This window comes from Paludibaculum fermentans (genome assembly GCF_015277775.1).
Lineage (GTDB): Bacteria > Acidobacteriota > Terriglobia > Bryobacterales > Bryobacteraceae > Paludibaculum > Paludibaculum fermentans.
The window spans coordinates 7,803,731-7,919,073 of sequence record NZ_CP063849.1; the positions used below are offsets into that span (position 1 = coordinate 7,803,731).

Consider the following 115,343-nt stretch of genomic DNA (forward strand, 5'->3'; position numbering starts at 1 on the left):
GTCGTAAGTGAAGCCCACCGCGTAGGGGATGGGCCGCCGGTCTTCCGAGGTCAGCGGCGAGCCGGGCGCCGCCCGGTTCGGCAGGCGGGAGATCACCAGGCCGTTGCCTTTGGTTCCGACATAACCGAGTTCCATGACGAAGCCGTGAATCTCGTGCTGCACGGAACTGCTCCAGGTCTGTGCGTATGGAAGGCTGAAATTCGGATTCACCGCGTAGGAGTTCTTGATCGTCGTATCGGCCGGCCCCACGAAGGGATTGGTGATCAGCAAGGGGTTGTCTGTGCTGGTGTTGAATGTGGAACTGACGGCAAACGGCGGCTGGGCGACGAGCCGCGAGGAGAGGCGGCTGATCACCGAACTGTCGTAGAACAAACTGTACCCGGCTCGGATGATGGTGCGCTTCTTCTTGAATGGCCGGTAAGACAGGCCCACTCGCGGAGCAAAGTTGTTCCGGTCCGGCCGCACCAGGCCCGCCGGAATGGACCCGTTGCCGAAAGTGCTGCTGCTGCCCGGCGTCACTACGGCGGCGGCCGTAAAGCCAGCCGCGAGGTCGAGATTGGAAAGGCGGTTGTACTTCTCGGTGTTGGGTTCCCAATCGTCCCAGCGGAGTCCGAGATTCAGTGTGAAGTTCGGCTTGGCGCGCCATTCATCCTGGACGTAGACACCGTACTGGGAGGAGCGCAGGTAGGTGTCCGGAGTGCCGTAGCGGATGGTACTCTGCTGTGCGTAGCCCAGCAGGAAGTCGGCGAAGTCGTTGCCGGTGTTGGAGACCGGCAGGCCGGCCGAGGTCAGGGCGCTGGTAGCCAGGCCGCCGAAGAAAAGGGTGCCGCGGGCGTTGGAGTCGGCCAGGCTGTTCTGCTGGGTGCGCGTGAAATCAAATCCGGCCGACAGGGTATGGCTCTTGCGCACGAAGGTCCAACCGTCGCCGAAGACGAACGTGTTCACCGCCCGCCGCGAGCGGCTGCCGTCCGTCAGATCACCGTAATTCGTGAAGTTCAGGTTCGGCGGCCCGTAGTTGGCGGGATCCCGGGATGTTCCGGCGATGCCCAACTGCGACGCCACGTCCGTACCGTTGGCGAAGTAGGGAATCACCTCGTTGTAGTTGCGGTTGTACCGCACATGCAGGTTCTGGATCAGGGTCGGGGAGAACGAGCGCGACCAGCTCAGGTTGTTGTTCAACCCGCGTCCGCTGGACGGATCCCGCCAGCCGAAGAGCTGGACATTCTCGCCGGACCGCCGCTGCCAGTTGGTGTCGAACGCTAATCGGTCCTTTTTCGTCAAGGTCCGGTTGAGCCGGAAGCTCAGCGTGTCACTGGACTGCGGCTGTGTGGTGGTGTAGTGGTAGTTCTGCAGCGAACCGGTGTCGGTCGGCACCGGAATATAGGAAAGTAAGCCGTTGGAGACCGAACTGATTCGCGTCACCGGGATCTTGTTGCCCGGAAACGGTGATCCGGTCAGCGGATCGTAGATGGTCGAGGCCAGGCTGCTGAAGTCGCCGGTGCGGTAGGCCGTCAAGGGCTGCACGGAGTAGCTGTTATAGGCGTTGTCGCCCCGTGAGGCCGAGTAGTTCAGGAAGAAGAAGGTTTTGTCGGCGGGGAAGAACTTGCCCAGCTTCAAGGGGCCGCCCAGGGATACGCCAAAGCGCTCCTGGGTATAGCCTGGCTTCTCGACCGTCCTGCCGTTGAGCGCGTAGGGCGACGCATCCAGGGAGGCGTTGCGGAAGGTGAAGAACGCCCCGCCCCGGATCTGATCCCGCGTCCGGCGCGACCGGTTGCCGAAGCCTTCGGAGTTGGCCTGCCGCATGCGGTCCTGGAACTGTTTGCGCAACTTGTCCCGTTCTTCCTGGGTCATGTTGGCGAAATCGGGCCGCCCCGCGCCGCCCATCATGCCGGGTCCGCCGGGTCCGCCGGGTCCGCCGCCCGGGCCGCCCCGGCCGCCGAATCCTCCTCCACCGCCACCGCCAGGGAATCCGCCGCCTGCTCCACCGCCGCCGCGTCCGCCAAAGCCCCCGCCGCCGCCCATCGCGGCTCCACCGCCGCCGAAGCCGCCTTCCGCCCCGCCCTGCATGCCCGTGGCTGCGCCGCCCATCATGCCGCCTGGTCCGCCCTCGCCCATCATGCCGCCGGGACCGAAGGCCATCATGTTGGGATTGTCCTGCTGCTGCAATCCACGGCTGAGGGAGCCCTGCACGAGGAACGACTCGGAAGCTTCGCCTCCCTCGCCTCCGGCCGCCGCCTGCGGCGCCACGGCGGAGCTTTGCTCCATGGCTTGCGCTACCTGGGTTTCGGCTGTGTTCTCAGTGGCTTGTGTGCGCTGCCCGGGTCCGCCGGCAGCCATGGTCCCGCGGCCCATGCCCGCGGGCCGGTAGGGGCGGAGGGTCATCGCCAAATCCAGCGGCGCGGCCCGTTCCTCGACCTTTACCTCGCGGCGGAGCGGCTGGAAACCAAACTGCTGGACCTCGACGTTCAACGCACCAGCCGGCAGGTTTTCGAGCGTGAATCGTCCGGATTCATCGGTCACGGTGCTCCACGACTGCGTCCCCTGTTTTGCCGTGATGACGGCCCCAGGCAAGGGGGCTCCGCCCGACACGACGCGGCCACTCCAGGACGTCTGCGCATAGGCACAGCAACCGATGCCGAACAGCATGGCGCCGAAAATCAACCTGGAAATGGCTTGCACACCTGGGAAGACGCCGTACGGCGAGGCGAAGATTACAGACCGGGCCGGAAGGTATGTAAATGAATGTAAACCGTAATGTTTGTGCGAGAGTATCCGATATTCTCGTTGTGAGGCGAGTTCTTGCCACCTTCGCGTATGTGTGCCTGGCCGCTGCGGTTGGGCATGCACAGTCGCCACAGGAGGCGGCCATCGCCCGCCAGCGCGCCGCCATCGAGAAACAGAAGGAAGCGTTGGCCGGCACCTCCGGCGCGCTCACGAATCAGAAGCAATCCGTCGAGAAACAAAAGACTTCTATCGCTAAACAGCCCGCTTCCAAGTGGGAGCCGGTCACGGCTCCACCGCCCGATAGCTCGCCGGTGGCCTCCCTTGATTGCGCACCGATGGAAGAGAGCCAACTGGGTCCGATTGTGAGCAAGGCAGCGGAACAGAACTCGATTATGCCGGCGTTGCTACGCGCCGTAATTTCCCAGGAATCGGGTTCCAAACCCTGCGCGGTCAGCAGCGCGGGCGCCCAGGGCCTGATGCAGTTGATGCCTGACACCGCGGCCGGGTTCAATGTCGGCAACCCGTTCGATCCACAGGAGAACGTGTTTGCCGGCAGCAAGTTCCTGCGCGTCCTGCTCGACAAGTACAAAGGCGACGTGCCGATGGCGCTGGGCGCCTACAATGCCGGTCCGGCGCGGGTGGATGCGGCGGGCGGCATCCCTCCGATTCGCGAGACCCAGAACTACGTCAACAGCATCATGCGCAAGATCCAGTAGACACGCTAAACTCGCCGTGAATGCTGATTCCGATCCTTGCCTTTCAGCTTGTACAGGCTCCTTCGCCCATGGTCGAGAACACACGGGCCCACGAGCGCATCCAGCGTCACGACCTCGCTGGTGAGCGAATTGAGACGAAGTTGGGGTCTATCCTTTTGCCGGAGCACCCGGGCGGCCACAAGCTCCCTCTGGTGATCCATTTCCATGGGGAACCCTGGATTGCGGAGCAGTCGGTTCGCAAGTCGATGCCCAAAGCCGCGGTCCTGGCCGTCCAACTTGGTTCGGGTTCAAGAGTTTATGGAGACGGCGTGCGCGATCCGGAAGTGCTGCAGTCCGTCCTGAATGCGGTCCCGGGCCGGCAGTTCGACCCGGTCTATCTTTCCGGCTTCAGCGCGGGCTACGGGGCCATCCGCCAGGTCCTGCGGCAGCCGCGGAACGCGGCGCTGGTGGACGGGATTATCCTGCTGGACGGCCTGCACTCCGACTACGAGCCGCCCGCCGAGACGCGGCGCCCCCTGCCGGCGGATCTGGATGTGTTTCTTAAGTTTGCGAAGCAGGCGGAGGCCGAGCGGAAACGGATGCTGATCCTGCACTCCGAGGTCTTCCCGGGTACGTTTGCCAGCACCACGGAGACGACGGATTGGCTCATCGCCCAGCTTGGCCTGAAGCGGAAGGCCATCCTCCGTTGGGGTCCGCTGGGCATGCAGATTCTGAGTGAAACACACGCGGCCCATCTCAAGGTGCTGGGCTTCGCCGGCAACTCGGCACCCGATCACGTGGACTTCCTCCACGCCCTGGGCTGGGCTCTCAAACAGTTGAAATAGAGCGCCTACTTCTTCGGGAACGCCGGGTTTGCCAGGACTTCCTTCATCTGGTTGACATGGCGTTCCGTGTGGGCGGCGATCAGGATGTACCACTGCAGGCCATCCAACTCGCCCAACGCCGGGTGCGTGCTGAAGTGGTCGCGTAAATCGTCCTTGGTTTCACGGACATAGGTGATGTTCCGGTCGCGGGCGGTGCGGAAGGCCTTCTCGATGTCGGCGATGTTCGTGAAGCGGCCATTCGGCTGGATGCTCTCCGGCGCCTGCAGCTTCTGATCCCGCAGCGGGACGTTCTTCATGAGGGCGTAGTCGGTCTGGCGCGGGTCCGCTTTCTTCTTCTCAGGGGTAGCCGGGTTCTTCAGCGCCGCCACAACCACCTGGGGTAGCTTCTCTTCGGTGACCTCGATATGCTCGGCGATCTCCATGATGGACCAGGCGTTCGGGGCCGGCTTCCACTTGAGCTGAGCATCGCTGAGGCCCGAGACGGTGTCGAGCATGAGCTTGCGCGAGGCGTGGAGGGCGCTGAGCGCGTAGTCCCTCTCTCCCTGGGCGAGCGATTGGGCGACCAGGGGCGTGGCCAGGAGAGTGAGCAGGCTGAGCAAATAGCGACTCATGTATTTGAAGGTATCATTCCTCCCGTTGAGGGGGCGCAAAAACAAGAAGAGCGCCGGCGGGTGGCCGGCGCTCTTCTCTCTCGGAAGGAGTGTTGAGTTACTTGCCTTCGATGCGCATTCCGTAGAATGAGCGGTACACAAACACGGTGGAGATCAGGAAGAAGATCACCGCCAGGATGTGCGACAGCGGAGAGGAAGGATCTGACTTCCTCATGGAGACGGCCAGTTCGACGGCCAGCAGGCCGAAGAGCGTGGTGAATTTGATGATCGGGTTGAGGGCCACCGAAGAGGTGTCCTTGAAGGGGTCGCCGACGGTGTCGCCCACGACGCAGGCGGCGTGGAGGTCGGTGCCCTTGGCCTTCATCTCGGTTTCAACGATCTTCTTGGCATTGTCCCAGGCGCCGCCGGCGTTGGCCATGAAGATGGCCTGGTACAAGCCGAAGATCGCGATGGAGATCAGGTAGCCGATGAAGAAGTACTCTTCGATGAACGCGAAGGCGAGGGTGGAGAAGAACACGACGAGGAAGATGTTGAACATGCCCTTCTGGGCATACTTCGTACAGATCTCGACGACCTTCTTCGAGTCTTCCACGGAAGCCTTTTCCGTGCTTTCCAGCTTGATGTTGTCCTTGATGAACTCAACCGCGCGATAGGCGCCGGTGGAGACGGCCTGGCAGGATGCGCCGGTGAACCAGTAGATCACCGCGCCGCCCGCGATCAGGCCGAAGAAGAACGGGGTGTGGAGGATGGACAGGTTGCCGACGAGGCTGGGGTCGAGACCGTTGGTGAGCGCCACGATGATGGAGAAGATCATGGTGGTGGCGCCGACGACGGCGGTACCGATGAGCACGGGCTTGGCGGTTGCCTTGAACGTGTTGCCGGCGCCGTCGTTCTCTTCCAGGTTGTCCTTGGCGACTTCAAAGTTGGGTTTGAAGCCGAAGTCCTTCTCGATCTCCTTCTCGATTCCGGGGATGGATTCGATCATGGAGAGTTCGTAGACGGACTGGGCGTTGTCGGTGACGGGGCCGTAGGAGTCGACGGCGATGGTGACCGGGCCCATGCCGAGGAAGCCGAAGGCGACCAGTCCGAGGGCGAAGACGGCGGGCGCCATCATCAGGCTGGCCAGGCCGAGCAGGGAAACGCCGTAGGCGATACCCATCAGCCCGAGCATGGCGAAACCGAGCCAGTAAGCCGAGAAGTTGCCGGCGATGAGGCCGGAGAGGATGTTCAGCGAAGCGCCGCCTTCCTTGGAGGAGATGACGACTTCACGGACGTGGCGGGATTCGGTGGAGGTGAAAACCTTCACGAATTCGGGGATGAGCGCGCCGGCGAGCGTACCGCAGCTGATGACCGTGGCCAGTTTCCACCACAGCGAGGTGTCACCCTTGAGTTCGGGCACCATCATGTAGCTGACGATGTAGGTGAGAACGATGGACAGGATGGAGGTGAGCCACACCAGCGTGGTGAGGGGGGTCTCGTAGTTCATCTTGTCGACGTTTTCGTATCTGGCCTTGGCGATGCCGTGGTTGATGAAGTAGCTGACGCCGGAAGCGATCATCATCATGACGCGCATGACGAAGATCCAGACCAGCAGCTGAACCTGGATGGTGGCGTAAGTGGGGCCAGCGACCTTTTCGTTGATGCCGAGGAGGATGAAGCTGATGAGCGCGACGCCGGTGACGCCGTAGGTTTCGAAACCATCGGCCGAAGGTCCAACCGAGTCGCCAGCATTGTCGCCCGTGCAATCGGCGATGACGCCGGGGTTGCGGACGTCGTCTTCCTTGATCTTGAAGACGATCTTCATCAGGTCGGCGCCGATGTCGGCGATCTTGGTAAAGATGCCGCCGGCCACGCGAAGGGCGGCCGCGCCGAGCGATTCGCCGATGGCGAAGCCGATAAAGCAGGAACCGGCCAGTTCACCAGGGACAAACAACAGGATGAAGAGCATCAGGAGCAGTTCGACAGAGATCAGCATCATGCCGATGCTCATGCCGGCCTGCAAGGGAATGTCGTAGCAGGGGAAGGGCTTGCCGCGAAGGCTGGCAAAGGAAGTGCGGGAGTTGGCGAAGGTGTTGACGCGAATGCCGAAGGCCGCGACGCCATAGCTGCCGGCGATTCCGACCAGGGAGAACAGCAGGATGATGATGACCTTGTAGAGCGGCATCGCCTGCAGATAACCAAAGTAGAACAGGATGATCACGCCGATGAAGCACTCGAGGATCATGAGGAACTTGCCCTGCGTGGTGAGGTAGGTTTTGCAGGTCTCGTAGATCAACTCTGAGACTTCCAGCATGGACTTGTGGACCGGCATGTTCTTCAGCTTGGTGTAGAACAGCAGGCCGAAGAGCAGGCCGAAGGCGCAAACGACAAGGCCGCCCATGAGGAGCGTACGGCCGCCGATGCCGCCGAGGAAGGTTGCGGAGTTCAGATCGGGCAGGATGAGATTGGCTTCTCCGCCGTGGTGCTCAGCCGGCTGAGCCAGCAACGGCATCGAGCCCGCCATGGCCAGGATCGCCATGAGGAGCAATGGTAGGATCGCCCGCAGGGAAGTTCGTGAGAAACCCCGCGCGGCGCCTCCTGTGTGCCTTGAGGATGCCTTCCGCCCTTGGGCGGACACGGCTTCAGTGGATAACATCGATCAATCCTCCCGGTCCGTCGGATTTTTGATCCTCGCGTGAGTTGGGTCGACTCGTTGAGGAGTATCAGACCTTAAATGAGAACTTGTAAAAGACCCAAGAATCACTATATAAGACTCAGGTATCGGATTCAACCGCTGCACGGCAAGCATCTTACCAGACTTGCGGGTCCGCTATGATGGGGCGGATGAGACCCTTTCGGACCGCGGCGTGGATGCCGATTGTTTTCACACTGCTACCGGGAACCTTGAGCGCCGGGGCGCCGGAATCCGGATACCGGATTGTTAAGACATTCCCACACGATATTTCGGCGTTCACAGAAGGTTTGGAGTTCCGGGCCGGCTTCTTTTACGAGAGTACGGGGGAGTATGGCAGCTCAACCCTGCGCAAGGTGGAGGTGGAGACGGGGCGTGTGGTGCAACGGTTGGCCCTGTCGCCCAGCGTGTTCGGCGAGGGCCTGACAGTGCTGAACGGGCAGATTGTCCAACTGACCTACCGGGGCGGATTGGGCTTTGTCTACTCGCAACCCGATTTCCGGTTGCAGCGCACCTTCCGGTATGAAGGCGAGGGTTGGGGCCTGACGAACGACGGCCGCACGATCTACATGACGGACGGCACCAGCGAGATTCGCTGCCTGGATCCGCTCACACTGAAGGAGCTGAGGCGGATCCAGGTCCATGACGGCACGGCAAAGATCCCGTTTATCAATGAGTTGGAGTTCGTGCGCGGGGAGATTTGGGCCAATGTCTGGAGAACCGAGAAGATTGCCCGGATCTCGCCGAAGGACGGACGGGTACTGGGCTGGGTCGACCTGACAGGCATACTGCCGGAGGCCGACCTGCACCGGGCCGACGTGATGAACGGGATCGCCTACGACGCGATGGGCGACCGGCTCTTCGTAACCGGTAAATACTGGCCGAAGGTGTTTGAAATCAAAGTGGTACCGAAAAACACGAGCCGCCGTTAGGGCTGCTGGACGACGATCTCCTCGCCTTCCTGCACGCCGCCGGTGAGCACGGCATCCGGGCCGAAAACCCGGCCGCGGGTGACGGGCCGTTTCTCCAGCGTATCGCCCTTGCGGACATACACGAACGTCTCGCCATTCGACTGCTGGATGGCTTCCGCCGGAGCCAGCAGGACATCCTTCTCCTGGTCGATTACGACATCAGCCGAGGCAGAGAGGTCGGGTAGGACCTTTTCGTCGGCGTCGAGAATCTCCATGCGGATGGGGATGTTTCGCAGGTAGTACTGGGCGCGGCCCGGGCTGGTGGCCAGCGCGCCGATGGCGTAGACCTTGGCCTTGTAGACCGCTTCCGGGTAGGCTTCCAGCCGGATGGTTGCCGGCTGCCCGATGCGGAACTGGGCGTTCTGGGCCTGGTTGATGAAACCTTCCACCTGCATACTGTTGCGGTCGATGACGCGCATCATCAGCGTGCCAGGCGTGACGCGGTCACCCACGGCCAGGGCGACACGGTCGCCGCCGGGCCGGACAACGTCCTGGACAATGGCCATGCCGTCGACCGGGGCTTCGATGGTCATGCGCTCGATGTCGCGCTGGTGGCGCTGGACATGCAGCACCTCGATGTCCTTGGTGATCTCGTTGATGCGGAAAGCGGCGGCCTGGGACTGCAGTTTGAGGACGAAATCATTCTCCAGGGCATCATAGGAAGCCTGGGACTCCTCCACGGCGAGCTGGAACACCTGCTTCTGAATGGCGGAGCGCACCTCGAGGGTTTTGAGGTCGAGACGGGCCCGGTCGAGCGTGGCTTTCGCCTTGCGGAGCTCCTGGACCCATGCCTCGCTTTCGACTTCGAGTTGGGCGCGCAGGCGCTTCAGGGCGTTCTCGCGGGCATGCAGGCCGTCTTTTGTGTCGTCGAGGTGGTCGCGGGCACCCTGCGGATCGAAGGAGGCGACAACCTGCCCCTTGCGGACCAGCGACCCGGACGGCATCAGAGTCATCAGCGTCAGAGGTTGGTCGGACTCCGGCATGGTGAGCTTGGGCACCACGATGTTCGAAAAATTGCGAGCCGAGGTGGAGCCGGTCAGCCGCACCCGCATCAGCAGGTCGCCGCGCCGCACGCGGGCGAAGTGCTGAAACCGGCTGGCGTCGGCACGCCGGGCGGCGGCCTGGCGCGCGGTAAAGTAGTTGTACCCGCTAACCCCGCCCACGGTGAGAATCAACAACAGAAGCCACGACCAGGACCGTCCGGGGGCTGGCGGTGCCTCCGGTTCCTGTCCGGGCAGAGGCTTGGGGAGTGGCGAGAGCAAAGAAGACATGACGAATAGCTGAACCTACAGAGTATCGGATCTGTAGCTAATTTTCAGGCGTTGCGTCTGGAGTTTACGCTGCTCCTACTTCGCTTTGTGGTAGTTCGGGTACTCCGGTTTCTCGTACTTTGGCAGCGGGTTCTTCTTCAGGCTGTCCATCAATACCTCCACCGCCTTCTCAAGCTGCGGATCGTGACCCTGGCGCACGAGTTCGGGGTCGTTTTCCACCTCGATGTCGGGGCTCACCCCGTGGTTCTCGACGTCCCACTGCTTTTCAGTGTTGTAGAAGGCGAGGTTGGGCGCCGTGACTCCGCCGTTGTCGATGAGCGGGGGGAAGCCGAAAATGCCCACCAGGCCGCCCCAGGTGCGTTTGCCGACCAGTGGTCCGATCTTCAGTTTGTGGAACATCCAGGGCATCGCATCGCCGCCGGAGCCGGCATATTCGTTCACGATCATGGCCTTCGGGCCGTAGATGCCGTTCATGGGGGTGGTGAACTCGTGGCCGGCGCGCGTCGTGAAGAAGTTCAGCATGGGACGGCGGAGGTAGTCGATGATGTAGTCGGCCACGAACCCGCCGCCGTTGAAGCGCTCGTCCAGCACCATGCCTTCCTTGCCGACCTGGGAGAAGAACCAGCGGTTGAAGTTGGTATAGCCCTGGTTCGAGGTGTTGGGCAGGTGAACATAACCGAGCCGCCCGCCGGAGAGCTGTTCCACCTTGCGGCGGTTGCCTTCGATCCAGTCCATGTAGCGGAGGCCGGTTTCGTTGCCGGTGGGGACGACCGTCACTTCGCGGCTGCCCTCGCCGTTGGCGTTGGGACCCACCTTTAGAACCACGCTCTTGCCTGAGGTGGCTTCAAAGAAACTGTAGACGTCGTCCGAGGCTTTGACCTCGCGGCCATTCACCGCCAGCAGGAATTCGCCGGCCTTCACATTGACGCCTGGAGCCGTAAGCGGGGCGCGCAGGCTGGGGTTCCAGTTCTCCCCATTGAAGACCTTGGCGAACTTGTAGCGGCCGTTCTCGACTCTATAGTCCGCGCCGAGCAGCCCGCCCGGGACGTTCTTGGGGTTGTTCTGGGTCTCCCCGCCGTTGACAGACAGGTGCCCGACCGAGAGTTCGCCCAGCATGTCGCGGAACAGGTAGTTGAGATCCTCGCGGTGGGCGATTCCGGGCAGGAATTTCTGGTACTTCGCTTTGTAGTCGGCCAGGTTCACGCCGTGCAGGTTGGGGTCGTAGAAGAAGTCGCGCTCGATCCGCCAGATCTCGTTGTAGATCTGGGCCCACTCGGCGGCCGGTTCTACGCGCACCTCCATCGCATCAAGCTTCAGGGCGCCGTCGCCGGGTTTCGGGGGCGCGGCGGTGGCCGCGATGAACCACTTGCCGCCGGGCTGCGAGTAGAGGATCTTTTCCCCGTTGAAGCTCAGCTCGTAGTCCAAAATGCCGGCGAGGAACTGGTCGGTCTTGCGGGTTTTGAGGTCGAACTTGTGGAGGGTGCGGGCCGGCGGGCCGTCCACGGCGACTGCCGGGTCTTCGCGCAGGTAAACAATGCCGGTCTTGCCCACCACGAGCTTGGAGTAGTTGCGCGCGGGAATCGGCAGGGACAGGATGCGCTGGGAAATGCCCTCGAAGTCGATGCGGACATCGGCCTTCTCCTCCTTCTTGGGCTCTTCCTTCTTGGCGTCGTCCTTCTTCGCATCGTCCTTCTTGGCGGCCTCGATCTTCTCCTCGTCGCTCTCCGGCGCGAGCGGCGAAGGATCGTCCTTGCGCAGTACGGCGATGTAGACGTTGCGGTTGGAGATGCGATCGATGGAGGACATGTCCAGCCAGCCGGTGGAGAGGCCGGTGTTCGTGCTGGCGGTGAAGTAGATGAAACGGCCGTTGGCGTCGAAGGCCGCGTGCCGCTGGTCGCTGAGCCCGTCGGAGACCTGGGTGGACTTGCCGCTCTCGAGCGAGTAGACATGCACGGCGCGCAGGAAATTGCGCTGCACCTTGTTGTAGACGATCCATTTGGAATCGGGCGACCAGCGCGGACCCATGTCTTCACGATCGGGCACGTCGTAGTAGTCCGAGTCGACCTTGGTCACCTTCTTCGACTCGAGATCGATGAAGCAGGTGGTGACATTGGCGTCGCGGAAGAGGATCTTCTTGCCGTCGGGCGACCAGGTGGGGTCGTAGAAGAACGATTTCCAGCCGAGATCGTACTTTTTGACTTCGCCGCGGCCGTTCTGCGGCGCGATGTGGAGCTGGTATTCGCCGCTCTCATCGGAGAAGTACGCGATGCTCTGGCCATCCGGCGACCAGTTGGGGTAGCGCTCGGCCGCGCCGGGGGTGTTGGTGATGTTGCGGATGTCGCCCTTCTCGGCGGGCACCGTGAGGATTTCGCCGCGGGTGCCAAAGACGGCCCGTGCTCCGGTGGGGGAGAGGTAAGCGGACTCGATGGTACGGGCGGCCTTGGCGTAGTAAGGCCTCACTTCGGGCAGGTCGCCATTCAGAGTGATGTGGACCGGCGTGACTTTGCCGCTCTTCAGGTCGAAGAGCTCGATGGCGCCGAAGTGCTCCAGGACGATACCGTCCGGGCCCAGCGAGGCGCTCTTGTAGTCATAGCCCGTGTTCTTGATCGCTTCGCTGACCTTCTTCGATTTGGTGTCGAAGACGCAGAGCGTCATGGGGCCGAAGCGGTCGGACAGGAAGTACACCTTGTCGCCGGCCCACATGGGGAAGTAGTCGTTGGAGTTCTCGCGCGGGATCCGCTCGATCTTGGAGTCGGCCAGGTCGGCCAGCCAGATTGGGCTGGTCCGGCCGCCGGCATAACGCTTCCACGCTACGAAAGCAGGCGCCAGCGGGGTGTAGGCGAGGCGTTTGCCATCGGGCGAGTAGGCCGCCTGATAGCCCATGGGAATGGGTTCGATGTCCGCCGGGCCGCCCTCCGTACTCATGGTGTAGAAGTGATTGGCGACAATGGCGGTGGATCGGTCTGAGCGGAAGAGCAGCCGTTTGCCGTCGGCATTGAAAGCGAGCGGCACATCCATGCCGGGATGCCAGGTCAGCCGGCGCGGCACGCCTCCATTGATGGAGACCAGGAAGATGTCGGTGTTGCCGTCGTACTGGCCGGAAAAGGCGACGGTCTGGCCATCGGGTGAGAGGATCGCGTTGGACTCAAAGCCGGGCGCGGTGGTGAGGCGGGTGGCCTCGCCGCCCGTGCGGGCTACTTTCCACAGGTCTCCAGCGTAGGTGAAGACAATGTGTGTCCTGTTCATGGCCGGCTTCTGCAGCAGCAGCGGTTGCTGGGCCCAGGCGGCGCAGGACAGGAGAACGGGCAGAAGAGCGATCGATCTCAAGGGGGTGACCTCCAATGGTCGATTGTAAACGGGTGACCGGCCCGGACGTCGTAACATTCAGTTTATGAATAGTGTCCTGATCTGGGTTGCGCTGCTGCAGGCCGCGGCGTTCTTTCGAATCGAACCGGTGCGTCCGGTCGCTGAGCTGAGGGAGCAGGCACTGCGCTTGCAGCCCCGGGCGGAGACGGGTGACTTCCTGGAGACCGACCTGGCCGAACTGACGGCGCTGGACCCGGGCATCCGCCTGGACATCCGCTATGCCGGTACGCGCAACTTCCTCGGCACACCGGTATATACGCAGGCGCGGGCCTTTCTACAGCGGCCGGCAGCAGAGGCGCTGGTCCGGGCGCACCGGCGGCTGAACCAGGCGGGTTATGGGATCCTCGTCCACGACGGCTACCGTCCCTGGTGGGTGACCTGGGTGTTCTGGGAGGCGACGCCCCCGGCCCAGCACGACTTCGTGGCCGATCCGGCTAAGGGGTCGCGGCACAATCGTGGCTGCGCGGCCGACATCACTCTATATGACTTGAAGTCTGGCGCGGCGGTGGAGATGCCCAGCCTCTACGACGAAATGTCGGAACGGGCCTATCCGGACTATCCCGGCGGCACCGCGGAACAGCGGAAGCTACGCGGCCTGCTGCGCGACGCCATGGAGAAAGAGGGCTTCCAGGTCTACGAGTACGAGTGGTGGCACTTCGACTACAAGGACTGGCGCCGCTACCGTGTGGCGAACGTCAACTTCGAGGCGATTCCACGGCAGGGACGCTGATGCGGCCGCTGCGCTCCAGCCACGAGCGGAACATCAGGGCGTAATCGGCGGCCTTCTGCGAGCCGGCCAGGTCCTCCACGCTGAACAGCGTCTTGCGGCGCCAGTTGGGGTACTGCCAGGTGGTGCCCGGCAGGTTCTGCTGGTCGAGCTCCTTCGTCAGATCCTCCTGGTTCAGCAGCATCAGCCGGGAAGGCGTGCTGACGAGATAACCGATGACAGCGTTGTGCAGCTCGCCGGTGAGCTCCGGCCAGTCGGCGGCTTCCCTGGGGAAGTGGCCGGGCAGGAAGCCTTCGCGCACCAGCGCCTCGATCATGCGGTGCTTTTCCTCGCGCCGCTCGCGCTTCTGGCGGGCGAATAGTTCCTCGTCGTTCAGGATGCCGGCTTTGTGGCGCGCCTCGATATCCCGGCCGGCCCAGAAGCCGGTGATGGTGGGCAAATCGTGGGTGGTGGAGGAGACCAGGGCGTTCCGCGGGTACTGATGCGGCGGCAGCGGGAGCCCGTCGCTGCCCTTCTCAAAATAGAAGAGCTTGTAGCGCAGCATGGAGTACTGCTCCATGGCCTCGCGCAGGACCGGCGGAACAGTGCCCAGGTCCTCGCCGACCACCAGAAAGCGGCCCCGGACGCTTTCCAGGGCGAGAATCCGCAGCAGGTCGCGCCAGCGCTCGTTCACATAGGTCCCATGGGCGGCGGTGGCGCCGTCGGGGATCCAGAAGAGCCGGAAGAAGCGCATCACGTGATCGATGCGCAGGGCGCCGCCATGACGCGCATTGCGCCGGATGGATTCCACGAAAAGGCGGTAGCCGTTCTCGCGGTGCGTTTCGGCGTTGGGCGGGGGAAACGCCCAGTCCTGTCCATCGGGGGCGAAGTCATCGGGCGGGGAGCCGACGCGCGCGCCGGTGACAAAGAACGGACGGTACGCCCAGAGGTCGCAGCCGCAGCGGTCCGTGGCCAGGGCCACGTCGTGATAGAGGCCGATGGGCATGCCCAGTGCCTTCGCGCGATTCTGGACCGCGTCGAGCTGCAGGTCAATCTGCCACTGCACGTACTTGTGGAACAGCACGCGGCGCCAGTGCGATTGGGCATAGGCGCGGACTTCGGGCGATTCCGGATTGCGGTAGGGCTCGGGCCAGTCGGGCCAGATCCAGAGGTCGCGGTTCTGCTTGTGGAGCGTCTCGTCCAGCGCGCAGTAAGTGGAGAAACGGTCCAGCAGGTCGCCCTGCGCGGCGATCCATTTCCGGAAGGCCTGCGCGCGGGTGGTGTTCTTCGACCACTCCTCTCGCAGGAACCGCCGGAATAGCAGCCGCAGGAGGCCCAGCTTCAGGCGCGCGACACGCTCATACTCGACGAACTCCGCATCCCGCACCGCGGTGAGTTCACGTTGGAAGTTGGAGCCGTGGAAGATGGCCAGCGCCGCCGGGCAGAGCTGGTAGTCGGCCACCTGCTCTACATCCAAATAGAGGTAGTTGCGGTGGAATGAGGATAACGGAAGATAGGGGCTCGTGTTGTAGGGCTGCCGGTTGTGGAGTGCGTGCAGCGGATTCAGCGCGACAAAACCGGCGCCCAGTGCGCGCGCGACCCATTCCGTGACGGTGGCGAGATCAGTGAAGTCGCCGGCGCCCCAGTTGCGGGAGGAGCGCAATCCATACAGGCTGACGGCAAGACCCGCGGCGCGTCCGCCGTTCTTGAGTTGCTCAGGCAGCCACGCCTTTTCAGGAGCAACGATGACCCGCTGGGTGGAGCGCAGGTCTGGCAGGCCGGGCGCCTTGATGACGACTTCCAGATCGTGGTAGCCCAGGCGGAGAGGCGCAGGCAAGCCCAGGCAGAGGCCGCCGGAATTCGCGTTGGCCAGTGAGGTCAGTTCGAAGTCGCGGCGCTCAGCCCAGCCATCCTCCCAATAGAGCGCCATGGCGCCTTTTCCTTCAGCCAGGTAGGCCGGAGGCACGCGGATGGGCACCGCCGGGTCCGCTTCCACCACGCTGAGAACGGCGACCGGATCCAGAGGGCGTCCGGCAATGCGATCCGCACGCAGGCGAGCGGATTCGGCCAACTTCTCGGGCGAACTGGTGTCAAGACCGAAAGAGCCGAGGATGGAGAGCAGGGTGGGTTCTTCCACGACATGGTGGTGGCCCCAGATGTCCCAATACTCCGTGTCGACCCCGAAGTCCTGGCAGAGGGCAAAGATGAGTTCCGCGAAGGGGGAAGGCATGGACTCCTACCATTCTATCCAGCCCGCCATGGGATAATCTAAATAGAGGGGATATGGAAAACAAGATCCGCGAGAACCAGATCACGCTGGGCGAGCCGCCAGCCGACCTCTTTAGCCGGATTGACACGGATGCCGTCGTCAGCCCGAGCGAGGGGATCCTGATGACCACCGTCGACAGCGTCATCAACTGGGGGCGGAAGAACTCCATCTGGCCCATGACGTTCGGCCTGGCCTGCTGCGCCATCGAAATGATGGCCATGAGCGCTTCGCGGTTCGACATCGCCCGCTTTGGCGCCGAAGTCTTCCGCGGCAGCCCGCGCCAGTCGGACCTGATGATCATCGCCGGACGCGTATCCAACAAGATGGCTCCGGTGATCCGGCAGTTGTATCAACAGATGCCTGAGCCGCGCTGGGTGATTTCCATGGGTGCGTGCGCCACCTCCACCGGCGTGTTCAGCAACTATGCGCTGATCCCCGTGAACCAGGTGATTCCCGTGGATGTCTACGTGCCGGGCTGTCCCCCGCGGCCGGAGCAGCTCATTTACGCCATCATGATGCTGCAGGAGAAGATCCAGAAGCAGACCGGCGTGGTGAAGGACGTCCTGAACCTGTCATAGCCCGGGCTTGGTCCAATTGAGTTTGAGAGAACGCCGGCCGCAACGTCGGCGTTTTCTTTTGCTCACACGTTTGGAATCGCCGCCGATACGCCTGGTGGGAAGACATTTCCCGGATCGAGGCAGGCCATGGAAATTGGACGGATGGACGCGGTTGGCGAGTTGCCGGCGGTCTCAACGGCCGCCCCACTGACACCTCAGCAGCGGACTGAGCAGCGGCAGTTGGTGCAGGCAGTGCAGGCAGTGAACGGCGCGCAGATCTTTGGTGAAAGCACCGAACTGACATTTGCCTTCGACCGGTATACCAAAGGACCGGTGATGCGGCTTGTGGACAAGGAGACCAAGGAGGTGATCCGGCAGGTGCCGCCGGAGTATGTTCTGCGCCTGGCGGAGGATCTCGGCGACTACTCCAGTTCCGGCCTCTGATACCAGTGATTCTGGACGATCAGCGCAACATTCGGTTCAGGGTCCCAGAGTCAGGCCGGAGGCGACTGTTCAGCCTTCCGAAAGCCGGCCCGGCCACTGTCCGGCTGCTGGCTCGCACGGCCCTGCCTGTGCAGTTGTCCGCAAGACAGTACGCGGGCGGCCTCGCCGCTACCAGTAGCGCCACTCCTGCGTGGAGAACAGGGTTCTCCATTCGTCGGCTTCCAGGTCGTCATCCGTGCAGCCGGGCCAGGGCTTGGCGCCGATTTCCTTCATCGTGAAGTGGTAGGGCGGGCTCCACTGGACGAGGAAATAAAGGGGCTTCTGGTCCTCGTTGTTCTTATGCTCATCGCGGGGGGCGAAGACCACTTGCCAGAATCCGGGCGTCTGGCAGCGCTTGGTGTTGTCCTGAAATGTGCCGCCCACCCAATCCGCATGGAGCTTGCGGTGCCAGGGGTGGACCGCCTCCGAGGCGGACCACGGGCCGCTCTCCTGCCAATCGTGCGTCAGCCATTCGTCCACGAAGTCGCGCGGACTCAGCGCGACAGGGGCCACCCTGCGGACCTTGTCACCTTCGATCAGGAAGTGGAGCACGGCTTCGCGATTGTGCACCATCACGTCCACGCTGCCGACGGTGAACTCGATCAGCACGTCCACGGGCGCTGTGCTCCTCAGCGGTCTTTGTCCGATGCTGCCCACCGCATAGCTCCCCGTCCGCATCCAGGCCATCTGCGAGCCGTCGATCAACAGCTTGGACCCGGAGGGTGCAATCCGCCAGACGCGGTAGTAGACGGGGTGCCATGCGGAGGAACAACCCCAGTGATTGCCGAGCGTCATGACGTAGATGGGACTCGCTTCCTTTCCCTTTTCGCTCTGCCGCCAGACGAGCACTTTGAATACCGACTGCGGCTTGTATTGCTCCGGTGAATAGTCCTGCTGTTCGGATTCCCAGATGCGCTGCCAGCGGCCGTCCACGCGCTTGTAGCCGTACAGCGAAGTGTCGTCCTGGCAGAGGATGCCGATGCCGGTCGAGACCACCAGAATTCCCGAATGAAGGGTGAGCCGGACATTGCTCAGCGTGCCGAACCGATTCTGTACCAGCGTCGCTTCGGGTGCCTTCTCCTCGGGTACTGCGAGTGTCTGGAGCTCCTGGTTGAGTTCCGCCTCCAAGGCGGCGGTTTCTTCCTCGTCGTTGGAAGAAAGGAGTTTCGATTCGATCCAGTCCCGGAGCTGGTGCTTGGCCTTCGCCATGGCGGCGGCCGGTACCTGGGTATCGAAGCCCGCTCCCCTGGTTTGCGCGCGCATGGTGGTCAGAGTCGCCCGCAGGGCTTCCAGTTGGGGATCCTGGGCGAAGAGGGTGCCGGACAGGGTGAGGAGACTCATCAGCATCAGAAACCGCCCGCGCCTGGCGGCAGCGGGCCGAACAGAACTTTGTTCGGGCGAAGTCCACGAAATTGTACGGCGCGGTTGCATGGTCATTGTGGTTGCTGCGGGGTGGAGAACACGCCTCTCCACTCGTCGGCCTCGGGCGCTTCCTGGGTGCAGCCGCGCCAGGGCTCGGCGCGGACCTCCTTCATCGTGAAGTGGTAGGGTGGGCGCCACTGGACGAGGAAATAGAGGGGCTTCTGGTCCGCGTAGTTCGCGTGCTCATCGTTGGGGGCGAAGGCCACTTGCCAGAGTCCGGGCGTCTGGCAGCGCTTGGTGGTGCCCCGGAATGTGCCGTCCACCCTCTCCGCATGGAGCTTGCGGTGCCAGGGGTGGACTACCTCCGAGGCGGACCACCCGCCGCTCTCCTGCCAATCGTGCGTCAGCCATTCATCCACGAAGTCGCGTGGACTCAGCGCGACAGGAGCCACCCGGCGGACCTTGTCACCGTCGATGAGGAAGTGGAGCACCGCTTCGCGATTGTGGACGCCCGAGTCCACACTGGCGACGGTGAACTCGATCAACACGTCCACTGGTGCTTTGTTCACCAGCGGCTTTTGCCCGATCCTCCCAACCGCATAGGTCCCGGTCCGCATCCATGCCGTCTGGTCCCCGTCGATCAGCAGTTTGGAGCCGGAGGAGTTGACGCGCCAGACACGGTAGTAGACAGGGTGCCAGGTGGAGGCGCAACCCCACTGATTGCCAAGCGTCATCACATAGATCGGGCCATCGCCCTGACCTGGGGTGCGCTGCTGCCAGACGTCGACTTGGATCAGCACCTGCGGCTTGTAGCCTTCCTCGGAGTAGCCTTGCTGTTCCGACGCCCAGATGCGCTGCCAGCGGCCAGCCTTCTTCTGATAGACATAGGCCGAATCGTCGTTCTGGCAGAGAATGCCGACGGAGGTGGTGAGGGTGATATTGCCGCTCTCCAGACGGATACTGACCTCACCGAGTGTGCCAAACCGGCTCTCCTGAGGTTCCTCGTTAGCGACTGCGATCGATTGGAGTTCCTGGTTGAGCTGTGCCTCCAAGGCGGGGATTGCCTCATCGTCTTGCACGGCGGCGAGTTTGGACTCGATCCAGTCCCGGAGCTGTTGCTTGACCTTCGTCATGGCGGCGGCCGGTACTGGGGTATCGAAGCCCGCCCCCCTGGTTTGCGCACGCATGGTGGCCAGAGTCGTCCGCAGGGCTTCCAGTTGGGGATCCTGGGCGTACAGCGCACCCGCCAGCGAAAAGAAAACGACCAGCCCGAGGCGCCGCATGTGGCCGATTATAGCGGGCCGGCAACGACTCGGTTCGCAATTTTGCCGAATATCCGGAATTGCCCCGGAATGAGCCTCATTTGCACGCGCATTCTGTGCCACCTGCACGGCCGCCGATCGAGTTTACGTTCCCTGCCGGGGGGCGGCGGTAGACTGGATGGCACGGAGGGACTGCCCTGAGGAACGGCTCTGGACTCTTGGAAACCATCTGGCAGGATGCGCGGCACTGCTGGCGGACCATGCGGCGCGCGCCCGGCTTCACCGCCACGGCCGTGCTTACTCTCGCCCTGGCCATCGGCGGAAATACCGCCGTGTTCACCATCATCCGGGCCGTGCTTCTCAACCCACTCCAATACAGCGATTCCGATCAACTCGTGCAGATGGGCAACGGTACGCCCTCGCGCTTTTTCGAGATGCGGGCGGCCTCCCAGTCGTTCACTGATCTGGGTGCGTATACGCGGCAGGAGGCGGTCACGCTGGCCACTGGATCCGAGCCGGAGGTGCTGAAAGGCATCCGGGTCTCCGAGAGTTTCCTGCGGATCCTCAAAGTCGAACCGCTGCTGGGCCGGGGTTTCCGACTAGAGGAAGATGCCGCGGGCGGCGTGCCGGTGGCGATGATTAGCTCCGAGTTGTGGCAGCGGCGCTTCGGCGGGGATCCTCAGATTGTTGGGAAGACGGTCACCCTCTCAGCCACGCCTTGCGTGATCGCGGGTGTCCTGCCGCCGCGCTTTCAGTTCCCGATGCCCGGCTTGGATGTGTGGATGACGGCGCCTTCCGAGTGGCCGCTCATGCCCTTGAAGTCGCGGACGCTCAGCCCGTTCCTGACGCTCTTCGGCCGGCTCAAGCCCGGCGTTACCCTGGACAGCGCAAACGAGGAATTGAAGGGGCTGCGGCACCAGTACGCGATGGCCCATCCGGCCATGCTGGACGCGAAGTCGAGATCTCCGCGGGAACTCACTCCGATAAAGGAGGAGCTGGTGGGCAGCGTCCGCACCATGTTGTGGATGCTGTTTGGCGCCGTCGGGTTCGTTCTGCTGATTGCGTGCGCGAATGTGGCCAGCCTGCTGCTGGCGCGGGCGACGGCGCGGACGCGGGAGTTCGCGGTGCGAGCCGCGCTGGGGGCGGGCCGCGGGCGGCTGATGGGGCAGTTGCTGGTGGAAAGCGTGGTGCTTTCGGTGCTGGGCGGCTTGCTCGGGTTGGGGCTCGCCGTGGTGTTGCTGCGCCTGATTCCCGCCATGACCAGCTTTGAATTGCCCCGCACGGCCGAGATCCGCATCGATTGGATCGTGCTGGCGTTCGCCGCCGGTTTGTCGCTTCTGACGGGCATCCTGTTTGGCCTGGCCCCTTCTTTGGGCGCATCGCGGCCGGATCTGATTCATGTGCTGAGGGCCAGCGGTCCGGCCGTCCAGGCGGGTCACGGGCGGAGTTGGTTTGGGGTGAATCTGCGCGGACTGCTGCCGGTGGGGCAGGTGGCCCTGTCAGTGGTGCTGCTGATCGGCGCGGCGCTGCTGCTGGAGAGTGTCATGAATCTGCGCGGCGTCAACGTCGGGTTCAATGCGTCAAACCTGCTCACCATGCGGGTCTCGCTGCCGGCGTCGCGCTATGACACGAGCCTCAAGCAATCCCAGTTTTTCCAGGAGCTGATCACTCAGGTGGGTGCGCTGCCGGGTGTGCGCGGGGCGACGGCCGGGATGTCGATTCCCATGACCGGTTTCGCCGGCAGTCCAGTCCAGGATGCGTCCCAGGCTCCACTGAAGTTGAATGAGCGGCCCATCGCGAAGCTGATGCCGGTGACTCCGGGGTACTTCCAGACGTTCCAGATCCCGTTGCTGCGCGGGCGGGCGTTTACCCAGCGGGATACCGAAGAGGCGCAGCGGGTGACGGTGATCGATGAAAGCCTGGCCCGGCGGTTCTGGCCCGGGTACCCGGAGCGGCAGGATCCCATCGGCCAACGGCTGCTGATCGGCGGCGTGAATCCGAAGCCGGCCGAGGTGATTGGGATCGTGGCGAACGTGCACCAGTCGCTGGAGAACGACATGTGGCCTGAGACCATGTATGTTGCGTTCGCGCAGAATGCCCAGCCGTTCGCGATGGTGGCCGTGCGGACGGCCGGGGATCCGATGACGTTTGCGAATGCCGTGCGCGAACGGGTGCGGGCGGTGGATCGCGATCAGCCGGTGGCGGAGGTGCGGTCGATGGACGATCTGGTGGAAGAGCAGGTCGGGCAGCGCAGGTTGCTCGTGCTGCTGCTGGGGGCCTTCGCGGTGGTCGCGCTGCTGCTGGCGGTGATCGGCATCTACGGTATGGTGGCCTACTCGGCCGCGCAGCGCACGCAGGAGGTGGGCATCCGGCGGGCCCTCGGGGCGCAGCAGGCGGATATCCTGCGACTGGTGGTGGGGCATGGCTTCGCCCTGGCTGTTACGGGCATTGCTCTCGGACTGGCGGGCGCTTACGGGCTGACTCGCGTGATGAAGACGGTGCTGTTCGGGGTGAGCCCCACGGATCCTCTCACCTTCGGGGGGATCGCGGCCGTGTTTCTGGTGGTCGCCCTCGGGGCCAGCTATGTTCCGGCCCGGCGCGCGGCCCGGGTGGATCCGATGACAGCCCTCCGAGTGTGAGCTGGTTCAGTATTTGTCCACCAGGTCCAGGGTCACGCGCGTCATCCGGCCCTTGGCAGTCAGGAAGCTGAGCGTATCTTCCCTGACGGAACAGGCCGTAGCCTCGACAGTCTCGCCATCCTTGAACCGCACGGTGCACCTGGCCTGGACCGGCGTGGCGTCGAGTCCTCGCTTCGGCGGAGGCAGCGCCCCATCCGGAAAGACCGTCGACTGCGGCATCGGCTTCTCCTGGACAAAATCCCTGTTGACGATCAGCGCCGGCCTCTCTCTCACGGGCTCCACCGGAGAGGGCGCCGCTTCATGCGGAGCATCGTAGCCCGTACCCCACCCGCCTCCATATGGCCGCCAGAAGTGGGAGCCCGGCCGGTACACTCGCGGAGCGACCCGGGGCGGTCCTCCGCCCCTGACTCCGGAACCGCCCGGAGCCCCCACGAACGCCGGCCTGCGCGCCTGTCCCATCGCATATGCCGCCAACAGGCAAATCAACACTGTCGCGTTCCGCATTCCGCTAGCCTCTATAATCAATATAGTGAAAGACGTCCGGCACTCGACCTGCGCTCTCGACTGCCCCGATGCCTGCTCGATTCTGGTCACCATCGACCAGGGGCGCGCGACGCACCTTCGCGGCAATCCAAACCATTCCGTCACCCAGGGCTTCCTGTGTGGCAAAGTAGCCCGCTATCTGGACCGCCAATACCATCCGGACCGGCTCCAATACCCACTGCGCCGCACCGGCCCCAAAGGCCAGGGCCAGTTCACGCGCATCTCCTGGGACGAGGCGCTGGATGAAATCGTTACCAACTTAAAAGCCTTAGCGGCCCAGTACGGCCCCGAGTCCATCCTGCCCTACAGCTACGCCGGCACTATGGGCTACCTGCAGGGCGGCTCCATGGACCGCCGCTTCTTCCATCGCCTCGGTGCCTCCCGGCTCGACCGCACCATCTGCGCCTCCGCCGGAGCCGCCGGCTTCATGGAGGCCTATGGCATCCGCCTGGGGACTCCGCCCCAGCAGTTCGCTGAATCGAAATACATCATCGCCTGGGGCGCGAACATCCTCACGACCAACGTCCACCTCTGGCCGTTCATCGTCGAGGCCCGCCGCCGCGGAGCCAAACTCGTCGTCATCGATCCCGTCGTCACCAAGGTGGCCTCGCTCGCCGACTGGCATCTCATGCCCTATCCCGGCAGCGACCTCGCCCTCGCCCTGGGCCTGATGCACGTCCTCTTCCGCGACGGCCTCGACCGCTATCCGGGCGATACCGCCTCCCTCCGCCGGCGAGCGGCCGAATTCCCGCCCGAACGCGTCGCCGAACTCACCGGCATCCCGGCCGATCAGATCGAAACCCTGGCCCGCGAGTACGCCACCACCCGGCCCGCTGCCATCCGCCTCAACTACGGAGTCCAGCGCAGCGAGCGCGGCGGCAAGGCCGTCCGGGCCATCTCCCTCCTGCCCGCCCTTTGCGGCTACTGGGACGAACGCGGCGGCGGCCTCCAGCTCACCACCTCCGGAGCCTTCGACATCAACCGGGAAGCCCTCGAGCGCCCCGATCTCGGTCCCCCCGCCCGCACCTTGAATATGTCCGTCCTCGGCAAGGCTCTCACGGAGGTCAACGATCCACCCGTGAAAGCGCTGATCGTTTACAACTCCAACCCAGGAGCCATCGCCCCCAATCAGGCGCTCGTCCGCCAGGGGCTGAGCCGCGAAGACCTGTTCACCGTCGTCCTCGATCACTTCCAGACCGATACCGCCGACTACGCCGACATCGTCCTGCCCGCCACGACGTTCCTGGAACACACCGATCTCTACATGGCTTACGGTCATTACGACCTCCAACTTGCCCGGCCGGCCGTCGAGCCGCCCGGCGAAGCCCGCCCCAACGTCGAGATCTTCCGGGCGCTGGCCCAGCGCATGGGCTTCACTGACCCCTGCTTTGCCGACTCAAGTGACGAAATGATTCGGCAATTGCTGAACTCCGGCAGCCCCCGGCTCCAGGGCATCACCCTGGAACGCCTGGAGCAGGAGCACGCCGTCCCCCTGAATATGCCCGACCTCCCCATGGCCGGCCGGCCCGTCGACATGGATGCCGCCACCCTCGACTACACGCCGCCCCGCGAAAGCCGCCTCGGCCGGGAGCACCCCTTCCCGTTGGAATTGGTCAGCTCGAAGAACCACGACAGCCTCAACTCGACCTTTGGGCTTCATGCGGCCACCGACGCCCAGACCGCCGTCCTCCAGCTCCATCCCGAGGACGCCGCCGCTCGCGGCATCAGCGACGGCGAGGAGGTCGAAGTCTTCAACCATCGCGGCAAGGTCCGGCTCAAGGCCAAGGTCGGCGCCACCGTCCGGCCCGGAGTCGTCCGGGCGCCCTCGGTCCGCTGGGCCCGCCAGGCCCCCGACGGCTTTAACGTGAATGTCCTCATCTCCGACCGTTTGACCGACATCGGCGGCGGACCCTGTTTCTACAATTGTCTAGTGGAGGTACGGCGTTGCGGCGCATAGCTGTTCTTGTGCTGCTGGCAGGAGTTCTCGCAGCCGGGTGTAAGCGCAAGCATCACCCCAATCCCTCCGCCACCATAGAAGAAGAGTCCGAACTCGCCAGTTCCATCAGTGTGGCCGAGCCCCGCGATGCCTCCCAGCTCCTCAGCGGTTTCTACAACCTCGAGCAGAACGCTTGGCGCTGGAGCATGAAGAAGTTCGCCGTCACCCTCGCCCCGCCGCTCAACGGCGCGCTGCGAGGCGCGACCCTCGAGCTGCACTGCTCGCTGCCCGATGTCATCGCCGCCAAAATGCTCGGTGTCTCGGTCACTCCCACCGTCGGCAACGTGAAGCTCGCGCCTGTCCGCATCGACAAGGCCGGGGATCAGGTTCTGAAGTTCGACGTCCCCATTGAGCCGCTCAAGCAGGATGCCATCGTCGTCCAGTTTGAACTCGACAAGGCCATCGGCCCCGACTCGGCCGACTCGCGCGAACTCGGCCTCGTTGTCTCACATATTGGGTTTGTCTCAAAATGAGCCGCCTGAAGACCGGACTCTTCTGGGCTCTGCCCACGCTCTTCTTTGTCTGGGTGTATTGGTATGGGCTCCGCGCCTGGTTCCAGCAGGACGACTTCGCGTGGCTCGCCCAACGCAACGGCATTCACAACTGGCACGATTTCTTCGAGTCGCTATTCGTGCCCCGCGCCCAGGGCACCATCCGTCCCTGGAGCGAACGGCTCTTCTTCATCGTCTTCTTTGATCGGTTTGGCCTCGACCACCGCCCTTACCACCTGCTGGTGGCCTTCACCCAGATCGCCAACCTGTTCCTGCTGCAGTCCATCACCCTGCGCCTCAGCGGGTCCCGCATCGCCGCCCTCGTGGCTCCGGTCATCTGGGTGGCCAATGTCGGCCTGGCGACACCGGTCTCCTGGCTATCGTCCTACAACGAAGTGCTTTGCGCGTTCTTCCTGCTTCTCGCGTTCTGGCTGCTCATTCGTGGACACTTTGTCTGGCAGGTTGTCGTCTTCGTGCTTGGCTTCGGGGCTCTGGAATTAAACATCATCTATCCCGCGCTGGCCGCCGCCTGGTGCCTGCTGTACCAACGTGACCGCCTCAAGAGGACCATGTGGCTCTTTTCGGTCAGTGCCCTGTACGCTTTGATCCACTTTAAGGTCGCGTCCAATCCGAAGGTAGGGGTGTATGCCCAGCATTGGGACCTCGCCATCTTTGACACTTATATCCGGTACTGGGGGACCGCCCTGGCGGCCGGCGTCAACCCGGCCAGATTCCACCGGCTACCCGAATCGTTTTGGACGGTAAACGCGTGGCTACTTGCGGCAATTCTGACGGTATTTGGCATCTGGGTTTGGCGCCGCGGCGAGAAGCTGCCGGCGCTGGGTTTTCTCTGGTTTTCGGTCTCCATCGCTCCGGTGCTGTCGTTGCGCGATCACTTCACCGATTACTACTTGGCCATTCCTTCCATAGGGTTAGCGCTGATCTTCGGGTCGCTGGCGCACGCCGCGTGGCGCTCGAACCGCTGGCTGTGGAGGCTGGGCGCGGTCGGAGTGCTGGGCGCGCACCTCGCTTTTGCCCTGCCGATAAATCGTCAAATCACGATGTGGCGATATGAACGGGGTCACCGGGTGCGGGCGCTGGTCGAAGGCTTGGAACGCGCGCACCAGCTCCATCCCGACAAGGTGCTGTTTGTCCAAGGTGTGGACTCCGATTTGTTCTGGTCCGGGTATTATGACCAGCCGTATCACCTCTTCGGTGTCAGCGACGTGTACATCTTACCGGGTGGCATCCAACTCATAGAAGCGCACCCTGAATTGGGTGACCTAACCCAATTTGCCGCTTCGCCCGGCTTCACGGCCCGGGTTGTGTCGAAGGGACACGGCGCTGTGTACTCATATGAGGGTACGGTTCTGCGCAATATCACCCGACGGTACGCCAGGCAGATCCCGCCCGCGTGGCTGAACCTCCGGCCCAAGGAAGTGAACGTAGGCCTGCCCGACTTCCAGGGGGACCTGGGTGAGGGGTGGTATCCGAGCGATTTTCCCTGGCGTTGGATGGGCAAGTGGGCTGAAGTTCGAGTGGCGGGGCCCGAAAGGGCTAGTGAGAAGCTATACATCGCCGGCTACTGCCCGAAGGAGTACCTGAAGGCGCCATTGGTGCTGAGGCTCAAGGTCGATGGCATCCCTGTCGGGGAAGCCACCGTCACGTCTGCAAACGATTCATTCGAATACACTTTTGAGCTGCCGGCGGCCCTCGCCGGAAAGCCCGAAATGGTCGTCAGGATCGAAGCCAGCCGGACCGTGAAGCCTCCGGAAGACGGCCGGGAACTGGGCGTCGTCTTCGGCCGGATCGGCACCAGGTAAGCTCAACCTTCACGCTTCCGCATTAATTTTCGTCCTTTGTTGAGAGGAATGCGGAATTGCTGAAACATCTTGAAGGATATTGCGTCTGTACGAATACGCTCATAATGATTTCTGTTGCAACGGCCGATGAGGTGCAGTATGCTAGACCGCTCTAAACGCGGGTTGCTAGCGAGCGCCGGCCAGGAGCGCCCAGTCTGGAATCGGCTCCAGAGGTAGGCGCAAGAGACCGCCGGGCAAGTTGCGGCGGCAAGCAACAGGGAGCGGCGACCGAAGGGCTCGCACCTCGAGTTCCCCGGATTGACAATTGGCATCTGAATTGCTGGGATATGGTATCCTAGCAGGTTGGATTTTGTGATGAACGGCGACAGACCTAGTAGGAAGATGTTGCTAGGGATTGCTTATGTAAAGATTGTTGAGCAGTTCACGCTCACATCTTGAAACTTTTTGGAAAGTTCGCCGTCTAATTCGTTGTTAGCAGAGCCGAAGACGACATTGAGTTGGAAAGTGAAGACTGGGAGATAAGACATGACCAAGACGGAGCTCAACAAATACAAGCAGATCTTGGAGACCAAGCTCGCAGAGCTCTCGCAGGCCGTGCGTGACCGGGAAGGCATTGCAATCGAAAAAAGCCCGGACGCATTGGACGAAGTGCAGCACGCCGCGGAGCGTGAGCTAGCCATCCGAAACCTCGACCGTGAGTCGCATTTGCTGCGCAACGTGCGCGCCGCCCTTCGCCGCATCGACGAAGGCCACTATGGCGTTTGCCTGCATTGCGAAGAAGACATCAACCCTAAGCGTTTGAACGCAGTACCGTGGACGCCCTTCTGCATCGAGTGCCAGGAACTGGCCGACCGTGCGAAGGATGACAACACGGAAATGTTCGAAGAGTTGATGGTCGCCTAAAGACTCCACGCTCCGGTTCTGACAGGAGGGCGCGAGCCTGGGGCTCGCGCCCTTTTTGTCTCTATCTGGAGCAGGATCAGTGGTTTGGCAGGCGGCCGATGGCTGCGAACATGCGCTGGCCGAGCACGCGGTCGCGCCTCCAGGAGTAGAACTCTTCCCCCCCACAGCAAGTACAAGGGGGAGGTGTGTCTATTCGTTCCGGCGAAAGGCCTGCCTGCTGCAGATGCCGGCTGTTGGTCTCCCAAAGATCGATGGTCGTCCGGCGGTCGAGATCGTCCCTTTCTGAGAATATGTCTCGAAACAGGACAGCGACCTCCGGGCCGACTTCGAAGCAACAGGGACCGATGGACGGGCCGAGCGCGGCGCGCAAGTCTGACGGCCGGGTATCGTACTCGCTCGTCATGCGGGCGATGGCGGCGCCGGCGATATTGCCGAGGGATCCGCGCCAACCGGCGTGGACCGCGGCGACGACATGATTGACAGGATCCGCGAGGAGCAGCGGCACGCAGTCGGCGCTCTTGGCGGCGACGAAGAGCCCCGGCTCGTTCGTGATCAGCCCGTCCCCTTCCATCTCGGGCAGGCACTCTCCCGCCAGTTTCACGACGTTGGAGTGCACCTGTTTGAGGACCAGGTAGACGTGTGGAGGCGGTACGGCGGCTGTGCCGAAGGCGTGGGCGAGCCAGGTCTCTGACGAGAGCAGAGTCGAAATAAAATAGCCTTGGGGACCTCGGACGATACTCACGCGGCTGGGTGTTGAGTCTGCGCGACCATGACCTGCTTTTTGAAGTCCTCGAGCATGGTCTCTTCGAGGCGGATCTCGGTGGGCCTCTGAATGAGACTCATCTGGTCGATCTTGTCCTGAAGCTTCAGCAGGGCGTAGAACAGGTTCTCGGGCCGGGGCGGGCAGCCGCTGACGTAAACGTCGACGGGCACGATCTTGTCAACGCCCTGCAAGGTAGCGTAAGTGTTGAAAGGCCCGCCGACGCTGGAGCAAGCGCCCATGGAGATGACCCATTTCGGGTCAGGCATTTGATCGTAGATCCGTTTGAGCACCGGCGCCATTTTCAGCGTCACGGTGCCCGCCACGATCATGAGGTCCGACTGCCGGGGGCTGGGCCGAAAGACCTCGGCGCCGTAGCGCGCGATGTCGAATCGCGAAGCGGAACTGGCAATCATCTCAATAGCGCAGCAGGCGAGCCCGAACGTCAGCGGCCAGATCGACGATTTCCGCGCCCAATTGAACACGTAGTCGACCGAGGTGACCATGACGTTGCGCTCGTTCACGTTCTCCAGGTACATGCGATCTCCGTGTCCTTATTGTATCAGGACATGAAGGTCGGTAATTCACGCAATTTTACCTGGCCATAGGATGCCGCCATGCCTAAAGATCTTTCATGTGAAAATCTACTAATGCCGACATGGAGGAGCGAATGGATGAATCCGGTTTGCCGCCTGAGTCCGTAGTGCCTGATGTGAGTCCAGCATTCGCAGTAGGAACCAGTACAGGCCACGAACGGGAGTTGTTGTGGCGGGCATGGCTATCGCAGTCGGCCGCGGGGGACCGGGATGCCTTTGCGCGGTTATACGATGCCACCTCGGGCCTGGTCTATTCGTTGGTTCTGCGGATTCTGGGGAATCCGGCTGACGCCGAAGAGGTCACCCTGGATGTGTACGTGCAGGCCTGGCGGCATGCCGGGCGGTTCGATTCGGCGCGCGGCGGAGTGACGACCTGGCTGGCTACGATCGGGCGCAGCAGGGCTCTGGACCGGTATCGTTCGCACGGAGCCCGGCAGAAGCGGGAGGCTGGTCCGGTGCAGGAAGAGAGCATTTCGGAGGAGCCCTCGCCCGAGCGGCTGATGTCGATGAGTGAGGAGCGCCGAATCGTGGCGGACGCCATGAAGACCCTGCCGGCGGAGCAGCGGCAGGTCATCGAACTCGCCTATTTTCAAGGACTCTCGCAGAGCGAGATGGCGGAGAGGCTGGACTTGCCGCTCGGCACAGTAAAGACGCGGGTGCGTCTGGGCATGATGTGCCTGAGGGAGCATATTTTGGAGCAGAGAGGATGAACATGCCGCACTTGGAGTTGACGGAAGAGATTAGAGCGGCGGCGGCCCTGTACAGCCTGGGCGCGATGCCGGAAGAGGAAGCCCGCAGGTTCGAGCGGCATCTGGCGGAAGGCTGCGCTGTGTGCCGGGGTGAAGTGGACGCGTTCTCAGCGACTGCCGGAAGCCTGCCTCTCTCGCTGGAAGAGACGCCGCCGCCGCCGGGCCTGCGTTCCCGGCTGATGGACAAGATTGCGGCACCGGAGCCGGGCATGCATGTGATTCGGGAGGGTGAGGGGCGTTGGCGCCCCACTCCGTTTCGCGGAGTCACCAGCAAGACGCTCTATTTTGATCGCGAAACGGAGATGGCGACGAACCTCCTCCGGATGGAGCCTGGTGCAACTTACCCTGCGCATCACCACTCGGCCGTAGAGCAGTGCATGGTGCTGGAGGGCGATGTGCGCCTGGATGATGTCGTGATGAAGGCCGGCGACTACAGCAGGAACGATGCGGGCAGCGACCACAGGGAGATCTCAACGATCCACGGTTGCTTGCTGCTGCTGGTTTCGTCGATGAAGGATGAGTTGCTGGCCTGAGCGCTGGGGGCAGTCTTTCGACGGGTGACGGGGCGCAAGCTCTCATTTCCTGGATGAAGTTGTGCAGTTTGGTGATACGATCGAACGCGCACCTCGCGCCTTCTGGAGGAGGGTACATGAGGGTTCTGAGTATCATCGCGGCTTGCACGCTGAGTGCGGCAGGCCTCTCGGCGGCACCGATCAGTTACATCGATCTCTTTGGGAACCAGGTCTTTACACAGACAACCGACGGCTCCGCCAGCGCGGCCGGCGCTTACCTGGGGACGAATGTGTATCTGCAGAATGCCGGTGATTTCACCAGCGCCACGTTCACGCCGCCGGGCGGAATCGCCACTAACATGCCGGCGGGCAGCCCGACGACGTTCTACTATGGCTCCACGTTGTTTGCCGACCTGGCGACGATGGACGCCGCGTACGCGCCTGGCGTCTATGCCTATGACAGCGCAGGGCCTGGCGGGAATCCCGATGCTCCGTCGAATGTGACGGTGACGCGGCCGGCTAACGCTTATGGCACGGCAACGCCGTACCTCACCAATTTCAGTTCCCTGGTGAACATGAACCCCGCCGCGGGCCTGATGGTGAACTGGGACTCCTTCGCGGGCGCATTGAACCCCACGAACGATCCCAAGGCGCCCGATAGCCTCTCCTTCGTGTTCTTCACCGTTACCCGCAACTCGGACAGTGCGACCGTATTCGACGCCAGCTTCCTGCCCGGCACAACCACCTCGGCTTTCCTGGCGGCGAACACACTGGCCGGAAACACCGCCTACACCTTCAGCCTAGTTTTCTCCAATAGGATGATCGGCACCACGACCTCGGGCACGACAGACTTCGGGCCACTGTTTGGCTTCGATCTGAGGACGGGCGGCACCTTCACGACAGGCGACGCTGTTGCCACGCCGGAGCCGTACTCTCTGGGCCTGGTCTTCTCCGGGTTGGTGTTGATCGCTCTCCGCCGCAGGAAGTAGGGCGAGCCCGGCAACTCCGGTGGCGGGGGTGGTAAACTGCCCGGACGTGGAAGCGTTGAACCCCATTCAGATCATCGAAGCGGGGGCCGCGCGCAACCTGCTGGATTACGTGCAGGCGTTCCAGTTGTGGACGCCGAAGCCGGCGGCATCGGCGATGCCCTGCGCCGGCGGGCTGGCCGCGTACACGGGTCCGGATTCGCCATTGACGACGGTGAAGGGGGCGGGGCCGGAGATCCAGGAGAGCGAGATCGACGCGGCCGAACTGTTTTTCCGGCGGAACCACGCGCGCCAAGTCATTTTTGAATGTGCTCCGTGGCTCACCGAGGCCACGGTAGAGCGTTTGACGCGGCGCGGATACACGGTGGCCGGGACGGAGGTTGTCGTTGCCGCGGCCCTGCCCTGCGCCGTGGAAGCTACGGTCCATTCGCCTGTTGAACTGACACAGGACGACTGGGCGCGAGTGTTTACGGCGGCCTTTGCACTGCCGGCCGAGGGGATCTGGCCGCTGCTGGCTCGGATGGCCTGGCGACTGCCGGGCGCCGTGAACCTGGGTGTCGTGGACGCGGACGGCCAGGTGATGGGTTGCGCACAACTGGCGCCGGCGGGTGAGATCGCGGTATTGGGGAATGATGGCACGCTGCCGGCAGCGCGAGGCCAGGGCGTCCAGACGGCGCTGATCCGGGAACGGCTGCGGCGGGCCATGGCTAGCGAGATGCAGTGGGCAGTGGCGGAGGTCGCGGGAGGTAGTTCGTCGGAGAAGAACTATTTGCGGTGCGGGTTTGAGCGGGTGTACGTGAGGACGAGTTGGAAGAAGGAAGTGGACTCGGCTCAGCGGACGAAGTGATCCGGAAGGTATGCCTGATCCGCCTTGTCCTGGGGCTGCCATGTGCTGTCGAGCCGGGCCGATCCCGAAGATGATGCCGTACCGGTCAAAGCCGGAGCTTCTATTTCGGATGGGGAATGATGGTGAGAATCACACATATGTCCCCTTGAATGGTGAAGTAGAAGCGCCAGTTCCGATTGACTCTTGCCTGCCAGACATCCTCTGTTTCACTGTATTTTTTGGCATGTAGCGAGGGGTGCTGCAGGTTCTGCATGAGCAGCCCCAGTTGCTTCTGAAATGCTTTGCGCACCTCTTGCGGCGCCTTGGCGTAGTCGGTTGTGGCCTTTTGGGTGAAGCGGGCGAGCATTACCGGACGGACGACTTTCGGCCGGTTCGCCCATCGAGTGCGGAGATCGCCTCTTCAGCGGTTTCGTAGGGGCCGTGAACCCGGCCGGCTTTGAGATCCGCCAAGCCCTCCGCAATCTGGCGGTCAACCATGGATTTTGGCGTGAGGGTGATGACTCCTCCCTGTTCGAGGCTCACTTCGAGGAAGTCTCCCACGGCGAGGCCGGAGCGAGTGCGCAGTTCGGCGGGGAGAGTGACCTGAAACTTCTCCTTGATTCGCACAAGCGGCCGGAGCTTCTTTTGAGTCTGCATGGTTTGGAGTTGGAAAGTGTGAATTTCCAACTATAGGATGAACGGGATACCTGCCGGCGTCAAGGGTCGGGTGGAGAAGGCAGTCCGGCAGGTTAAGGCTCGTTTGGTTGCAATGCCCGGTCTGGGATGACCACAATGGGTACCGGCCCTGGCTTGGCCGGTATCATGGCTGGTCTTTTCGAAAATATTGAGATTCGCGTCCCGGAACGGCGTTTTCAGAGCTGGGCCGACTTCACTTCCGCCGCTCCCGAGTACTCCATCGGGCTGGAAGTGATGGACGACACGCCGGGCCACCAGGGGCACTACGCCCATTTCGATCATCACTGCGGGGTGATCCGCGAGGTGACGATGAGCGCCGCGATGCAGGTGTACATCGCCGTGCGGCAGGGCCGGATCATGGAACGCTGGCTGCGGCACAAGCAGCCGATTCCCGTTTACGTCTGGAATGCCGACCAGGATGTGTGCCTTTCGGCGTTTGTGCTGGAGTACCACTACATGCTGGAGCGCGTGGAAGGGACTCCACTGCTGCGCTGGATTGTCCAGTACAACAACAAGATCGACGTCTGCGGCGGGCTGTATCCGGTGCGGCTGGATGAACTGGTGAAGAATCATTTCACCTGGGTCTTCGAGCCGTATATGGAGCAGCGCAGCAGGGGCAAGGAACAGGGCGACGCGGAACTGGTGACGAAGACGATCCGGGCGGTGTGCGACCGGCTGCTGGCCCTGATCGAGGGACGGGCGGGCACTTCGCCGATCACGGCACGGCCAGACATCCTGTACCGCTCAGAGCATGATTTCGTGATCGCGGCCGAGAAGGGCGATCCTCATTCGCGGCTGGTACTGGCGGCGGAAGGGCACCGGAACCTGATCAGCCTGATCTGCCAACGGCCCAGCGGCCGGTATACGTATAGCGTGATCCGGGGTTCCCCCTACGATGAAGACACGTTCCCGGTGATCGAATTGATCAACGCGTTCCAGGCGGCGGAAGACCGGCAGGATGTGAAGATCTGGGGCGGGTCGAACCTGGCGGCGGGGTCGGACAGCGAACTGGGGTCCAGTTTGCACTGGACCCAGTTGCGGGATATTGCGGAACGTGTAGTTTCGGTGGCGGCGACGCGGTAGGCGCCTTTAGCTTCTCAGATTTAGTTTGGAGGCCGAGTCGGGGTCGAGGTACAGGTTCGCCTTGGTGTGCAGCCTGAGGAAGGACCCCGGACAGGCTGAGGAGATGGGCCCCTCCAGGGCGTTGCGCACCGCCTCGGCTTTGCGGAGATCCGGGACACAGCAGATGATGTGTTCGGCCGAGAGCAGCGTCGGGCACGTGAGTGTGAATCCGAATGACGGCACCGCTTCCAGGCCTGGAAAGTGGCCTTCCCCTACCTGCTGCCGGCGGCAGCGCTCATCCAGCGAAACAATGCGGACCGGTTGCGGGTCGTTCAGGTCGGCTTCGTGCGGGTCGTTGAAGCCAATGTGGCCGTTTTCTCCGAAGCCCAGGAACGAGATGTCGATAGGGGCCTCAGCAAGCAACGCCGCGTAGCGGGCGGCCTCGGTTTCCAGGTTGGCTGAATCGCCGGCCAGGTAGTGGACGATGCCGGGGCGGACGCGGCGGGCGACGCGTTCGCGGACCCAGCGGCGGAAGCTGGCGGAGTGGGAATCGGGGACGCCGATCCACTCGTCGACATGGAAGACTTCCACGGCGGACCAGTCGAGGCCGGGGGTGGCCGTCAGGGCGTCGATGACCTCGAATTGCGAATTGGCGGCGGAGAGGATGATGCGGGCGCGGCCGCGCTGGCGGATGGCGTCCTGGATGAGTTCGGCGCCGTCCCGGGCGGCTGCGGCTCCCAGTTGTGTTTTGTCGTCGTAGATCGTGACCTGGAGCGGGCCGACTTCGAAGGATTTGGCTTGTGTGGTTTGCATGACGGGGTGGTCCTCACGGGGACGAGATTGAGTCTGGCGGAGATGGGGGAGCCGGTACAGGGTTTTGTTTGTGGCTTCTGGTTGTTTCGCGACGTGAAACAACCAGCGGGCTGGATGCGGTTGCCGGGGGTTTCCTGGTGGTGGGGGACGTTCTCGCTCTGTCTACCTGGAGATTTCGTCGGGATCGGCGGCAGATTGCGTCTCGGGACAGAGGAAGAACGTCCCCGCCGGGTGGCGTTCCGTGGCTGATGTCCGGGTTTGCCACGTTCGGGACACGGCGGTATTCTGTTTCATATTGTGAAACAACTACTTGAGCAGGACGAGGTCGGGCGGTACTCCGTGCAGGCCGTGGTTCGAGCTTTCGCCCTGCTGCGTGCTTCGCGGTTTGAGGGGGAAGTGCTGCGATTGCGGGACCTGTGTTCGCGCACGGGTTTGCACAAGACCACCGCTTTCCGGTTATTGCAGACGCTGGAACAGGTGGGGGCGGTGGAACGCGTGGGGGCCGATCAGTATCGGTCGCTTGTCGCTCTGGCGGGCAAGAGCCGGTTGCGGATTGGGTTTGCGGGGAAGAGCGTGGAATCCGCGTTCTCGCGGGCGGTGGGGGAGAGTTTGCGCGCGGCGGCGGCTGCGCGTGGGCTGGATCTGGTGCTGCTGGATAATCGCGGCAGCGCCACGGCCGCGCTGCGGAATGCGGAACGGCTGGTACGAGAACAGGTGGATGTCGCCATCGAGTTTCAGGTACACGAGCGGGCGGCGGCGCGGATTGCGGCCAAGTTCATGGAGGCTGGTATCCCACTGATTGCGGTGGAGATTCCGCATCCGGGCGCGGTCTATCTCGGCGGCAACAACTTCGAAGCCGGGCGGCTGTGCGGGCTGACGCTGGGGCAACGGGCGAAGCAGGCGTGGCGCGGCGCGGTGGACCAGGTGCTGCTGCTGGAGATGGCGGCCGGGGGGCCGCTGCCGCATTCGAGCATGACGGGTTTCCAGAAGGGGCTGCGCGAGGTGCTGCCGGAGTTCGCGCAGGAGCGGTTCGTCCACCTGGATGGCAAGGGCGAGTTCGGGGTGAGCCTGGATGTGGTGCGGCGGCATCTGCGGCGCAACCGGCCGGGACGGTGCCTGGTGGGGGCGATCAACGATGCCAGCGCGCTGGGGGCGGTGCGCGCGTTTGAGGAGGCCGGGCTGGGGCGGGATTGTCTCGTGGCCGGCCAGAATGCGGAGCCGGAGGCCCGGGCGGAGCTGCGGCGGGCGGAGACGCGGCTGGTGGGGTCGGTGGGATTCTTCCCGGAACGCTACGGGCCGGAACTGGTGCGGATCGCCCTGGACCTGATCGAGAAGAGGGCTGTGCCGGGCGCCGTGTTTGTGAAGCATGCGATGATCACGGCTCAGAATGTGGATGCGTACTACCCGAACGACACACTGCTGGCGCCTTCGAGTCCGGCGGATCTGGTGATGCGGTCGCTGTAGGAGATGGCTTCTTTTTATGTTGATTTCTTTCCTTTGCTTATGTTAGTTGTTGAATCCATGACCCGAGCTGGTGTGGAGTTGCCGCGGGCCGGAGCGGCGCGTTGACGGTGCCTTCCGGCCTGCGGTGGCGCGTGGTGGGGCTGCTCTTCGCTTCCACCGTGATCAATTACCTGGACCGGCAGACGCTGTCGGTGCTGGCTCCGCACCTGAAGACCGAGTTCCATTGGACGAACAGCGACTTTGCCCTGCTGATCATTGCGTTCCGGGTGGCCTACACGGTGGGGCAGGCGGGGTGCGGGCGGATCCTGGACCGGCTGGGGACGCGGCGGGGGCTGACGGTGGCGGTGGCGTGGTATTCGGCGATCGCGATGGCTACGGCGCTGGTGACGGGGCTGAAGAGCTTCGCGGTGATGCGATTCCTGTTGGGACTTGGTGAATCGGCCAACTGGCCGGGGGCGACGAAGGCGGTGTCGGAGTGGTTCCCGCGCAAAGAGAAGGCGCTGGCGGTGGCGATCTTCGACAGCGGGTCGTCGATTGGGGCGGCGGTGGCTCCGGCGCTGGTGATTGGGCTGTATACGGCCTTCGGCGGCTGGCGGCCGGCGTTTCTGATCACGGGTGTGCTGGGGTTTGGGTGGCTGCTGGTGTGGAAGCGGTTCTACCAGCCTCCGGAGGAGCATCCGGGCATTGGGGCGGAAGAGCTCGAGATGCTGCGGGCGGATAAGAAGGCGAGCCAGGACGGAGAGGCTCAGGAGCAGGCGGTGTCGTGGCTGGGGTTGCTGAAGTACCGGCAGACCTGGGGTGCGATTGCGAGCCGGGCGCTGACGGATCCGGTGTGGTATCTGATTACGGACTGGTTCGCGTTGTACCTGGTGTGGCGCGGCTACCGGGTGGAAGAGAGCCTGATGGCGTTCTGGGTGCCGTTTCTGGCGGCGGATCTGGGGAACTACGCGGGTGGGGCGGTTTCGAGCTGGCTGGTGTATCGGGGCTGGCCGGTGGGCTGGGCCCGGAAGGCCGTAGTGATTCCCGGGGCGTTGGGCGTGCTGCTGCTGATTCCGGCGGCGTTCTCACCGAGCCTGACGGGGATTGCGCTGCTGTTCGGCGGGGCCACCTTCTCGTATGCGGCGTTTTCGACGATTGCGAACACGTTTCCGGCGGACTGCTTTGCCGACGGGGCGGTGGCTTCGGTAAGCGGGCTGGGCGGCGCGGCGGCGGGCGCTGGCACGATTCTGTCGACGTACGCGGTGGGGTCGATTGCGGACAAGGTGGGCTTCCGGCCGGCGTTGATCGGGGCGAGCCTGATTCCGCTGCTGGCAATGGTCCTGGTGCTGGCGCTGGTGCGGAATACGCGGGAGAGCGGCCAGGGCGTGATCCGGAGGATCTGAGCGGCCCGGTTTGGGTGCATAATGGACGGGCCATGCAGAAACTCACACGTAGCGCCGCCGGCGGAATGCTGGCCATTTTCCTGGTGTTCGGAGGAAATAGTCTGCTGACGGGACAGGCGTCGAAGGAGAAGAGCGTGACGACGAAGATCAGCGGACCATTTCGCGCCAAGATCAGCCCCCTCCAGTTGGAAGACAAGACCGAGGGGACCATGCTGGGCCGGATGGCCATCTTCAAGACCTATGAGGGCGACCTGGCGGGGACTGCGCGCGGCGAGATGCTGACGGCCGGGACGGCGGTGCAGGGCTCGGCCGGGTATGTGGCGGTGGAGCGGGTGACCGGGACGCTGAAGGGCAGGAAGGGCTCGTTCGCGCTGCAGCACAACGGGGTGATGGACCGGGGCGCGGCGCAACTGGTGATCACCGTGGTGCCGGATTCCGGGACGGGCGAACTGACCGGCTTGAAGGGCAAGATGGCGGTGCGGATCGAGCCGGACGGAAATCACTTTTACGACTTTGAGTACACGCTGCCGTAGGGGAGGCGTGGGATGACTGCTGCTGCTGAATCGCCGCTGGTGAGCTTCTACGGTGGGACGACCCGCGATGATGAGGGCCGGTGGCTGCAGGAGATCCGGCAGTGGCCGGATGAGCGGCTGGAGTATACGCACGACTACATTCAGTGGATGTTCCCGCTGCGGGAGAGGAGCCAGTTCAACTCCGGGGCTCCGGTGCTGGATGAGGCGGCGATTGCGGTGTTTCTTCACGACGCGGGGTTGCGGGCGGAGCTGTTCGAGTCGTTGAAGCGGATGCTGGTGTTCTACGGGTTGGAGTGGCACGAGGGGGCGGTGCGGCGGACCGAACGATTTGCGGAGCGGGCTGGCGAGTGGGTGGCGGCCGGGCATCACAACCACCTGCGGATTACACGGATCCTGAAGTGCCTGACGCTGCTGGGGCTGGCGGATGAGGCCCGGGCGTTCTTCAATTGCCTGTCCGCGGTGTATGAAGAAGAACGGGGGAAGGCGCGGCCAGGGATCAGCGCCGTCACGTTCCGCTTCTGGTCGGACGCTTTGCGCGGCTGACGGCCGATTCTCTTAACACTCCTTACGTGACGGGCCCGCTGTGTAAAACCAGGCCGTTTCCAGGCGGGTTCGACGGGTACACGCACGGCGATGAGACGGGGTTTGTAACCTTCGTGGAGAAGATGCCCGTCCATGGAGAGGTCAGAGAGCGGTGGCTCCGGCTGTCCAGTCCGGAGGAATTTCGAGGCGAAATGATCAGAAGCAGAGCTGTTTGTATTGCGCTTGCCGTGTCGGCAGCGGTGTATGGGCAGGAGCGCGAGGGCGGTCCGAGGCGGGGTTTTGGCCAGGGCGGATTCATGCGGATGAGCCCGATTCTGGCGGCGGTGGATGCCGACCATGACGGGACTATCTCGGCGGCGGAGTTGAAGGCGGCTCCGGCGGCGCTGAAGTCGCTGGACAAGAACGGCGATGGACAGTTGACACAGGACGAGCTGCGGCCGGCGTTTGCGCGCGGCGGTTCGGGCGGTGGCCCTGGAGCGACGCAGGCTCCGAGTGCGGACGAGCTGGTGAAGACGCTGATGGCCTTCGATAAGGACGGCGACGGGAAGCTGTCGAAGCCGGAGCTGCCGGAGCGGATGCAGGGTTTGTTCGATCGCGCGGATGCGGACAAGGACGGCTTTCTGACGGCGGAAGAGTTAAAGAAGACGGCCGCGGCTCCGCGGGCGGAGCAGGCTGGGCGGCGGGGTGAGCGGGAAGGCGGCGAGGGCGGACGGCGGATGCAGCGCGTGGATCCCGTGACGGCCGCGTTGGATGTGGATCAGGATGGAGTGATCTCCGCGCAGGAGATGCAGGGCGCCACGGCTGCGCTGGCGAAGCTCGATCGCAATGGCGACGGGCAGTTGACCGAGGACGAGGTTCGTCCGAACTTTGGCGGGCGCGGCGGACAGCGGCCTCCGCAGGAACAGAACAAGTAGCCGACCGGCTCAGAACCCGAGTAGCAGAACACCGATATGAAATCACTGTCAGTCTGGATCGCCGGAGTTGTCCTCACTCTTCCGGCCCTGAGTGCGGCGAGTATGCCTACGAGCCGCGAGCGGATGCAGACGTTCCATCACGAGAACGTGCTGGGGACATCGATGGAGCTGAAGGTGTCGGCGGCGACGCGCGCGCAGGCCGAGGCGGCGGAGTCGGCCGCATTGAAAGAGATCGACCGGCTGGCGCGGATCCTGAGCTCCTATGATGCGCAGAGCGAGTTCAGCCGCTGGGCCCGGACGTCGGGCGAGGCGGTGCGGGTGTCGCCGGAGTTGCTGGAGGTGCTGGGGCTGTTTGATCAGTGGAGGATGCGGACTGGCGGCGCGCTGGACGCGTCGGCGGAGACGGTGAGCCGGGTCTGGAAGCAGGCGGCGGCGCAGGGCCGGGTTCCCACCGCTGCCGAGATGGGCGCGGCTGTGGCTGCGGTCCGGCAGGCGCATTGGATCCTGGATGGCGCGGCGGGTACAGCGACGCATTCGAGCACTGCGGCCCTGGTGCTGAATTCGTTCACGAAGAGCTACATCGTGAATCGAGCGGCGGAGGCCGCCCTGGCGGGCGAGGGCGTACGGGCGGTGGTGGTGAACATCGGTGGAGACCTGGTGGTGCGCGGGTCGTGGAGTGAGAACGTCGAGATTGCGGATCCGCTGGCCGATGGGGAGAATGGCCCGGCTTTGACGCGGCTGCGAGTGGCGGATCGGGCTGTGGCGACTAGCGGGAACTACCGGCGCGGGTTCGACATCGGCGGTCGGCATTACTCGCATATCGTCGACCCGAGGACAGGTGAGACGGCGGAGGATGTGGTGAGCGCCACGGTGGTGGCTCCGGATGCGGTGGATGCGGGCGCGCTGGCTACGGCGTTTTGCGTGATGTCTCCGGCGGAGAGCCTGGCTTTCGCTTCGACCATGGAGGACGTGGAGTTTCTGATTGTCGAGCGGAACGGGCGGCGGACGGTGAGTCCGGGTTGGAGCGGGTTGGAGGTTCCGCGTTTGCAGGCGGCGGGCTTCGCGGCCAAGGCGGCTCCGGTGGCGGTACAGGGCGGCGGTTCGGTTCCGGCGGCGGCTGGGATGGAGTTGCTGGTGCAGTTGGAGTTGGCACGGATCGAAGACGCGCGGGCGCGGCGACCGTTTGTGGCGGTGTGGATCGAGGATAAGGACCATGTGCCGGTGCGGACGATTGCGTTGTGGTTCGACAAGGATCGCTGGCTGCCGGATCTGAAGTCGTGGTATCGCGGCGACCGTTTGCGGGCTATGGCGGAGGGGACCGAGATCGCCGGGTCCGTCTCGAGCGCGACACGGCCTCCGGGAAAGTACACGCTGCGCTGGGATGGTAAGGACGATAAGGGCAAGGCCGTGAAGCCGGGCAAGTACACGGTGTGCATTGAGGCCGCTCGCGAGCATGGCACGTATCAGATCCTGCGGCAGGAGATGGATTTCAGCGGGGCTCCGAAGCAGGTGCAGCTGCCTGGGAATACGGAGATCGCGGGGGCGTCGTTGGATTACCGGAAGGCGAGTCACTAAGGTATGCGAGGCGCGTTTGCTACGCCTGTCGAGGAGACGCCTGTGACGCGGCACCGCATGGCCCCGTGGAAGCGCCGGCTGGCGATGGTCTCCCGCTGGCTCCATATCTACCTGTCGATGGCGAGCTTCGGGATTCTGTTCTTCTTCGCGGTGACCGGGTTGACCTTGAATCACACGGAGTGGCTGAAGGGTCAGCAGCGGACGGTGCAGTCCAAGGGGAGCGTGGATCCTACGTGGGTGCGCGGCTCCGATGAGAAGAGCGTGGCGAAGCTGGAGATCGTAGAGCTGCTGAGGAAGGCTCACGGCGTGCGGACCGAGATGAGCGAGTTCCGCATCGATGAGTTCCAGTGCACGGTCTCGTTCAAGGGGCCGGGGTATGCGGCGGATGCGATTGTCGACCGGGCTACGGGCCGGTATGAGTTCACTGAGACGCGCATGGGTGCGGTGGCCATCCTCAACGATCTGCACAAGGGCAGGGATAGCGGCAAGGTGTGGTCGGCGATTATCGACGTGTCGGCGGTGCTGATGACGCTGGTGTCGCTGACGGGCCTGGTTCTGATCTTCTACCTGCAGAAGCGGCGGATGTCCGGGTTGGTTTCGCTGGCCGCGGGCGTTGCGCTTTGCTGCCTCATTTACCGGCTGTGGGTGCCCTAGTCGGACTGCAGGGCGGCCCGCGGGTCGCTCTGGGCCGCGGTCCAGGCGGGCTGCAGGGCCGCCGCGGCTGAGACCAGGAACAGGAACGTAAAGACCGAGGCGAGGACTCCCGGGTCAGAGGCTGTCACTGTGTAGAGTAAGTCTTCGGCGGCTCGGCCGGCTCCGTAGGCGGCGGCCAGGCCGGCCAGTTCTCCCAGCACCACGAAGATGAGCGCACTGCCCGTGATTTCGAGCAGCAGGCGGCGGCGGCCCGCGCCCAGGGCCACTTTCAGGGCGATTTCGCGGGTGCGCACGGCGAGGCTTTCGGTGATGACGCTGTAGACTCCCGCGGCGGCGAGGATCACGGCGCAGGCGGCGAACCAGAGCAGCAGGATCATGTTGAAGCGGTGGCGGGCCGTGTCCTTCTCGATGAGTTCACCCAATGTCGCGACGCCGGCGATGGCCTGGCGAGGGTCGATCTCCGCGGCGGCCTGGCGGACGAGGGCGACCAGTTCCTGGGCCGGCCTTATGCCCCGCACGACCACATAGTTGGTTTGGATTTCGGTCTGCAGGTAGTTCACATACAGATCGACTCCGGTCTCGGTGACGCGCCGGTAGCGAGCCTCGGCGGTGACCCCGATGACCTTCCACCAGACGGCGTCGGGGCGGCGGCCGAAGCGGAGCCGCAGGCCCATCGGATCGTGCCCGGACTTGCGCAGTTGGCGGGCCAGGGCGTTGCTGATGATGACGACGGGCTCGGCTTTTTCGAAGTCGGTGAGACGGAAGTCGCGGCCCTCGAGCAGGGGCGTACCGACGGTGGCGAGGTAGCCGGGCGTGACGACTTCGTAGTTGGCGGAGGGCAGCTCTTCGTTGCGATGGCGGCCGGCCTCGAAATCGAACTCATAGCGCAGATCCCAGCCGACGTTGCCTTCGAAGGGGCGCAGGAGGACGGCTCCGGCGTTGGTGACGCCCGGTGCGGCGCGGAGCTTTTCCAGAAGGCGGGTATAGAACGCGTCGCGCGATTCGGCCGTCAGGCCGGAGCCGCGCAGGGCCAGGTTCATGGTGACCGTGTCGCGATTGGCGAAGCCGACGTCGGTGGTGAGCATGGCGCGGTAGCTGACGACGAGCAGTACGCAGATGGAGAGCAGCAGGACCGTGGCCGCGGTCTGGGCCATGACGAAGACGCGCTGCAGGCGCTTGCCCGTACGAGAGCCGGCGGTGCGCTGGCCGCCTTCGCGCAGCAGGGCGTCGAGATCGAGCCGGGTGATGAGCCAGGCGGGCGCGAAAGAGCAGACGAGGGCGGCCAGGGTGGCCATGGCCAGGGCGAAGGCGAGTCCGCGCGGGTCCAAAGTGGCGTCGGTCAGGCGCGGGATGTCGGCCGGGGCCCAGAGGACGAGCAGGCGGATCAGGCCTGCGGCGAGTACGGTGCCCGACACGGCGGCGAGGACGGCGGCCGTGAGTCCTTCGACGGCAAACTGGGCGAGGATGTGGCGCGGTGCGGCGCCCAGGGATGCGCGGGTAGCGATTTCGCGGCGGCGGGCGAGGGCGCGGGAGAGGAAGAGATTGCTGGCGCAGATGCAGGCGGCGATCAGGAGAAGAAGCGAAGCTCCGAGGGAGATCCAGAGATGGATGCGCGCCGAGCCCGTCCAGTATTGGGGCAGCGGCGTGACGACGGCTTTCTGGGAGTTCGAATAGAACTGCGGGTAGTCGCGAGCCTGGCGCTGGAAGAGCGAAGCGACCTGGGCTTGGATGGCGGAGGCGGCGTAGCCGGGGCGCACGCGCGCAATGGCCTGGAGGTAAGTGGCTCCGCGGCGCTCCTTCATGGGCGTGACGCCGAGGGGTACCCAGATATCGACGCCGCGCGGGAAGTCGACAGCGGGCGCTGTCACGCCGATGACAGTGACTCCGGTGCCGTTGAGGCGGATCTGGCGGCCCAGGATGGCGGGATCGGCCGAGAAGTGCTTGCGCCAGACGTGATCGGAGAGGATGACGACGGGGGCGGCGTTGACTTGCTCGTCGGCGTCTGAGAAGTCGCGGCCGAGCGCGGGTTTTACGCCGAGGACGCGGAAGAAGTCGTGGGAGACGGGCGTGCCTTCGAGTTGGACGGGATCTTCGTGGCCGGTGTCGAGGACTCGGCCGTAGCCATAGAGGGTCGTCGGCATGAGCGCGACGGACTCGAAGGGTTTGAGGGCCTGGAGATCGCCGAGTTCGGGGTAGGCGAGTTCGACGAGCGCGACTCCGGCGACCTGGTCCTGCTTCCAGATCACCTGGATGGCGTCCTGATCGGGGAAGGGCAAGGGCTTGAGCAGGACGGCCTGGACGAGCGAAAACATGGTGACGCTCATGCCGATGCCGAGGGTGAGAATGGCGATGGCGAAAAGATAGGCGGAGCCGTTGCGGCGGAAGGTGCGCAGGGCGAAGGAAGCGTGGCGCAGGGCCGTTTCCAGGGGCTGCAGCGGGGTGGACTCGTAAACGTCCTCGTGAATGAGGGCCGGGTTCCCCAGGCGGCGGCGGGCGTAGAGTTCGGCTTGTTCCGGGGTGTCACCCGCGTCGAGGCGCTCCTGTTTCAACTGGGCGAGATGGTCGGCGAGTTCCGCGTCGAGGCCGCGGTTGTTGCGGAAGCTGTTGAAGAGGCGCGAGAGCATGGGCTTAAGCGGGCCTCATGACGCGGGTGATGGCGTGGACGAGCGTCTGCCAGCGGGAGTGCTCCAGCGCGACCTGCTTGCGGCCGGCGGGCGTCAGGCTGTAGTAGCGGGCGCGGCGATTGGTGGGGGAGACTTCGTACTCGGCCTTAATGAGCTGTTTGGACTCGAGGCGGCGCAGGGCGGGGTAGAGCGAGCCGTGGTCCACCTGCAGCAGTTCGTCGGAACGCTGCTCGATGAGTTTAGCGATCTCGTAGCCGTTGGCTTTGCCCGGCAGCAGGATCTGGAGAATCATCATGTTGAGGGTGCCCTGGAGGATATCGACGGGCTTGGGCGGTGCGGCCATGGAGTCAGTTTATCATTCCACCGGTAGAGAAACGACTATTAAGACGCGGCGCGCGTTATTGACATTAATGAACTGAACCGTTTAGTATTCCAATGAGGTGCAAGGAGGCCTACGGCAGTTATGATCCAGGTGGAGAATCTCTGCAAGAAGTACGGCGACTTCACGGCGGTCGACAACATTTCCTTCCAGGTGGGCCAGGGCGAGATTTTCGCCTTTCTCGGACCCAACGGGGCGGGGAAGACGACCACCATTAAGATGTTGACCACGCTGCTGAAGCCGACCGGCGGCCAGTTGCGGATAGACGGTCTGGATCCATCCGACAACGCGAATGAAGTGCGGAAGCGCTTTGGGATCGTCTTCCAGGACCCGAGCCTGGATGGTGACATGACGGCGTACGAGAACATGGAACTGCACGGCGTGATGTATCACGTGCCGCGCAAGACACGCATTGCCCGGACCGAGGAACTGCTGCGCACGTTCGAATTGTGGGAGCGGCGCAACGACCAGGCGAAGATGTTTTCGGGCGGCCTGAAGCGCCGGTTGGAGATTGCGCGCGCATTCCTGCACACGCCGAAGATCCTGTTCCTGGACGAGCCGACGCTGGGCCTGGATCCGCAGAATCGCAACCAGCTCTGGAGCCAGGTGAAGATGCTGAACAAGTCAGAAGGTGTGACCGTGTTCCTGACCACGCATTACATGGACGAAGCGGACCGCGTGGCGCAGCGGATCGCGATCATCGACCACGGGAAGATCGTGGCCGAAGGGACTCCGGAGAGCCTGAAGCAGCAGACGAACACGACCTCGCTGGAAGACGCATACCTGGCCTACACAGGTTCATCCATCCGGGACGAGTCGGCCAATGTCTCTTCTGACCAGTTGAGGCAGGTGGCCCAGATGTGGAGCAAGAAACGATGAGCACCGTTTACATCCTGTGGTTGAGGGAACTACGCCGCTATGTGCGTTCGCGAGCGCAGATCGTGGCTTCACTGGGGCAGCCGCTGCTCTACCTGATCGCCCTGGGCTTTGGCATGGGGCCCATCTTCCAGAAGGCCGGCCAGGGCAGCTACCTGCAGTTTGTGGCGCCCGGCGTGATCGCCATGTCCGTTTTGTTCAGTTCCGTGTTTTCAGGGATCGGACTGCTGTGGGACCGGCAGTTCGGCTTCCTGAAAGAGACGCTGGTGGCTCCGGTGCCGCGGATCCAGATCATGCTGGGCAAGACTTTGGGCGCCGCGACGGTGGCGGTGATCCAGGGTCTCCTCGTCGTCGTGGTCTGCTTCCTGGCTGGCTTCCGGGTGGCCAACCCGGCCATGCTGCCATTCGCGCTGCTGTTCATGGTGCTGATCGCCTGCGTGTTCAGCGCGCTGGGAACGGCCATCGGGTCGGTGCTGGAGAATATGCAGGGTTTCCAGTTGATCATGAACTTCCTGGTGATGCCGATCTTCTTCCTCTCCGGGGCGCTGTATCCGCTGAGCAATCTGCCTTCCATCATGACGGCGGTTACGAGGCTCGATCCGTTAACCTATGGAGTGGATGGACTGCGGACCTCGCTGATTGGCGTTTCCCACTTCAGCCTGGGCCTGGATGCGCTGGTGCTTGTCAGCGTAGCGGCGGTCCTGATGTTTGTCGGCAGCCATTTGTTCTCAAAGATTCAGGTCTGACCATGGCTCGTACACGAAGCGACAGTGCGCATCGAAAGGTCCTGGATGCCGCGCTGGCGCTCTTCGCCGAGCGGGGCATCGACGGCACCAGCATGGATTCCGTGGCTGAGCAGTCGGGTGTCAGCAAGGCGACAATTTACAAACACTGGGCGGACAAGGACGCGCTGATCCTCGAAGTGATGGCCGACATCAACGGCCTGAATGCGCGGCCTAGCTTCGATACGGGTGATACCCGGGCGGATGTGCGAGCGGTGCTGGCTTACCGCAACCCGGAAGGGGCCGAGGTGCACCAGAAGTTCATGCCGCACTGCATCGCCTATTCGGCGCGCAATCCCGAGTTCGGGCTGGCGTGGCGGCACATGGTGATGGAGCCGCCGCGCCGTGAATTGCGGCATCTGCTGGGGCTCGGCGTGGAGCGCGGCGAGTTGGAGCCGGATCTCGACATCGAGGGTTCGCTGGCGCTGCTGCTGGGTCCGGTGCTGTATTGGTACATCTTCTTCAAGGGCACCAAGGAGAAGCCCACCGTGGTGGCTGAACGCGTGGTGGATGCGTTTTGGCGGGCTTACGGGGTGAAGGTGGCCGGCGCACGCGGCAAGGCGAAGCGGGCCAAGTCCTGAGGCCGGCGGCTCGGCTCCGCGGGTCGATTGAGAAAATCTCATGATCCAGTGATCCGGATCGCTTTTTGTCTGCGCGTCTGTTCAGTGAGGAAACATGAAACTCACTGTTCTCGCTCTCGGAGCACTACTCACGGCAGCCGCCCACGGCGCCACCCTCTACGACACACTCGGACCCGCCAACAGCTATCAGCTTTCCGGTTCGACGATCGGCGGCTCCTATGATCAGGTGGTCGCCAACCTCTTCGACCCAACCCAGGGCGGGCAGATCAGCCAGATCACCCTGGCGATGGGCCACACCTCGGGACAGAACCTCTACCGGCTCGACATCATTGCCAACAATGACGGCGAAGGTCCGACTGGCGCGAACCTCTTCACGCTGGATTTCAGCCTGACCGGATATCTGACGACCCTGAATCTCTCGAATGGCCCCTCGCTGCAGGCCGGTGGTCTCTACTGGATGGTGATCAGCGGCGCGGGTGAGGCCACCCAGGGCGCCTGGTGGGGCAACAGCGGCGGATTCCGCGGCACCACCGGTTGGCACAATACGCAGCCTGGTTTGTCGGCGAGCGCGGTGAACTGGCATCTGAACGGCGACAGCTACCTGAACGCCTTCCGGGTGAGTTCGGGGACGACGCAGGATCCGCTGGCTGCGCCTGAACCGTCCACGGCCCTGCTGGCTGCGCCGGCTCTGCTATTGCTGGGCTGGTTGCGGCGGCGGCGGGCGTAACTGCCCTGGCTGCTCCGATGGAGCCGGCCAGGGGGGCCGTCCGCGGACGAGGGCGTCCGCCCTCCCGGCGGGGATGGCGGCTGGAGCCAAAGTCAGGACCTAGTCCGTACTGCCCGCGACGCGCAGGGCGTCTTCAATTTCGTACACGCGGTCTTCCAGGTCGCGTGTCGGCTTGCCGGCCGCCTTGGCCGTTTCGACCTTCTTCTGCGCCGCCGCCAGCCGCTTCTGAAGTCCCTGCAGCTTCGGATCCGGCTTGGCCGGCGGCTGCTCTTTTTTGGGGGCGGGTGCTGCCGCGGTGGCCGCGGCGGCAGGAGCGGGTTTCGGAGCGGCTGCCTTCTTGGGCTTGCCTGCCTTATAGCGGAAGGACGTCACGGCCGGCGGGGGCTTGAGACCCGGTCCGAAATCCGCGCGGTACTCCTCGGAAAGCCTCACCGCCTCCTGCAACAGTTCGCGGAAGCGAGCCTCCATAGCAAGTTTGGCCTTGGCGCGCAGATCGCCTCCCTTTTGTTTCCACTGCTGATACTCGGCAATGACGTCGCTCATGAATTCCATCCTACCCTGTTTCTTCGCCCCTGCGGTGATGCATCGCGCACTCGTGGGACTCCTTCAGCTTACGCCGTGAACCGGGCCGGTTGAGTCTGCCGGATGTGATGGATAGGCGGTTATTCACGAACTCCTGTGATAGAGTGTTGCCCAACGGCGGTCAGCCTTGTCCACGCTGAGGTCGCAAATACACTCCCCTCACTGGACCGGGCCCGCGGTTCACAACATTCTGGTCACGGAAAGGACCTCCCAGGGCCCATGGCGCAAGTAAGATTGGCGATCGCCGCATTAGCCGGCCTCAGCTTTGTCAGCAGTGCGGCTGTCACCGTACAAAAACAGAACTATCAGGGGTGGCCCAACAGCTACCGCATCAGCAATGGCGAGGTGGAACTCGTGGTGACGGGCGACGTCGGCCCGCGCGTGATCCGCTACGGCTTTGTGGGCGGGCAGAACCTGTTCAAGGAATATAAGGAGCAACTGGGCAAGAGCGGCGAGGCGGCGTTCCAGGCGCGCGGCGGCCACCGGGTGTGGAAGGCGCCCGAGGATCCTGTCGCCACCTGGGCTCCGGACAACGTGCCTGTGGAGGTGAAGCAGACAGCCCAGGGCGTGATCGCGCGGGAGCCGAAAGAGCCGCTCACCGGGCTGCAGAAGGAGATCGAGATTCGTCTGGCGGCCAGCGGCAGCGGTGTCACTGTGATCCATCGCATCACAAACGGATCCCTGTTCCCGCTGGAGTTCTCGGCCTGGGCGCTGACGCAGATGGCCCAGGGCGGCACCGCGGTCACCGGCTTCCCACCGCGCGGCAAGCACCCGGTGAACCTGGAAGCCACAAATCCGCTGGTGATGTGGGCATACACAGACCTCTCTGACAAGCGCTGGACGTTCACGAAGAAGTACCTCATGCTGCGCCAGGATCCGGCGAATGCCGAGCCGCAGAAGCTGGGGACCTTCAACGCAGACACCTGGGCGGCGTATGTGCTGAACGGAGAGGCCTTCGTGAAGCGCGTGAGGGCGGACGCGAGCAAGACCTATCCCGACTTCGGCTGTTCGTTTGAGACCTTCACGAACGATGAGTTTCTGGAAGTAGAGACCGTAGGCCCGCTGACCAAGCTGCAGCCCGGCCAGACGGTGGAGCACGTGGAGAACTGGAGTCTCCACAAGAATGTGCGTCTGGATGCCAAGACCGACGCCGCGCTGGACCAGTTGATTCTTCCTTTGGTTCAGGCGACCAACGGGGTGCGGTAAGACGGACGCGTCCAGCGAGGGGGATTGGTAGTGCCGCCAGGCGTGGCCGCGCGCGAAGGAGCGACGTCTCATGAGTCGAAAACAGAGTGGAGCCGATTCCGGCCGGCGAGGCTTCCTGAAAAAGGTGGCCCTGGGGGCGGCGGCGGTACCGGCGGTGGGACAGACAGCGGCCGCGCCTGCCGCAACGGCAGATCCTGCTCCTGCGGCCGCCGCCAGCCCCTTTGAATACCCGCGCTCGTTTCGCGGCCGGCAACTGGCCACCATCGCCTTTCCCCTGGGCGGTGTGGGCGCCGGCAGTGTGAGCCTGGGCGGGCGGGGCCAACTGCGCGATTGGGAAATCTTCAACCGGCCCGAGAAGGGGCGCCTGCTCAGTTACACGTTCCCCAGCATCTGGGCGCAGGCCGGGGCGGGCAAGCCGGTGGCACGCGTACTGGAAGCCCGGCTGCTCTCGCCCTACCAGGTGGGCCGCGGCCTGGATCCGGCGCAGGTGTCGGGCCTGACGCGCCTCGAGGACGCCAAATTCACGGGCGAGTTCCCTATGGCGGGGATTGAGTTTCACGACAAGACCCTGCCGGTGAAGGTGAAGCTGGAAGCGTTCACGCCCTTCATCCCCTTGGAGCCCGACGATTCCGGGCTGCCGGTGGCCGTGCTGCGCTACAAGGTGACGAACCCGGGCAAGGTGGCGGCCAAGGTGTCGATCGCCTACTCCATGGATAATCCGGTCGGCTTGAATCCACGCGCGCGGCCGGAGCGTGGACGGCCTCCGGAACAGGAGCGCACGAACGAGTTCCGCACCGGCAACGGTCTGCACGGCCTCATGATGACCGATGCAAAGGCCGCGGCCGGCGCTCCCATGACCGGTTCCGTCGCGCTCTGCATCCTGAACGCGGGCGATGGGAAGGTGACGCATCTGCGCGGCTGGCAGAAGGCGAAGTGGTGGGCCAGCCCGCTGCTGTTCTGGGACGATTTCTCGGACGACGGGCAACTGGGGCCGGAACCGGAGTCGCGCAATACCGTTGGTTCCCTCTGCCTGCAACGGACCATCGCGCCCGGCGCGGAGGCCGATTTCACGTTCCTACTGGCCTGGCATTTCCCTAACCGGACGCCCGCCTGGTGCGGTTGGGTGGCGCCGCAGGGCGACGAGAACGTCGTGATAGGGAACTACTACGCGCAGCGCTTCGCCGATGCCTGGAAGGTGGCGGAGTATATTGCTTCCCATCTCGAACCGCTGGAGAAACGGACGCGGGCGTTCACGGCGGCCATCCGCGCGTCCACGCTGCCGGCCGCTGTGAAGGATGCCGCCACGGCCAACCTCTCCACCCTGGTGACGAACACCTGCTTCCGCACCGCCGATGGGAAGTTTCGCGGCTTCGAAGGCATCGACGATGAACGCGGCTGCTGCTTCGGGAATTGCACGCATGTCTGGAACTACGAGGTAGCCACGCAGCACCTGTTCCCGTCGCTGGCACGCTCCATGCGGGAGTCCGCCTTTGAATTAGGGGCGGCGATGGAGGGCGTGATCCCCATCCGGCTGATGATTCCGGAGAAGAAGCAGACCTCGGGGACGACCGCGGCCGACGGCACGATGGGGCAGATCATTAAGGCCTATCTGGATTGGCGGCTCTCGGGCGACGAGGCCTGGCTGAGGAGTATGTGGCCGAAGATCAAGCAGGCCATGGAATTCGCGTGGGTGGAAGGCGGCTGGGACGGCGACCGCGATGGCGTGGCGGAAGGGGTCCAGCACAACACCTACGACGTCGAGTTCTATGGGCCGAATCCGATGTGCGGAGCGTATTACCTTGGCGGGCTGCGCGCCTGCGAGGAGATGGCCCGGGCCGCGGGCGACACAGCGTTCGCCCAGCAGTGCGCGGGCCTGTTCCACAACGGCAGCCGCTGGATCGATGCCAATCTCTTCAATGGCCAGCACTACATCCAGAAGATCCAGGGCATCCCGACGGCGAAGATCGCCAAGCCGCTGCGGTCCACCGGCGGCGCCGAGGATCCGGAGCATCCCGATTTCCAGTTGGGCGAGGGCTGCCTCACGGATCAGTTGATCGGCCAGTATCTGGCGGATCTGGCCGGCCTCGGGCCGCTGCTCGATCCGGCCCACATCCGCAAGACTCTGGAAAGCATCTACCGCTACAACCACCGCTCCACCCTGACGAATCACGACTCAGTGGAGCGGATCTATGCCCTCAACGACGAGGCGGCGGTGCTCATCTGCGACTACGCCGCGGGCAAGCGGCCGCGCATCCCATTCCCCTATGCCTCAGAGGCGTGGACCGGCATCGAGTACCTGTTCGGGACCCAACTCATCGCCGCTGGGATGGTCCGCGAAGGCACGCAGTGCTTTGAGGATGTCCGCAGGCGATACGACGGCGAGAAGCGCAATCCGTGGGACGAGATCGAGTGCGGCCACCACTATGCACGCGCCATGTCGGCGTGGTCGGGCGTGCTGGCGCTCACCGGATTCCAGTATCACGGCGGAGCGGGGAGCCTGGCCGTCGCGCCCCGCATCCGGCCGGAAAACTTCACGTCCTTCTGGTCGACTGGCGGCGGGTGGGGTGTATTTTCGCACTCCCTCAAGGGCGGGCGGACTCAACTCACGGTCTCGGTGACGGAGGGCAAACTGTCGTGCCGGACGGTGGAAGTGTCGGGCGGCGTGGCTGCCGGCGGAGCGTCCGTCGCCAGCATCGGCAACAGCAAACTGGCCCATGAAGTGAAGCGGGAAGGCAAGCGGGTTCGATTCGTCTTTGCCGAGCCGCTGGAGATCGCGGCTGGAGAAACGTTGACGCTTTCGGTCTAGGCGCCGGCTGCCTGGCCGTTCGGTACAAGGCCTGCAGGGTGCCGGCATCTGACCCCATGACCGGTGCCCGCCGGAGGCGGTGGTTCCACGAACGGAATCTCCGCCTCCGATTGTTGGACTCGCACGATGGCGGAAATCGGCGACGGCCTTAGCGTGCCGCGATCGCCTCAATCTGCTGGATGTGATTGTTGTCGTGCCCAGCCATTGTCTCCACCAGAACCCCAAACGACATCGTGCCGCGCTCAGGATGCGTGAGCGGCTTCGAGAAGTCCGCGGCCGGGACCGACTGGATGAAGGCCACGTTCCATTGCCGGACCGCGGTAAAGGTTGCCAGTGCGGCATCCGTCGAATAAGGAGTGTAGGACGAGGCCCAGCGATCCTGGTCGAAGGGCTGGATGACATGGTGCTCGTCGGAAATCGACTGCCGCAAACGAAAGGCGAAAACGATCTCGGTGTCTGCCAGGTGGCAGAGGATCTCCCGAGCGCTCCATTTGCCCTCGGCCGGCGCGATGTTCGCGCGCTCGGGTCCTAGAGTGGTGAACAACTCCTGTAGCCGCGCGGGCGTCCCGGCAATGATCTGCTGGGGATCGCGCCCGCCTGTGAAGGAAGCATAGGGGTTCATAGGGGTCGAATTTAGCACACACCCGGTGGTGGTGTTGCATGATCTGAATCTTTTCTTGATATCAAGCATCTTTACATCAAGAGAACGAGATGCAGAACAGCAACCCAAGCAATTCAAAAGCCCAGGCGGTTCATCTCTGGCTGGTCCTCTCGCGGGCGTCGCATGTGATTGAGATGCACGCGGTGCGAAGCATCGAATCGATGGGGATCGGCAAGAGCGACTTCGCGGTGCTGGAGGCGCTGCTGCACAAGGGTCCGCTGCCGGTGAACCTGCTAGGCCGGAAAGTGCTGCTCACCAGCGGCTCCATCACCACGGCGGTCGACCGGCTGGAAGAGCGCGGCTTGGTCCGGCGCTGCAACGATGCGAAGGACCGCAGGGCCCGCATCGTCTCGTTGACACAGGCGGGTTCGGAGCTGGCTGAGAAGCTCTTTGCCGCACATGCCGACGATATGGAATGCGCGGCCGCTGTGATTTCGGAAGAAGAGCAGGTGACGCTGATCCATCTGCTGCGCAAGCTGGGGCTGGGCGCTGGGGCGTTGCTGCACTCGCCCTCTTAGAGAGAGGCGGGTTGCGCATCCCCTGCGAGCAACAGAGTGGCAAAAGAAATGAGGATGAATATGAGCGACTTCAAAAAACTGACTGGTGTCCATGGCTCCGGGTCCACGCACTGGGTGGGCGATGGTTTCCCGGTACGCAATCTGTTTCCTTCGAACGGCCTGAACGGGGAAGTGAGCCCGTTCCTCATGCTGGACTACGCCGGCCCCCGCATGTTCGAGCCGGCTGCCCGGCCGCGCGGCGTCGGCGAGCATCCGCACCGCGGGTTTGAAACCGTCACGATCGCCTACCAGGGTTCGGTGGCGCATCGTGATTCCGCCGGCAACTCGGGCGTGATTGGACCGGGGGACGTGCAGTGGATGACTGCTGCCTCGGGTGTGGTCCACGAGGAGATGCACGAGGCGGAGTTCACGAAGAAGGGCGGCATCTTTGAGATGGTGCAGCTTTGGGTGAACCTGCCGGCCAAGGAGAAGATGTCGAAGCCGCGCTACCAGGGCATCGAGAGCGCGCAGATTCCGGTGGTCGAGCTCGGCGAAGGTTCTGTCGCCCGCATCATCGCCGGTTCGTGGGCGGAGGCGCAGGGCGCTGCGCAGACGGTTACTCCGGTGGAGTTGTTCGACCTGCGGCTGAAGGCCGGAGCCAAGGTCGAGATCCCGGTGCCGGAAGGCCACAATGCCGCGGTTGTGCTGTTGCGCGGCGGCGTGACTTTCAATGGGGAAAAGACCGTCAAGGGTGAGGCGCAGATCGCGACCTTCACTACGCGCGGCGGACAGATTGCGGTAGAGGCCCTGGAAGACACCACCTTGCTGGTCCTGGGCGGTGAGCCCATCAACGAGCCTGTGGCCAGCTACGGCCCGTTCGTGATGAACACCCGCGAGCAGATCATGCAGGCGATTGAGGACTTCAACGCCGGCAGGATGGGGCGGCTGAGCTAAGCGCTCACTGGAGACGGGAAAGGGCCCGGCATCACTGCCAGGCCCTTTCTTTGGACCTTGTCGGAAGCAGCCGGCGGGCAAGCCCGCCCGGTTCGACCTTTACGGCTTTGCAGCCGGCTGCCAGAGCTCAATCTTGTTTCCGTCCACGTCATAGATCCAGGCAAAGCGACCGTAGGACTCGTTCATTCGTTTCGGATCTATCTTTACGCCCTCCAGTTTCAGGCGGTCGAGCAAAGCATCCAGGTCGTCCACGATGTAGTTGATCATGAACGGTGCGGGCCCGAGATAATCAGTGGAGGCGGGAAAAAGAGTCCAAACGGTAACGTGTTCTTTTTGCGGGTCGTCGTGTTCGCGCCACGGCAGCATGACACCTTGGCCTTTGTCCGCGAGCCCAAGATGCTTCGAATACCATTCGCGCATCTGATCGCGATTGGCGGATTTGAGGAAAACACCGCCGATTCCCAGGATGCGCCCGCGCTGTTCCACTTTGACAGCCGGCTTCGTGTTTTCAGGCTGCGGAGATTTCACTTCCTGTCCTCCTCTTGAGCACACCGGGAAGAGCAATAGCGTACCGAGCGCAATTGTGCCCCAGGTTTTTCTGCGCATTCGTGGATTATACAAGGTTTCCATTTAGCTCGAGATGATGGCTCCTTCGAGTTTGCTCGCCCTTCACCATTGCTCCTGACACGGGGAATCCTACTGCCCCTTGCGCAGCGACTCGACTTCGATGCCCGTCTGCGCGCACTTCTTGTAGAGATGGCTGCGCTCCAGGCCCAGTGCCCGCGCTGTCTCGGTCATGTTGTACTGCTGGCGCTTCAGCTCCTGCAGGATAGTCTCCTTCTCAAAGGCGTCCATCCGGGCCGCCAGCGTTCCGGTGGCCGCGCCGGCTTCTCTCGAATGCGGCAGGCAGAGGCGCACGGCCTCCTCATCCACCTCGCCTTCGGCCAGCAGCAGCGCCCGCTCCACTGCATTGCGCAGCTCGCGCACGTTGCCCGGCCACGAGTATCCCTCCAGCGCCTGGAGTGCTCCGCTGGTGAAGCCTCGCACGCGCCAGCCGTTCTGCTGGCTGATCTGCGCCGCCAGATGCTCGACCAGCACTGGGATGTCGCCCTTGCGGTCACGCAACGGAGGCAGTTGCACGGGAATGACATAGACGCGGTGGAAGAGATCCTGGCGGAAGCTGCCCGCGCGCACCTGTTCCTCCAGATTGCGATGGGTGGCCACGACGACACGCACGTCCACGCGCACGGTACTGCTGGAGCCGATGCGCTCGATCTCTCCCTCTTCCAGCACCCGCAGGAACTTCGCCTGCATGACGGCCGGCATGTCGCCGATCTCGTCCAGGAACAGCGTCCCGCCGTGAGCCTGTTCGAACTTGCCCAACTGGCGGGCGGTGGCTCCGGTGAACGAGCCCTTCTCGTGGCCGAACAGTTCCGACTCGATCAATTCCTGCGGGACGGCCGCGCAGTTCAGCGTGATGAACGGGCCGCCGCGCCGGTGGCTCTTTTCGTGGACGGCCCGGGCGATGAGCTCCTTGCCGGTTCCGGTCTCACCCAGAATGCAGACGCGGGACTCGCCGGTGGCCACTCGTTCCACCTGGGTCATCACGCGCCGCATTGCGTCACTCTTCCAGACGATCTCGTGCCGCCCCACGCGCTGCCGCAATTCGCGGTTCTCGGCTTCGAGCCGGGTCAATTTGAGAGCGTTGTCCAGCGCCAGCAGCAGCCGGTCGGTGGAGAGCGGTTTTTCCAGGAAATCGAGCGCGCCCAGTTTCGTCGCACGCACCGCCATGTCGACCGTCGCCTGGCCGGAGACCATGATCACCGGAGTGGAGATGCCCAGGCCCCGGATCTCTTCCAGCAGGGCAATGCCGTCCTTGTCTGGCATCACAACGTCCGAGAGGATCAGGTCGAAAACCTGCGTGCGGACGCACTCCAGTGCACGCTGCGCGCTGTCGGCGAGCGTCGTCTGATGGCCGGCGAGGCGGAAGGCGAGCGAGAGGGACGCGAGGGTGTTCGCTTCGTCGTCGACAATCAGCAGGTGGCTCACTCGACCCTCCCGGCGGGCAGTGTGATCAGGAAGCAGGCTCCTTTGCCCGGCTCACTGGTCACGCTGATCTTACCCTGATGGTCGCTGACGACGCTCTGGACGATCGCCAGCCCGAGTCCGGTGCCGTGGCGCTTCGTTGTGTAATACGGCGTGAACAGGCGCTCGCACTCCTCCTGCGTCAGGCCCTGGCCGCTATCCGCCACTTCCAGGGAGACGCTGCCTCCTGCCTGGGCCGTGCGGATTCGAAGCGTGCCGCCGGCCGGCATGGCGTCCATCGCGTTCAGCACCAGGTTCTTCAACGCCCGGCCCATCTGCTCCTGGTCGAGTTGCACCGGCAGGGGCTCGCTGGAGAGTTGCAGGGCGAGTTCGATGGGCGCCGTGGTTCGCGCGGCAAATTGGGCTTCGAACAACCGCACGACTCCGCGCACCACTTCGTTTAACTCGGCTGGTCCTTTGGTGGGTTGCGGCATCTTGGCGAAGTCGCTGAAGCGGTCGACGATGCCGCGCAGGTTGCCGAGTTCGGCCAGCAGCGTCGACGTGCACTGCTCAAAGACCTCTTCGAATTGCTGCGGATGCTGGGCGCGCGCCTTGCGCAGGTTTTCTACCGTGATCTGCAGGGGGAAGAGGGGGTTCTTCAACTCGTGGGCCAGGCGCCGGGCCAGTTCGCGCCAGGCCGCGACGCGCTCCGCCTGGATCGCGCGGGCGCGCTGCTCCGAGAGCTGCACGGTCATGGCGTTGAACGACTCGGCGAGGTCGCCGATTTCGTCTCCTGGCGAGATGCTCACTCGCGCATTCAAGTCCCCGCCCGCTACGGCTTTGGCGCCCGCCGCCAGCAGCTTCACGGGCCGCGTGACTCGTTCCGTGGTCCACAATCCCGTGAGCAGCCCCAGCAGGATGCCTGACGCGCCCACCAGCAGGCCAGTCCACAGGATCGAGCGCTGCAAGCGGATCTGTTCCCGCAAAGACGTGCCAATGAACAAGACGCCCACCACCTTGCCGCCGCTCAGAAACGGCATCGCCTGTAGCGCTTCAGCGCTCTCGTTGGATGCCTCCCATTGGATGGTGGCGTTGGCGGGCTTGCCGGTGCGCTCCACTTCGGCCGCCAAGAGGGCCAGGCGGTCTCCCTGGATCAGCGGCCCGTTCGCGTCGAATACTTCCTGGGCCGAGAGCCACAGCACGGCGCGGGTACCGGGGCTCGCGCCGATGGAGGCCAGGAACGACGGGTTCAACCGTTCGGCGCCCAGCACGAAGATCTTCTTCTCGCCCGCATTCACCGTGCGGACCGCTGCCAGTGCGGCAGCGCTGCCTTCCTGTGTCGGCACTCGCGTCAGGAAAGGATCGGGCGAAGTCCGGCCGCTCTCGGCGCCGGCCCAGTCGTTCTTGTAGCCGAAGCGGGCGGGCCAGTGCGCGGACGAGAGGATGGAGAGGTCGGGTTGTACAAGGTCCAGGAAGTCGAGGCTCTGCGTCTCGGCCAGTGTGCGCGCGTCGTTCAGCAGCAGCGACAGGTCGGGCGACGGCCGGTTCGCTTCGATGGCGACCCGCAGCGCCGTTTCCGAAATGGCCGCCTTCTGGACCCGTGCCGCCACCTCCTGGCCGCGTGTCGAAAGGTCCTTCTGGAATTGGCGAAGCGCGGTCTGGCGCCGATCCAGGTCCATTCGCTCAAACGTCAGCCGGGTCCACAGGGAGATCGCGCCTGTCGCGAGGGCAACACTGCCGGTGACGGTGAGCGACGTGATGAGCAGCAGCTTTGTGCGGAAGGTCATGGACGCGCCTCGGGCAACCACACCTCGGCCAGCGTCCAGCGGACGGCCGGGTTCCATTGCCGCACACGCGGACTCGCCAGATAGGAAGCCGGCAGGTGCACGAGGGGGATCACCCGGAAGCCCTCCAGCAAGGCCTGCTCCCGTTCCCATCCACTGCCCGTCCGCTGTGCCGGGGGCAGGGCCAGGGCGAACTGGTCCAATGTCCACTCGAGATCGGGCTGGGTGACGCGCAGGCGGATCAGGCGGAGGCCGGGGCTTCCCGGCGTGTTCCGCAGCGTGAGACCCGCCTCGGCCGCATTCAAGGCGATTCGCTCCGCCACGCTTTGCAGGACGGGGTCCTGACGGTCGTAGGTGAACGACAGCGGAGCGGAGCCGGTGGCCAGTTGTTTGGCTTTGACGACATCGCGGTCTGTCGGGAAGACGAAGGCATAGCCGCTCAGCCATTGCGGCGCCAGGGCTCCACTGGCCTCGCCCCATTTCTGGAGCAGCACGCTTTGGATGGCGCTGCGGTCCAGCGACAGGGCGACAGCTTCCCTCTGCACCGGCGTGGAGGCGTTATCGAAGCTCAGGGCGAGCGTCTCCACCAGCGGCGATTGCAGCACGATGCTGCCGCGTTGACGGGCCCTCCGCACTTCAGTGATGGGGATCTCCGTGATGTCGGCGCGGCCCATCTCGAAATCCAGCGCCTGCTCGCGCAGCGGACGGCCCATGCGAATCTCAATCGCATCGAGAAACGGCCGTCCACCCCAGTAGTTCTCGTGAGCCGCGAGCACGATGCTCGCGTTGGGCTCAAACTGGCTCAACTTGAAGGGACCGGTGCCCACCAGTGCGCCGTCCGATCCGCGAATCACCACCGCGTTCTTCGGCCGGGCCAGATCGCGCAGGATCTGCTCGATGGGCCGGTCGTCTCCGATGCTGATGACTCCGCCCGGCGGCGCCCACACCACCCCGTTCTGAAACTGGACCTTCGGGCGAGCGGTGAACACCCATTTCTTGCGCGCCGTGTCGTGGATCCACGAAGTGGCCAGCCAGGGCTGCGGTTCGCCCCGATCGTCCAGACGCACGAGGGTCTCATACACCTGGCCGGTCAACTGCTCCTTGGCGGCGGCCTCCGTCGGTTCCACGGCAATGTCGGTGGGATCAAGATTGCGAACGACGGCGCGGATTTCGATCCGCAGGGTTCCGCCGTAGTGCGGCCGCTGCCCCGCGGCCAGCAGGCTAGCGGCTGCAATCCAGAGTAAGGCTGTACGCTGCATATCTTCCTGAAGGGGCCGTGCGGCAGACGGCCAGGGCGCCGCCAGGCATGGGCCATAGCGCGGTAATGGAGCCTGGGAACTCGGCGGGTTCCGAGGTCTCCACCGCCCGGCCGTCCACGATCCGGTAGGCGGTCACGACGTCCAGTCCTGCCCGTGTGCTGGCCTTGGCCGCCAGCACCTGCCCACCGCAGGCCGGCGCGAAATCACTATTCCAATCGTCGATCACAGCCAGGGGGCGCTGATCCTGGTTGTAGAGGTGAACCCGTCCGTCCAGGCCGGAGAGCAGGTGCAACGGCCGCGCGGCGGTGCCCAGCCGGGCGTAAGAGTAGAAGACCGGCCAGCCCTCGGTTTCCAGCGTGTTGCGCGCCGGGGTGAAGTGCGAGGCACCCGGCCCGCCTTCGAACTCGCCCGGCTGGTTCTCACAGTTCAGGTCGAGCGCCGGCTGCCAGGCTCCGCGGCAGCTCAAGCCCGGAGCCAACACTCGAAGGCTCTCCGCGTCCAACAGCAGGCGCCCGCGCGGATCGCGCGCCGGAGGCAGGTCGAGATCGCGGGTCGAGGCTGGTTCCCAGATGCCGGACCGGCGCAGGTACACGGTCACCTTCTCCGGATCCAGCACCAGCAGGCGGTCCTGCACAGGCATCGCGTCGAGGATGGGTCGATCCTGTTCCCAAAGCAGGCGGCGCTCCAGCGTGGGGAGATTGGCGGTGACCACCGCCGGCGGACGGTAAGAGGCCATCTCTACGGCGCGCTCGCCTTCCCGCCGGATCTCGACAATCAACAGAAATTCCCGCGGACTTTCCGAAAGAGTCAACCGCACTTCCGCCACCGGAGCCTGCCGTGGAGTGCGGCGCCGCAGGGCGCGGTCGATCGCCCGCTGCGCCACGGCCAGGTCGGAGTTGCTCAGACTGGAGAGATTCCGGCCGCTCAGGTGCACCGCGGTGCCCGCCGGAATACGGGCCGCTACCCTGCGGCCCAACGCCTGCGCTGTCTCGTCCAGCGTCTGCGCAAACACGATTTGCGAGACGAAAAACAGCACCGCAATGGCTTTTTGGATCAACGCCCGGATCATAGCAGAATAGACACGGGGACGGGCTATTTGCGGCCCGCCCCCTGTGACGCTCCTCATTGCGCGGAGTGCCCTGTCATAGCGCTCCGCAGTACATCGGTGGCGAAGAAGTTCTTCACATCGGCGGGGATCATCATGATCTGCACCTTATCGGACAGCCGTTCGGCGATGATCTTCTGAATCAGCATGGGATTCTCTTTCAGCACCACGGCTTCCAATCGCATTTTCTCCGAATTGGCCGAGGCTACGCGCCGAATGCGCACCTCTTCGGCTTCGGCCAGTAGCTTCTGCCGCTCCGACTCGGCGCGGCTGTCCAGCAGCTTGGCCTGCGCCTGCCCTTCGGCTTCCTTGATGGCGATGTCGCGCTGGCTGGAGGCTTCCATCTGGGCGACCTTCACCGACTTCTCCTTGGCCTCCAATTCCACGGTGAGGCGTTCGTTCTCCTGTTCCTTCAGAAGCATAGCTTCCAGGCCGCGAGCGTACTCGGCGGGCAACTGCACGTCGCGCAGGATCACTTCCTTCACCACGATGCCATCCGCTGAAAGGCGTTTGGCGATGCGTCCGGCCGCGATCTGCCGGATCTCGTCGCGCTTGCCGGAGAAGAGGTCGCGGATGGGATAGTTGGTGGTGAGTTCGCGGAACGCGCTGGTAACGACCGGCGCGACCACGTCTTCGTCCACCGATTCTGGTAGCGAGGTATGGATTCTGTAGAGCTGGTTTGGGTCCAGGCGATAACGCACGGTGACGGCCAGGCTCACGTTCAAGCCCTCCTTGCTCTGCGAGCGGAGCCCCTCCGGCTTCTTCTTTGGGTCGTCAGAGGCGGCGGCCGTGAACACGCTATCGCGAATGTTGTACAGCACGACGCTATCGATCATTGGTGTTACGGCGTGGACGCCGGGATATAGTGTGCCGGGCAGCGGCCCGGAGATCTGGCTGACGCGGATGCCGGCGGAGCCACTGGGGATCACGAGGATACTCAGCGCGATCACCAGCGGCGGGGCGGCCAGGATAGCCAGGCGCAGGCCGAGCCGCCAACGGATAGGGCGAGCGGGTTCCGCAGCCTCCGCCGTTTCAACTTCACCGTCCGCGGGTTCCTCGCGGCGGACTTTGAGCAGCAGGTAAAGGTCATGGACGAGGATGATCGCCGCCGCCAGCAGCAACGATGCTCCGGTCGCCATCAAGAGGTACTTCAGCAACAACATTGAGGTGGTCTCCTTTGGGTTGGAACAACTCGGAAGTCTCGACGGACAGTTCGACCGTGGCGCCGACGCGCACGAGCTCAAACAGCTCTTCCACGTCTTCGTTGCGCATGCGGATGCAGCCTTTGGAAGCAGCTTTGCCGATGGATTCGGGCCGGTTGGTGCCGTGGATGCCGTAGCCCTTGGCGCTCAGGCCCATCCAGCGGGTGCCCACCGGATTGGTCTTGCCCGGACCCACGACCTTCGCCGGCCCGTACCAGGTGGGATTCGGAATGCGGTTGACGATCTCAAACGTGCCGGTGGGGCTGGGCGTCGTGGTTTTGCCAACCGCGACATCATAGATCTTCACCACCACGCCGTCTTCCACCAGGGCCAGCTTGCGGTCCGGGATACTGACCACAATCCGTTGAGCCGTACCCGCATTCTCGGCGGCGCGCGACTGCGCCGCTGCCAGCATCACCACCGCCAACAGGCGGCTGAACTGTCCGTGTCCGTATTCCTTGTGTTCCATGCACACACAGAATGCAGGCCGGAGGCCAAACGTGATGTTGTTGAAAATAAAGACGTTGCTGGATGGTGACCGCGTGTCCGCTCAGACACGCCGTGTCTGGCCGGACACGCGCCCGCTCAGGCAACCGGGCGCCAGAACGGTTCGCCGGCAGAAATCCACTCCACCGGGACCTCCGGGATAAACGTCTTCAGCCAATCCGCGCACAGCCGCATGCCCGGCTCCTCGGACACTTCGTGCCCCAGGAAGATGACGCCTTTGCGGATTCCGGCCGTGATCACATCGCGGGCGTAGGCTCCGCCTTCCCACTCGGTCGACTCTCCGCCGACGAATACTTCGGATTCGGGATTGAGCTTCACCGCGAACATCGGATTGCCGGCGCCGGGGTACAGCACCACACGGCTCACCTTGGTCTTTGGATCACCGACGACTCGCATGGTCCGCGACTTCATGCTCTTCTGCATCTGCTGCGCCAGTTGGCCCAGCGTCAACTCGGGCAGCACGCACATGCGTGGATCTTTCTCCGACAGGTACTTCGTCCAGCCCAGGTCCTGGATCAGGCCTGTGGTGACGGGGTCGGGCTTGCGCATGTGCCAGTGGTCGTGGAAGCGCCAGATCACGAGTTGGTTCTTCTCGATGAACTCGCGTTTGTGCTGGTACACCGGATCTTCGGTCAACTGCGTCACGACGTCGGTGTGCGAATAAAACGTCGGCTCGTGGGTGACGATCAGGTTCCTGCCCGAGGCAGCGGCCCGTTGCAGCACCTCAAGGGTCGTCATGAAGGTGGTAGCGATGCCCTTCACCACCGTCTCAGGATTGCCTGCCTTGAAGGTGTCGATAGTGGCCGCGCGCCAGGGGACTCCGACGTTCTTCTGGATGCGCTCCACCACTTGCTGTGCGGTCAGGCCGGCGGGCTGCGCGGCCGCGGCGGCTGCCGCGAATAAACCGAACTCCCGGCGGCTAAGGCGATCCTGGGACATGGCTTCCTCCTGCGCAATCGGTCTCGACTGTCTGAATTATAGAAGAGGCGCGCCCGGCATTGATTCGCATCGGGGATAAGATGTCTCCATGCGATCCCAGCCCCGCCTCGCCACTTCGCTCGTGGCTTTCACTCTCCTCGTGCTACCGGCCGTTGCGCAGGCCCCACCGCCCACCGCTCCGGCAGCGGCGAAGCCTCCTTCCGTCGTGGCCGGATTCCCCGTCAACTATGATGAGGCGCTGGCGGGCGGCTACACCTTGCCTGACGTTCTGAAGTTGGCCAACGGCAAGCCGGTGAAGAACGCCAAGGACTGGAATGCCAAACGCCGCCCCGAACTCGTGAAGCTCTATGAGGAGCAACAGTTCGGCAGGACGCCGGGCCGTCCCGCGGCCATGAGTTTCGACGTCTTTGACAAAGGCACGCCGGCGATGGAGGGCAAGGCGCTGCGCAAACAGGTGACCGTCTACTTCTCGGCGGACAGGAACGGTCCGAAGGAAGACATTGTCATCTACGTCCCGGCCAAGGCCACCAAACCCGTACCGCTTCTGCTGTGCATCAACTTCTCCCCGAACGCCTCCATCTTCAACGACCCCGGCATCAAGCTGGGCGAGATGTGGAATCGCGACAAGAAAAAGGTGCCGGCCCAGCGCGGCGGCGGCTTGGGCCGCATGAACATCGACGGCCTGCTGGAGAAAGGCATTGGCGTGGCCGGCATCTACTACGGCGATATCGATCCCGATTTCCCGGGCGGCCTGCCGTTTGGAGTCCGCGCGCACTACCTGAAGCCGGGCCAGGCGGAACCGGCGGCCGACGAGTGGGGCGCCATCAGTGCGTGGGCCTGGGGCCTGAGCCGGGCCATGGATTACCTGGAGACCGAGCAGTCAGTCGATGCCAAACGCGTCGCGCTCTATGGCGTGTCGCGTCTCGGCAAGACCGTCCTGTGGGCGGGCGTCCACGACACTCGCTTTGCGTTGGTGGTGGCCAGTTGCTCCGGCGAAGGCGGAGCCGCGCTGAGCCGCCGCAATTTCGGCGAGACCATCGCCCACATGACTGCGCCGTCGCGCTTCGGTTATCAGTTCGCCGCCAACCGCGCCAAATATGCCGAACACCCCGAGCAATGCCCCGTCGACGCGCACATGCTCGTCGCCCTGATGGCCCCCAGGCCGGTGTTCCTGCAGACCGGTGACGGGGATCTCTGGTCCGACCCCAAAGGTGAATTTCTCGCTGCCGTCGCAGCCGAACCCGTCTACAAGCTGCTGGGCAAACAAGGTCTCGGCACCGATCAGATGCCCAAGGCAGGGGAGCCCATCTTCCACGACATCGGCTACCACATGCATGCCGGCGGTCACGGCACCATCCCGGGAGACTGGGTGCCTATCACCAAGTATCTCGAGATGTATCTGCATCCCTAAAGGAAAACGGGCGGCCATGGCGGCCGCCCGTCCCTTCGATTGGCTTGAATTTCGCCCCTAGAAGATGAGCTTCAGGGCGAACTGGACATACCGCGGATCGAACGTCGAACCGGAGCGGCCGAAAGACGCGCTGGACAGATCCACCGTCGGAGCCGTGAAGTTCGTCTTGTTCAACAGGTTGTAGAACTCGCCCCGGAACTGCAACCGCGCACCTTCGTTGATCATCGGCAGCGCGAAGTTTTTGGCGAGCACCATGTCGGTCTGGTACAGCGGGAAGCCATAGGCCACATTGCGGCCCAGGTTTCCGAACGGCGAAGTCACCGACGGAATCGCCAGGTTCGCCTTGTTGAAGTAGTTGGTGTAGTCACTGCCCGCGGTACGCACTCCGGCCGTACCGTCGATCACGTTGGGCCGCAGCGCCACGTTCCCCAGGAAGTCCGGTTGGCCGTCGGAAACGATGCCCGCCGTGTCGGGATAGCGGATGTTCAACGGCTGGCCGCTCTGCAGCGTCACGATGGAAGACACCTGCCATCCGCCGGTGATCGCGTCCAGGGCGTAGGGCATGCTCTTGCCCCAACGCCGGCCATGGCCGTATGGCACGTCGAACACGAAACTCGTCACTGAGTTGAACCGCTGATCGAAGCTCGACGCGCCCTTGTCGTTGGCCACGTTGCGAATGTCCTGCGGATTCGGGCTGCCGCCGTTGGTCGACTCCAGCACCTGGCCCACGGTGTCGATCGCCTTCGAGTAAGTGAACGAGCTCAGCAGCGTGACCCAGTCGGAGCGGTGCTCGAACTTGACCTGCAGCGAATGGTAGTTCGAGAAGGCCGTGGGCACCACGCCAGTGATGTTGTTGAAGCCCTGGTACGGGCGGCGTGCCAGCAGCGTGCCGCCGGTCGTCAGGCCGGAGGAGAGCTCCTGCGCGGTGATGGGCCGCGCCTGGTTGAAGTCGCCCAGCACAGGCAGGTGGTCGGCGCGATTGCCGACATAGGCCAAGTCCAGCAGCGTGTCCTTGAACAGTGTGCGCTGGATCGTGAAGTGCCAGTTCTGCACATAACCCCAGGGCGTCTTCGGATCGATGTAGAGGATCACGTTGGAGGGGAGGCTCGTGGGGTAGCCCATCTCCCGGGTGCGGAAGCAGCCGCTGTAGTTGTCGCCGCTGCACAGCGTGCCGAGATTCGCGGCACTGTTCAGCGTCGAGAACCGCGTGACAAACGGAGCGTTCGTATTCAGGTACTCCGCCGAGGCCATACGATTCCAGAAGTTCCAGCCGAAGCCGTAACCGCCGCGAAAGACCGTCTTCGAGTTCAACTGGTAAGCCGCGCCCAGGCGCGGAGCGAAGTTGTTGTGCTTCGTCTGCTGCAGGCTGCGGTCGGAATCCGATGCGACCACCAGCTTGTTCTGCGCCGGATCGAAATTGGCGAGCTTGTTGTCGGCATCGTACACAGGCGTCATCAGCTCGTAGCGCAGGCCCATGTTCAGCGTGAGCTTGCTGTTTACGCGGTAGTCGTCCTGCACGAAGAACCAGTTGCCACGCTGCCGCGACTTCGCCTGCACCTGCGTAGCCAGTTGGTAGGACGAGCGCGCGCCAAAATAGAAATCGGCCAGCGAGTTGATCGTGTTCGCGACACTCGCGTAGGAACCGAAGTTCTGCCCGGGAATCCTCGAGTACAGGCCGCCGAAACCGTCGATGCCGTAGAGCGGGTTCGTGTCGTCCACCGTGATCGCCAGGTAAAGACTCTCGTACCCGGCCTTCAGGTTGTGCCGGTTGAGAATCTTCGAGACATTCAGGCGGCCGTTCACCGTGGTGGGGAACTGCGCCTGCGGATTCGTCGACTGCCGCCCGAAGCGCGGGAAGCCAGTGATGTCCTGCGGCGTAATGCCGCCCTGGATGCGCGGCCCTTCCGGCAGGCCCGTGATGCCGAACAGCTCCTTCATCGAAGGTCCGCCCACCGCCGCCGGCAGCCGGTCCATGCCCAGGCGGGTCACCGCGAACCGCCCTTCCCAGACTTCGTTCGACCTCCGCGCCCACGTTACGCCCGCGATGCCCTGCTGGTTGAACGTATCCAGGAACCCAAGGTTGTTGCCGCCGGAGAAGCCCGTGATGAGGCCCGGAGCGAAAATGTTCTGCTTGCGGTGCGTGTAGCGGAAGAACGTCGTCAACTGGTCGGTGAACTTGTGATCCACCTTGACTGCGCCTTTGTCCTCGTCGAGCCGGTTCAGGTCGAAGCCGCCGAAGTTGTTGGTGATGCCGATCGCGCCGGCACCGGCGCGGTTGGGCGCGGGCAGTTCCGCCAGCACCTTGCGCGCGAACTTCGTCATCGGGACCGCCTGTCCGGCCGGGATCACCGTGCCGGCCGCAACACTGCGGCCCTGGTCATCCGTGAAGGTGATGGGTACCCGCACATCCACCGGCAGTATGCCGTTGCGCAGATCCGATGTCGGCAGGGAAGTCAGTGAGAACGGAGCCAGCCGCCAGCGCGAACCCTCATAATCCAGGAAGAAGAACGTGCGGTCCTTGACGATCGGACCACCGATCGTCGCGCCAAACTGGTTCCGCTTGTTCAGCGGCTTCTGGTTCAGCACCGGTTTGAAGAAGCCCGTGGCGTTCAGCTTTTCGTTCTGCAGGAACTCCCACGCCGAGCCGTGAAACTTGTTGCCGCCCGACTTCGAGGCCACATTCATCACAGCGCCGCCGCTGCGGCCGAACTCAGCGGAATAGGCATTCACTACCATGCGGAACTCCGCCACCGAGTCCGGCGAAGGCTGTGCCGACTGGTTCGAGAAGCCCTGGTTGGTGGTGCCGTAGAAGTTGTTGTCCACGCCGTCCAGCAGGAAGTTGTTCCAGACACTGCGCAGGCCGTTTACGTTGTAGGAACCCTCGCGCCGGAACGCGATCGAGCCCTGGTTGCCCACCTGCGATTGCCGTACACCCGGAGCCAGCAGCGCCAGGCTCGAATAGGTGCGGCCCTGGAGAGGCAGTTCCACCATCTGTCTGGTGGCGATGACCTGGCCCTTGGAGGAATTGTCCGTCTCCAGCAGAGGCACGGTGGCATCGACGTTCACCACCTCGTTCACCTGGCCAATCTTCAGCGTGAAGTCCACGCGCTGCCGCGCATTCACGCTCACCGTGACATTCTCAGCGGAGCCTTTCGCAAAGCCTTTGGCTTCCGCCGTAAGGTGATACGTGCCGATGCGGACCGTTGGAAATGCAAACTCTCCTGACTCGCCTGTTGTCGAAGTGATCGCGATGCCGGTATCGTTGTTGCGCAGCGTAACGAGCGCGGCCGAAAGCGGCGCGCCCTGCTCATCGCGTACTGCGCCTACCACAGCGGCGGAATCGAATTGCGCCAATACCGCAGGACAGATCAGGAGTGAAAACGCAAGTAGAGTGGATCGAATTGTCATGGACCCCAAGTGCTCCCGTTACAGAAATTGCTCCCTTACATCTTGCCGCGCGAACGTTTCAACTCTGAGAATCTACCATGAAGGTTTGACTTCAGGGCCTCAATTAATTCGAATGTTTACGGGGAGTTACGCAATGATTCGCAGGTCGGGGCGAACGCCCGCGTTGGGGGTGCGGCTGTGTCGCGCCGAGGGCAGTTCCCGCGCCGCCGCGCATGGGAGCGTGGCCCTACTTGCGGTTGATGCCGAGAAATCGTCCGGTCTCGCGGAACGTCGCCCGCAGGGCGCGCCCCGTTCCTTTGGTGCTCTTTGCGACCGCGTTCCCTGTTCTTGTGCCGGCTGTTTCGATCGCTCCGCCTGTCTTGTTTCCGCTGACAGCCAGGGCATCCGCCGTGGAGTCGCCTGCCAGCAGGACAGCTTGCGGAGCGCGCAAGGGAACGTGCAGCGTCATCACGCCCGGATCCTTCCGCTTGTTCAGTGAAACCATCAGTTCTTCGGTGAAGTCGATGCCCAGTTTCTCCAGCATGGGCCAATGGGTCGACCGGATCCATTCAGTCCCATTCAGTAGGGCTCTGGCCTCGCCTACGTTGATGATGCGTGTGGCCCGCCAAGCCTTGCTGTTCTCGCACACATCGCCTCCGCAGCCCCACGTACAGGCGCCGCGATGCAGGAACGACGCGTGTTTCCCGCGAGACACCCAGACCGTCGCCCCACGGTCTTCCGCTTCCAGATCCTTAGCCTTCGCCGCGCTGCTGAAGTCGCAGACCGTATCCTCGTGCGCGGCGGCATACCAGAACAGCGCCTTCCACTCGTCCTGGGCTCCGGCCGTGGTTTGCGCGCGCACCAGCACGGAGACGTGCTCCGCATCCAGGTCATGCCCGCCCCGGCCGCAGTCCCGCGTCCAAAGGTGGTAGTAGTGCAATTCGATCAACCGCCCCGATACCGCGGACGATGTACGCGGAAACGCCTGCCCGTAGAGCGTGCCATTTCGGGCCAGTAATTGCGGCTGCGGCAACCCTGGATGGAACACCGCCGGCAACCCGTCGCACTCCCTGGCGCTCAGTTGCAGCACGGGCACGAACTGCTCCAAAAGCGCCTGCTCCAGTTCATCGCCCAGACCGTCTCGATCCGCATCCAGTATTACTGCTGCCCGGACCTCATCCTCCACGTCAGCCGGCCGCAATGGCAAGGCCAAGCACACCAACAGAAAAAGAGGCATCACTGTCTGGAAAGAACCCACCCTCCCAGCCTAGCCCAACCCGGCGAGTCGGTCTGTTCTCACGACACTTGTCTGCTTGCAGCCTGTGCCCCCATGCCCTAACATGTGCAAATGCGCCTGGTCACGGCCGCATTTCTGGTTTCCACTCCGCTTTTCGGCTGCTGGTGTGAGAATGCACTCAGCCCTTGTCAGGAAATGCGCAGCGAGAACACCGTTTTCGTCGCCCGTGTGATTGTCGACAGCGGCGAAGGTCGCGGCTCCGGTCCGGCTCGCGTCGTCATTGAGGAACCATTGTGGAACGTTCCCCAGGGTTTGCGCGAGGTGGATGTCGACACGATGGCCGGAACCACTTGCTATCGCCGGCTCAAGACCGGTGAGCGATATGTGGTCTTTGCTGGGACAGATCCCGGACCGAAGCCCCACTTGTCCATGTCATCCTGCTCCAAGACGTTCTCACTCGCTGGCAATGAGTACCTTCTCAACGCCCTGCGGGTCAAGGCGCTGGGCGGACCCTCCCGGCTGGTCGGCAAGGTCAGCCGTAGCGGCGTCTCGAACGCCACCCGGCGCCCTATACCCGGAGTCACCGTCATTGCCCGTTCCTCTGATCAGAGCTTCGAGACCATCACCGACAATGAAGGGCGGTACGAGCTTCGTGCCTTGCCTCCTGGCTTCTACCAGCTCGAAGTGTCGAAGCCCGGATTTCTTCCCGATGAGGAATACAACAACACTCAGCCTGGCTGGCCCGCACGCGGGAACGCATCAGAACCCTTCGGGGCGCGGCCCGCGCCGGTCAGCGTGCCCCTCGCCGCTGGATCCTGCGAAGTTTGGGATCTGGCTCTTTGGCCGCGCGGCCGCATTTCCGGACAAGTCTCCTTCCCGGACGGCCAACCAGTCGCGGGGATCCTTGTCCAGGCCGTTGAGTCGTACAGTCAGGACTGGAGGAAGTCTAAACCAATGCGCACCGCCCGCACCGATGCCGCCGGGCGCTATTTGATCGAACCCTTGCCGGGCAGCGACTACGTCGTCTCCGTGGATCCAGGCAGCGTTCGTGGACTCGCGCCGTCCGCGGCTGTATTCTTCACCGCCAAGCGGGGTGAGTCCAACCCTGCCGAGGTTCACGTCAAGGACAACCAGGAAACCACCGGCGTGAACATCACGCTGCCGCCGCCGCATTAGCTTTCTGCCCTGCCTCACCGCCGCGGAAACCCGCGAAACACTCCATCCCTCTCCACCGCATCGGCAAACTCGAAGAAATCCATATTTGCGATGGAAAGATTGTTCTCGATGCTCTGGATAGCCGCGGGAATCGCCCGGAACGAGCGCCCCTTCTCCGCGTGTAGATCCACCACCAGGATCGGGAACTCCGGTTGGCCCACCGTCGTTCCATCGACGACGAACAGCACCGTGTGTTTGTAGTTCTGCGGCACGAGCGCCACCAGCGCGTCCTTGCTCAACCCACGGAAAATGACGTCATCCAGAAATTCGACATGCGCGTAAAACTCATTGCCCGGCGCTTGCACCGGCGCGCGCACCATCTCGCAAATCTTCTTCCATTCCCGCTCATGGCCGAACTCCGTCCGGATCACGAGAGGACTCACTGTGTCTGGCAGGGAACGAGGAGCCAAGACCTGCGGCGGAGCGTGACACGCCCCCGCAAAGACGCATGTCACAAGAATGCCGCTGAGGATCCACGCGTGCATGGCGTGCCGCCATTCTATCCCAGCTCACAATGCGTACGGCCCGAAGCAAGGCGAGCACCCCTCTGGCCGCGTCATCCATCGACTAAGCTGGGGTTTCACATGGAACCACCCCCGCCGCCAACCGGACCCCTCGTTGCGGTGAAGCTCCTCCACACCGGCGTGTGGCTCTTCTTCGTCGCCTGCATCGTGTCGATCCCCGTCACCGCAGCCCTGCGCCGGTTCTCCTGGGCGGCCGCAGCCTTCGGCCTGGTTCTGCTGGAATGCGCCATCCTGGCCGCCAACCGCGGCCGCTGCCCTCTCACCGATGTCGCCGCGCGCTTCACCCCAGAGCGTGCCGACAACTTCGATATCTACCTGCCGCTCTGGCTCGGGCGCCACAACAAGTCCATCTTCGGGACCCTCTTCCTGGCCGGATCTCTCTTCGCCCTCTGGCACTGGCTGCAATTCCGCGCCTAGTTCTCATACCTGCCGCCCGCGTCCGCCATGCTACGATGGTCCCCATTCCAGAGAGGGCGTAGCGCTGTCAAGGCACTCACCAGGGCCGGCGCAGGCCCGATGCACCAACAGGAGGGAAATCCATGGGACGCCCGGTTGTTCACTTCGAAATCGGCTGCCGCGACAAAGCCAAAACCGGTGACTTCTTTTCCAGGCTCTTTGACTGGCAGATCCAGGATGCCGGCCCTGCCGGAATCATCGATACCGCCAGCGGGCAGGGCATCGCCGGCCACATCACCGCCCTGGGCCATGAGCCCCACAACTACACGATGTTCTATGTCGAAGTCGAAGACGTCCAGGCCTCGCTCGACAAGGCCGTCGAACTCGGCGGCGCCAAGGTCGTCGGACCCATTCCTATCCCCACCGGCACCTTCGCCTGGTTCAAGGATCCCGAAGGCAACGTGATCGGGCTCGTCAAAACAAACAACTAGGGGACTGGCCCGCTACTCGTACCGCAGCGCCCGCGTTGGTGCGATCCGTGTCGCCGACCGTGCCGGTACATACGCCGCGAACGTCGTCACCAGCAGCATCACCGGCACCACCACCAGGTAGGCCAGTACGTCCACGCCACCCGCGTTGAACAGCATCGAGTTCAGCAGCCGCTCTACCGCAAACCCCAGCCCCAGCCCGATCACCGTCCCGATGCCCACCAGCACCAGGCCCTTGCCCATCATCAGCCGCAGCACGTCCATCTGATTCGCGCCGATCGCCATCCGGATCCCGATCTCCCGCGTCCGGCGCGCGACATTGTAGGCCACCAGTCCATACAGGCCCGCCATCGCCAGCAGCAGCCCCACCGCGCCGAAGGTCCCCACCAGGTTGATCGCCACCTGCGGTCCATCCACCGACGCGTAACGGTACAAATCCTCATACGTCCGGGTCTCAATCATCGGCATGTTCGGATCCAGCCCGCGCACCACATCCTTCACCGGCTGCACCAGTTGCATCGGATCGCCGCTCGTCTTCACCATCAGCACCATCCGCGGAGCCGCATGCTGCGCCATCGGCAGGTAAACGAAATCCATCGCCTTCTCGAACGTCTCGCCATACTTCACCGTCTGCGCGATCCCCACAATCCGCACCGCGGGCCCCGTCCGCCCGTCCATCCGGAAGTGCTTGCCCACCGCGTCTTCGTTCGGCCAGTAGTGCCTGGCGAAATGCTCATTCACAATCGCGACCCGCGGCGCCTCCGCGCTATCGGACTCCGCAAAACCACGGCCGCGCGTAATCCCAATCCCCATCGTCGGGAAGTACCCCGCATTCACCGTGTCCATCTTCGTCTGGAAACTCTCCCGATCCCTCGGCATCTCGAAACCGTCCGGCACAAATGCCAGTTGTTCGAAACTGTCCAGGCCCAGCGGCGGATTCTGCGTCAACCCGGTGCTCCGCACGGCCGCCGTGCCCCGCAGCCGCTCGGTCAGCAGCCGGTAGAACTGCTGCGTCTGCGCTTCCGAATACTGAATCAGCCGCGGATCGAACTTCACCATCAACAGGTGATCCTTCGCGAATCCGATGCCTTCACCCAGGCTGCTGCGGAACCCACGCACCATCAGGAACGACGCGGCCAGCAGCATCAGCGACATCGCCACCTGCGACACCACCAGGGCGTTCCGGCCCCACAGCCGCCTCCGTCCGGGCATATCCACATCCGCTGTCTTCAGCCCCGCCGCCAGGTCCATCCGCGTACTCTGCAGCGCCGGAGCCAGGCCGCAGAACAGCGCGCACAACACCGACAGCGCCAGGCTCGCCGTCAGCACCCGCAGGTCCATCCGGAACGGCACCGTCACCGGCAGGTCCGCCGGGATCTCAAAACGCTGCAGTAGCTCGATCCCCGCATAGCCCACTCCAATCCCGCCCAGCCCGCCCAGAATCGCGATCACCAGGCTCTCCGTCAGCAGCAGCCGGATCAGCCGGAACCGTCCGGCGCCCATCGCCAGACGCACCGCGATCTCCCTCGTCCGTGTCCGCGCCCGGCTCAGCATCAGCCCCGCCGCGTTCGTACATGCCACCAGCAGCACGCCCAGCGCCAGCATGGTGAAGATCACGCTGAACTTCCAGTTCACGTCATCTTCACGCGTCCGCAACTCGAACTGCGTACGCACCACCGCTCCACGATCCCGGTTGAACTTTGGGTACTCGCGCTCAAATCCCCGCGCCAGCAGGTCCATCTCATGCTGCGCCTGCGCTTGCGTCACTTCGCGTTTCAGCCGCGCCCGCACCAGCAACTCCCGGTCGTCCCGATCCACGAAGAAGCTCTTCCGCGGATCCGTCGAGAACAGCTTCGCCATCGCCAGCGGTACATAGAATTCCGGCCGGCTGAAGATGAGCATGCCCGGGAACGACTCCGGAGCCACGCCGATCACCGTAAACTCCGCTCCATTCAACCGCACCACCCGGCCCACAACACTCGGATCGCTGGCAAACTCCCGCTTCCAAAACCCCGGAGCCAGCACCACCACCGCATCCCGCCCCGGCACCGTGTCCTCGTCATCCCGGAATCCACGGCCAAGCTGCGGCTCCACACCCAGCACCCGGAAGTAGTTGCCCGAGACCAGCATGCCGCCGCGCACCACCGGCGTCGTGTCCGCCTTCGCGCTGAAGCCCACCGCGCTCAACGGCAGGCTCGCAGCCACTCCGCTGTAGCTCTCCGCGTGCGCCTTCAGGTCCATGTACTCGCGGTAGGAGAACGCGTCATACCGGTTGTCCCGCGACGAACTCATCAGCGTCATGATCTCGCCCGGGCTCGCCACCGGATACGGCCGGAACACCAGCGCATCCAGCATGCTGAACGGCGTCGCCGTCATCCCGATCCCCAGCGCGATCGTCATCACCACAAACGCTGTCAGCCCCGGAGTACGCCGCAGGCTCCGCATCGCATACCGCACGTCATCCAGGAAATCCGTCAGCCACTGCACCTGCCGCAGGTCGCGCATCTCTTCCTTGCGCTGCTCCAGGCCGTCCATCGCCCGCAACGCCCGGTATCGCGCCTCCGCCGGAGACAGCCCCTCGGCAATGCCCTCTTCAATCTTGTGCTCCAGGTGGAATTGGAGCTCTTCCTCCAACTCCCGCTCCATCCTCCGCCGCAGCAGAATCGACTTCAGCCGCAACGGCAGCGTGTACCACCAGTGCTCCATTCGCATAGGTCCCTAAGCCTCCGAGATCTGCACCACGTTGGTGATGGCGGTCGACAGCCGCTGCCAGTTCGCCGTCTCCGTCTCCAGCTGTTTCCGCCCCAGCCGCGTCACGGAATAAAACTTCGCGCGCCGGTTGTTCTCCGTCTGCTTCCACTCCGCCTGGATCCAGCCCTCCTGCTCCAGCTTGTGTAATGCGGGATACAGCGACCCCTCGCTCACCTGCAGCACATCGCCCGAAATCGATCGCAGGCGCAGGCTGATCGCCCACCCATGCAGCGGCTCCAGCGCCAGAATCTTCAGCAGCAGCAGGTCCAGCGTGCCCTGCACAAGGTCGTTAGGCTTGCTCATCTCGGTTTCCTAGATGAGTGTACGAAGACTTCCCTCGGTAAGCAAGAGGAAAGTTCGAGTCATCGCCCGCCCGCCCCGCTACAATGACAGCATTGTGCCCACCCGGCACTAGTAAGGACACCGCCATGAACATCTCGCGGACGAACGGTCACCCGCACGGTCTCCGCCACGCTCCGGCCTTCTTCCTCTTTCTCAGCCTTCTGGCCCAGGCCGCGCCACGGCCCGCACCCCTCACCCTCCACCACCCGGTCCAGGATAAGAACTTCTACCTCCTCTCTTCCATCGAGCAGACTCCGTCCGTCCGAGCCCTCATCCAAGCCGATCCCGGCCTCGCCCAACTCGCCGCCGCCAAACGCGCCGCCCTGGCGGACGCCCCCCGAGCCTGCGCCGCCGACGTCGAATGCTACGCCAAAGCCATGCGCTGGTCCGACGACGAAATCGCCCAGGCCCGCGCGGCCTTCACCCGCCTCGCCGCCAACCCCGCCATGGCCCGCTTTGTCGAAGGCGTCCTCCGCCCCTCCGGCATGTTCCAGCGCTACAGCGCGAAGCCCTCCGCCGCCCTGCTCGAGACCGCCTGGGAAGACGCCGCCCGCAAAATGAATCGCGCCATCGACCTCTTCGCCATTGGCCAGTCCCCGCAGCGCATGCCCGGTCCACCCCCATCCGGCCCGCCGCCCCAGGCCGCTCCCGGCGCTCCGGCCCAACCACCGCGCGGACCCCGTTTCGACCTCACCTCCTACGACGTCAAATCGCCAGCCTTCGCCCGCATGGTCCAGATCATGGCCGGCATCGTCGGCAGCGACCCCAAGTCGCTCGAACTCTTCTTCCAGCCGTCGCTCAAGTTCTCCATCGAACTCCTCCTGCTCCACGGCCATGACGAAGCCGGCCGCCACGAGCCCCTGGAATCGGGCGAAAACCGCGCCGCCCTCGCCCGCATCGCCACCACCCCATGGGCGAATTACCCCTATACCGTCATCGTGGTTCTCGGCAATGGACCCGAACGCGACGGCGTCGCCCTCGCCCCTGTCGGCCGCCTCCGCCTCATGCTCGCCGTTCGTGAATTTCGCGAGAAGAAGGCCCCCTTCCTGCTAGTCACGGGCGGCTACGTCCACCCCAACCTCACCCCCTACAGCGAAGCCATGGAGATGAAGAAGGCCCTGCGCACGGAGTTCGGTATCCCCGAGGACGCCATCCTCGTCGACCCCCAGGCGCGCCGCACCACCACCAACCTCCGCAACGCCGCGCGGCTCATCTTCCGCTATGGCATCCCCGCCGATCGCAAGGGCCTCATCCTGACGGATCAACTCCACAGCGCCACCATCGAGACGCCAGCATTCCTGGAGCGCTGCGTCCGCGACTTCGGCTACGAACCGGTCCGCCTCCTGTCGCGCATCTCCCCCTTCGATCTCGAGTTCACGCCCTTGATCGACTCACTCCACGCCGACGCGACGGACCTCCTGGATCCATAAATCCACCCGCGCCCACTCCACAGGACGGTCCGGCGCCCGGGCCGTCCGGCGCGCAGCAATCACTGGCGCTCAAAACGAACAACCACGCAGCCCGGCTCCTCAAGCTCCACACGGCCGGACTCGCATGATGTGAGCGCCACGGAGCGCGTGCAGATGCCGGTAGTGGAAAAGCCGGCGGCGAACATCCCGAAAGGGCCAAAGCCGTTGCCCATTCGAGGCTTCTCCTTGATCGTGCCATGAAGCTCCGCACGGGTCAGCACGTAGCCCACCAGGATCACCGGTACTCTCGTTCCTGGCAACGGCGTCGATAACGCTTCGAGGTGTCGGCGAAGTTCCGAAGACACCACTGAAACGTACAGCGTGTTCGGCCACTCGATCCCGCCTGTCCTCAACGCCGACGGACAACTCTCGCAAGCCGCCCGCAGATCACCCGTCTTGACATCAAGGGTGCCCGCCACAGAAATCAGCTTGTCTCGGAGCTTCTTCGCATGCAGCACGACATCGCAAACGCTCCGGACCCTCAGTCCCGCACGGCCTGGTTTTGTCTCGGGCTTCTGGGCCCAACAGGAGGCGGCTACACCAACCAGGAGGACCAATGAGATAATTCTGGGAACCCAGGATTCCGATTGCATGGATCCAGTGAATCACGACTCGCGAAGCTCCGCCCGATTGCGTGGGAGGCGTGGACGCAACAACACACGCGCGCTTGCGCGGTCACTGCCAATCAGCGCGATCAGGCGCCTCACCCCGGCCGCTACAAATCAAGCGGGACGAGGACTGCCGCTATCTACTGCGGCCTCCAGCGGCACTGTCGCAGCCGGCTTTGGACGGTTGTCCGGACACCGGCCCTATGGCGCGCACACCTCCCTTGTTTGGTGAAGCTCGCAGGATCGGCGTCTCCGGCATGGGTCCGCCTGGCCACACTCCAGGGGTTGAGCTGGAAACAGGCCAGACCGGAGCAGGCAACTGCGTTCCACACCCCAGCCCCTCACCGTGCTGGCCGGCGCAGCATCACCACTGTCCGGAATACGTCGAGCCGAACTGCACGATGTGAAAGACCCGGTCGAAACGGTCCCTCTCCTCCTGTTGATAATCCAGAGGGGCACGCGACTTGTCAAACTAGGAGCAGTTGAAATGAAGCTCTGTCAAACAACCGCACGGATCTCGTGCCATGGCATATCAACACTGGTTTGGGATGAAGAAGACCTTGTTGATGTCACCAGCAATCAGCGCATCCACCTGGATGGGTCCGTAACCCAATCCCAGTTTGGACTTGCGTACGAGTTCGACCGGGCAGTCTGTCTCCGGGAATCTCGCAGTTTTTGGGCTGTCGCCTACGCGAATAGGGGTACTGCCGCAGCTCTAATGAAGAATGGGAAGTTCCATCGACAGCTCAATCGCGACTTCAATCACGCGGAGTGGTTTGATTACCCGGTCACCCTCGCGCCGCGTGCAGATGGTCGGATCGTGGTCATTCACTGCCCACGATCCTATAACACCCTGGAGTTTGAAGATGCTGAGACAGGAGAGATCCTGGAAGTTAAGACGTCCGAGGGGATGGAGTTTCACTCGCGTCTGGCGGTTTCGCCGAATGGACGATTCCTCCTCAGCGCAGGATGGTTTTGGCATCCCTTGTGTGGCGTATGGCTCTGCGCCCTGCAGGAGTCGCCAGATGGGATGCCTGGATCGAACGAACTGGCCTTTTCGTATGGATACGAGTTTGATTCTGCAGCGTTCCTCGATGACGATCGTCTGGTTCTGACTACCACCGCGGAAGGAGTAAACACAGGAATCCCGAAGACGGGGCTTGGATCGCTGAAGTTGGGTGTTTGGAAGATCTCGGAAACAAAATGGATCTCGACTGCAGATCTGGCGGAGCCCTCGGGATTGATCATGCCTTGGCAAGACTGGGTTATCTCTTTTTATGGGCATCCAAAGGCGATTGAGCTAACAACTGGAGCCGTTGTCCATCGATGGGATCAAGTCAATTCTGGTCGTCAGGTGGGGGCCATTGATCTGGGGGACCCATCGCCACCCCTGGTTGCCCTCGACCCACGGGGAGGACGGTTCGCGGTGAGTGGCCCCGATGGCATAACGGTGGTGACCCTCTCGTCCACCGCTTGAGGATCCTTTGCCGAAAGTGTCAGGCGCGCGTTGTTCGCAAACTGATTCCACGATCTCTGACAGTTCAAACACCGTCAACGAGCGCGAATGCCACGCCCACCCCCGCGACCTCAGGTGATAACGTCAACAGATAACGTCAAAACCGAATCATCCTCCCCGGCAATCATGTCCTAATCCGCCACCCCCATCCTCGACCTCGAGCAACCCCCGCCGCCCTTCAGCAAGCCAACCATTAGGGGCGGCGCCAAACAACTGCACATCCCAGCTTATGTGGGGCAGAGTTTGTTCTGCGCGGAGCTTTGGCTCCGCCCCTCAGGAACACAGCAAACTTCGGCGTCCTTGTTGCTCCCGCCCCATACCGCTCGCAGTTGCAGAATCCGCGGCCGCCATCCGCGGTGTGGCCGTCATGCCCTCCTTACCAAACGGCGCCCTTGCCACTCTCAGGGCAGGCGGCCATCCGTCCAAGTGGATTGCATCCGAGTGGCCGGCGGTCCACTTGGTAGCCGAAAGCGGCGGTCTCAACGGCCGTTTCCCCCAGTCCGCTGGCCAGTCAGCGATGACAAAGGAATGGGGACCTTCGGGAACAGGCCATCAGTGATTGCGCTCAGTCACCTGCCCGAGCCCCCAACGGGGCGTCTGAACGCTGAGCCGGATTCGCCCGAAGGGGAAACCCTCGCCTTCCATTCACAGCCGGCATCCGCGGTGCCCGAACCGCCGATTACCCTGGGCTCCGGTGCAGTGGCAAAACTTGCCCTTCGTGAGACGCGCCCGCTCACCTCGGCCGCTCCTCCTCACCGTTTTCCCAATCGCCCTCACCCGAGCTCCTGCGCCAGTCCAATGAGCAGCCCTTCCGGCCCGCGAAGATAACAGAGCCGGTACGAGTCTTGATACCGGACGACGTCGCCAACCAGTTGCGCGCCGCGCCGGCGGAGCCGTTCCAGTGTCTCGTCGATGTCGTCCACCGCGAACATGACGCGTAGGTAGCCGAGAGCGTTCACGGGAGCATTCCGGTGATCCGCGATGACAGGCGGCGCAAGAAAGCGGGAGAGCTCCAGCCGGCTGTGGCCGTCCGGTGTGCGCAGCATGGCAATCTCGACGCGCTGACCGTCCAGGCCCGTGACGCGTCCTGCCCACTCCCCTTCAATCGTGGCCCGCCCTTCGAGCTCAAGGCCAAGCTCGCGAAAGAAATCAATCGCCCCGCCCAGGTCCTCGACGACGATGCCGACATTGTCCATCCGCTTCAAGCCCATCCGTCCAATCTACAGGCTGCCGTCGAATCCGGCAACGAACTCAATTGGCAAAGCCGGAGCACAAGTGATACCCGAAAGCCCGCGGGGGCGCGCCCGGATCGCGCTGACCCGAGGCCCATCACACGCCGCCAGGAAACGGAACTGCCGGTCGTGGCGGCGGCCTGTGGGCATCCGTCCGGAGCTCCAGTGCTGGAAGCTTGCTCCTGGAAAGCGCCCGGGCGCAAGCGGGTCGAATCCCGCGCTTAGAAGCGCAGCACCACCATCGTCATGTCATCGTGCTGCGGCACGCCGCCGGCAAAGGCGTCGGCCGCGCGAAACAGGTGCTGCAGCAACTCCTCGGCGTTCAGGTCCGCGTGCGCCTGCGCTTCGGCGATCATTCGGTCTTCCCCCCACTCATCGTCCGCGGCGTTCATGGCTTCGCTGATGCCATCGGTAAAGCCCAGCAGAATATCGCCGGGGAGCAGCGGAAACGTCTGCTCCTGGTACCCCGCGCCGGCAAACAGCCCAATGACGGGGCCTCCGTCTCCCAGGCGAAACACCCGCCAGGAGCCTTCTTCTTTGCGCAGCACCGCCGGAGGATTGTGTCCGCCATTCACGTAATGCAGCGTGCGCGAAACGCAGTCCAGCTCGGCGTAGAAGAACGTGGCATAGCGGTTGGAGCCGGATGCGCCGTGGAGCAAGCGGTTCACATTGGCCATCTTGGTCCCCAGGTCCCCGGAGCCGCTCAGCACCTGGCCCCGCAGGCTGGCGTGCAGGCTGGCCATCAACAACGCGGCGGACATGCCCTTGCCGCTAATGTCGCCAATCGCGATCCCCAGGCGCTCGCAGCTGCGCGCCCCGCCTCCGCCGGCGGATGAGAGGCTTTCGCCAGACGCCTGCCCAGCTTGGGCCGGCGCGACATCGCGGATGTCGATCAGGTCATAGTAGTCGCCCCCCACCGCCTGGGCGGGCCTGCAGTGCGCCGCCATCTCTACCCCCGCAACGTGGGGGATCACCTGCGGGAACAGGCGCTCCTGCACCTCACGGGCAATCTCGAACTCGCGTTCCAGCTTGGCGCGCGACAAGGCCTCCTCGGTCAGCGTGGGAATCAGCTTGTAGACGTTGACCAGGATGCCCGACGGCAAAGCCCTGGAACTGCCCAGCGCGAATCCGCGGGGCAGGGATCCGCCCTCGAAAAGGCGCTTGCCTTTGCCCAGCGCAATCGGATTCACCAGCAGCACCACCTCATCCGCCAGTCCATGAACCAGCAGCGCGGAGATCAGCGAGATGCTGCCCGCAACGATCAGATCCGGGCCCTTCCTCGCCTTAATGCGCCGGATGCTCTCAACGAGGTCCGCTCCCACGGCCTCGGAAGGCCCCCATTCCAGACTCTCCGGCCTGTGAGTGACGACATACTTCGTCGCCGCATTCAGCCGGTCCGCCATCGGACTCTTCGGAGCACTCCGCCAATAGCCCGCCATCAAGTCGTAGGTTCGGCGGCCAAACAGCATGTCGCAGGTCTTGCCGTACAGCTCGTCCACGATCTGCAACCCGGCAGGCGACCGATACGGCGCCGTCCAGTCGCCGTAAGGGAAATCGTCACCCGGCCCCGCGGTCATTTGGATGACGCCATCGAGCGAGATATGCTCGATGATCTTGAGTCTGCGCATATGGAACTACTATAAAGGCTCGATTTGCGCTTCAGTGAGGAACAACCACGGAGCAAATCCATGAGGAGCGAGCGCCGGAGGGCAGCCCCTCGACCTGGCTTTCAACGCCAACCGTGGCAATCAACAGCCTCTGCGAACAGGGACCACCACGTTGTGGGGCGGCATTTATGCCGCGTGGGGCTTGAGCCCCGCCAAGTCAAAGCCCAGGAAACTGCTGCGCAATACTTGCGTGACCCTGAAGGCGGCCGTGCATCGCAACACATGCTCGAATTCGACCTGTGGTGGCCCGGTGATGCCGCGCCAGAAACCCGGCAGCGCACGCCGGAGGCGCCATGCGACCGCCCGCACGAAACCCCGCTTGCTCGAAGCACTCGCTGGAGAGATCACCGGCGCCGAACACCGTTTCGAGCCCGCCTTACTGCACCTGGAAGCCGCACCGGTCCCTCTCGACAAGTCTGGATCCGATTCCGGTGTGGCCGGCTTCGCCGAGAAGCAATGGGCGCGGAGTGGTTCCAATGCCGGGCCGCACAACCGCGAAGTAATCCCTTTTAGCACCAGGTCCTCGATCTGCTCCCGCCTTCTGGCTTGCGCACCACCGGGCGAGAACCGTGCCGAAGCTTCCAAACGAGGGGCCGCCTGCCCCGCACAGCGCAGAAGTCGGCTTGCGGAATCAATCAGGTTCGACTTCCGGAAAAGCCGGCCATCCATTCGTTCAGGGCGCCGGCCCTTCCCGGGTCGCCGGTGATGGTTCATCGTAACTGTGGCCGGGAACCAGCCCGGCTTCCTATCCACGACCACGCGGTGGAGAAGCTGGAGACAACCAGGGTTTCAGGATCGGCGATCTCATGCGGGAGATCGCGGGGGAAACGGCCGGCGCGGCAATCCCGGCCCTTTTCCTATTTCGCGTACGACTCTAGATAGCCGCATCCCGTGCAACGATAAGTCGTGATCTCATAGTGCGGACCGTCCTTGGACTGTACTCCGCGCCAAAAAGACTTCTGCGGTTCGCCCGGCTGCCATTGCGCCACAACGCTGGATGCGTGATCTTTGTGGTCGAGAATAAACCCTTGTTCCATTTCGCCGTTGCATTTCGGACACTGATTGTGAGATTCCATCATCTCCCCCGGAGCCAACTATCTCGAAGAGCGGCCAGTAGCGTTCAATGCCGGCAAGCTCGTGGCCGGAACTCGTAGGAGGTTCCAGCCTACAACCTCCCTGACAGGCGGTCAACCAAAGGCTGGAAGACTGTTTAGCAATGAACACCGGCTGAACCGCGCGCCAACAGGAGGTAATTCGGCAGCAGCCCAAGATGCGGATGGCCGACGATCTACCCGGAGTCGTCAACTCGCCACTCGTCCTCCAGCCCGACCCGTAAGGTACATGTGTCGAGTTACGAGCTTCGGCCAGGGCGATCGGAATTGCGAGAAAACCCCTTTGACGAGGATTCGGCAAAAGGCGGTTCACTGAATGGTTCGACCGCGATGCTCTCATAACGCACTTCCAGTACGATCAGGTCGGTTGTGCCGCCCGGCGCCATGAGTTCTACGCGGTCGCCTTCCGCCGACTTCAGCAAGGCGTGTCCCAGCGGCGAGAGCCAACTGATGTGGTTGCGGTGGAGATCGACCTCGTCGGAACCCACGATACTGACCACATGTTCGGCACCCTTGGCGTCGGCATAGCGCACAGTGGCTCCAAAGAATACCCTTGCCGAGGCCCGCTCCGATCTCGGAGCGCCCGGGTCGACCACTTCCGCGGCTTCAATGCGCTTGCGGAGAAAGCGAATCCGGCCATCGATCTGACGCAGGCGCCGCTTCCCGTACTTATAGTCCGCGTTATCGCTGCGATCGCCGTTGGCGGCTGCCCACGACACCATCTCTGTGACGGCCGGGCGTTCCCTGGTGACGAGAAAGTGATATTCGTCAGTGAGACGCTTCAGGCCGCCTGGCGTGATGTAGTTCTTGCCCGGCGATTCGGGTTTGTCCGGTTGGGGTTGTCGAGTAAACGCTGTTCGCACTGATGAGTCCGTCCCGCGCGAATCTCGCGGATGAACCAGGGGCCACGAAAAAGCGGCGCGGAAAGCACCGCGGATGTCCGAGTTCCCTGGGAGGCGTGCCTCTACTTACCGATTCTTTCACGTTCTGAAATCCACGTTGACCTGACCCGCCGCCCCGGGGGGCTCGCGCGCGAAGGCACGCCGATGGCAGAAGGCCGCCCGGCGCGTGCGATTTGCCGGCGAAGCACGGGCAAACCGGAAATTGGGCGGCCAAGGTTCTTCGGCAGGTCTCAACTTCCCCCTTGGCGACAACCCACCCGGCGGCGACGGGAAAGAATACGTGGTCAACGTGGATCTGATCGGAGGTCACGCTGCATTGGCAGGCCTGGAAAACGAGGTCCGAAGAGTGTAGCCATCCGCGCCCGTGCCTATCAGTCTGTGGCGGAAGTCCCGCTAGCCGCGCGGCAAGGGCTTGCGAGCCCAGGGCGCGAAGAGCCGGCCGAACTAGTGCCGGCCACTCGGAGGCCGGCTCGACACTGCCATGGGCCGCAACCCCTTGTCGCCCTTTGGGTTCGCGCCGCCGCCGGCCTTCCTCCCAGAAAAGGCAACTCTCTTCGGAGCGGTTTCGAAACTGCACTTGAGCTGCCATTCTGGTTCCGGCGGCGGTGCGAACGCGGCTGCGCGACTTCCGCCACAGGCTGCTATACCCCCGTCGTCCGAAGGCGCCGTTTCAAGGCGAAATAGGCGATCCAGCACACAGCTCCAGCCACAAGGGCCGGTCCAAGGCGGGCAGGATAATGGAACAGCAGAAGCCGGACGTGGAGGGGGCGGAACGTGATCTCCACCGCCAGGGCGATCGCCGTGAACGCTATAGCCAAAGCAAACAGCCAGCGCAGGGCAGCCAGCATGCGTTGCGTGCGGCGCAAGACGAGCATCTCCACCTCCGGCGAAAGCGGCGGCGGCAAAGCCGGACCGAGAATTTCACTGCTGATGCGCTGCCGGCGCGCTTGCTCAGCGAGTTCGGGATTCTGGTCGAGGTAAGATTCCAGCCAGTCCCGCGTTTCCGGACTGGTCTCATTGGCGAAATAAAGCGGTAACAGGTCTAGAACTACTTCCTTCGGAATGTTCGTCATTTGGGATGCTCCAGTTGGCTCAACGCGAGCCGCGCACGGTGGATTTTCATTTTCACAGCGGGGAGGGAAATTCCCAGCGCCCGCGCAATGTCGCCATACGGTACGCCTTCAAAGGCGCTCATTAGCAATGCCGCGCGATCGAGTTCCGGAAGTTGCTGCAGTCGGTCCATGACGGCCGAATACGCTGCCTTCCTTTCGGCCTCCAACTCGGGCCCAGGCGAAGGATCGCGGATGTCCTCGTCGAGCGCCCTTGCCCGGGATGCCTTGCGCAATTGCTGTAGGAAGAGGTTGCGGGCAATGGTGAGTAGGTATCCCTTGACAGTGGCCATCTCGAGCGGCTGCACCGCGGTCCAGGCGCGCACGAACGTCTCGGAGGTGATATCTTCGGCGTCAGCGCGGTTGCCGGAAAGATACAGAGCGAAGCGAAAGACTTCAGGCGAATACTTCGCATACATAACGCTCAGATCAGTCATTGGAGAATGCGTCTCAGCGCAGAAGGCCGCCCGCGATATCCGTCCAGGCGTGCGCCAGGATTCCGGGCCGCAGGCTCTTGCGGTAAAGAGCAAGCAGCGTAAAGAGGGCGCCATAGGCCGCGATCGCCAGGCAGTTTTGTACTCCTTGGTAGCCGTGAGCAATGCCGAACAACATCACTTGGAGGAGTACCGCCACTGAGACGCGCCCAGTCCAAGCCAGGAACTGACGCTGGAAGTAACCGCGGAAAACAAGTTCCTCTGAGATCCCTGCGCTGATGGACAGCAGCACCCACAATGTCGATTCCGTTGCCCCCTGCGGCATTAGTCGGGAGATCGACGTGCTGTGTCCGGTTCCAAACCACGTCCACCATACGAAATATGCGCCCTTCCACAGCGTCCAAAGGCCGCCGGCCCAAAGCACATCCAGCAAGGCGGCTTTCGGGCTTGCCCACTTCCCGCCAATCAACTCGCCAATCGTTGTACCGGTGCGGCGAAGGCCCACCTTCCAAACGTAATACACCAGGGCCCACTCTCCGGCAATTAGTGACAGGTAGAGCCCAGAGAGATTGGGTCTGGCTGCCACCAGATTGGCTCGGCTACCGGCCTGAGACTGACGCATAGCGCCACCAGCGGCCATAAGGAGGAAGATCGCAATTAAGACCAATGTGTGCCACCAAGGCGCGATTGCCCTCTCAGAAGCGGGTCGAATCTGGAAAGCGGCGGAAGCGGATTGGATACAGGAAGTAGCGTTTGTCATGGGTCCTCACTGGTATGTATCCACGAGAGAACAGAAAGTCACAGCACCCATGTCTGTTTCGGTGGCGCAGGCAGCGCGAATTTCAGCTTGCGTGGGACTCAGTCCTGCCACGTGCCTCCTATCTGGGAGACTCCGGGCCAAAAGGTAGCCGGATAAGTCGCCCAGCGTTTACCGAACATATTTAAGTTCGTTCTGGTTTGCTCCTGGATCACGCGCAAACGAGAGGTTGGGCGGCCAAGGTTCCTCAGCAGGTCTCAACTTCCCCTTCGCCGACCATCCGGCGGCATTCCAAAGGTGTGGATGTCATAGGTACGGTAAGCCACAAGCCGGACGCTCGCGAGGAAGTGCAGTTCAGCTACCCTCATGAGATGGGAAACATGACAACAAGGGCTGCAATCGCGGAGTCGCGCGCTTTCGCCAGTTGGCAGGACTACCAGGAAGCGCTCAAACGCGCCATCGCGCCCCTGACCGGGGAGCAACTGGCGCAGCGGCTTCCGCCAAGCCGCCGGTCGGCGGGTGAGATCGCCGAGCACATCGTCTTTGGGAGAGCCCTGCATCTGACCCGAATCCTGGGATCCGACGCAGCAGAGCTGGCGCCGTATCAGCGCTGGGAAGACGAAGGCGACCCACCACGGACTGCGGCCGAGATTGTCCAAGGGCTGGAGGCGACGTGGCAAATCATCGAGAACCGGCTCCTGCGCGGCTCCGCAGACGACACGCTCACTGGGGGCGAGTCAGAGCTGATCCGAACGATCTGGGGCCTTCTGGACCACGACCTCCCGCACGCCGGACAACTGTCGCTCCTGCTACGTGCAGCGGGCAATCCAGGAGTAGAAATCTAGCTACTTCCAGGCCATGCGCGCCAATCGAGAGTTGGCCGGTTCAAAGCCATCTTACGGTTCCTTATAAAGGGATCGATCTGGAGCCTCGTACGAGTAGCCGACGATCTGCCCAGAGCGGCAAGGCATTCCGACAGATAGTGCATTACCCGTCAGCCTGCGGGTTGCCGGCCACAAGCCGACTTCCCGTTCTTAATCCGCAACGAGCAGAAATCACTCCGATTCGCTGAATCTTGCACCAGGGCCCGGGATCAGCTTCTATTGCTGTAGATCCCACCACTCAGCAATTCCGATCCAATGACGCCAACAAGTTGTTTGGCAGTCTCTCCAACGCTATTCTGTTTCTTGTTGTCCACCAATTAGGTGGCTCGTTGGAAGCGGCGAACTTCGCAGATCTCGGTGTTTTTACCGCAGGATTCCAAGGGCTCAGAGTGGCAGCCTAATTTCCGTGTCCTCGAACGGAATCAGGATCGTGCACGATACAGATGCAAGAAGAAGGGAAGAAGGCTCAAGTTAATGCTCCTCCAGCAGCGACGGTGGTTCGACGCCTTGACGCAGGACCGCACCGAGAATGCGAACACGCTGGAGAAGCCTTCCATGCGTGGCGTTCAACGGAGCGTGGTGGACAAGTACTCCGATCAGGCGCACTTCATTCACGAGCTGCTCCAGAACGGCGACGACGCCAGAGCGACATCCGCATCGTTCGTCCTGACGCGAGATGGCTTGGTTTTCAAGCATGACGGAGACACACGGTTCTCGATTTCGGATCCGGCAACGGAGGAAACCGATTCGGAAAGCGGAGCGTTGGGGCATGTCAATGCCATTACCTCAATCGCCAACTCCAACAAGACCGCAGCCTCCATCGGTAAGTTCGGAGTCGGATTCAAGTCTGTCTTCCAATACACGAAGACCCCGCACATCTACGACCCCGATTTTTGGTTCCGGATTGAGCGCTTCATTGTCCCGCACGCATTGGATTCCGATTTCGTTGGTCGACAGGATCACGAGACCATCTTCTGGCTGCCGTTCGACGACGAAAGGAAGCGGCCCGTCGAATGCCGCGATGAAATCGCCGAGAAGCTGAAGTCGCTGATCTTTCCGACACTGTTTCTCTCCAAGATCGGATCGGTCTCTTGGAAGGTGAACGACGAAGCTGGCTTGTATTCAAAGCAGGTCATACGGACGGTACAGCGTCACGACCTGACTGCCAGACTCGTCAGATTGGCGTCTACAGTAGCGCGACAAACAACGGAGCAGGACATCTGGCTGTTTTCGCGCGCCCCGAACCAGGGACTTCCAGTTTGCGTTGGCTTTTCGGTCTGCGATGGAAAACTGAGAGCCACGTCTCAACCCGCTTTCTGCTTCTTCCCTACCAAAGAGTCTACGAATCTCAGTTTCATGGTTCATGCTCCGTTCCTGCTGACGGACAGCCGTGAAGGAATCAAGGCCGGGGAGAAGCACAACCAGGACATGGTGGAGCAACTAGCCCGCCTTGCAGCCGACAGCCTGCCCGTTCTGCGCGACGAGCAGTTGATAGATGATGGCGTCCTCGACATCGTCCCATACGACGACGCGCACTTCAGCGATCCAAAGGACCGGAGCCGAATTTCGTTCAGGCCATTCTACGATGCCATCAAGGAGCGGCTGAAGAACGACACGCTTCTGCCCGCAGCCGATGGCGCGTATTCCGACAAGAGCCGATCTTATTGGGCATCCGACACGGAACTGGTCGAGCTGTTTTCCGATGAGCAACTTGCTCGCCTTACCGGCACTAAAGGCGCTCACTGGGTCTTTCGGAGCTTAGGCAAAAAGGAGGTTCTGAGTGCGAAGAAGAACGCGCTTTCAGACTACATCGACGGCGGTGACGCCCGCGCGTGGATGCGCCGAGAGCCAAACCTGATTCTCGCAAGCCTCGACCCCGAGGCCGTTCTCAAGAGACTGACAGCGGAATTCATCCGAATACAGGCACACGACTGGCTGCATCGTCTTTATGCCTATCTATCCGAGCGCGAATCCTATCGAAGGCTCGTGAAGGATCGTCCGATCTTTCTCGACCAAGGCGGCAACGCAGTACCGGCATTTGACTCCAGCGGCCAGCTTGTCCTGTTCTTGCCAGACGACGACATCGACGGCTACACGACTATCAAGAAGGAATTCCTGTCGAACAAGGATACCTTTGTCTTTATCGAGAAGTTTGGGATCACGAAGCCGAGCCTTCGCGATGACATCTACAACAAAATCCTTCCTCAGTACCGCACCAACGAGCGCATCGACACCACTCCCGACTTCATGAAGTTCTTTCGCTACTTCAAAGAATGCAAGAACGAAGACGTCGGCAGCTTCATTCAGTTGATCGTCGACAAGGCATTTCTGAAGTACACCACCGCCAACGATGACACCGTGTATCTCGGTCGCGGCAGGGACATCTACCTGCCCACGGAAGAATTGAAGTCATGGTTTCAACCAAAGCCGGACAGCAAGTTCTTGCTTCTGGATGAGTACCGAAACGCGGTCGGCGAGAAAGACGAGGTGCGACTTGACGAGTTCCTGATGCGCCTCGGAGTCGAGAAGTCCCCTCGTATTGTAAGTTCACGGTCAGACCTGAGCTGGTCCGAGGTAAATCGACGCGGTTGGACTACGGAGGGACGTAACCACACGTTCGATGACAAAGCTATAGATGGTTGCAAGGAAGTCATTAAGGACATCAATCCGGCTCGCTCCCTGCTTCTGTGGCGGATTGCCCAGAGCAAGATGCAGTCCCTGGATGGCGTTCATTCCTGGGTCTGTTACAACAAGAGTCGCTCAGAGCGCCTCCCATCGACAGAAACGGTCCGACTGCGGACTGAGAAGTGGATATTGAACAAGTCCGATGAGCTGGTCTCTGCCAGCGAGGCAACCGTCCAGACGCTCTCGGACGAGTACGATGCGACGGGCGCCGCGGCAGAGTCGTTTGTCAAGTTCCTGGTCATCCGCGACGAATCGCTGGGTACGGCGCAATTGAGCGACGAGCAGAAACGCAAGATCAAACTGGCGGAGGATATCGAGCAGTCGGGGCTGTCCGAAGAAGAACTGCGCGCAGCGATCAGCGATGCCGCCAGGCGGAAGAGAGAGACTGGGGATGACTCCGCAGACAGAAATCGCGGCAACAACCCTGAGACAGCCCCGGCTGAGCGCCAGGTACTTCGAGGTATCTGTACTCGAATTGATGTCAAGAAGGACAAGCCTGTAGACAGGCCGGACAGCGGGAACCAGCGCCCAGCCCCGCCCCTGACCGAGCCGGATGCTGACGCGGACGACTTCAGGCCACGCCCTGTGGATTACAGCAAGAAGATCGACCGCGCGAAGGATCGCCTCGCCGACGAGATCAATCGATTGGAGCGCGAACAGGAGTTGTCGGACAAGGCCGCGTCTCTGCCGAAGTACAGCTATGGCTGGTTCCTCGCTCTGCTGGAACTAGAGTGCATGGCCAGCGCTGACAGAAATGCGGACGGTGAGACTCTCTCCATCCGTTTCGGAAAGGTTGAGCGCGACGGAAGATCGACGCGGACCGTCATTCTCAAGGAACCAGACCGTTTTATTCCTCAATCTATCGAGGAGTTCTCCGGCGTCCGCGTCGACCTCCAGTTCGGTGACGGAACCCGGGGCAAGCTACAGGTTGACTCATTCACGGCAAGAGAGTTTTCTCTCGAGGGCAAACTGGACTCCTCGGACGAGGTGGAGGGCATCGACTTGAGCATGGTCGTAGAAGCCCGCATCGACGTTCAGAATCCCTCCTTCCTCCTCCAATCATTGCTACAACGATTCCGGTCGCTCGGGTGCGATGAAAAGTACGACATGAAAGCAGGCTTACCCGAGAACATCGAGTTCGTGTTTGGACCGCCTGGAACCGGCAAGACCACTCATCTGGCTGAGCGAGTGTTGCTGCCGCTGATGAATGGAGCCGAGCCGGCACGTGTTCTGGTGCTTGCGCCGACAAACAAAGCGGCGGATGTGCTGATCGCCCGCATTCTCGATGCCATGGGGACCGATACGAGCAACAAAGAATGGCTCGTACGCTTCGGCACGTCGTCGGATGAGCGAATCGAACGTGCCGGCGTCTGGCGCGATCGCTCCTTCGATATTTTTGGCTTGTCGCGTTCGGTCGTGGTCACGACCGTGGCCCGCTTCGCCTACGATGGCTTCACAGTGGATAAGGGAAGGCTCTATGAGATCGATTGGGATGTCATCGTCATGGACGAGGCCTCTATGATTCCGATTGCGAGTGTTGTCTACCCGATCTACGCTAAGGTCCCTGACAAATTCATCATCGCTGGCGACCCCTTCCAGATTGAGCCAATTGTTGCCGTTGAGCAGTGGAAGGACGAGAACATCTACACCCTAACGGGATTATGCAGACCAGGCTCTTTTCGTCGTCCCGTGACAGAGCCACACAGTTTCAAAGTTACCCATTTGAAGACCCAGTTTCGCAGTATTTCCGACGTTGGTGAGGTCTTCAGCCGTTTCACCTACGACGGGATGCTATCGCACTACCGCGGGCCTTCACCGCTGCGCGTCTTGCGAGTGAACGGCGTCGACGCAAAGCCGCTCAACCTCATTAAGGTCCCCGTCAGCAAGTATGAGAGCATTTACCGACCCAGACGGTTGAAAACCGGAACGCCCTACCAGACCTATTCGGCGCTGTTCTCGTTTGAGTTTATGTGTCATCTCGCAGGGCAGGTAGCGGCTGACGGGTGCGGCGGTTCTCCGTTCAAAATCGGCATCATCGCCCCTTACCGAGCTCAGGCGAATATTATCGACAAACTGGTGGACTCATGGGATGACAGACCAGATGGGGTGGCCGTGCAGGTCGGCACCATTCACGGGTTCCAAGGCGACGAGTGCGACGCGATCATTGCAGTGTTCAACCCTCCACCGAGCATTTCAGCGAATCCGCAGATGTTCCTGAACCGGCACAATATTCTCAATGTTGCCATCAGCCGCGCGCGGGACTACCTATTCATCATCATGCCCGACGAGCGGACGGAGAACATTCAGAATCTGCAAAAAGTCGCCATGATCGAGCGCCTCGTCAAAGAGCGAACTGGGGCGTACTCCGAGTGGGCCGCAAACCAGCTCGAAGAAATGATCTTGGGCAGCATGTCATATCTCGAAGACAATACCTTTTCGACCGGGCATCAAATGGTGAATGTCTACCAGCGAGCTGAACGACATTACGAGGTTCGGTGCGATGAGTCCGCCGTGGATGTGCAGATTTCAATTCCAGCGGGGGCAGACGAGTGAGATGACAGGAGTGCTCTTCGAGCACAAGCATCACCTCTGCAATATCGCTCTCCGCAATGAGGTGGCCGTGCTCGACGTCAAAGGAATCTAACTTTAGCTAACCAAACGCGGAGGTGACCGCCTCATTGCTTCCGCGTTTCGGCGCATTGAACTTGGCCAGCGCCTCTCTTTGCTAGCGGGCCGAACTTCACTAGGAAATCAGGTGAATGGAACCCTTACGCCACATCAGTAACGACAAACGCCATTGTGTCCTGGAATGCACTTGGCCGGTTAGTCGGCATCTCCTAAAAGGTCCCGCTTCGGGCGAGTCACGCGCCACTCGGAAGCAGAGGGATCGGATCAAGTTGACGGATACCGCTCATGCCCCTGATGTGGCTCGCGTTCGGCCCGCATGATTGGTAACTACCTCCCAGTGCGAACCAAACCCTCTCCGTCGCCAGCGGCAAACTCGTCCATCGCCATTCAAAGCCGGGCCGCTGCCAGCTGAGGGCGTCGCCGACGTGAGGGGCCAACTGGTCTTTCGAAATCCCCTGTTCACCTCGAACGGCATCTCCGTCGGACCGGTCAGCACCACCTTCAGCCCCCCGCCACCCCCACTTCTCCCCAAAATCCCTCACCCCCCAAACCCCAGTCACCGCATTTCGAAATATTTCTTTCGCCCATAACTCCTTACAAACAAAGAATCCAGCCCGTCCACCCCGTCCGACCCCGAGCCGATTCCTCCGCCTCATGCTCTACCGTCTCCGTCGAGGTGATTTATGCAGGAACTTTCGAAATCCGAGCGGGCCCGGGCCAACGGCAAATGCTCCCGGGGCCCCGTCACGGCCGAGGGCAAAGCGCGCTCGGCCCACAATTCAACCAAGCACGGCCAGTACGCCAAACCCGTCTCCGCCGCCCACGCGGCCCTGCTCCGGAATGAGGACAGCTCCGCCTTCAACGACCTCCTGGCTCGCCTGAACCAGGACCTCCTCCCCACCAACTCCTACGAGTGCACCCTCGTCCGCGAACTCTGCGCCATCGAGTGGATGCTCGTCCGCAACATGGCCGTCAAGACCCGCGCCATCGACCTCCAGATCGCCGCCGAGTGCGCGGCCATCCGCCGCACCCAGGGCTCCCTCCGCGGCGTCGCCCCCATCGATGTCACCGTCATGGCCGAAACCAAGCTCCTCGAAACCTCCAAACTCCTCGCCTACTCCGACCGCGAATTCACCCGCCTCCAGCGCTCGCGCCGCGAAACACTCAACGCGCTTTTTTCGCTCCGCAAGCGCCAGCAAACAGTCGTGATTTCGCAGGAACCCGCCATTTTTCAGGAACTTGACCGCCGTCTCGACTCCGACGACGACCCGCGAAACGAACCAACGGATGTCGACCTCTGGGACCCCGAACCGGCCCCCGAAACCCCGCCCGCTCCGGAGGCTCAACCCGCCGCCGCCAGTGCCCCGGAATCCACCCAGGCTGTAACAATTACTTCCAGCGAAGCCCCGGCCCCGCAGCCGCAGTCCGAACCAGGGCCGCTGCCAACGCCGCAGGCCCATTCCGGCGAAGCGCCCAGTCCCGGCCCAACCCCAGCCCCGTCAATCACTTCGGAAGAGCTCGGCTTCCCTGGCATCCAGGACCCTCAACGGCAATGAAACCACCCTGCCCGCCGCCCATCCCGGGAGCACCGCGCTCCAGGTCTGCCCGGCAAAACCAGCGCCCCCCATACCAGACGCCCTATACTAGTAAATTAATGGTTCGAGTCCGATTCGCCCCTTCACCCACCGGGTACCTCCACATCGGAAGCGCCCGCACTTTTATCTTTAATTGGCTCTTCGCCCGCAAACAGAAGGGCACGATGATCCTGCGCATCGACGACACCGACGTCGAACGCAATACCCAAGCCTCGCTCGATTCCATCTTCGACGGTCTCAAGTGGCTCGGCCTCGGCTGGGACGAGTTCTATCGTCAGAGCGAACGCGGCGAACTCTACGCCAAAGCCGCTTGGGCCATATTCGACAAGGACTTAGCCTACCGCGACTTCACGCCGATGACCGCCGGCGGCGAGGACAAATCCGGCGACGCCAAGGCCGCCTGGCTGTGCAATCCCGGCATGCGCGAGCTCACCCGCGAGGAGTCCGACCGCCGCGCCAACGCCGGAGAACCCTTCGTCCTCCGCTTCCGCGTCCCGCGCGACCCAGAGCGCGTTGTCTCTTTCTCTGACCTCGTCTACGGCGACCAGTCCAAGTCCACCGCCGACATCGAGGACTTCGCCCTGCTGCGCTCCAACGGCGGCGTCACCTACCACCACGCCTCCTGCGTCGACGACGCCGACCTCCAGATCAGCCACATCGTCCGCGGGCAGGACCACCTCTCGAACACGTTTAAACACATCCTCATCTTCGAGGCTCTCGGCGTCGAAGCGCCGCGCTTCGCCCACCTGCCGCTGCTCACCGCCCCGGATGGAGCCAAGCTCTCCAAGCGCAAGCACGGCCCCGTGGTCTCCGTCACCACCTATCGCGACGCCGGCTTCCTGCCGCAGAGCTACATCAATTTCCTCTGCCTGCTCGGCTGGAACCCCAAGGACAATCGCGAGAAGATGTCGATCGAGGAACTAGTCGAGGCCTTCACCTTCGACGGCGTCAATCGCGCCAACGCGGTCGTCAATTTCAGCGAGGAAGACCCCATCGACCCTAAGGCGCTCTGGCTCAACTCGCAGCATATCTACGCCTTAAGCGTGCCCGAACTCGCCGCCGCCATCGCCCCGGTCTTCACGGCCGCCGGCTATCAGTTCGACGAGGCCAAGCTCCTCAAGATCACGCCGCTCATCCAGGAGCGCATCAAGACCCTCAACGACGCGGTCGGCGCGGCCGACTTCTTCTTCGTCGACGAACTCGCGCCCTACGATCCCGCCGAGTTGACGCCCCAGAAAGGCGACGCGGCCATGGCTCTGCGTGTCCTCGAAGCCGGACGCACCGCCCTCGAGACCGCCGAATTCAACCACGACGGGCTCGACTCCGTCCTGCGCGCGCAGGCCGCCGCGCTCGGCGTCAAGGCCGGCCAGATGTTTCAGCCCATCCGTGTGGCCGTCTGCGGCCGGAAGGTCGCTCCGCCCCTCTTCGAAACCCTCGAAGTGCTGGGCCGCGATACCTGTCTCAAACGCATCGATCAGGCAGTATTGAAGTTGAAGTAACAAGGAACGAACACAAGCACCATGCCCAACGACGACTCAGCAGGGAACAAACCGGTGAACGGGAACGAAGGCGCCTCTGAAGCGCAGCCGCGCCCGTCTAACTTCATTCGCGACATCATCTTGAAGGACATCGCCAGCGGCAAGCACGACGGCCGTGTCCAGACGCGCTTTCCCCCTGAGCCCAACGGCTACCTCCACATCGGTCACGCCAAGTCCATCTGCCTCAACTTCGGCCTCGCGGCTGAGTTCAACGGCAAATGCAACTTGCGCTTCGACGACACCAACCCCTGTAAGGAAGAGGTGGAATACGTCGATTCGATCATCGAGGACGTCCGTTGGATGGGCTTCCAGCCGGACGGTGTCTACTACGCCTCCGATTACTTCGGCCAGCTCCACGCCTGGGCCATCGATCTCATCAAGGCCGGTAAGGCCTATGTGTGCGACCTGACCGCAGAAGAGGTCCGCAAATATCGCGGCACGCTCTCTGAGCCCGGCACCGAAAGCCCCTATCGCAACCGCACCATCGAAGAGAATCTCGATCTCTTCGAACGCATGGGCAAGGGCGAGTTCCCCGACGGAACCCGCACGCTCCGCTCAAAGATCGACATGACCTCGCCGAACCTGAACATGCGCGATCCCGTGATGTACCGCATCCTCCATGCGGATCACCACCGCACGGGCGGCACATGGTGCATCTACCCGATGTACGACTTCACCCACGGCCAGTCCGATTCCATCGAGAAGATCAGCCACTCCATCTGTACGCTCGAGTTCGAGGATCACCGGCCCCTGTACGACTGGTACATCGAGAGCCTCGGCATCTTCCCGCCGCAACAGATCGAGTTCGACCGCCTCAACCTGACCTACACTCTGCTCAGCAAGCGCAAGCTCCTGGCGCTCGTTCAGAATAAGGTGGTCTCCGGCTGGGACGACCCGCGCATGCCCACGCTCAGCGGCATCCGTCGCCGCGGCTACACGCCCGAAGCCATGCGCACGTTCTGCTCCCGTATCGGCGTCTCCAAAACCAACGGCACCATCGAGCTCGGGCTCCTCGAGCACGCCGTCCGCGAGGATCTCAATAAGCGCGCCGCCCGCGTCATGGCCGTCCTGAAACCCATCAAGGTCATCATCGACAACTACCCCGAAGGGCAGGTCGAGGAGATGGAAGCCGTCAACAATCCCGAGGACGAATCCATGGGCACACGCCAGGTGCCGTTCTCCCGGGAAATTTACATTGAGCAGGATGACTTCCGCGAAGTGCCCCCCAAGGGCTACTACCGCCTCTCGCCCGGCAAGGAAGTAAGACTTCGTTACGCCTATCTAATTACGTGCACGAGCGTCTTAAAGAACCAGGCTGGAGAAGTGGTGGAAGTGCATTGCTCCTACGATCCCGCGACCCGTGGCGGCAACACCCCCGACGGGCGCAAAGTGAAATCCACCATACATTGGGTCTCCGCACCTCACGCAATCAGCGCTGAAGTGCGGATGTACGAAAATCTCTTCAGCAAGGAAGATCCCAACGACGTCGCCGAGGGCAGGGATTGGATGGACAATCTCAATCCCCACTCCCTCGAGGTCGTCACAGGCGGCAAACTCGAGCCCAGCCTGTCAGACGCCGCTCCGGGCAACCGCTACCAGTTCGAGCGCCTGGGCTACTTCTGTGCCGACACGGACAGCAAGCCCGGCAGCCTCGTGTTCAACCGGACCGTCGGACTGCGCGACTCGTGGGCCAAGATCGAGAAAGCCCAGAACCAGAAAGAGAAGGGCTCCTAGTCAGGAAGACGGAAGGCTTCAATAAGATGATCATCCTGGGTATCGGGGGCATCCTGAAGGACGCCGCATGTGCCGTCCTTGTGGACGGTGAGTTAGTGGCCGCGATTGAGGAGCCCAAAGTCGCTCCGCACGGCCCGCAAGGTGGGCTGCCCATCCATGCGGCCATGATGGCCCTTCAATTGGCCGGCGTGGAACCCGGCGACGTCCAGACCGTTGCCTTGGCTCGCCCGTTTGCGGAGACCAACGGCCGCCATCACCTCCACGTGGAGTTGCGGGAACTGTTCCCGTCCGCGCGCATCGTCACCGTGGAACACCACCAGGCGCACGCGTCCTCGGCTTACTTCGCTTCGCCGTTTGAATATGCCAGCGTCCTCACGCTGGACCGCTCCGGTGATTTCCGCTGCGGTTCCCGCTGGCGCGCCGCCGGCAACCAGATCCACCTCGAGAAAGAGATCTCATATCCTGACTCGCTGGGTGATCTTTATAGCCGCGTCACCCACCTCCTGGGCTTCCAGCCTGGCGCCGACGAACACAAGGTGCAGTGGCTCTCCACGGCCGGCTCGCCCGATCTCGCCGCCCTGTTCCGCAGCATCCTGGTCCAGGAAGGCATCGGCCTGCGCGTCGATCGCTCCTGGTTTGACAACGACCGGATGAACGGCGGAGGCTTCAGCGCACGATTTTACATGGCGCTGGGACTGGAAGATGGTGCCGAAATCCCGGCAGATATGAAGCCTCGCATCGCTGCGGGGTTGCAGTCCGCCATCGAACGCCTGGTCATCGAAATGGCCGGTGAAGGCGAAAACCTCTGCCTCGCCGGTGGCCTCGCGCTCAACGCCCTGCTCGTCGCTGCCCTCGAACGCAGCGGTCATTGGAAGAACGTCTTCGTCCAGCCCGCCGCCGGCAACAGCGGCACCGCCATCGGAGCCGCCTACCACGCCTGGCACGTCGTTCACGGCCGCGACCAACGCGCGCCCATGACCACCCTGTCTCTCGGACCCAGCTTCACGTCCGAAGAGATCAAAAAGGTAATCGAGAACTGTAAACTCGGCTTCCGCTACCTGCTCACCACGGACGAAGTCCTCGAAGCCGCCATTACGCAGTTAGCCGCCGACAAAATCGTCGCCTGGATGCAGGGCCGCATGGAGTTCGGACCCCGGGCCCTGGGTCAGCGGTCCATACTGGCTTCACCGCTCAACCCCTACTCGACGGAGAATCTGAACGTTTTCATCAAGCATCGCGAGCCGTTTCGTAAGTTTGCCGCTTCGGTGCCGGTGGAACTGGCGTCGGAGTACTTTGACGTCGGCCGCAACGCCCGCTTCCTGGCCACCGTCGGCCGCGTCCGCGATGCCCATCGCAAGACCTTCGAGAGCGCGGTGCTGGGCGATGGACTGGTGCGTGTCCACACGGTGGATCCGCAGGAGAACCCGCTCTTCCACAAGCTGCTGCTGTCGTGGGGCCGCAAGACCGGCCTGCCCGTGCTCTACAACACGTCGTTCAACCTGTTCGGAGATCCCTTGGTCTGCACGCCCAGGGACGCCGTGAGGAGCTTCTACTCCTCCGGAATCGACGCCCTGGTCGTGGGGAACTTCCTGTTGGAGAAGTGATCTAGCCCAGCGGGTAGGGCCGCGGGACCATCAGCGTGCGATTCCAGCGGGTCTTCGAGAAGAAGTGGGTCGCCAGGTCGATCAGGTGGTTCAGGGAGATGATGTTGGGGTCGGCCAGCGCTTCCGTGGTCGCGTCATACGACCAGAAGATGATGGCCGGCTTGCCCACGATGTTGTCGCGAGGAACGAAGCCCCAGTAACGGGAGTCCAGCGAGTTGTCGCGGTTGTCGCCCATCGCGAAGTAGCAGTTCGGCGGGACCACGATCTCGCCGTCCTTCATGTTCTCCGACAGCATCTTCACCGCGCCCGCCTCCAGCCGCATGTTCGGCTCGCTGGGGAAGTTGTCGCGGTAAGAGTCGAGGTAGTTCATCTTGTGGACTACATACGGCTCGGTCATCTTCTTGCCGTTGAGGACGAGTTCCTTGTTGATGAGCTTGATGTGGTCGCCCGGCACGCCGATCACGCGCTTGATGTAGTTCTGGCGCGGATCCACCGGCCACTTGAAGACGATGATGTCCCCGCGCTTGATGGGGGTGTAGGGCAGCAGGTACTTGCTGATGGCGCCGGGCGGCGAGAAGGCCAGTTTGTCCACGAACATGTGGTCGCCGATGAGCACGGTGTCCTCCATCGAGCCGGTAGGGACGACAAAGGCCTGCAGGATCGTGGTGGTGCCGAAGAGCAGCAGGATGATGGTGACGGACCACTCGGAGACAAACGACCGCACCTGCTCCGGGAAGTCGGGTTTCACCTTCTGGACCTTTGAGGAATCTTGCTGCTGAGGTACGGGCTCAGTGCCGCTGGGCTTCTTTGCTTTTTGCTTCATCGTCTCAGTTCTTTAGATCATAGCCGCGGATCAGCATGAACGTGCGCTTCCAACGTGTCTTCGTAAAGAAGTGACGAGCAAGATCCAGCAAATGTTCAATATCAACGCCGGAGTTGACAAGCCTCTCGGTGGGCGCGTCATACGACCAATAGACCAGCAGGGGTTTGCCGATGATGTTGGCGCGGGGAACGAACCCCCAATAGCGCGAGTCAAGTGACGAGTCGCGGTTGTCGCCCATGGCGAAGTAGGAGTCGGGCGGGACGACGACTTCTCCATTCACGACACATTTGTCCAGCATCTCGAGCGCCCTGTCGTCGACGCGGGTGTTCGGGTCTGTGGGGAAGTTGTCGCGGTAGGAGTCGATGAAGTCGGTCTTGTTGAACTTATAGGGCTCATCCATCGGCTTGCCGTTGAGAACAAGCTGCTTATTGATGAGCTTGATGTGGTCGCCGGGCACCCCGATGACGCGCTTCACGAAGGTCTGGCGGATGTCCACCGGGTAGCGGAAGACGATGATGTCGCCGCGCTTGACCGGCGTATACGGCAGGATGTACTTGCTCACCACGCCGGCTGGGGCAAACGCCAGCTTGTCGACCAGTAAGTGGTCGCCAATCAGGAGGTTGTCTTCCATTGAGCCGGTGGGGATGACGAACGCCTGGATGAGCGCCGTGGTGCCGAACAGCAGCAGCAGGATGGTGACGGCCCACTCAGCGATGGCGCCGCGAGGCTGCTCGCCATGCTGGTGATCTTCGGGCGTATCAATAGCCGCCGCGGCCTCAATAGGTTGTGGGCTGACCGGATCGGACTGGATGTCCGCCGACAGATTGTCGTCCTGCACTCTCGCTATTGTACCGGATCCCGGCTACTTGGCGGCTTGACTCGGCTTAGCCTCTTCCAGGATGCGAGTCTCCAGGGATTCGGCCACGCTGTTCCGGTCTCGCGGGAAGATCTCCAGCCGGAACTTGACGTTGTTGGTCGCATTCCGGTAGAGCACCCCGCCGCGGCTGAGGTCTTCCTGCTTGAGCTCAACGGTCTTGCTGTTGTCGCCGTCCTGGATGTGAAGGATGCCGCGCTTCGCGTTGCGGAAGGCCAGCGTGTCGGTATTCCACTTGAGGTGAAGGTTCTCGCCGAACTGGACGAGGGTCAGGTCCAGGAGATACGGGTCAGTCGCGGCGTCGGGCGCCTTCTGGCTCTTATAGCTGAGGGCGATCTGGAAGCCGAGGACGACGCCAAGCAACAGAAAGATAAAGGATAACGGGATCCAGATCCAGCCGCTGCGGTACTTGGAGCGGGGCAGCGGGTCGGGCAGCGCCTGGTCGATGGCGGACTGGTTGCGAGGGCCGGCGGCAGCCAACCCATTCAGGCTCAGCGCGGCGAGCGCCGGAAGCTCCACTGGCTCCGGATGTTGCGGAAGCTGGGGCTCTTCGACGGTCAGGTTGTAGCCTGTGGCGGCGGTTTCGAGTTCAGGGTCAGCGACTTCGACCCCTCGGGGCCGGCGGGCGGGTTTGCCTCCGCCGAGTTCCTTGCGGCGGAACGGGAACGTCTGCTGGGCGGGGTCCGACGGGAACTCGCCGTTCTCGCGGTAGAAGAACGTGGCTTCGCTGGCGCGGGTGGCGTACGGCTTCACCAGCAGGCAGATCGCCGTCTGCATGGGGAAGCGCTTCTCCAGAAGCGTCAGGTCTTCAGGGGCCAACTGCATGACATCGCGGGTGTTGCTGCGATAGAAACCGACGACATGGATGCGCTTGTCCGGTGCAGGGGTCCACTTGGCGATTGCCTCGTCCAGATTATGGAGGTCCGTCTCGGAGAGGATGTAGGACGGGCCGCGCATGTGCTCACAGTCGACGGGTACGAAATCTTCGATCCGCAGGACGGTGCGTTCTCCGGTCTCGGCCGAACCGAGCAGGATGCCGCCCACTTCAGCACCGCGGCGAGGCACGGCGCCGAAGCCGCGCATGATCTCGAAGCCCAGGCGGTCGATCAGGTCGAAGTCGACATAGATCGACATCGGTTTGCCCGGGATTTCATAGAGATAGGCGGTGCCCGCAGGCTTTTCGGGCTCAGGGGCTGAGGCGGTGGTCTGGTGCTGTTGATCCATGAGGCTCGTCGCGGCAGGCCCACCTTCCGAGCGGCGGCCATGCGACTGGCTATCCGTTCTATCGTAGGGGGGCCGACCAGATAACTCAAGCATAAATCATCCTTTTCCCTTATCGGCAGCGTTGGGCTTTTCCTTCAGGCATACTAGGCAAGTAGTTAAGGGAAATCACCTTATGGCCGGAGTTCTGTACATCGTTGCCACCCCGATCGGGAACCTGTCCGACATGACATACCGGGCGGTGGAGACCCTGAAGGCCGTGGACCACATCGCCTGCGAAGACACGCGGCAAACCCGTAAGCTGCTGGATCACTTCGGCATAGCGGCTCACCCGCTGAGCTACCACGAGCACAATGAAGCCGAGCGGACGGTGGACTTGCTGCAGCGGCTGGAGAGTGGCGCGTCGATTGCGATCGTTTCGGACGCCGGGACGCCGCTGATTTCGGATCCGGGCTATCGCATTGTAAACGCGGCGGCGGAACGAGGCATCCGGGTGGTTCCGATCCCTGGCGTCTCGGCCCTGATCACAGCGCTTTCGGCCGCAGGCTTGCCGACCGATTCGTTCCGGTTCTGCGGGTTTTTCCCGCGAAAGTCAGGCGAACGCCGGAGGATGCTGGAGGGGCTGCTTACTGAGGAGTCGACGCTGGCGTTCTATGAGGCGCCGCACCGGATTCTGGAGTCGCTGCAGGACGTGGAAGAGGTGCTCGGGGATCCCCCGGTGGTCGCGGCCCGGGAGCTAACGAAGATGCATGAAGAGTTCCTGCGTGGGCCGGCTTCGGCCGTGCGGGCCACGTTGGCGGCTCGGGATTCCGTGAAGGGCGAGTTCACGCTGCTTGTGGGCAAGTCCGAGAAGAAGCCTCAGCTGGACGAAAGCGTACAGGATGCGGTGAAGCGGCTGGAGGCGGCCGGGCTGCCACGCATGGACGCGATCAAGGCTGTGGCGCGGGAGCGGGGCCTGGGCAAGCGCGACGTCTACAAGATCCTGGAGCAGGGCTAAGTCATTCGTAGCGCAGGGCGACGGTGGGGTCGACCCGCGTAGCCCGGAGGGACGGCACGTAGCTGGCGAGCATGGAGATGGCGATCCAGGCCAGGGCCGCGGCGGTAAATGTGACCGGGTCGAGCGGGCTGAGGCCATGCAGGAAGTGCCTGAGGAGCCGGGTGGCTGCGGCGCTGAGCAGGAGTCCCGCCCCAATTCCGAAGGCAGTCAAGCGCAGGGCACGGGAAAGCACCATCCACTGGACGTCGGCGCGGCGGGCGCCCATGGCCATGCGGATGCCGATCTCGCGGGTTCGTTGCGCGACCGAGTAAGCGACCACGCTGTACAGCCCGATGGTGGAGAGCACGATCGCGAGCGCGGCGAAGAGGCCCAGCAGCGAGGCGTAGAAGCGGGTGTACCAGAGCGAGAGAGACACAACCGACTCGAGCGTGTTCACCTCGCCGATGCGCAGGTTGCGGCCGCCGGTGCGCGCGAGCGCCAGCAGCGGCTCGATGATCTCTCGCGGCTCGCCGCGGGTTTCCACGATCAGGGCGAGGTAGCCGTTCCACCAGAACTGGCGGGTGGAGACGTAGTAGAGCGGCAACGGGTCCTCGTCGAGCGCCTGGTATTTGCTATCGCGGGCGACGCCGATGACGCGGCCGGCCAGGCGCTGGTGTTCGGATTCGCAGCCGAACCAGATGGGCTGGCCCACTGCGTCCTGGCCGGGCCACCAGGTGCGGGCCATGGTCTCGTTGACGACTACGGGCAGGATGGACTCGGGGTGGCCCTCCGGTCGGAAGCCCGCGCCACGGACCAGCGGGACCTGCATCATGTGGAAGTAGTTGGGCTCGACGACGTTGATGTGGAGCTTGCGGGTGGGGGCGGTGGGTGCGGTGGAGGCGCAGTTGCGGTCGCCGAAGCCGAGGAGGGCAAAGGAGAGGGTGGCGTCCTGGACTCCGGGCAACTGGCGGGCGCTCTCGACGAGGCGGGTGAAGAGTTGGGTGGAGGCTTCCGGGGTGAAGTCGCGGCCGGGTGTAAAGAGGCGGACGTAGATGCGGCGAGCCGTGGCGAAGCCGGGGTCGATCGAGGCGGCGCGATCGAGGGCACGCAGCAGCAGGCCGGCCGACACGAGCAGGACGAGGGAGAGGGCAACCTGGGCGGCGGCATAGAGATCGCGGCGGCGCAGGGCGCGCTGGGAGGATCCAGCCCCTTCGCCCTTGAGGGCGGGCGTGCATTCGGTGCGGGCGGTTTCGAAGGCCGGGGCGAGGCTGAAGAGCAGGGCGGAGAGCAGGGAGATGGCCGCGGTGAGCGCGGCGACGCGCCAGTTGATTTCCAGGAAGACGGTGCGCAGGGCCGCTTGGGGGAAGGACGTGGGGAGCCAGGCGGAGAGAGCCTGGTTGGTCCAGAATCCGGCAATGAGGCCGAGCACGGCTCCGCCGGCGGCGAGGACGAGGCCTTCGGCGAGCGTCTGGCGGATGAGGCGGCCCCGGGTGGCGCCGAGGGAGAGACGTACGGCCATCTCGCGCTGGCGGAGGGCGGCGCGGGCCAGCAGGAGGTTCGCGACATTGACGCAGGCGATGAGCAGGACGATGCCGACCACGCCGGCGAGCAACAGCGCCAGCGGGGCGAGGCTGCGGCGGGCGCGGCGCGAAACGAAGCCAAGGACGGGCTCCACTGTGAGCGCGGGCTTCAAGCGCGGGTCGTCCTTGGAGCGGGCGCGGATGTGAGAGTCGAAGACGGCGATTTCGGCACGCGCCTGCTGCAGGGTGGCGTCCGGCGCGAGGCGGCTGATGACAGAGACGTCGGGTCCGGCTTTGTCGGTGGTGGAGTCGAAGTCCGCGCGGTTCATTGGGAAGCTGGCCAGGGGGACCCAGGCGTCGATGGAGAGGGGGGAGGAGACGCCCCGGAATTCCGGGCGGGCGACGCCGATGATGGTGTAGATCTGGCCTTCGAGGCGGATCGTGCGGCCGAGCACGTTGGACTCGCGTTGGAAGTAGCGCTGCCAGAGCCGGTCGCTGATGACCACCGGCAGTCCGCCGTGCGGTTGTTCGTCAGAGGGTGCAAACCAGCGCCCGATCCGCGGCTTGGCCTGCAGCAGGTCGGCGTAGTTCGCCATGACGGTCTCGATGTAGACGGGTTCATTGGCGGGGCCGACATCGAGGTAGGTGTTGCGCGCCATCACGGCCACGGGTTTCACCAGCGACTTCACCGTCCTGCGGAGTTCGAAGTATTCGCTGATGGAACAGGGCGCGGCGCCATCGCGATCGAGGGTGACGATGCGGCCGGGGTCGGGCAGGGGGAGGCCGCGCAGGAACATGCCGTCGAGCACGCTGAACACGGTGGTATTGATGCCGATGCCCAGCGCCAGGCAGAGGACCGCGGCGAAGGCGTAGCCGGGATTGCGGCGGATGAGCCGGAAGGCATGGTGGACGTCGTAGTTCAGGTCGGGGATGAGCCGGCGATGGGGCGAGAGGCGGACCAGGATGCAGCTCAGCACCTGGCCCCAGTACCAGAGGACGCCGCCGCCACGTTCCTCGTAGGACTCGGCGAGATCGCCGGCGATGACCTGGCCGTCGCGGCCGCCCACGAGGCGTAGCAGGAGTTGTTCAGCGAGTCTGGGCGGTTCAGGCACCGTGCTCTCCTTTCAGGCGGACGCCATTCCACATGCTGTCGAGCATCGACTTGGCGCGGGCGAGGGCCTCGGCTCCGGCGGGCTGAACACGAAAGTAGCGTTTGGAGCGGCCGCCACGTTCCGGGGTCGGTTCAGAGAACCAGGAAGTGACGTAGTTTTTCGCTTCCAGGCGGTCGAGCGTCGCGTAGAGAGCGCCGATGGTGACCTTGCGGCCGGCGCGCTCCTCGATCTCCTGGCGAATGGGGACTCCGTAGGCGGAGTCGCCGAGGCGAAGGACGGCGAGAAGGACAATCTGCTCGAACTCACCCAGGTAGTCGGGCATTAGGTCTACAGAGTAGATCAAATGCCGCAACAGGGCAAGAGGAAACTGCGCCTATTGTTCGCGCAAGACCTGCATGGGATCGATGCGGGCGACACGGAAGGCCGGAAGCCACGCCGCTGTGATTGCGACGACGAACAGCAGGGCGGCCGCGGATAGCGTGGTGGCGGGGTCGTTTGCGCTTACCTGATAGAGGACGACGGACATGAGCCGCGTGAGCGCGAAGGAGCCCAGAACTCCGATGAAGATCCCGGCGCCGACCACCCGGAGGGTCTGGCGGACTACCAGGCGCTGCACATCGGCCGGCCGCGCCCCGAGAGCCATGCGGATGCCGAATTCGCGAAGGCGGAGATTGATGGTGTAGGCGACCACACCGAAGATTCCGAAGGCGGCGAGGCCCAGGGCGGCCGCGGCAAAAACACTGAGAAGAGAGAGGGTCAGGCGGGCGGAACTGGTCGCTTCGTCGACGATGTGGCGCATGGTCTCAAGCCGGTAGACCGGCATGTCGGGATCGATGCTCCAGATGGCGTGCTTGGCGCTTTCGATGAGGGCGGCTGGCTCGCCCGCGGTGCTGAGCACCAGATTCATGCGCTCGGTGGGGGCCTGGAGATAGGGGCTATAGAGGGTGGGACGAGCCTCCTGGTCAGGTCCGGTATGTTTGACGTCAGCCACCACGCCGACGATCTCGGCCTTGGCCCGGCCGAGCAGGAGGCGGCGGCCTATGGCCTGGTTCCCGCGGAAGTAACGGCGGAGGAAGGCTTCGTCGGCGATGACGGCGAGCGGCGCGCCGGCCGAGTCGCGTCCGTCGAACAGGCGGCCGCTCTTGAGAGGGATACCCATCGTCTGGAAATAGGCCGGACTGACGCGGCGAAAGTCGGCCTGGAACCGCTCATTGGCGGGGAGCACGGGGCCATTCTCGATGAGGAAGCGCACGCGGTCGCCCTGAGCGTGGAGCGGGAGTATGGAAGTGAGGGCGGCGTTGCGGACGCCGGGCAGGGCCTGGGCGCGCTCGAGCACTTGGGAATAGAAGGCGCTTTGCTCCGCGCCTTGCTGGTAGCGCATATCCGTAGGCAGCTCCATCTCGAGGGTGAGGAGATGATCCGGACGGATGCCGAGGTCGGCATTCTGGAGGCGGGAGAAGCTCTTCAGCATGAGGCCGGCGCCCAGGGAGAGGACCAGGGCGAGGGCGATCTCGGCCGCGAGCAGGGCATCGCGCAGGCTGCGGCTGCTTTCAGCGCCGGTGCGGGTAGTCTGTTTCAGATTCTCAATCAGGTCGGTCTTGAGAGCATGCAGGGCCGGAGCGAGGCCGAACAGGATTCCGGTGAGGAGCGAAACCGCGAGCGAGAAGGCGAGGACCCGGCCGTCGATGTCGAAGCCGCGGAGCGTGACCTCGGCGGCGGCGTCCGGAATAGGCACCGTTGCGGGCACGATGGCGGAGAGCAGGGCCACGGCCCAATAGGCGAGCAGCGTTCCCACGACTCCAGCGGCTGAACTGAGGACTACGCTTTCCGTCAGGAACTGGCGTACGAGGCGGCCGCGGGAGGCGCCCAGCGCGGCACGCATGGCGATTTCGCGGCGGCGGCCGACGGCCCGGGCCAGCAGGAGGTTCGCCACATTTGTGCACGCGATGAGAAGGACGAAAGCAACGGAGGCGAACAGAACCAGCAACGTCGCGCGGATGTATTCGACGGTGACGGATTGGAGCGGAAGAACGGCCACCTGCCAGCCCTCGATTTCCGGGTGCAAGGCGGCGAGCCGGGTCTGGATGGTATTGAGTTCAGCCTGGGCCTGCGCGGGGGTGACGCCGGGTTTGAGGCGGCCGAAGACGCCCAGATCGTGACCGAGCCGGCTGCGGTGATAGCGCAGTTCGTCGTCGGGCCAGGGTACGAACAGGTCGGACTGGAAGGGCAGGCCGAAGCCCGGGCGCAGGACGCCGATGACCTGATAGGAGATGAGGTCCATCATGACGCTCTTGCCGATCACGGCAGGATCGGCGCCGAGGGTGTTGCGCCAGAAACCGTCGGAGATGAGCAGCAGGGGCTTGCGGCCGCCGTGGCCGTCCTGCGGAGTGAAGAACCGGCCGAGGGCGGGGCGGGCGCCGAGGACCGAGAACAGGTTGGTGGTGACTCGCATGGCCGGCACCTGCCGGGGTTCTCCGAGTCCAGTGAGTGTGCCGGTGCCGAGTTCCACCGCGGCGAGGTCCTGGTAGAGACGGCTCTGTTCGCGCCAGTCGTAGAAGTTGGGCCCGGAGGGACCTTCGCGTTTGACGCCCTGCTGGCTGCTGGTCTCCCACACGATGGTGAGGCGGCTGGGGTCAGGGAAGGGCAGGGGCCGGAGGAGGACCGAGTTCACCACACTGAAGATGGCGGTATTGCCGCCGATGCCGAGGGCGAGGACACCGATGGCGACGAGGGAGAAGCCGGGATTCTGGCGCAGTGTGCGCACGGCGTAACGGATGTCGGCCAGCAGGGACATAAAGGGTGGAGGGCACGCGGCCCGCCAATCCTGGATGGTTGATTCGGCGTGAGTTGGCGCGGCCGGCGTGTCCGGTCGTGGGACACAAGCTGCACGGAACCGGTCAGAGGCGCGGGTCGACGGGTTCGGATTCGAGGGCGAGGACTCCGAAGACGCACTCGTGGACGCGGCGGAGGGGTTCGCGGGCGGCGAAGCGCTGGAGGGCTTCGACCCCGAGCGCGAATTCGCGGAGGGCGAGCGAGCGTTTGCCGTTGAGGGCCCGGGCGCGCAGGCGGGGGAGTTGGTCTTCGGCGGTGTATTCGGGTCCGTAGATGATGCGGAGGTACTCGCGGCCGCGGCATTTGATCGCCGGCTGGATAACGCCCTTGGGGCCTTTGGCGATGTAGTGGAGGGGTTTGACGACCATGCCTTCGCCGCCTTGCGCGGTGAGGCTCTCCCACCACTTTGTGGCTGCGGCGACAGCGGTTTCGTCGTTCAGGTCGACTTCGAGGAAGGGCGTGGCGACCAGGAATTCGGGATCGGCCGCGGCCAGGCGATGGAGGGTTTCCATGTGCCAGCGATGGGTCTTGTCCGTGTGGACTGCGCCTTCCGAGGCCAGCAGGTGGAAGGGCGCGAGGCGGTAGTCGCTGAGCGAGTTCACGGGCCAGCAGTAGCGGCGGTAGGCGTCACGATACTGGCGGACGCGGCGCAGGCGGCGTTCATAGGGCTGAGTGAAGTGGGCGGCGGCGGGACTGCGGCGGAGGGCTTCCACGACGATTTCCAGGGACGCGACTCCGGCGGCGCCGACGGGGGCGTACTGGCGCTGGATGAGTTCGCGAGCCTTGGCGGACCACGGCATCAGCTCGCAGTCGAGGCAGAACCAATTGGACTGGAATTCGTCCCAGAAGCCGGCCGTGGTGAGGGCCGTCTGGATGCGGGCGATGAAGGCGGCTTCTTCGGCGGGTTGGGAGAAGAAGGGCCGGCCGGTGCGGGTGTAGCAGACGCCCTGGCGGCCGTCGGGCGAGCCGAAGCGTTCGCGGGCGGAGGGGGCGTCGCGGCAGACGACGACCACGGCCCGGGAGCCCATGTGCTTCTCCTCGCAGACGACGTGTTGGACCTCGTTGCGGCGGAAGTAGTCGAAGGCCTGGGTTGGGTATTCAAGGTAGTCCGGCAGGGTTGAGGTCTCAGCCGGGGACATGGTGGGCGGCAGGTAGATGATCCAGCGCGGCTCGGTGGCCAAGCGGCTCATCACTTCGAGGGCGGCGATGGAATTCTCCTCGCGGATGGTGACGGAGCGTTGCAGGGCGGTTTCGATGACGCGCTTGCCGGTGACGTCCTCGAGGTCAAGGACATCGTCGAGGTGCTGCTGGCTGGAGCGCCGTTCCGGGACGGGCGGGCTGATGGGGCGCGCGGGCACAGCGTACTGCTCCGCGGAGGGTTGGCTGACGAGTTCGCGTTCCGGATAGCGCAGGGCGGTGAGTTTGCCGCCGTAGACGGCTCCGGTGTCGATGTTGATCGTGTTGTTGAGCCACTCGGGCTCGGGGACGGGGGTGTGGCCGTAGACGACGGTGGCTTTGCCTCGGTATTCGGCGGCCCAGTTGTAACGGACGGGCAGGCCGAACTCGTCGGTCTCGCCGGTGGTCTCGCCGTAGAGGCAGAATTCGCGGACGGCGCCGGAGCCGCGACCGTGCATCTCCTCGCGCAGGCCGGCGTGGGCGACAACGAGCCGGCCCTTGTCGAGGACGTAGTGGCTGACGAGGCTGTCGAGGAAGGCGGCGAGTTTGGTGCGATCCTCGGACGGCCAGGTTTCGAGCTCGGCGATGGATTGCTCCAGGCCGTGGCGGATCTGGACGTTCTTGCCCTTGAGCCAGCGCATGAGCTTCACGTCGTGGTTGCCGGGTACGCAGAAGGCATGGCCGGCGGCGCACAGGTTGCGGACGATGCGAAGCGAGTCGGCGATGTGCGGGCCGCGATCGACGAGGTCGCCCAGGAAGATGGCCTTGCGGCCGGCGGGGTGGCTCCAGGATTCGGCGCCCCAGGGGGCTTCGGGCGCCTCGAGGGCATAGGGTTGCCAGCCGAGCTGCCGGAGCAGGGCGCGGAGTTCGGCGGCGCAGCCGTGAATGTCTCCGATGATATCGAAGGGGCCGGTTTCGTGCTTGCGGTTGTTCCACAGGGGCGCGCGCCGGATTTCGATCTCCTCGCCGGGCTCGATGATGTGCACGTAGCGGAAGCCTTCGCGTTCGAGGCCGCGCAGGCCGCGCTTGAGGTCGCCGATCTGGCGGCGGACGACGTGGGGGCCGAAGTCGCGGTCGGGCCGCTGGCTGTTGCGGTCGAGGCAGACGCGCTCGGGGGTATTGATGACGAGGGCGACGGCGATGCAGTGGTAGCGGCGGGCGTGCTCGACGAGGCGTTTGCGGTCGTCGGGGCGGACGTTGGTGGCGTCGACGACGGTCAGGTTGCCTCGGGCGAGACGCTTGCCGAGGACGTAATAGAGCGTGTCGAAGGCGTCGGCGGAGCAGGCCTGGTCGTTCTCGTCGTTGCTCACGAGGCCGCGGAAGAAGTCGGACGAGAGGATCTCAGTGGGTTTGAAGTGCTGGCGCGCGAAGGTGGATTTGCCGGAACCGGAGGCTCCGACCAGGGTGACGAGGGCGAGTTCGGGGACCTCGATGATCCTCATGCGGACACCGCCTGGGGCAGGGTGAAGAGGGCCATCTGGGAGGGGGCGCCGTGCTGCTCGTCGACAGGACCGACGGGCTCGAAGCGGACCTGGTAGGCGAAGCGGGCGGCGGTGGCCTGGGCCCAGGTGGTGAATTCGGCGCGGGTCCACTCAAAGCGATGGTCGCCGTGGCGGAACTTGCCTGCGGGCAGGGTAGGGAACAAGGCGTTGTACTCGCGGTTGGGGGTAGTGATGAGGATGTGTTGGGGCCGCGCGAATTCGAAGACGACGCGTTCCAGGGCGGCGAGGCGGGGCGGGTCGAGGTGTTCGATGACTTCGACGAGCGCGGCGGCATCGAAGCCGGCGAGGCGGTTGTCGCGATAGAGAAGGGAGCCCTGGAAGAGCTGGATGCGTTTGCGCTGGCGCTCGGACATGCGATCGAGGCGCAGGCGGGCGGAAGCGATTTCGAGGGAACGGTGGCTGACGTCCATGCCGGCGATACGTTCGATGGCGTGGTCGGCCAGAAGGCGGCGGAGGAGTTTGCCCTCGCCGCAGCCGAGGTCGAGAACGGAGCGGGCTCCGAGTTCCTTGAGGCGGCCGGCGACCTGGTTGAGGCGCTGGGTGTGGAGCGTCATGGGGCGCTCGAGGTCTTTCTCGGCCAGGGCGGACTGTTCTGTGCTGGTCTCGCCGGCCTCGACGGCGGCGGATTCCTCGTCGAGGAGCCGGGCGAAGGCGGCGTTCATCAGGTCGGGCTTGCGGCGGAGATAGCGCTGGACGATCAGTTGGCGGCGCGGGTGGCGGCTGAGCCAGCCTTCGCCGTGGCGCAGGAGTTTGTCGACCTCGGCGTCGCCGATGTAGTAGTGCTTGTGATCGTCGAGGACGGGCAGCAGGACGTAGAGGTGCGAGAGGGCGTCGTGGACCGTGACCTCCGCCTGGAGGTTGAGGGAAACGTAGCGGCTATCGCCCCATTCGGGGAAGTGCGGATCGAGCGGGAGGGTCTTACTGGCGACGCGGTAGCCCAGGGGCTCAAAGAGCTGAGGGAGGAGATCCTGGTCGCCTCGGGCGCGGAGGACGGCGACTGAGATTTCGAGCGGCAGGGGTTGGGTGACGAGTTCCGGACGTTTCTGGCAGATGCCGGAGAGGGCGGTACCGAAGATGCGGCTGATGGCCACGGTGAGGAAGGATGACGAGACGTACGGCCGGTCGTTCACATAGTCTTCGAGTTGCTGCGCGCCCCGGACGAGTTGGACGGGGTCGAGTTCCAGCAGGAGGCAGGCGGTGCAGCGGTGGGGCTCGGCGTCGGTGTAGAAGACATGGGCCTTGCCGAAGGAGAGATCGGCCGAGTGCAAATTGGACGGGTTTTTGTGGAGGAGAAAGCCTAGATCGGTGGCCGGTTCCGCAGTATTCGTAATGCTTATCAACACGCATTTCGATTATCGGATGAATGAGGGGTGAATTGTGGCGGACGGGTGCGGGATCAGGGGATCCCGCGCCGACCTGGGGGGCCGCCGTCCTATTGGTTGCGGATTCGGGCTGGGTTTGAGTGGGGCTATTCCCAGCGGAGGGCGATTTGGGGATCGACGCGGCTGGCCCGGCGGGCGGGGATGTAGCAGGCAGCCAGGACTACCAGGAGCATGGCCGCGGAGATGGCTGCGTACAGGATTGGGTCGCCCGGGTTTACTTCGAAGACCAACGTCCGGATTACCGGGCGGAGGATTGCCGCGGCGATCAAACCTAGAACCAGGCCCACGGCGCCCAGCAGCAGGGCCCGGCGGAGGATCATGCGCTGGACTGTGTAGGTGCCGGCTCCCAACGCCATGCGGATTCCGATTTCGCGGGTGCGCTGGGTCACCGACCACGAGATCACGCCGTAGATCCCGATCAGCGCCAGGAGGAGAGCCAGGCTCGCGAAGGCCGTGAGCAGGGCCATTGTGGTGCGGCGGGTGGTGGAGGTGTCCTCGACGATTTGCGGCATGGAGAGGACGTCGGAGATGGGGATGGCGGGGTCGATGGAGCGGATCGCCTGGCGGACTGTGGCGGCTAGCGCTTCCGGCTGGATGGTGGTGCGGAGGATGAGGTAGTTCGCCGCGAAGCTGGGGAAGTAGAAGTCGTTGGTGGGTTCGGAGTCGAGGCCGAACTGGCGGACATCGCCCGCGACTCCGATGATGGTCGAGTAGCTGGGCTTGGGGCCCCAGGGTCCGGTGACGAACTTGCGGCCGACGGGATTGTCGCCAGGCCAGAAGCGCCTGGCGGTGGTCTCGTTGATGATCACGACGGAGTCGTTCACGTCGCGTTCCGTGAACTCGCGGCCGGCTTTGAGTGGGATGGCCAGGGTCTGGAAGTAGCCGGGGCTGACGATGCGGAGTTCCGCGGCTGGCAGGCTGTCGGGGTGGATGAGCGGGCTACCGGGGACATTGAAGCGCATCGAGTAGGCGCGATTGGCGACGAGGGGGAGTGTGTTGGCGGCGGCAACGGCCTGGACGCCAGGCTGAGACTGGAGTTTCTCCTGGAGGCGGTGGTAGAGGTCGGCGGGGTTGCGCGACGGGGGCATGGAGACGCACATCGTGAGCAGACCCTGTGCGCGGAAGCCCGGATCGACATGCATGAGCCGGAGGAACGACTTCACGAGAATGCCGGAGCCGGCGACCAGGACCAGCGCCAGGGCGAATTCGATGACCGCGAGGGCGCTGTGCGTGGTGGCGGTGCGGCCGGCGGTGGAGGAGCCGGGCCGGATGGTGGTATTGAGGTCAGTACGGGCGGCGTGGAGGGCGGGGGCGAGTCCGAAGATGACTCCGGTGAAGAGCGTGACCGCGACGGAGAAGGCGATGACCGGGGCGTTGAGCTGGGTGGACTCGGGCGCGAAGAGGGCGATGGCCCAGGCGGCGAGGAGAAGGCCCGCGGCTCCGCCTGCCATGGCGAGGACGAGGCTTTCGGTGAGCATCTGACGGATCATGCGCCAGGCTCCGGCGCCCAAGGCGGCCCGGACGGACATCTCCTGGGTGCGGCGGCCGGCCCGGGCGAGCAGCAGGCTGGCTACGTTGGCGCAGGCGATGAGGAGGATCAGGGCTACTGCTCCCAGCAGAAGCAGCAGGGCGGGGCGCTGTTTGGCGGTGAGATCGTCCTGCAGGCCGATGACGAGGGAGCCGAAGCCGCGGCTGGTGGTGGGGTGTTCGGCGGTGAGGCGGCGGCAAATGGCGGTGAAGCGCTGGTCCACCTGGGTGGTCGTGACGCCCGGCTGTAGGCGGCCGATGAAGCCTAACGAGTGGCGGACAGGGTTGGTGAGTTCGTCAGCGAGAAGCGGGCCATTGGGCAGCCAGAGATCCGCCCAATCGGGGAACTGGTAAGAGGCGGGCATGACGCCGACGATAGTGTAGTCCTGCTCATTGAGACGGACTCCGCGGCCGATCACCTTGGGATCCGCGCTGAACCGGGTCTGCCAGAGGCGGTGGCTGAGGAGGATGGAGGTGACGGGCTCGTTGGCGGTGAAGCCGCGGCCCAGTGCCGGAGCGGCGCCGAGGGTGGGCAGGAGGTCCTCCGAGATAAATGCGGCGTGGACTTCGGCGGCGTCCCCACCGGGCGGCATCATCTGGAAATCCTTGGGCACGTGGCGGTACCAGGCGGATTGGACGAAGAGGCCGGATTCGCGCCGCAGGCCGTCGAGCTCCAGCGGGGAGAGGCCGAGCTGGGGGTATTGCGGGAGGTAGGTGTCCCAGACGGCGACGAGGCGCGCGGGGTCGTGGAAGGGCAGGGGCTTGAGGAGGGTGGCGTGCACGACGCTGAAGATCGCCGTGTTGGCGCCGATGCCGAGGGCGAGCGTGAGGACGACGACGGCGGTGAAGCCCGGCGCGCGGCCGAGCGTGCGGAGCGCGTAGCGAAGGTCCTGCAAAAGATCGCCCATGGGTGCCTCCCGATGATCTGAGTGGACGGGGCAGCCCTGATTTCGTTACGGCAGGCTGAAGACAACGAGGGTGTTGTCGAGCTTGCCGAGGCTGGCTTCGTGGCCTCCGGCGGCGACGGCGACGAACTGTTTGCCGCCGGTCTGGTAGGTCATGGGGACGGCCCGGGAGCTGGCCGGGAGCTGACCGCGCCAGAGCTCCTTGCCGGTTTCGATGTCGTAGGCCTTGAGGAAGGGATCGAGGGTGGCTCCGAGGAAGACGAGGCCGCCGGCGGTGGCGATGGGTCCGCCGAGCAGGATGGAGCCGAACCTGGTGGCGACGGGCTCGGGCATGCCGGGGAAGGCACCGACGGGGACCTGCCATTTCAAGGCTCCGGTGGAGGCGTCGATGGCGGCGAGGGTGCCCCATGGCGGAGGCGTGCAGGGGACGCCGCTGGGGGCGCGCAGCAGGACGCGGGACATGGCGTAGGGGGCGCCTTTCTGTTCTGTGATTTCGGCTCCGATGCGGTTGTTGCTGCG

The 115,343-nt window shown here is 63.5% G+C and carries 93 protein-coding genes (2 of these 93 running past the window's edge); 44 read left to right on the forward strand and 49 right to left on the reverse strand.

All coding sequences use genetic code 11. The annotated features are described in order from the left end of the window. Positions 1-2,646: the 5' portion of an outer membrane beta-barrel protein gene (locus tag IRI77_RS30955; protein ID WP_194448819.1), read on the reverse strand. The gene continues 735 nt to the left of window position 1, outside the view; only the first 2,646 of its 3,381 coding nucleotides appear in the window; it begins with the start codon at positions 2,644-2,646; the stop codon falls past the left edge of the window. Between the two features lie 140 nt (positions 2,647-2,786). Between IRI77_RS30955 and IRI77_RS38505 the strand changes: the two genes are divergently transcribed. Beyond that, positions 2,787-3,440: a lytic transglycosylase domain-containing protein gene (locus IRI77_RS38505; RefSeq protein ID WP_323745242.1), complete on the forward strand. Its 654-nt coding sequence runs from the start codon at positions 2,787-2,789 to the stop codon at positions 3,438-3,440. A gap of 20 nt (positions 3,441-3,460) precedes the next feature. Beyond that, a complete protein-coding gene (locus tag IRI77_RS30965; RefSeq protein ID WP_194448820.1) occupies positions 3,461-4,264 on the forward strand; it encodes an alpha/beta hydrolase in 804 nt (267 codons plus the stop codon). Between the two features lie 5 nt (positions 4,265-4,269). Here IRI77_RS30965 and IRI77_RS30970 read toward each other — a convergent pair whose 3' ends face one another. Together IRI77_RS30970 and IRI77_RS30975 are read right to left on the reverse strand one after the other, a co-directional pair. Continuing rightward, positions 4,270-4,875 (reverse strand): DinB family protein, encoded by a 606-nt coding sequence (locus IRI77_RS30970; RefSeq protein WP_194448821.1) that lies wholly within the window; start codon positions 4,873-4,875, stop codon positions 4,270-4,272. Between the two features lie 97 nt (positions 4,876-4,972). Then, a complete protein-coding gene (locus tag IRI77_RS30975) occupies positions 4,973-7,393 on the reverse strand; it encodes a sodium-translocating pyrophosphatase (RefSeq protein WP_194448822.1) in 2,421 nt (806 codons plus the stop codon). A 305-nt stretch (positions 7,394-7,698) separates the two neighbouring features. On the opposite strand from IRI77_RS30975, the gene IRI77_RS30980 reads away from it, so the two are divergent. After that, positions 7,699-8,478: a glutaminyl-peptide cyclotransferase gene (locus IRI77_RS30980; RefSeq protein ID WP_228486408.1), complete on the forward strand. Its 780-nt coding sequence runs from the start codon at positions 7,699-7,701 to the stop codon at positions 8,476-8,478. On the opposite strand, the gene IRI77_RS30985 is transcribed toward IRI77_RS30980, so the two are convergent. Together IRI77_RS30985 and IRI77_RS30990 are read right to left on the reverse strand one after the other, a co-directional pair. After that, on the reverse strand, positions 8,475-9,788 hold the full coding sequence (locus IRI77_RS30985; RefSeq protein ID WP_194448824.1) for an efflux RND transporter periplasmic adaptor subunit: 1,314 nt from the start codon (positions 9,786-9,788) through the stop codon (positions 8,475-8,477). The genes IRI77_RS30980 and IRI77_RS30985 overlap by 4 nt on opposite strands. 75 nt (positions 9,789-9,863) lie before the next feature. Continuing rightward, positions 9,864-13,115 carry a S41 family peptidase gene (locus tag IRI77_RS30990; RefSeq protein WP_228486409.1) on the reverse strand — a complete coding sequence of 1,084 codons (3,252 nt, stop codon included), beginning with the start codon at positions 13,113-13,115 and terminating at the stop codon, positions 9,864-9,866. A 64-nt stretch (positions 13,116-13,179) separates the two neighbouring features. Between IRI77_RS30990 and IRI77_RS30995 the strand changes: the two genes are divergently transcribed. Beyond that, positions 13,180-13,884 carry a M15 family metallopeptidase gene (locus IRI77_RS30995; RefSeq protein WP_194448826.1) on the forward strand — a complete coding sequence of 235 codons (705 nt, stop codon included), beginning with the start codon at positions 13,180-13,182 and terminating at the stop codon, positions 13,882-13,884. Here IRI77_RS30995 and malQ read toward each other — a convergent pair. Beyond that, entirely contained in the window at positions 13,850-16,090 is a 2,241-nt protein-coding gene (gene malQ, locus IRI77_RS31000) for a 4-alpha-glucanotransferase (RefSeq protein WP_194448827.1), read from the reverse strand. The genes IRI77_RS30995 and malQ overlap by 35 nt on opposite strands. A gap of 53 nt (positions 16,091-16,143) precedes the next feature. On the opposite strand from malQ, the gene IRI77_RS31005 reads away from it, so the two are divergent. Both IRI77_RS31005 and IRI77_RS31010 read left to right on the forward strand, forming a co-directional pair. Beyond that, positions 16,144-16,707 carry an NADH-quinone oxidoreductase subunit B gene (locus IRI77_RS31005; protein WP_194448828.1) on the forward strand — a complete coding sequence of 188 codons (564 nt, stop codon included), beginning with the start codon at positions 16,144-16,146 and terminating at the stop codon, positions 16,705-16,707. 126 nt (positions 16,708-16,833) lie between these two features. Beyond that, on the forward strand, positions 16,834-17,130 hold the full coding sequence (locus IRI77_RS31010) for a flagellar protein FlaG (protein ID WP_194448829.1): 297 nt from the start codon (positions 16,834-16,836) through the stop codon (positions 17,128-17,130). Positions 17,131-17,298: 168 nt separating this feature from the next. Here IRI77_RS31010 and IRI77_RS31015 read toward each other — a convergent pair whose 3' ends face one another. Further along, complete coding sequence (locus tag IRI77_RS31015; RefSeq protein WP_194448830.1) at positions 17,299-18,516, reverse strand: hypothetical protein; 1,218 nt, start codon at positions 18,514-18,516, stop codon at positions 17,299-17,301. An 86-nt stretch (positions 18,517-18,602) separates the two neighbouring features. Further along, the gene (locus IRI77_RS31020; RefSeq protein ID WP_194448831.1) at positions 18,603-19,814 is read right to left on the reverse strand and encodes an SH3 domain-containing protein; all 1,212 of its coding nucleotides are present in this window, start codon (positions 19,812-19,814) and stop codon (positions 18,603-18,605) included. A gap of 197 nt (positions 19,815-20,011) precedes the next feature. Between IRI77_RS31020 and IRI77_RS31025 the strand changes: the two genes are divergently transcribed. Further along, complete coding sequence (locus IRI77_RS31025; protein WP_228486410.1) at positions 20,012-22,432, forward strand: ABC transporter permease; 2,421 nt, start codon at positions 20,012-20,014, stop codon at positions 22,430-22,432. Between the two features lie 6 nt (positions 22,433-22,438). On the opposite strand, the gene IRI77_RS31030 is transcribed toward IRI77_RS31025, so the two are convergent. After that, entirely contained in the window at positions 22,439-22,936 is a 498-nt protein-coding gene (locus IRI77_RS31030; protein WP_194448832.1) for a hypothetical protein, read from the reverse strand. 25 nt (positions 22,937-22,961) lie between these two features. On the opposite strand from IRI77_RS31030, the gene IRI77_RS31035 reads away from it, so the two are divergent. The 4 genes from IRI77_RS31035 (at position 22,962) to IRI77_RS31050 (ending at position 28,188) form a co-directional block, all read left to right on the forward strand. Next, entirely contained in the window at positions 22,962-24,932 is a 1,971-nt protein-coding gene (locus IRI77_RS31035) for a molybdopterin-containing oxidoreductase family protein (RefSeq protein ID WP_194448833.1), read from the forward strand. After that, positions 24,920-25,444 carry a hypothetical protein gene (locus IRI77_RS31040; protein ID WP_194448834.1) on the forward strand — a complete coding sequence of 175 codons (525 nt, stop codon included), beginning with the start codon at positions 24,920-24,922 and terminating at the stop codon, positions 25,442-25,444. The genes IRI77_RS31035 and IRI77_RS31040 overlap by 13 nt, the downstream gene beginning before the upstream one ends. After that, positions 25,441-27,285, forward strand: a complete 1,845-nt coding sequence (locus IRI77_RS31045; RefSeq protein ID WP_194448835.1) for a hypothetical protein — start codon at positions 25,441-25,443, stop codon at positions 27,283-27,285. Before IRI77_RS31040 ends, IRI77_RS31045 begins: the two co-directional genes overlap by 4 nt. Before the next feature lie 525 nt (positions 27,286-27,810). Next, positions 27,811-28,188, forward strand: a complete 378-nt coding sequence (locus tag IRI77_RS31050) for a TraR/DksA family transcriptional regulator (protein ID WP_194448836.1) — start codon at positions 27,811-27,813, stop codon at positions 28,186-28,188. 76 nt (positions 28,189-28,264) lie between these two features. Here IRI77_RS31050 and pgeF read toward each other — a convergent pair whose 3' ends face one another. Beyond that, the gene (pgeF, locus tag IRI77_RS31055; RefSeq protein ID WP_194448837.1) at positions 28,265-28,930 is read right to left on the reverse strand and encodes a peptidoglycan editing factor PgeF; all 666 of its coding nucleotides are present in this window, start codon (positions 28,928-28,930) and stop codon (positions 28,265-28,267) included. Beyond that, positions 28,927-29,487 (reverse strand): NADH-quinone oxidoreductase subunit B, encoded by a 561-nt coding sequence (locus tag IRI77_RS31060; RefSeq protein ID WP_194448838.1) that lies wholly within the window; start codon positions 29,485-29,487, stop codon positions 28,927-28,929. The genes pgeF and IRI77_RS31060 overlap by 4 nt, the downstream gene beginning before the upstream one ends. A gap of 221 nt (positions 29,488-29,708) precedes the next feature. Between IRI77_RS31060 and IRI77_RS31065 the strand changes: the two genes are divergently transcribed. The 4 genes from IRI77_RS31065 to IRI77_RS31080 all read left to right on the forward strand — a co-directional run bounded on the left by IRI77_RS31065 (position 29,709) and on the right by IRI77_RS31080 (position 32,638). After that, complete coding sequence (locus tag IRI77_RS31065; protein WP_194448839.1) at positions 29,709-30,254, forward strand: sigma-70 family RNA polymerase sigma factor; 546 nt, start codon at positions 29,709-29,711, stop codon at positions 30,252-30,254. Then, positions 30,251-30,826, forward strand: coding sequence for a cupin domain-containing protein (locus IRI77_RS31070; protein WP_194448840.1), 576 nt, complete (start codon positions 30,251-30,253; stop codon positions 30,824-30,826). The genes IRI77_RS31065 and IRI77_RS31070 overlap by 4 nt, the downstream gene beginning before the upstream one ends. A gap of 116 nt (positions 30,827-30,942) precedes the next feature. After that, a complete protein-coding gene (locus IRI77_RS31075; RefSeq protein WP_194448841.1) occupies positions 30,943-31,794 on the forward strand; it encodes a PEP-CTERM sorting domain-containing protein in 852 nt (283 codons plus the stop codon). A 55-nt stretch (positions 31,795-31,849) separates the two neighbouring features. Next, the gene (locus IRI77_RS31080; protein ID WP_194448842.1) at positions 31,850-32,638 is read left to right on the forward strand and encodes a GNAT family N-acetyltransferase; all 789 of its coding nucleotides are present in this window, start codon (positions 31,850-31,852) and stop codon (positions 32,636-32,638) included. Positions 32,639-32,738: 100 nt separating this feature from the next. Here IRI77_RS31080 and IRI77_RS31085 read toward each other — a convergent pair whose 3' ends face one another. Continuing rightward, a complete protein-coding gene (locus IRI77_RS31085) occupies positions 32,739-32,984 on the reverse strand; it encodes a type II toxin-antitoxin system RelE family toxin (RefSeq protein ID WP_194448843.1) in 246 nt (81 codons plus the stop codon). Further along, a complete protein-coding gene (locus IRI77_RS31090; RefSeq protein WP_194448844.1) occupies positions 32,984-33,244 on the reverse strand; it encodes an AbrB/MazE/SpoVT family DNA-binding domain-containing protein in 261 nt (86 codons plus the stop codon). Before IRI77_RS31090 ends, IRI77_RS31085 begins: the two co-directional genes overlap by 1 nt. A gap of 165 nt (positions 33,245-33,409) precedes the next feature. On the opposite strand from IRI77_RS31090, the gene IRI77_RS31095 reads away from it, so the two are divergent. Next, positions 33,410-34,396: a hypothetical protein gene (locus IRI77_RS31095; RefSeq protein WP_194448845.1), complete on the forward strand. Its 987-nt coding sequence runs from the start codon at positions 33,410-33,412 to the stop codon at positions 34,394-34,396. A 6-nt stretch (positions 34,397-34,402) separates the two neighbouring features. Here the strand turns inward: IRI77_RS31095 and IRI77_RS31100 are convergent, their stop codons facing one another. Further along, positions 34,403-35,188, reverse strand: coding sequence for a 6-phosphogluconolactonase (locus IRI77_RS31100; RefSeq protein WP_194448846.1), 786 nt, complete (start codon positions 35,186-35,188; stop codon positions 34,403-34,405). A 297-nt stretch (positions 35,189-35,485) separates the two neighbouring features. Between IRI77_RS31100 and IRI77_RS31105 the strand changes: the two genes are divergently transcribed. The 7 genes from IRI77_RS31105 to IRI77_RS31135 all read left to right on the forward strand — a co-directional run bounded on the left by IRI77_RS31105 (position 35,486) and on the right by IRI77_RS31135 (position 42,253). Further along, positions 35,486-36,652, forward strand: a complete 1,167-nt coding sequence (locus IRI77_RS31105; RefSeq protein ID WP_194448847.1) for a substrate-binding domain-containing protein — start codon at positions 35,486-35,488, stop codon at positions 36,650-36,652. Positions 36,653-36,759: 107 nt separating this feature from the next. Further along, a complete protein-coding gene (locus IRI77_RS31110; RefSeq protein WP_228486860.1) occupies positions 36,760-38,034 on the forward strand; it encodes an MFS transporter in 1,275 nt (424 codons plus the stop codon). A 32-nt stretch (positions 38,035-38,066) separates the two neighbouring features. Then, a complete protein-coding gene (locus IRI77_RS31115) occupies positions 38,067-38,567 on the forward strand; it encodes a DUF3224 domain-containing protein (RefSeq protein ID WP_228486411.1) in 501 nt (166 codons plus the stop codon). A gap of 12 nt (positions 38,568-38,579) precedes the next feature. After that, a complete protein-coding gene (locus tag IRI77_RS31120) occupies positions 38,580-39,110 on the forward strand; it encodes an opioid growth factor receptor-related protein (RefSeq protein ID WP_194448849.1) in 531 nt (176 codons plus the stop codon). A gap of 191 nt (positions 39,111-39,301) precedes the next feature. Further along, positions 39,302-40,024, forward strand: coding sequence for an EF-hand domain-containing protein (locus IRI77_RS31125; protein WP_228486412.1), 723 nt, complete (start codon positions 39,302-39,304; stop codon positions 40,022-40,024). Between the two features lie 36 nt (positions 40,025-40,060). Then, positions 40,061-41,599: a DUF2271 domain-containing protein gene (locus tag IRI77_RS31130; RefSeq protein WP_194448850.1), complete on the forward strand. Its 1,539-nt coding sequence runs from the start codon at positions 40,061-40,063 to the stop codon at positions 41,597-41,599. A gap of 3 nt (positions 41,600-41,602) precedes the next feature. Next, entirely contained in the window at positions 41,603-42,253 is a 651-nt protein-coding gene (locus tag IRI77_RS31135) for a PepSY-associated TM helix domain-containing protein (RefSeq protein ID WP_228486413.1), read from the forward strand. Here IRI77_RS31135 and IRI77_RS31140 read toward each other — a convergent pair. After that, positions 42,250-44,877 (reverse strand): ADOP family duplicated permease, encoded by a 2,628-nt coding sequence (locus IRI77_RS31140; protein ID WP_194448851.1) that lies wholly within the window; start codon positions 44,875-44,877, stop codon positions 42,250-42,252. The two genes, IRI77_RS31135 and IRI77_RS31140, sit on opposite strands and share 4 nt — an antisense overlap. A gap of 4 nt (positions 44,878-44,881) precedes the next feature. Then, positions 44,882-45,220, reverse strand: coding sequence for a PadR family transcriptional regulator (locus tag IRI77_RS31145; RefSeq protein WP_194448852.1), 339 nt, complete (start codon positions 45,218-45,220; stop codon positions 44,882-44,884). Positions 45,221-45,340: 120 nt separating this feature from the next. Here IRI77_RS31145 and IRI77_RS31150 point away from each other — a divergent pair, with 120 nt between their 5' ends. From IRI77_RS31150 to IRI77_RS31165, 4 genes are all read left to right on the forward strand, one after another. Further along, positions 45,341-46,135 (forward strand): ABC transporter ATP-binding protein, encoded by a 795-nt coding sequence (locus tag IRI77_RS31150; RefSeq protein WP_194448853.1) that lies wholly within the window; start codon positions 45,341-45,343, stop codon positions 46,133-46,135. Next, complete coding sequence (locus tag IRI77_RS31155) at positions 46,132-46,878, forward strand: ABC transporter permease (RefSeq protein ID WP_194448854.1); 747 nt, start codon at positions 46,132-46,134, stop codon at positions 46,876-46,878. The genes IRI77_RS31150 and IRI77_RS31155 overlap by 4 nt, the downstream gene beginning before the upstream one ends. A gap of 2 nt (positions 46,879-46,880) precedes the next feature. Continuing rightward, positions 46,881-47,495, forward strand: a complete 615-nt coding sequence (locus IRI77_RS31160) for a TetR/AcrR family transcriptional regulator (protein ID WP_194448855.1) — start codon at positions 46,881-46,883, stop codon at positions 47,493-47,495. A 94-nt stretch (positions 47,496-47,589) separates the two neighbouring features. Continuing rightward, on the forward strand, positions 47,590-48,222 hold the full coding sequence (locus tag IRI77_RS31165; protein ID WP_194448856.1) for a hypothetical protein: 633 nt from the start codon (positions 47,590-47,592) through the stop codon (positions 48,220-48,222). 99 nt (positions 48,223-48,321) lie between these two features. Here IRI77_RS31165 and IRI77_RS31170 read toward each other — a convergent pair whose 3' ends face one another. After that, on the reverse strand, positions 48,322-48,765 hold the full coding sequence (locus IRI77_RS31170; RefSeq protein WP_194448857.1) for a hypothetical protein: 444 nt from the start codon (positions 48,763-48,765) through the stop codon (positions 48,322-48,324). Positions 48,766-49,023: 258 nt separating this feature from the next. On the opposite strand from IRI77_RS31170, the gene IRI77_RS31175 reads away from it, so the two are divergent. Both IRI77_RS31175 and IRI77_RS31180 read left to right on the forward strand, forming a co-directional pair. Then, complete coding sequence (locus IRI77_RS31175; RefSeq protein ID WP_228486414.1) at positions 49,024-50,010, forward strand: DUF4380 domain-containing protein; 987 nt, start codon at positions 49,024-49,026, stop codon at positions 50,008-50,010. Between the two features lie 70 nt (positions 50,011-50,080). After that, positions 50,081-52,816, forward strand: a complete 2,736-nt coding sequence (locus IRI77_RS31180) for a GH116 family glycosyl-hydrolase (RefSeq protein WP_194448858.1) — start codon at positions 50,081-50,083, stop codon at positions 52,814-52,816. Positions 52,817-52,964: 148 nt separating this feature from the next. Here IRI77_RS31180 and IRI77_RS31185 read toward each other — a convergent pair whose 3' ends face one another. Next, positions 52,965-53,438 (reverse strand): DinB family protein, encoded by a 474-nt coding sequence (locus IRI77_RS31185; RefSeq protein ID WP_194448859.1) that lies wholly within the window; start codon positions 53,436-53,438, stop codon positions 52,965-52,967. Positions 53,439-53,527: 89 nt separating this feature from the next. On the opposite strand from IRI77_RS31185, the gene IRI77_RS31190 reads away from it, so the two are divergent. Then, complete coding sequence (locus IRI77_RS31190) at positions 53,528-53,995, forward strand: MarR family winged helix-turn-helix transcriptional regulator (protein WP_194448860.1); 468 nt, start codon at positions 53,528-53,530, stop codon at positions 53,993-53,995. Between the two features lie 60 nt (positions 53,996-54,055). Further along, the gene (locus IRI77_RS31195) at positions 54,056-54,928 is read left to right on the forward strand and encodes a pirin family protein (protein ID WP_194448861.1); all 873 of its coding nucleotides are present in this window, start codon (positions 54,056-54,058) and stop codon (positions 54,926-54,928) included. Between the two features lie 99 nt (positions 54,929-55,027). Here IRI77_RS31195 and IRI77_RS31200 read toward each other — a convergent pair whose 3' ends face one another. The 8 genes from IRI77_RS31200 to IRI77_RS31235 form a co-directional block, all read right to left on the reverse strand. Further along, complete coding sequence (locus tag IRI77_RS31200) at positions 55,028-55,534, reverse strand: VOC family protein (protein WP_228486415.1); 507 nt, start codon at positions 55,532-55,534, stop codon at positions 55,028-55,030. 90 nt (positions 55,535-55,624) lie between these two features. Next, positions 55,625-56,977, reverse strand: a complete 1,353-nt coding sequence (locus IRI77_RS31205) for a sigma-54-dependent transcriptional regulator (RefSeq protein ID WP_194448862.1) — start codon at positions 56,975-56,977, stop codon at positions 55,625-55,627. Next, a complete protein-coding gene (locus IRI77_RS31210) occupies positions 56,974-58,740 on the reverse strand; it encodes a sensor histidine kinase (RefSeq protein WP_194448863.1) in 1,767 nt (588 codons plus the stop codon). The genes IRI77_RS31205 and IRI77_RS31210 overlap by 4 nt, the downstream gene beginning before the upstream one ends. After that, positions 58,737-59,996 (reverse strand): ABC transporter substrate-binding protein, encoded by a 1,260-nt coding sequence (locus IRI77_RS31215; RefSeq protein WP_194448864.1) that lies wholly within the window; start codon positions 59,994-59,996, stop codon positions 58,737-58,739. The genes IRI77_RS31210 and IRI77_RS31215 overlap by 4 nt, the downstream gene beginning before the upstream one ends. After that, a complete protein-coding gene (locus IRI77_RS31220; protein ID WP_194448865.1) occupies positions 59,959-61,053 on the reverse strand; it encodes a hypothetical protein in 1,095 nt (364 codons plus the stop codon). The genes IRI77_RS31215 and IRI77_RS31220 overlap by 38 nt, the downstream gene beginning before the upstream one ends. 65 nt (positions 61,054-61,118) lie before the next feature. Further along, positions 61,119-62,264 (reverse strand): prohibitin family protein, encoded by a 1,146-nt coding sequence (locus tag IRI77_RS31225; protein WP_194448866.1) that lies wholly within the window; start codon positions 62,262-62,264, stop codon positions 61,119-61,121. Beyond that, on the reverse strand, positions 62,188-62,772 hold the full coding sequence (locus IRI77_RS31230; protein ID WP_194448867.1) for a L,D-transpeptidase: 585 nt from the start codon (positions 62,770-62,772) through the stop codon (positions 62,188-62,190). The genes IRI77_RS31225 and IRI77_RS31230 overlap by 77 nt, the downstream gene beginning before the upstream one ends. A 116-nt stretch (positions 62,773-62,888) precedes the next feature. Next, the gene (locus IRI77_RS31235; RefSeq protein WP_194448868.1) at positions 62,889-63,749 is read right to left on the reverse strand and encodes a Nif3-like dinuclear metal center hexameric protein; all 861 of its coding nucleotides are present in this window, start codon (positions 63,747-63,749) and stop codon (positions 62,889-62,891) included. Between the two features lie 88 nt (positions 63,750-63,837). Between IRI77_RS31235 and IRI77_RS31240 the strand changes: the two genes are divergently transcribed. Next, positions 63,838-65,160 (forward strand): alpha/beta hydrolase family protein, encoded by a 1,323-nt coding sequence (locus tag IRI77_RS31240; RefSeq protein ID WP_228486416.1) that lies wholly within the window; start codon positions 63,838-63,840, stop codon positions 65,158-65,160. A 57-nt stretch (positions 65,161-65,217) separates the two neighbouring features. Here IRI77_RS31240 and IRI77_RS31245 read toward each other — a convergent pair whose 3' ends face one another. Then, complete coding sequence (locus IRI77_RS31245; protein WP_194448869.1) at positions 65,218-68,490, reverse strand: TonB-dependent receptor; 3,273 nt, start codon at positions 68,488-68,490, stop codon at positions 65,218-65,220. 304 nt (positions 68,491-68,794) lie between these two features. After that, a complete protein-coding gene (locus IRI77_RS31250) occupies positions 68,795-69,784 on the reverse strand; it encodes a hypothetical protein (protein ID WP_194448870.1) in 990 nt (329 codons plus the stop codon). Between the two features lie 195 nt (positions 69,785-69,979). Between IRI77_RS31250 and IRI77_RS31255 the strand changes: the two genes are divergently transcribed. Beyond that, positions 69,980-70,960, forward strand: coding sequence for a carboxypeptidase-like regulatory domain-containing protein (locus IRI77_RS31255; RefSeq protein ID WP_194448871.1), 981 nt, complete (start codon positions 69,980-69,982; stop codon positions 70,958-70,960). A gap of 14 nt (positions 70,961-70,974) precedes the next feature. On the opposite strand, the gene IRI77_RS31260 is transcribed toward IRI77_RS31255, so the two are convergent. Continuing rightward, positions 70,975-71,484 carry a DUF6924 domain-containing protein gene (locus IRI77_RS31260; protein ID WP_228486417.1) on the reverse strand — a complete coding sequence of 170 codons (510 nt, stop codon included), beginning with the start codon at positions 71,482-71,484 and terminating at the stop codon, positions 70,975-70,977. A 99-nt stretch (positions 71,485-71,583) separates the two neighbouring features. Between IRI77_RS31260 and IRI77_RS31265 the strand changes: the two genes are divergently transcribed. Both IRI77_RS31265 and IRI77_RS31270 read left to right on the forward strand, forming a co-directional pair. Beyond that, complete coding sequence (locus IRI77_RS31265; protein ID WP_194448872.1) at positions 71,584-71,940, forward strand: hypothetical protein; 357 nt, start codon at positions 71,584-71,586, stop codon at positions 71,938-71,940. A 122-nt stretch (positions 71,941-72,062) separates the two neighbouring features. Beyond that, complete coding sequence (locus tag IRI77_RS31270) at positions 72,063-72,410, forward strand: VOC family protein (protein ID WP_194448873.1); 348 nt, start codon at positions 72,063-72,065, stop codon at positions 72,408-72,410. 12 nt (positions 72,411-72,422) lie between these two features. On the opposite strand, the gene IRI77_RS31275 is transcribed toward IRI77_RS31270, so the two are convergent. Both IRI77_RS31275 and IRI77_RS31280 read right to left on the reverse strand, forming a co-directional pair. After that, a complete protein-coding gene (locus tag IRI77_RS31275) occupies positions 72,423-75,113 on the reverse strand; it encodes an ABC transporter permease (protein WP_194448874.1) in 2,691 nt (896 codons plus the stop codon). Positions 75,114-75,125: 12 nt separating this feature from the next. Further along, the gene (locus tag IRI77_RS31280) at positions 75,126-75,461 is read right to left on the reverse strand and encodes a PadR family transcriptional regulator (protein ID WP_194448875.1); all 336 of its coding nucleotides are present in this window, start codon (positions 75,459-75,461) and stop codon (positions 75,126-75,128) included. 125 nt (positions 75,462-75,586) lie between these two features. Between IRI77_RS31280 and IRI77_RS31285 the strand changes: the two genes are divergently transcribed. Continuing rightward, positions 75,587-76,930 (forward strand): YdcF family protein, encoded by a 1,344-nt coding sequence (locus IRI77_RS31285; protein WP_194448876.1) that lies wholly within the window; start codon positions 75,587-75,589, stop codon positions 76,928-76,930. Positions 76,931-76,989: 59 nt separating this feature from the next. On the opposite strand, the gene IRI77_RS31290 is transcribed toward IRI77_RS31285, so the two are convergent. After that, positions 76,990-77,427: a hypothetical protein gene (locus IRI77_RS31290; RefSeq protein ID WP_194448877.1), complete on the reverse strand. Its 438-nt coding sequence runs from the start codon at positions 77,425-77,427 to the stop codon at positions 76,990-76,992. A 637-nt stretch (positions 77,428-78,064) separates the two neighbouring features. Here IRI77_RS31290 and IRI77_RS31295 point away from each other — a divergent pair. Next, on the forward strand, positions 78,065-79,054 hold the full coding sequence (locus tag IRI77_RS31295; RefSeq protein WP_194448878.1) for a hypothetical protein: 990 nt from the start codon (positions 78,065-78,067) through the stop codon (positions 79,052-79,054). Positions 79,055-79,866: 812 nt separating this feature from the next. On the opposite strand, the gene IRI77_RS31300 is transcribed toward IRI77_RS31295, so the two are convergent. The 7 genes from IRI77_RS31300 to IRI77_RS31325 all read right to left on the reverse strand — a co-directional run bounded on the left by IRI77_RS31300 (position 79,867) and on the right by IRI77_RS31325 (position 86,135). Next, a complete protein-coding gene (locus tag IRI77_RS31300) occupies positions 79,867-80,304 on the reverse strand; it encodes a VOC family protein (RefSeq protein WP_194448879.1) in 438 nt (145 codons plus the stop codon). A 242-nt stretch (positions 80,305-80,546) separates the two neighbouring features. Further along, positions 80,547-81,953 carry a SpoIIE family protein phosphatase gene (locus IRI77_RS31305; RefSeq protein WP_194448880.1) on the reverse strand — a complete coding sequence of 469 codons (1,407 nt, stop codon included), beginning with the start codon at positions 81,951-81,953 and terminating at the stop codon, positions 80,547-80,549. 896 nt (positions 81,954-82,849) lie between these two features. Further along, on the reverse strand, positions 82,850-83,071 hold the full coding sequence (locus IRI77_RS38750) for a PF20097 family protein (RefSeq protein WP_407674018.1): 222 nt from the start codon (positions 83,069-83,071) through the stop codon (positions 82,850-82,852). A 272-nt stretch (positions 83,072-83,343) separates the two neighbouring features. Continuing rightward, positions 83,344-83,967, reverse strand: a complete 624-nt coding sequence (gene greB, locus IRI77_RS31310) for a transcription elongation factor GreB (RefSeq protein ID WP_194448881.1) — start codon at positions 83,965-83,967, stop codon at positions 83,344-83,346. Between the two features lie 680 nt (positions 83,968-84,647). Then, the gene (locus IRI77_RS31315; protein ID WP_194448882.1) at positions 84,648-85,079 is read right to left on the reverse strand and encodes an anti-sigma factor; all 432 of its coding nucleotides are present in this window, start codon (positions 85,077-85,079) and stop codon (positions 84,648-84,650) included. Continuing rightward, on the reverse strand, positions 85,076-85,552 hold the full coding sequence (locus tag IRI77_RS31320) for an RNA polymerase sigma factor (protein ID WP_194448883.1): 477 nt from the start codon (positions 85,550-85,552) through the stop codon (positions 85,076-85,078). Before IRI77_RS31320 ends, IRI77_RS31315 begins: the two co-directional genes overlap by 4 nt. Positions 85,553-85,565: 13 nt before the next feature. Continuing rightward, complete coding sequence (locus IRI77_RS31325; protein ID WP_194448884.1) at positions 85,566-86,135, reverse strand: CPBP family intramembrane glutamic endopeptidase; 570 nt, start codon at positions 86,133-86,135, stop codon at positions 85,566-85,568. A 551-nt stretch (positions 86,136-86,686) separates the two neighbouring features. Between IRI77_RS31325 and IRI77_RS31330 the strand changes: the two genes are divergently transcribed. The 6 genes from IRI77_RS31330 (at position 86,687) to IRI77_RS31355 (ending at position 98,974) form a co-directional block, all read left to right on the forward strand. Next, on the forward strand, positions 86,687-87,151 hold the full coding sequence (locus IRI77_RS31330) for a DinB family protein (RefSeq protein WP_194448885.1): 465 nt from the start codon (positions 86,687-86,689) through the stop codon (positions 87,149-87,151). Positions 87,152-87,664: 513 nt separating this feature from the next. Next, positions 87,665-92,428 (forward strand): DEAD/DEAH box helicase, encoded by a 4,764-nt coding sequence (locus IRI77_RS31335; protein ID WP_194448886.1) that lies wholly within the window; start codon positions 87,665-87,667, stop codon positions 92,426-92,428. Between the two features lie 758 nt (positions 92,429-93,186). After that, positions 93,187-94,059: a hypothetical protein gene (locus IRI77_RS31340; protein ID WP_194448887.1), complete on the forward strand. Its 873-nt coding sequence runs from the start codon at positions 93,187-93,189 to the stop codon at positions 94,057-94,059. 98 nt (positions 94,060-94,157) lie between these two features. Then, the gene (gltX, locus tag IRI77_RS31345) at positions 94,158-95,597 is read left to right on the forward strand and encodes a glutamate--tRNA ligase (RefSeq protein WP_194448888.1); all 1,440 of its coding nucleotides are present in this window, start codon (positions 94,158-94,160) and stop codon (positions 95,595-95,597) included. 21 nt (positions 95,598-95,618) lie between these two features. Continuing rightward, positions 95,619-97,370 (forward strand): glutamine--tRNA ligase/YqeY domain fusion protein, encoded by a 1,752-nt coding sequence (locus IRI77_RS31350; RefSeq protein WP_194448889.1) that lies wholly within the window; start codon positions 95,619-95,621, stop codon positions 97,368-97,370. Positions 97,371-97,396: 26 nt separating this feature from the next. Continuing rightward, a complete protein-coding gene (locus IRI77_RS31355) occupies positions 97,397-98,974 on the forward strand; it encodes a carbamoyltransferase family protein (protein WP_194448890.1) in 1,578 nt (525 codons plus the stop codon). 1 nt (position 98,975) lies between these two features. Here the strand turns inward: IRI77_RS31355 and lepB (IRI77_RS31360) are convergent, their stop codons facing one another. The 3 genes from lepB (IRI77_RS31360) to IRI77_RS31370 are packed head-to-tail and all read right to left on the reverse strand — an operon-like array spanning position 98,976 to position 101,895. Then, positions 98,976-99,797 (reverse strand): signal peptidase I, encoded by an 822-nt coding sequence (gene lepB, locus IRI77_RS31360; protein ID WP_194448891.1) that lies wholly within the window; start codon positions 99,795-99,797, stop codon positions 98,976-98,978. Positions 99,798-99,801: 4 nt separating this feature from the next. Then, positions 99,802-100,635, reverse strand: a complete 834-nt coding sequence (gene lepB, locus IRI77_RS31365; protein WP_228486418.1) for a signal peptidase I — start codon at positions 100,633-100,635, stop codon at positions 99,802-99,804. 24 nt (positions 100,636-100,659) lie between these two features. Next, positions 100,660-101,895: a hypothetical protein gene (locus tag IRI77_RS31370; RefSeq protein ID WP_194448892.1), complete on the reverse strand. Its 1,236-nt coding sequence runs from the start codon at positions 101,893-101,895 to the stop codon at positions 100,660-100,662. Between the two features lie 172 nt (positions 101,896-102,067). Between IRI77_RS31370 and rsmI the strand changes: the two genes are divergently transcribed. Continuing rightward, positions 102,068-102,889, forward strand: a complete 822-nt coding sequence (rsmI, locus tag IRI77_RS31375) for a 16S rRNA (cytidine(1402)-2'-O)-methyltransferase (RefSeq protein ID WP_194448893.1) — start codon at positions 102,068-102,070, stop codon at positions 102,887-102,889. A 1-nt stretch (position 102,890) separates the two neighbouring features. On the opposite strand, the gene IRI77_RS31380 is transcribed toward rsmI, so the two are convergent. From IRI77_RS31380 to IRI77_RS31410, 7 genes are all read right to left on the reverse strand, one after another. Further along, positions 102,891-105,500, reverse strand: coding sequence for an ABC transporter permease (locus IRI77_RS31380; RefSeq protein ID WP_194448894.1), 2,610 nt, complete (start codon positions 105,498-105,500; stop codon positions 102,891-102,893). Next, the gene (locus IRI77_RS31385) at positions 105,493-105,822 is read right to left on the reverse strand and encodes a PadR family transcriptional regulator (RefSeq protein ID WP_194448895.1); all 330 of its coding nucleotides are present in this window, start codon (positions 105,820-105,822) and stop codon (positions 105,493-105,495) included. Before IRI77_RS31385 ends, IRI77_RS31380 begins: the two co-directional genes overlap by 8 nt. A gap of 51 nt (positions 105,823-105,873) precedes the next feature. Beyond that, positions 105,874-108,294: an ABC transporter permease gene (locus IRI77_RS31390; RefSeq protein WP_194448896.1), complete on the reverse strand. Its 2,421-nt coding sequence runs from the start codon at positions 108,292-108,294 to the stop codon at positions 105,874-105,876. Between the two features lie 103 nt (positions 108,295-108,397). Continuing rightward, on the reverse strand, positions 108,398-110,950 hold the full coding sequence (locus IRI77_RS31395) for a polynucleotide kinase-phosphatase (protein WP_194448897.1): 2,553 nt from the start codon (positions 110,948-110,950) through the stop codon (positions 108,398-108,400). Continuing rightward, entirely contained in the window at positions 110,947-112,353 is a 1,407-nt protein-coding gene (locus IRI77_RS31400; protein WP_194448898.1) for a 3' terminal RNA ribose 2'-O-methyltransferase Hen1, read from the reverse strand. Before IRI77_RS31400 ends, IRI77_RS31395 begins: the two co-directional genes overlap by 4 nt. Before the next feature lie 125 nt (positions 112,354-112,478). After that, complete coding sequence (locus tag IRI77_RS31405; RefSeq protein WP_194448899.1) at positions 112,479-114,827, reverse strand: ABC transporter permease; 2,349 nt, start codon at positions 114,825-114,827, stop codon at positions 112,479-112,481. A gap of 45 nt (positions 114,828-114,872) precedes the next feature. Continuing rightward, positions 114,873-115,343 carry the 3' portion of a pyrroloquinoline quinone-dependent dehydrogenase gene (locus tag IRI77_RS31410; RefSeq protein WP_194448900.1) on the reverse strand. The gene runs 1,404 nt beyond the window's last position, so only the last 471 of its 1,875 coding nucleotides appear in the window; its start codon lies off the right edge, out of view; it ends in the stop codon at positions 114,873-114,875.

What these genes read in the sequence shown, in the direction of transcription:
- IRI77_RS30965 (WP_194448820.1), top strand. Translation starts at nt 3,461, where the DNA reads ATGCTGATTCCGATCCTTGCCTTTCAGCTTGTACAGGCTCCTTCGCCC.
- IRI77_RS30970 (WP_194448821.1), bottom strand. Translation starts at nt 4,875, where the DNA reads ATGAGTCGCTATTTGCTCAGCCTGCTCACTCTCCTGGCCACGCCCCTG.
- IRI77_RS30975 (WP_194448822.1), bottom strand. Translation starts at nt 7,393, where the DNA reads ATGGCGATCCTGGCCATGGCGGGCTCGATGCCGTTGCTGGCTCAGCCG.
- IRI77_RS30980 (WP_228486408.1), top strand. Translation starts at nt 7,699, where the DNA reads ATGAGACCCTTTCGGACCGCGGCGTGGATGCCGATTGTTTTCACACTG.
- IRI77_RS30985 (WP_194448824.1), bottom strand. Translation starts at nt 9,788, where the DNA reads ATGTCTTCTTTGCTCTCGCCACTCCCCAAGCCTCTGCCCGGACAGGAA.
- IRI77_RS30995 (WP_194448826.1), top strand. Translation starts at nt 13,180, where the DNA reads ATGAATAGTGTCCTGATCTGGGTTGCGCTGCTGCAGGCCGCGGCGTTC.
- malQ (WP_194448827.1), bottom strand. Translation starts at nt 16,090, where the DNA reads ATGCCTTCCCCCTTCGCGGAACTCATCTTTGCCCTCTGCCAGGACTTC.
- IRI77_RS31005 (WP_194448828.1), top strand. Translation starts at nt 16,144, where the DNA reads ATGGAAAACAAGATCCGCGAGAACCAGATCACGCTGGGCGAGCCGCCA.
- IRI77_RS31010 (WP_194448829.1), top strand. Translation starts at nt 16,834, where the DNA reads ATGGAAATTGGACGGATGGACGCGGTTGGCGAGTTGCCGGCGGTCTCA.
- IRI77_RS31015 (WP_194448830.1), bottom strand. Translation starts at nt 18,516, where the DNA reads ATGCTGATGAGTCTCCTCACCCTGTCCGGCACCCTCTTCGCCCAGGAT.
- IRI77_RS31020 (WP_194448831.1), bottom strand. Translation starts at nt 19,814, where the DNA reads ATGCGGCGCCTCGGGCTGGTCGTTTTCTTTTCGCTGGCGGGTGCGCTG.
- IRI77_RS31030 (WP_194448832.1), bottom strand. Translation starts at nt 22,936, where the DNA reads ATGCGGAACGCGACAGTGTTGATTTGCCTGTTGGCGGCATATGCGATG.
- IRI77_RS31045 (WP_194448835.1), top strand. Translation starts at nt 25,441, where the DNA reads ATGAGCCGCCTGAAGACCGGACTCTTCTGGGCTCTGCCCACGCTCTTC.
- IRI77_RS31050 (WP_194448836.1), top strand. Translation starts at nt 27,811, where the DNA reads ATGACCAAGACGGAGCTCAACAAATACAAGCAGATCTTGGAGACCAAG.
- IRI77_RS31060 (WP_194448838.1), bottom strand. Translation starts at nt 29,487, where the DNA reads ATGTACCTGGAGAACGTGAACGAGCGCAACGTCATGGTCACCTCGGTC.
- IRI77_RS31070 (WP_194448840.1), top strand. Translation starts at nt 30,251, where the DNA reads ATGAACATGCCGCACTTGGAGTTGACGGAAGAGATTAGAGCGGCGGCG.
- IRI77_RS31075 (WP_194448841.1), top strand. Translation starts at nt 30,943, where the DNA reads ATGAGGGTTCTGAGTATCATCGCGGCTTGCACGCTGAGTGCGGCAGGC.
- IRI77_RS31085 (WP_194448843.1), bottom strand. Translation starts at nt 32,984, where the DNA reads ATGCTCGCCCGCTTCACCCAAAAGGCCACAACCGACTACGCCAAGGCG.
- IRI77_RS31095 (WP_194448845.1), top strand. Translation starts at nt 33,410, where the DNA reads ATGGGTACCGGCCCTGGCTTGGCCGGTATCATGGCTGGTCTTTTCGAA.
- IRI77_RS31100 (WP_194448846.1), bottom strand. Translation starts at nt 35,188, where the DNA reads ATGCAAACCACACAAGCCAAATCCTTCGAAGTCGGCCCGCTCCAGGTC.
- IRI77_RS31115 (WP_228486411.1), top strand. Translation starts at nt 38,067, where the DNA reads ATGCAGAAACTCACACGTAGCGCCGCCGGCGGAATGCTGGCCATTTTC.
- IRI77_RS31120 (WP_194448849.1), top strand. Translation starts at nt 38,580, where the DNA reads ATGACTGCTGCTGCTGAATCGCCGCTGGTGAGCTTCTACGGTGGGACG.
- IRI77_RS31125 (WP_228486412.1), top strand. Translation starts at nt 39,302, where the DNA reads ATGATCAGAAGCAGAGCTGTTTGTATTGCGCTTGCCGTGTCGGCAGCG.
- IRI77_RS31130 (WP_194448850.1), top strand. Translation starts at nt 40,061, where the DNA reads ATGAAATCACTGTCAGTCTGGATCGCCGGAGTTGTCCTCACTCTTCCG.
- IRI77_RS31135 (WP_228486413.1), top strand. Translation starts at nt 41,603, where the DNA reads ATGCGAGGCGCGTTTGCTACGCCTGTCGAGGAGACGCCTGTGACGCGG.
- IRI77_RS31140 (WP_194448851.1), bottom strand. Translation starts at nt 44,877, where the DNA reads ATGCTCTCGCGCCTCTTCAACAGCTTCCGCAACAACCGCGGCCTCGAC.
- IRI77_RS31145 (WP_194448852.1), bottom strand. Translation starts at nt 45,220, where the DNA reads ATGGCCGCACCGCCCAAGCCCGTCGATATCCTCCAGGGCACCCTCAAC.
- IRI77_RS31150 (WP_194448853.1), top strand. Translation starts at nt 45,341, where the DNA reads ATGATCCAGGTGGAGAATCTCTGCAAGAAGTACGGCGACTTCACGGCG.
- IRI77_RS31155 (WP_194448854.1), top strand. Translation starts at nt 46,132, where the DNA reads ATGAGCACCGTTTACATCCTGTGGTTGAGGGAACTACGCCGCTATGTG.
- IRI77_RS31160 (WP_194448855.1), top strand. Translation starts at nt 46,881, where the DNA reads ATGGCTCGTACACGAAGCGACAGTGCGCATCGAAAGGTCCTGGATGCC.
- IRI77_RS31165 (WP_194448856.1), top strand. Translation starts at nt 47,590, where the DNA reads ATGAAACTCACTGTTCTCGCTCTCGGAGCACTACTCACGGCAGCCGCC.
- IRI77_RS31170 (WP_194448857.1), bottom strand. Translation starts at nt 48,765, where the DNA reads ATGAGCGACGTCATTGCCGAGTATCAGCAGTGGAAACAAAAGGGAGGC.
- IRI77_RS31175 (WP_228486414.1), top strand. Translation starts at nt 49,024, where the DNA reads ATGGCGCAAGTAAGATTGGCGATCGCCGCATTAGCCGGCCTCAGCTTT.
- IRI77_RS31180 (WP_194448858.1), top strand. Translation starts at nt 50,081, where the DNA reads ATGAGTCGAAAACAGAGTGGAGCCGATTCCGGCCGGCGAGGCTTCCTG.
- IRI77_RS31185 (WP_194448859.1), bottom strand. Translation starts at nt 53,438, where the DNA reads ATGAACCCCTATGCTTCCTTCACAGGCGGGCGCGATCCCCAGCAGATC.
- IRI77_RS31190 (WP_194448860.1), top strand. Translation starts at nt 53,528, where the DNA reads ATGCAGAACAGCAACCCAAGCAATTCAAAAGCCCAGGCGGTTCATCTC.
- IRI77_RS31195 (WP_194448861.1), top strand. Translation starts at nt 54,056, where the DNA reads ATGAGCGACTTCAAAAAACTGACTGGTGTCCATGGCTCCGGGTCCACG.
- IRI77_RS31200 (WP_228486415.1), bottom strand. Translation starts at nt 55,534, where the DNA reads ATGCGCAGAAAAACCTGGGGCACAATTGCGCTCGGTACGCTATTGCTC.
- IRI77_RS31210 (WP_194448863.1), bottom strand. Translation starts at nt 58,740, where the DNA reads ATGACCTTCCGCACAAAGCTGCTGCTCATCACGTCGCTCACCGTCACC.
- IRI77_RS31215 (WP_194448864.1), bottom strand. Translation starts at nt 59,996, where the DNA reads ATGCAGCGTACAGCCTTACTCTGGATTGCAGCCGCTAGCCTGCTGGCC.
- IRI77_RS31225 (WP_194448866.1), bottom strand. Translation starts at nt 62,264, where the DNA reads ATGTTGTTGCTGAAGTACCTCTTGATGGCGACCGGAGCATCGTTGCTG.
- IRI77_RS31230 (WP_194448867.1), bottom strand. Translation starts at nt 62,772, where the DNA reads ATGGAACACAAGGAATACGGACACGGACAGTTCAGCCGCCTGTTGGCG.
- IRI77_RS31235 (WP_194448868.1), bottom strand. Translation starts at nt 63,749, where the DNA reads ATGTCCCAGGATCGCCTTAGCCGCCGGGAGTTCGGTTTATTCGCGGCA.
- IRI77_RS31240 (WP_228486416.1), top strand. Translation starts at nt 63,838, where the DNA reads ATGCGATCCCAGCCCCGCCTCGCCACTTCGCTCGTGGCTTTCACTCTC.
- IRI77_RS31250 (WP_194448870.1), bottom strand. Translation starts at nt 69,784, where the DNA reads ATGCCTCTTTTTCTGTTGGTGTGCTTGGCCTTGCCATTGCGGCCGGCT.
- IRI77_RS31255 (WP_194448871.1), top strand. Translation starts at nt 69,980, where the DNA reads ATGCGCAGCGAGAACACCGTTTTCGTCGCCCGTGTGATTGTCGACAGC.
- IRI77_RS31260 (WP_228486417.1), bottom strand. Translation starts at nt 71,484, where the DNA reads ATGCACGCGTGGATCCTCAGCGGCATTCTTGTGACATGCGTCTTTGCG.
- IRI77_RS31265 (WP_194448872.1), top strand. Translation starts at nt 71,584, where the DNA reads ATGGAACCACCCCCGCCGCCAACCGGACCCCTCGTTGCGGTGAAGCTC.
- IRI77_RS31270 (WP_194448873.1), top strand. Translation starts at nt 72,063, where the DNA reads ATGGGACGCCCGGTTGTTCACTTCGAAATCGGCTGCCGCGACAAAGCC.
- IRI77_RS31275 (WP_194448874.1), bottom strand. Translation starts at nt 75,113, where the DNA reads ATGGAGCACTGGTGGTACACGCTGCCGTTGCGGCTGAAGTCGATTCTG.
- IRI77_RS31280 (WP_194448875.1), bottom strand. Translation starts at nt 75,461, where the DNA reads ATGAGCAAGCCTAACGACCTTGTGCAGGGCACGCTGGACCTGCTGCTG.
- IRI77_RS31285 (WP_194448876.1), top strand. Translation starts at nt 75,587, where the DNA reads ATGAACATCTCGCGGACGAACGGTCACCCGCACGGTCTCCGCCACGCT.
- IRI77_RS31295 (WP_194448878.1), top strand. Translation starts at nt 78,065, where the DNA reads ATGAAGCTCTGTCAAACAACCGCACGGATCTCGTGCCATGGCATATCA.
- IRI77_RS31300 (WP_194448879.1), bottom strand. Translation starts at nt 80,304, where the DNA reads ATGGGCTTGAAGCGGATGGACAATGTCGGCATCGTCGTCGAGGACCTG.
- IRI77_RS31305 (WP_194448880.1), bottom strand. Translation starts at nt 81,953, where the DNA reads ATGCGCAGACTCAAGATCATCGAGCATATCTCGCTCGATGGCGTCATC.
- IRI77_RS38750 (WP_407674018.1), bottom strand. Translation starts at nt 83,071, where the DNA reads ATGATGGAATCTCACAATCAGTGTCCGAAATGCAACGGCGAAATGGAA.
- IRI77_RS31315 (WP_194448882.1), bottom strand. Translation starts at nt 85,079, where the DNA reads ATGACGAACATTCCGAAGGAAGTAGTTCTAGACCTGTTACCGCTTTAT.
- IRI77_RS31320 (WP_194448883.1), bottom strand. Translation starts at nt 85,552, where the DNA reads ATGACTGATCTGAGCGTTATGTATGCGAAGTATTCGCCTGAAGTCTTT.
- IRI77_RS31330 (WP_194448885.1), top strand. Translation starts at nt 86,687, where the DNA reads ATGACAACAAGGGCTGCAATCGCGGAGTCGCGCGCTTTCGCCAGTTGG.
- IRI77_RS31335 (WP_194448886.1), top strand. Translation starts at nt 87,665, where the DNA reads ATGCTCCTCCAGCAGCGACGGTGGTTCGACGCCTTGACGCAGGACCGC.
- IRI77_RS31340 (WP_194448887.1), top strand. Translation starts at nt 93,187, where the DNA reads ATGCAGGAACTTTCGAAATCCGAGCGGGCCCGGGCCAACGGCAAATGC.
- gltX (WP_194448888.1), top strand. Translation starts at nt 94,158, where the DNA reads ATGGTTCGAGTCCGATTCGCCCCTTCACCCACCGGGTACCTCCACATC.
- IRI77_RS31350 (WP_194448889.1), top strand. Translation starts at nt 95,619, where the DNA reads ATGCCCAACGACGACTCAGCAGGGAACAAACCGGTGAACGGGAACGAA.
- IRI77_RS31355 (WP_194448890.1), top strand. Translation starts at nt 97,397, where the DNA reads ATGATCATCCTGGGTATCGGGGGCATCCTGAAGGACGCCGCATGTGCC.
- lepB (WP_194448891.1), bottom strand. Translation starts at nt 99,797, where the DNA reads ATGAAGCAAAAAGCAAAGAAGCCCAGCGGCACTGAGCCCGTACCTCAG.
- IRI77_RS31370 (WP_194448892.1), bottom strand. Translation starts at nt 101,895, where the DNA reads ATGGATCAACAGCACCAGACCACCGCCTCAGCCCCTGAGCCCGAAAAG.
- rsmI (WP_194448893.1), top strand. Translation starts at nt 102,068, where the DNA reads ATGGCCGGAGTTCTGTACATCGTTGCCACCCCGATCGGGAACCTGTCC.
- IRI77_RS31385 (WP_194448895.1), bottom strand. Translation starts at nt 105,822, where the DNA reads ATGCCCGACTACCTGGGTGAGTTCGAGCAGATTGTCCTTCTCGCCGTC.
- IRI77_RS31390 (WP_194448896.1), bottom strand. Translation starts at nt 108,294, where the DNA reads ATGTCCCTGCTGGCCGACATCCGTTACGCCGTGCGCACACTGCGCCAG.
- IRI77_RS31395 (WP_194448897.1), bottom strand. Translation starts at nt 110,950, where the DNA reads ATGAGGATCATCGAGGTCCCCGAACTCGCCCTCGTCACCCTGGTCGGA.
- IRI77_RS31405 (WP_194448899.1), bottom strand. Translation starts at nt 114,827, where the DNA reads ATGGGCGATCTTTTGCAGGACCTTCGCTACGCGCTCCGCACGCTCGGC.